The 88,807-nt window shown below is 38.5% G+C and carries 74 protein-coding genes, 2 rRNA genes, 1 other RNA gene, 2 pseudogenes and 1 riboswitch (1 of these 80 running past the window's edge); of the genes and pseudogenes, 13 read left to right on the plus strand and 66 right to left on the minus strand.

Annotated elements, in window-relative coordinates:
• From IQ10_RS14805 to IQ10_RS14845, 9 genes are all read right to left on the minus strand, one after another.
• On the minus strand, positions 1–624 hold the 5' end (the start) of the coding sequence (locus IQ10_RS14805; RefSeq protein ID WP_144451277.1) for an acetyl-CoA carboxylase biotin carboxylase subunit. It extends 729 nt beyond the left edge of the window; the window shows 624 of its 1,353 coding nt (coding positions 1–624); it begins with the start codon at positions 622–624; its stop codon lies beyond the left edge, outside the window.
• A 20-nt stretch (positions 625–644) separates the two neighbouring features.
• Entirely contained in the window at positions 645–1,079 is a 435-nt protein-coding gene (locus tag IQ10_RS14810) for a MaoC/PaaZ C-terminal domain-containing protein (protein WP_144451278.1), read from the minus strand.
• 268 nt (positions 1,080–1,347) lie between these two features.
• Complete coding sequence (locus IQ10_RS14815; RefSeq protein ID WP_242009852.1) at positions 1,348–3,123, minus strand: sigma-54 interaction domain-containing protein; 1,776 nt, start codon at positions 3,121–3,123, stop codon at positions 1,348–1,350.
• 210 nt (positions 3,124–3,333) lie between these two features.
• Positions 3,334–4,122, minus strand: a complete 789-nt coding sequence (locus IQ10_RS14820; protein WP_144451279.1) for a carbon-nitrogen family hydrolase — start codon at positions 4,120–4,122, stop codon at positions 3,334–3,336.
• Positions 4,123–4,134: 12 nt separating this feature from the next.
• On the minus strand, positions 4,135–4,884 hold the full coding sequence (locus IQ10_RS14825; protein WP_144451280.1) for a DUF3658 domain-containing protein: 750 nt from the start codon (positions 4,882–4,884) through the stop codon (positions 4,135–4,137).
• A gap of 168 nt (positions 4,885–5,052) precedes the next feature.
• The gene (locus tag IQ10_RS14830; protein WP_144451281.1) at positions 5,053–6,450 is read right to left on the minus strand and encodes a Glu/Leu/Phe/Val family dehydrogenase; all 1,398 of its coding nucleotides are present in this window, start codon (positions 6,448–6,450) and stop codon (positions 5,053–5,055) included.
• Positions 6,451–6,641: 191 nt separating this feature from the next.
• A complete protein-coding gene (gene thiT, locus IQ10_RS14835; protein WP_144451282.1) occupies positions 6,642–7,211 on the minus strand; it encodes an energy-coupled thiamine transporter ThiT in 570 nt (189 codons plus the stop codon).
• A 70-nt stretch (positions 7,212–7,281) separates the two neighbouring features.
• Positions 7,282–7,380: riboswitch (TPP riboswitch) on the minus strand.
• A 126-nt stretch (positions 7,381–7,506) separates the two neighbouring features.
• Positions 7,507–8,907 (minus strand): sensor histidine kinase, encoded by a 1,401-nt coding sequence (locus tag IQ10_RS14840; RefSeq protein WP_144451283.1) that lies wholly within the window; start codon positions 8,905–8,907, stop codon positions 7,507–7,509.
• On the minus strand, positions 8,904–9,599 hold the full coding sequence (locus IQ10_RS14845) for a response regulator transcription factor (RefSeq protein ID WP_144451284.1): 696 nt from the start codon (positions 9,597–9,599) through the stop codon (positions 8,904–8,906). The genes IQ10_RS14840 and IQ10_RS14845 overlap by 4 nt, the downstream gene beginning before the upstream one ends.
• A 183-nt stretch (positions 9,600–9,782) precedes the next feature.
• Between IQ10_RS14845 and IQ10_RS14850 the strand changes: the two genes are divergently transcribed.
• Entirely contained in the window at positions 9,783–10,664 is an 882-nt protein-coding gene (locus IQ10_RS14850) for a C39 family peptidase (RefSeq protein ID WP_144451285.1), read from the plus strand.
• On the opposite strand, the gene asnB is transcribed toward IQ10_RS14850, so the two are convergent.
• The 12 genes from asnB to treP all read right to left on the minus strand — a co-directional run bounded on the left by asnB (position 10,657) and on the right by treP (position 27,671).
• A complete protein-coding gene (asnB, locus tag IQ10_RS14855) occupies positions 10,657–12,558 on the minus strand; it encodes an asparagine synthase (glutamine-hydrolyzing) (protein WP_144451286.1) in 1,902 nt (633 codons plus the stop codon). The genes IQ10_RS14850 and asnB overlap by 8 nt on opposite strands.
• A 304-nt stretch (positions 12,559–12,862) precedes the next feature.
• The gene (locus IQ10_RS14860; protein WP_144451287.1) at positions 12,863–14,707 is read right to left on the minus strand and encodes a PTS fructose transporter subunit IIABC; all 1,845 of its coding nucleotides are present in this window, start codon (positions 14,705–14,707) and stop codon (positions 12,863–12,865) included.
• A 21-nt stretch (positions 14,708–14,728) separates the two neighbouring features.
• Positions 14,729–15,640, minus strand: a complete 912-nt coding sequence (pfkB, locus tag IQ10_RS14865; protein WP_144451288.1) for a 1-phosphofructokinase — start codon at positions 15,638–15,640, stop codon at positions 14,729–14,731.
• Positions 15,637–16,389: a DeoR/GlpR family DNA-binding transcription regulator gene (locus tag IQ10_RS14870; protein ID WP_144451347.1), complete on the minus strand. Its 753-nt coding sequence runs from the start codon at positions 16,387–16,389 to the stop codon at positions 15,637–15,639. The genes pfkB and IQ10_RS14870 overlap by 4 nt, the downstream gene beginning before the upstream one ends.
• Positions 16,390–16,637: 248 nt before the next feature.
• The gene (locus IQ10_RS14875) at positions 16,638–18,683 is read right to left on the minus strand and encodes a catalase (RefSeq protein WP_144451289.1); all 2,046 of its coding nucleotides are present in this window, start codon (positions 18,681–18,683) and stop codon (positions 16,638–16,640) included.
• 429 nt (positions 18,684–19,112) lie between these two features.
• Entirely contained in the window at positions 19,113–20,441 is a 1,329-nt protein-coding gene (locus IQ10_RS14880; RefSeq protein WP_144451290.1) for a sensor domain-containing diguanylate cyclase, read from the minus strand.
• A gap of 191 nt (positions 20,442–20,632) precedes the next feature.
• The gene (locus tag IQ10_RS14885; protein ID WP_144451291.1) at positions 20,633–20,818 is read right to left on the minus strand and encodes a CsbD family protein; all 186 of its coding nucleotides are present in this window, start codon (positions 20,816–20,818) and stop codon (positions 20,633–20,635) included.
• Between the two features lie 158 nt (positions 20,819–20,976).
• Positions 20,977–22,866, minus strand: coding sequence for an ABC-F family ATP-binding cassette domain-containing protein (locus IQ10_RS14890; RefSeq protein ID WP_144451292.1), 1,890 nt, complete (start codon positions 22,864–22,866; stop codon positions 20,977–20,979).
• Between the two features lie 264 nt (positions 22,867–23,130).
• Positions 23,131–23,610 (minus strand): glutathione peroxidase, encoded by a 480-nt coding sequence (locus IQ10_RS14895; RefSeq protein WP_144451293.1) that lies wholly within the window; start codon positions 23,608–23,610, stop codon positions 23,131–23,133.
• A 68-nt stretch (positions 23,611–23,678) separates the two neighbouring features.
• On the minus strand, positions 23,679–24,395 hold the full coding sequence (treR, locus tag IQ10_RS14900) for a trehalose operon repressor (RefSeq protein ID WP_144451294.1): 717 nt from the start codon (positions 24,393–24,395) through the stop codon (positions 23,679–23,681).
• A gap of 29 nt (positions 24,396–24,424) precedes the next feature.
• Positions 24,425–26,098: an alpha,alpha-phosphotrehalase gene (treC, locus tag IQ10_RS14905; RefSeq protein WP_144451295.1), complete on the minus strand. Its 1,674-nt coding sequence runs from the start codon at positions 26,096–26,098 to the stop codon at positions 24,425–24,427.
• Positions 26,099–26,255: 157 nt separating this feature from the next.
• On the minus strand, positions 26,256–27,671 hold the full coding sequence (gene treP, locus IQ10_RS14910; RefSeq protein ID WP_144451296.1) for a PTS system trehalose-specific EIIBC component: 1,416 nt from the start codon (positions 27,669–27,671) through the stop codon (positions 26,256–26,258).
• Between the two features lie 706 nt (positions 27,672–28,377).
• Between treP and IQ10_RS14915 the strand changes: the two genes are divergently transcribed.
• Positions 28,378–29,220, plus strand: a complete 843-nt coding sequence (locus IQ10_RS14915; RefSeq protein ID WP_144451297.1) for a phosphatase PAP2 family protein — start codon at positions 28,378–28,380, stop codon at positions 29,218–29,220.
• Between the two features lie 365 nt (positions 29,221–29,585).
• Here IQ10_RS14915 and IQ10_RS14920 read toward each other — a convergent pair whose 3' ends face one another.
• The 6 genes from IQ10_RS14920 to ggt all read right to left on the minus strand — a co-directional run bounded on the left by IQ10_RS14920 (position 29,586) and on the right by ggt (position 36,245).
• Positions 29,586–30,896, minus strand: coding sequence for a polysaccharide biosynthesis protein (locus IQ10_RS14920; protein WP_144451298.1), 1,311 nt, complete (start codon positions 30,894–30,896; stop codon positions 29,586–29,588).
• 154 nt (positions 30,897–31,050) lie between these two features.
• Positions 31,051–31,752 (minus strand): pseudouridine synthase, encoded by a 702-nt coding sequence (locus IQ10_RS14925; protein ID WP_144451348.1) that lies wholly within the window; start codon positions 31,750–31,752, stop codon positions 31,051–31,053.
• A 46-nt stretch (positions 31,753–31,798) separates the two neighbouring features.
• Complete coding sequence (locus IQ10_RS14930; protein ID WP_158640056.1) at positions 31,799–33,070, minus strand: ATP-binding protein; 1,272 nt, start codon at positions 33,068–33,070, stop codon at positions 31,799–31,801.
• Positions 33,071–33,449: 379 nt separating this feature from the next.
• The gene (locus tag IQ10_RS14935; protein ID WP_144451300.1) at positions 33,450–33,983 is read right to left on the minus strand and encodes a chromate transporter; all 534 of its coding nucleotides are present in this window, start codon (positions 33,981–33,983) and stop codon (positions 33,450–33,452) included.
• The gene (locus IQ10_RS14940; protein ID WP_144451301.1) at positions 33,980–34,558 is read right to left on the minus strand and encodes a chromate transporter; all 579 of its coding nucleotides are present in this window, start codon (positions 34,556–34,558) and stop codon (positions 33,980–33,982) included. Before IQ10_RS14940 ends, IQ10_RS14935 begins: the two co-directional genes overlap by 4 nt.
• A 31-nt stretch (positions 34,559–34,589) precedes the next feature.
• A complete protein-coding gene (gene ggt, locus IQ10_RS14945) occupies positions 34,590–36,245 on the minus strand; it encodes a gamma-glutamyltransferase (protein WP_144451302.1) in 1,656 nt (551 codons plus the stop codon).
• A gap of 430 nt (positions 36,246–36,675) precedes the next feature.
• On the opposite strand from ggt, the pseudogene IQ10_RS14950 reads away from it, so the two are divergent.
• A pseudogene (locus IQ10_RS14950) lies at positions 36,676–36,849 on the plus strand (acetamidase/formamidase family protein); the annotation flags it as partial.
• Between the two features lie 92 nt (positions 36,850–36,941).
• Here the strand turns inward: IQ10_RS14950 and IQ10_RS14955 are convergent.
• The 3 genes and pseudogenes from IQ10_RS14955 to IQ10_RS14965 form a co-directional block, all read right to left on the minus strand.
• Positions 36,942–37,136 (minus strand): hypothetical protein, encoded by a 195-nt coding sequence (locus IQ10_RS14955; RefSeq protein ID WP_144451303.1) that lies wholly within the window; start codon positions 37,134–37,136, stop codon positions 36,942–36,944.
• Positions 37,137–37,291: 155 nt separating this feature from the next.
• Positions 37,292–37,402: pseudogene (locus tag IQ10_RS14960) on the minus strand (KGG domain-containing protein); the annotation flags it as partial.
• 241 nt (positions 37,403–37,643) lie between these two features.
• Entirely contained in the window at positions 37,644–38,858 is a 1,215-nt protein-coding gene (locus tag IQ10_RS14965; protein ID WP_144451305.1) for an MFS transporter, read from the minus strand.
• Positions 38,859–39,015: 157 nt separating this feature from the next.
• On the opposite strand from IQ10_RS14965, the gene adh reads away from it, so the two are divergent.
• Together adh and IQ10_RS14975 are read left to right on the plus strand one after the other, a co-directional pair.
• Complete coding sequence (adh, locus tag IQ10_RS14970) at positions 39,016–40,536, plus strand: aldehyde dehydrogenase (protein ID WP_144451306.1); 1,521 nt, start codon at positions 39,016–39,018, stop codon at positions 40,534–40,536.
• A 19-nt stretch (positions 40,537–40,555) separates the two neighbouring features.
• Positions 40,556–40,912, plus strand: coding sequence for a DUF779 domain-containing protein (locus IQ10_RS14975; RefSeq protein ID WP_144451307.1), 357 nt, complete (start codon positions 40,556–40,558; stop codon positions 40,910–40,912).
• Between the two features lie 43 nt (positions 40,913–40,955).
• On the opposite strand, the gene IQ10_RS14980 is transcribed toward IQ10_RS14975, so the two are convergent.
• Positions 40,956–41,519, minus strand: coding sequence for a C40 family peptidase (locus IQ10_RS14980; RefSeq protein ID WP_144451308.1), 564 nt, complete (start codon positions 41,517–41,519; stop codon positions 40,956–40,958).
• Positions 41,520–41,684: 165 nt separating this feature from the next.
• Between IQ10_RS14980 and IQ10_RS14985 the strand changes: the two genes are divergently transcribed.
• Entirely contained in the window at positions 41,685–42,539 is an 855-nt protein-coding gene (locus tag IQ10_RS14985) for a phosphatidate cytidylyltransferase (RefSeq protein WP_437177695.1), read from the plus strand.
• A gap of 38 nt (positions 42,540–42,577) precedes the next feature.
• Here the strand turns inward: IQ10_RS14985 and IQ10_RS14990 are convergent, their stop codons facing one another.
• Together IQ10_RS14990 and IQ10_RS14995 are read right to left on the minus strand one after the other, a co-directional pair.
• On the minus strand, positions 42,578–44,395 hold the full coding sequence (locus tag IQ10_RS14990) for an ABC transporter ATP-binding protein (protein ID WP_144451310.1): 1,818 nt from the start codon (positions 44,393–44,395) through the stop codon (positions 42,578–42,580).
• A complete protein-coding gene (locus IQ10_RS14995; protein WP_144451311.1) occupies positions 44,361–46,118 on the minus strand; it encodes an ABC transporter ATP-binding protein in 1,758 nt (585 codons plus the stop codon). Before IQ10_RS14995 ends, IQ10_RS14990 begins: the two co-directional genes overlap by 35 nt.
• A gap of 316 nt (positions 46,119–46,434) precedes the next feature.
• Here IQ10_RS14995 and IQ10_RS15000 point away from each other — a divergent pair, with 316 nt between their 5' ends.
• Positions 46,435–47,649 carry an MFS transporter gene (locus tag IQ10_RS15000; RefSeq protein ID WP_144451312.1) on the plus strand — a complete coding sequence of 405 codons (1,215 nt, stop codon included), beginning with the start codon at positions 46,435–46,437 and terminating at the stop codon, positions 47,647–47,649.
• A 124-nt stretch (positions 47,650–47,773) separates the two neighbouring features.
• On the opposite strand, the gene IQ10_RS15005 is transcribed toward IQ10_RS15000, so the two are convergent.
• From IQ10_RS15005 to allB, 16 genes are all read right to left on the minus strand, one after another.
• Positions 47,774–48,946, minus strand: a complete 1,173-nt coding sequence (locus IQ10_RS15005; protein WP_144451313.1) for an amidase — start codon at positions 48,944–48,946, stop codon at positions 47,774–47,776.
• A gap of 30 nt (positions 48,947–48,976) precedes the next feature.
• Positions 48,977–50,236: a pyridoxal-phosphate-dependent aminotransferase family protein gene (locus IQ10_RS15010; RefSeq protein ID WP_144451314.1), complete on the minus strand. Its 1,260-nt coding sequence runs from the start codon at positions 50,234–50,236 to the stop codon at positions 48,977–48,979.
• A 26-nt stretch (positions 50,237–50,262) separates the two neighbouring features.
• A complete protein-coding gene (locus IQ10_RS15015; protein ID WP_144451315.1) occupies positions 50,263–51,498 on the minus strand; it encodes a Zn-dependent hydrolase in 1,236 nt (411 codons plus the stop codon).
• 94 nt (positions 51,499–51,592) lie between these two features.
• On the minus strand, positions 51,593–52,663 hold the full coding sequence (locus tag IQ10_RS15020) for an ABC transporter substrate-binding protein (RefSeq protein ID WP_144451316.1): 1,071 nt from the start codon (positions 52,661–52,663) through the stop codon (positions 51,593–51,595).
• 28 nt (positions 52,664–52,691) lie between these two features.
• The gene (locus IQ10_RS15025; RefSeq protein ID WP_144451349.1) at positions 52,692–53,549 is read right to left on the minus strand and encodes an ABC transporter permease; all 858 of its coding nucleotides are present in this window, start codon (positions 53,547–53,549) and stop codon (positions 52,692–52,694) included.
• Between the two features lie 6 nt (positions 53,550–53,555).
• Positions 53,556–54,347: an ABC transporter ATP-binding protein gene (locus IQ10_RS15030; protein ID WP_144451317.1), complete on the minus strand. Its 792-nt coding sequence runs from the start codon at positions 54,345–54,347 to the stop codon at positions 53,556–53,558.
• Positions 54,348–54,372: 25 nt separating this feature from the next.
• Positions 54,373–54,735 (minus strand): hydroxyisourate hydrolase, encoded by a 363-nt coding sequence (uraH, locus tag IQ10_RS15035; RefSeq protein ID WP_144451318.1) that lies wholly within the window; start codon positions 54,733–54,735, stop codon positions 54,373–54,375.
• Complete coding sequence (pucL, locus tag IQ10_RS15040) at positions 54,732–55,721, minus strand: factor-independent urate hydroxylase (protein ID WP_242009853.1); 990 nt, start codon at positions 55,719–55,721, stop codon at positions 54,732–54,734. Before pucL ends, uraH begins: the two co-directional genes overlap by 4 nt.
• Positions 55,722–55,742: 21 nt before the next feature.
• The gene (gene uraD, locus IQ10_RS18460; protein WP_242009854.1) at positions 55,743–56,237 is read right to left on the minus strand and encodes a 2-oxo-4-hydroxy-4-carboxy-5-ureidoimidazoline decarboxylase; all 495 of its coding nucleotides are present in this window, start codon (positions 56,235–56,237) and stop codon (positions 55,743–55,745) included.
• Positions 56,238–56,739: 502 nt separating this feature from the next.
• Positions 56,740–58,164, minus strand: coding sequence for an 8-oxoguanine deaminase (locus IQ10_RS15045; RefSeq protein ID WP_144451319.1), 1,425 nt, complete (start codon positions 58,162–58,164; stop codon positions 56,740–56,742).
• Positions 58,165–58,191: 27 nt separating this feature from the next.
• Positions 58,192–58,803 carry a nucleotidyltransferase family protein gene (locus IQ10_RS15050; protein WP_144451320.1) on the minus strand — a complete coding sequence of 204 codons (612 nt, stop codon included), beginning with the start codon at positions 58,801–58,803 and terminating at the stop codon, positions 58,192–58,194.
• Positions 58,804–58,816: 13 nt separating this feature from the next.
• Positions 58,817–59,890, minus strand: coding sequence for an XdhC family protein (locus IQ10_RS15055; RefSeq protein WP_144451321.1), 1,074 nt, complete (start codon positions 59,888–59,890; stop codon positions 58,817–58,819).
• 19 nt (positions 59,891–59,909) lie between these two features.
• Positions 59,910–60,404, minus strand: a complete 495-nt coding sequence (locus IQ10_RS15060; RefSeq protein ID WP_144451322.1) for a 2Fe-2S iron-sulfur cluster-binding protein — start codon at positions 60,402–60,404, stop codon at positions 59,910–59,912.
• Positions 60,373–62,679, minus strand: a complete 2,307-nt coding sequence (gene pucD, locus IQ10_RS15065) for a xanthine dehydrogenase subunit D (protein ID WP_144451323.1) — start codon at positions 62,677–62,679, stop codon at positions 60,373–60,375. Before pucD ends, IQ10_RS15060 begins: the two co-directional genes overlap by 32 nt.
• The gene (locus IQ10_RS15070; RefSeq protein WP_144451324.1) at positions 62,663–63,571 is read right to left on the minus strand and encodes an FAD binding domain-containing protein; all 909 of its coding nucleotides are present in this window, start codon (positions 63,569–63,571) and stop codon (positions 62,663–62,665) included. Before IQ10_RS15070 ends, pucD begins: the two co-directional genes overlap by 17 nt.
• Positions 63,572–63,673: 102 nt before the next feature.
• Positions 63,674–65,059 (minus strand): allantoinase AllB, encoded by a 1,386-nt coding sequence (gene allB, locus IQ10_RS15075; protein WP_158640057.1) that lies wholly within the window; start codon positions 65,057–65,059, stop codon positions 63,674–63,676.
• Between the two features lie 184 nt (positions 65,060–65,243).
• On the opposite strand from allB, the gene IQ10_RS15080 reads away from it, so the two are divergent.
• Positions 65,244–66,899: a PucR family transcriptional regulator gene (locus tag IQ10_RS15080; RefSeq protein ID WP_144451326.1), complete on the plus strand. Its 1,656-nt coding sequence runs from the start codon at positions 65,244–65,246 to the stop codon at positions 66,897–66,899.
• Between the two features lie 61 nt (positions 66,900–66,960).
• Here IQ10_RS15080 and glsA read toward each other — a convergent pair whose 3' ends face one another.
• From glsA to IQ10_RS15100, 4 genes are all read right to left on the minus strand, one after another.
• The gene (gene glsA / locus IQ10_RS15085; RefSeq protein WP_158640058.1) at positions 66,961–67,899 is read right to left on the minus strand and encodes a glutaminase A; all 939 of its coding nucleotides are present in this window, start codon (positions 67,897–67,899) and stop codon (positions 66,961–66,963) included.
• Positions 67,900–68,545: 646 nt separating this feature from the next.
• Positions 68,546–70,654 (minus strand): methyl-accepting chemotaxis protein, encoded by a 2,109-nt coding sequence (locus IQ10_RS15090; RefSeq protein WP_158640059.1) that lies wholly within the window; start codon positions 70,652–70,654, stop codon positions 68,546–68,548.
• Between the two features lie 244 nt (positions 70,655–70,898).
• Entirely contained in the window at positions 70,899–72,347 is a 1,449-nt protein-coding gene (gene cls / locus IQ10_RS15095; RefSeq protein ID WP_144451329.1) for a cardiolipin synthase, read from the minus strand.
• A 253-nt stretch (positions 72,348–72,600) separates the two neighbouring features.
• Positions 72,601–73,539, minus strand: coding sequence for an acetamidase/formamidase family protein (locus IQ10_RS15100; RefSeq protein WP_144451330.1), 939 nt, complete (start codon positions 73,537–73,539; stop codon positions 72,601–72,603).
• Positions 73,540–73,707: 168 nt separating this feature from the next.
• On the opposite strand from IQ10_RS15100, the gene IQ10_RS18075 reads away from it, so the two are divergent.
• Together IQ10_RS18075 and ssrS are read left to right on the plus strand one after the other, a co-directional pair.
• Positions 73,708–73,848 carry a hypothetical protein gene (locus IQ10_RS18075; RefSeq protein WP_158640060.1) on the plus strand — a complete coding sequence of 47 codons (141 nt, stop codon included), beginning with the start codon at positions 73,708–73,710 and terminating at the stop codon, positions 73,846–73,848.
• A gap of 55 nt (positions 73,849–73,903) precedes the next feature.
• Positions 73,904–74,102, plus strand: a non-coding RNA gene (ssrS, locus tag IQ10_RS15105) — 6S RNA.
• 181 nt (positions 74,103–74,283) lie between these two features.
• Here ssrS and bglH read toward each other — a convergent pair.
• From bglH to IQ10_RS15125, 4 genes are all read right to left on the minus strand, one after another.
• The gene (gene bglH, locus IQ10_RS15110; RefSeq protein ID WP_144451331.1) at positions 74,284–75,699 is read right to left on the minus strand and encodes an aryl-phospho-beta-d-glucosidase; all 1,416 of its coding nucleotides are present in this window, start codon (positions 75,697–75,699) and stop codon (positions 74,284–74,286) included.
• A 27-nt stretch (positions 75,700–75,726) separates the two neighbouring features.
• The gene (locus tag IQ10_RS15115) at positions 75,727–77,595 is read right to left on the minus strand and encodes a beta-glucoside-specific PTS transporter subunit IIABC (RefSeq protein WP_144451332.1); all 1,869 of its coding nucleotides are present in this window, start codon (positions 77,593–77,595) and stop codon (positions 75,727–75,729) included.
• Between the two features lie 122 nt (positions 77,596–77,717).
• Positions 77,718–78,548: a BglG family transcription antiterminator LicT gene (gene licT, locus IQ10_RS15120; RefSeq protein ID WP_144451333.1), complete on the minus strand. Its 831-nt coding sequence runs from the start codon at positions 78,546–78,548 to the stop codon at positions 77,718–77,720.
• A gap of 262 nt (positions 78,549–78,810) precedes the next feature.
• On the minus strand, positions 78,811–79,881 hold the full coding sequence (locus IQ10_RS15125) for an NAD(P)H-dependent flavin oxidoreductase (RefSeq protein WP_144451334.1): 1,071 nt from the start codon (positions 79,879–79,881) through the stop codon (positions 78,811–78,813).
• 265 nt (positions 79,882–80,146) lie between these two features.
• Here IQ10_RS15125 and IQ10_RS15130 point away from each other — a divergent pair, with 265 nt between their 5' ends.
• A complete protein-coding gene (locus IQ10_RS15130) occupies positions 80,147–81,637 on the plus strand; it encodes a peptide MFS transporter (RefSeq protein WP_144451335.1) in 1,491 nt (496 codons plus the stop codon).
• Between the two features lie 78 nt (positions 81,638–81,715).
• On the opposite strand, the gene IQ10_RS15135 is transcribed toward IQ10_RS15130, so the two are convergent.
• From IQ10_RS15135 to pssA, 3 genes are all read right to left on the minus strand, one after another.
• Positions 81,716–82,231 (minus strand): hypothetical protein, encoded by a 516-nt coding sequence (locus IQ10_RS15135; RefSeq protein ID WP_144451336.1) that lies wholly within the window; start codon positions 82,229–82,231, stop codon positions 81,716–81,718.
• A 146-nt stretch (positions 82,232–82,377) separates the two neighbouring features.
• Entirely contained in the window at positions 82,378–82,536 is a 159-nt protein-coding gene (locus tag IQ10_RS15140; RefSeq protein ID WP_242009855.1) for a hypothetical protein, read from the minus strand.
• Positions 82,537–82,619: 83 nt separating this feature from the next.
• Positions 82,620–83,315, minus strand: coding sequence for a CDP-diacylglycerol--serine O-phosphatidyltransferase (gene pssA, locus IQ10_RS15145; protein WP_144451338.1), 696 nt, complete (start codon positions 83,313–83,315; stop codon positions 82,620–82,622).
• A gap of 234 nt (positions 83,316–83,549) precedes the next feature.
• On the opposite strand from pssA, the gene IQ10_RS15150 reads away from it, so the two are divergent.
• Both IQ10_RS15150 and IQ10_RS15155 read left to right on the plus strand, forming a co-directional pair.
• Positions 83,550–83,900 carry an ASCH domain-containing protein gene (locus tag IQ10_RS15150; RefSeq protein ID WP_144451339.1) on the plus strand — a complete coding sequence of 117 codons (351 nt, stop codon included), beginning with the start codon at positions 83,550–83,552 and terminating at the stop codon, positions 83,898–83,900.
• Positions 83,901–83,908: 8 nt separating this feature from the next.
• On the plus strand, positions 83,909–84,349 hold the full coding sequence (locus IQ10_RS15155; RefSeq protein WP_144451340.1) for a hypothetical protein: 441 nt from the start codon (positions 83,909–83,911) through the stop codon (positions 84,347–84,349).
• 74 nt (positions 84,350–84,423) lie between these two features.
• Here IQ10_RS15155 and IQ10_RS15160 read toward each other — a convergent pair whose 3' ends face one another.
• From IQ10_RS15160 to IQ10_RS15185, 6 genes are all read right to left on the minus strand, one after another.
• The gene (locus tag IQ10_RS15160; protein WP_242009856.1) at positions 84,424–84,789 is read right to left on the minus strand and encodes a YbaN family protein; all 366 of its coding nucleotides are present in this window, start codon (positions 84,787–84,789) and stop codon (positions 84,424–84,426) included.
• A gap of 81 nt (positions 84,790–84,870) precedes the next feature.
• Positions 84,871–85,470 carry a response regulator transcription factor gene (locus IQ10_RS15165; RefSeq protein ID WP_144451341.1) on the minus strand — a complete coding sequence of 200 codons (600 nt, stop codon included), beginning with the start codon at positions 85,468–85,470 and terminating at the stop codon, positions 84,871–84,873.
• Entirely contained in the window at positions 85,467–86,603 is a 1,137-nt protein-coding gene (locus IQ10_RS15170; RefSeq protein ID WP_144451342.1) for a sensor histidine kinase, read from the minus strand. The genes IQ10_RS15165 and IQ10_RS15170 overlap by 4 nt, the downstream gene beginning before the upstream one ends.
• A gap of 100 nt (positions 86,604–86,703) precedes the next feature.
• Complete coding sequence (gene desA / locus IQ10_RS15175; protein ID WP_144451343.1) at positions 86,704–87,756, minus strand: Delta(5) desaturase DesA; 1,053 nt, start codon at positions 87,754–87,756, stop codon at positions 86,704–86,706.
• Between the two features lie 644 nt (positions 87,757–88,400).
• Positions 88,401–88,516, minus strand: a 5S ribosomal RNA gene (gene rrf / locus IQ10_RS15180).
• 199 nt (positions 88,517–88,715) lie between these two features.
• Positions 88,716–88,807: ribosomal RNA gene (locus IQ10_RS15185) — 23S ribosomal RNA — on the minus strand; the annotation flags it as partial.

An 88,807-nucleotide genomic window follows, 5' to 3' on the forward strand; every position in this document is an offset into this window, starting at 1 on the left:
ATGACGAGGATTCACCACGAATTTCTCAATAAACATCGCTCCGTCACCAAAAAAGTCCTGCGCACGCTTCTGATTACCAGCAAATGCTTTTTGTAATTCTTCATCATTATGAACGACTTGCATCCCGATGCCTCCGCCTCCAGCTGAAGCCTTCAGCATCACAGGATAGCCAATCTCATTTGCTACCAAGACTGCTTCACCCTCGTCAGCTAAAGGTCGTGTGACACCTGGAACAACAGGAACTCCAGCCTCCTCCATAGCATGACGCGCCGCTATCTTGCTTCCCATTTTGCCAATCACTTCAGGCTTTGGTCCAATAAAAGTGATCCCTACTTCTTCACAACTCCTTGCAAATGGTTCATTTTCAGAAAGCAGACCATAGCCAGGATGAATCGCATCTACACCTGAAGAAATAGCTACTTCTAAAATTTTCTCTACATTTAAATAGCTTTCATTCACACGAGGCTTCCCGATTACATAAGCTTGATCTGCCATCCGTACATGTGGTGCCTCAGCATCAGCCTCTGAATAAACGGCAACCGTTTTTATACCAAGACGCTGACACGTTCGTATAATTCGAAGAGCAATTTCACCACGGTTAGCAATTAATACTTTTTTAAACATTTCATCACCTCATTTAAGTTTTACCCTCTTCTATTCACCAGCATCTTCATTTCAAATATAACGACCGTTTCATTTGTTTGTTTTTTTACCTCTGTTAAGACCGTCACGATACCTTGAGAAGAGCCTTTTTCCTGAAGGTCAATCACTTTTCCATGTACATGAATGGTATCTCCTATGAAGGTGGGCTTCGTAAACCTTACACGCTCCATCCCATAAAAGGCTGCGACAATATTAGGTTCTAACTTTAATAATCCTGTTGTAATAGATAAGACTAGCATGCCATGAGCGATTCGTTGTTTAAACTGTGTTTCCTTTGCATACTCTTTATCACTATGAAGTGGAAACCAATCTCCACTAAGACCAGAAAACATGACTAAATCAGCTTCTGTTATCGTTCTTCCTTTTGATTCCCAAGTATCATCCGTCTGATAATTCTCAAAATACTTATCAAACATGTTATCCCTCTCCTTTTAGTAGATTGTTCAAAATAGAAAACGCTTACAAAATTTTAAAAGCCCTTCTTAATTAAGTTATATGCAAGACTTATGCCATACAGTAAAAATAAGTAAAATATTAAGCTAGCTCAGTTTTTATTGCTAGAGCTTTTAAGAGATGATTGATTTACAACTTCTAATTTCGCATATTTGAAACACTTTTTTGTAGCACTTATGCGACATGCTTCATCTGTGCAACAACCTAGTAATGGGATCATGATGATGGTTTTTAATCTGGGATGATATCGATATCTTCTATTTGATATTTTTCTATTTTTCGATAGAGACTTGCTCGATGGATTTCTAAGAGGTCAGCTGCTTTTACCTTATTTCCGTTCGTTCTTTTCAAAGCTTTAATAATGATTTGTCTTTCTGCTTGTTCAATGTTTTGTTGGAGGCAATAATGTAATTCTTCTTCATCTGTCGCATAAGCATAATCATGACTCGTTTGAGGATTTATTTCTACATTATTTAATTTTCTTAAATAGAGAGGAAGATGTTCCATTTTTATCGTGTTACTTTCACTCACTGTGTTCATAGCGCGTTCCAGAACATTTTCTAATTCTCTAATATTTCCTGGCCAGCTATGTCTTTTAAAAATGTTAATGACTTGATCATCTAAAATGCTTACGGACGCTCTTAATTCTTTATTAAACTTATCAATGAAAAAATAGGCTAACTGAAGACTATCAGCTTCCCTTTCTCGTAAAGGAGGAATTTCCATTGTGACAACATTTAAGCGGTAAAACAAATCTTCTCTAAACTCGCCCTTTTTCACCATTTTCCATAAATTTTGATTGGTTGCTGCAATAAAGCGAACGTCAATTTCATTTACTTTTGCTCCACCGACTCTTTGTATCTCTCTTTCTTGAATAACGCGAAGAATCTTAGCCTGCATTTCTAGCGGCATATCCCCTATTTCATCAAGAAACAGTGTGCCTTTATTCGCCATTTCAACCTTTCCAAGCTTTCCTCCTTTTTTTGCACCAGTGAAAGCACCACTTTCGTATCCAAAGAGCTCTGCTTCTAATATGTCTTTAGGAATGGCGGCACAATTTAAACGAATGAACGGTCCCGATGAACGGGTGCTTGAATCATGGATGGCATGGGCAAACAGTTCTTTTCCTGTTCCACTTTCTCCTGTAATCAATACCGTCGAACGACTTTTAGCAATTTGCATAGCAAAGCCTTTTAATTCTTTAATGGTTTGACTATTACCAATAATATTTTCAAAACCATATTTAGCTCCTTGAATACGTTTCAATTCATTCTGATAGTATTCAACTCGACTTTCCATGAGATTTAATTGCTTGGCGATCTCCTTTAACTCTTGGACATCATGGAATAAAATTTTGCCAATAACCCCTTTAACCTTTCCATCTTGAAAAATCGGCATTCGCGTCACAACAGCATCTTGTCCCTTAACACGGAAGGTATAACCAACTTCAAGCTTACCTGATTGTAATACATCAGGGATTCTTGTATTTTTTATGACTTCTGTACAATGTTTGCCAATTGCTTCAATTGGATTATCAATTTCCATGAAATCTGCATAAGAATCACTCATCATTGTAATAAATCCTTTTTCATTCACGGCAACAATACAATCAAATAACAAATTATGAGCATTATCATATTCATCGAATAATTTTTGGGAGATATCTTCTTTTGCAAAAATCTGATCCCCATATCCTAACTCCATACATTCAGCAACTGCGCCAACAATCTTCTTATTTTGATAAATCGGTGACTGATTCATCATGATAATAGAGTTACCGACTTTAATCTGCTTTTTCAGTCTGGTATGGCCATCTTCAATGACAAGATGAAGTTCAGCTTTAGGTAAAGTGGTATCTATCTTTTTTCCTTTTACAGTATTCTCTTTTAATTGAAATAGCCGATAAGCCGCCTCGTTAATAAAAACAACATCACTATTACAATTGATAATAACAATGCCGTTATACATGGAGTTAATTGAATCTAAAACAAAGTCACATTTTTCCATTAGGAGCCCCTTTCTTTATCTTTTCAAGGAGGTGTGTTATTTGATGAAAAAACAAAATTGTATTTTAAAATGAATGTCAATCCAGCTAATTCATGTGGATAATGTTCATACTTACTCTATTCGACACACTGGTTAGCACTCCTTTTTCCAATCATTTAAACTATCTTACATAACTAAAGACATTAGCCAAATCAGCCAATGTCTTTTCGTTTATTTATAAAGGTTTGGGCGTCTGCTCGAAAAGACAGGCACCTCTTTGCGAATTCGCTCTACCTCACTTAAGTTAAGCGTTGTAACAAGTGTTTCTTCTTGTTCAACCGACCCTTTTTCTAACACTTCACCCCATGGATCAATCACCATGGAGCTTCCTGCAAACTCAACTCCATCATGTGTGCCAACTCGATTACAGCTGACGATAAACACTTGATTTTCAATTGCGCGAGCTTGCTGTAAGACTTCCCAATGACCTTTTCTTGAAAGTGGCCACTCTGCGACAACAAAGACTACCTCTGCACCTTGTAAGGCTAGTGAACGGATTAATTCTGGAAACCTTAGATCGTAGCAAATAATCACGCCCATCTTTCGTCCATCTAGTTCAAAAACTTGCGCTGAATTTTTTCCACCTGTTAAATAAAGCGGCTCATCTAGCATCGGTACGAGGTGAACTTTGTCGTAAGTATATTCGGTCTGACCATTTTTATTCATGACAAAGGCACGGTTGTAAATCTCGTCTCCTTCTTTTACGGCCATCGAACCAGCAACGATATGAATGTGATGTTCCTTAGCTAGCTGCTGCAAAAATTGCTCCGTATTCTCTTGATCTGCTTCTAAAATTGTCGGTAAATCCTCCAACGTATAGGCTGTTGTCCACATTTCAGGTAACACGAGCAAATCTAATTGTTCTTGCTTTGTCACTTGTTCGACCCAATTCTTCACTCTCTTTCTATTTTCATTTGGCTGACCTGCCACTAAATCCATTTGGTAGACTGCTATTTTCATATATGTAGCACCTCATTTTATTTGTTGTACGTAAGTTTGCCTAATCCCTTTTTCTTCGCCTACGATCTCGATCATTCCTTTTTTCGCTAATTGATAAATTCTCCACACGAAAAAAAAGTAAGGTAAATGAGGCTCAGCTCCGTACATTTCCCCAATAACGACAGCCATCTTTACTGGCTCCGTTTCAGGAATATGTAGCATCATTTGCACGTCATAATGAGAATAATCGACAAATTGATAAACAAAGTCATCTTCTCTAATTCTAAGCTTATCACCTTGCTTTGATACCTCTTTCCACTTTTCACAATATTGATCATAGCTATCTTTTGAAAGAGGGACAGGTAAAAAAGATTGATCGACATTTTCAGGGATAAGCTCTCCAACAAGCAACGGTCCCCTAATTCGATTAAGCATCAATGCTTGTGACCACTGACCCAATGAATCAAGCAAACGTAAAAACGCCAGCTCATCAGCTGCTGTTTCACCAATCCAAAAGACAATTCTGTCATGGCCTTGGATCGCTTGATGTAATGTTGCTTCTGTTTGTTTAAAAGAGCTTCCCACACTTTTGATTTCAGTATCATTTGTTCTAATTTGATAGACTTCAGCCCATTTTCTTAAACGTTCCTCATCATTGATGAGATCACCTAACTGTAATTGTGGCTCGTACGTTACAATCTCTCCAACGAATGGCGTAAGCTTTTCCTTAAATGCTTGCTTCAACATTTGTTCTGCTGTATGTGAAAATACAATATGTAGCATAATCACTCATCTCCTTTAGCAAGAAAATCCTTGGTTATGCATAGAACATCTCAGTCACGCCTTACCTTCTTTCTATTGTTCATACTATTCAAATTATATCATTTTAGAAGACGTTATTCGTTTTCAAAAGAAAGAGGAAGGCTATTTTATCACACCCTCCTCTCCTCCTTAATACAATTTTCCGTGACGATATAGCAAGCTTGTTAATCGTTCAAGTGACAGAGTAAAGCATGTGAACCTCATCGTCTTTTCCACCGATGAAAAATAGACATCATAAACATGCTTTAATGTTTCAATCATTTGTGCAGACATATCCGCAAAAATATCATCTTCTGAATATAGCTCTGTCACACGGCTTTGCTTCCACTCTAGATAAGAAACAATAACCCCACCCGCATTAGCAAGAATATCTGGGATGACAATTGCTCCTTGCTCTTCAAAATACGTATCTGCCTCTTGTGAAATTGGGGCATTGGCTCCTTCTACTAAAATACGAGCTTGAATTTCTTTCATATTGTCACGGTGAATGACATCTTCAATCGCAGCAAGAATTAAGACATCGGTCTTTACAGTTAAGACATCTGTAGCTGGCATCACTTCTGCCTGAACCCCTGCTGCTTCAAGCTCATCATGATTTGCAGGCAAATCACGACCATTCGCTGTATACTTCACAAGCTTTTCAACATCAAGCCCCTTCTCATTGTAGAGAGTCGTAAATCGGTCAGAAACAGCAACAACCTTATGTTTAATGTTTTTATAACGATTTGCTTCAAGGGCTGCTATCGCCCCAACATTTCCGAACCCTTGAACCGCTACTGAAATATCTTTTCCTTGCTTGATTCTTTTCTTAAATGTATTTAATGTTTCCCACTGTTTTTTGCGACTAATTTTCTTTTCACCTGTCTGCTGATTCAACCACTCGTTTAAGAGCCAAGAATAACTTAAAAAGGTCCCTTTTCCCGTTGCTTCCCGACGCCCTCTCGCACCACCATTTTCCACACTTTTACCTGTAAACGAGTCGAGATACGCTTCTCCTGGATGAATCGTCTTATACTCGCCTACCATCCAATCAATCACCTTTTCGTTCGTTCCTAGATCAGGTGCTGGAATATCATGATTCGGTCCAATATCACGAGCAAAACGCTGCACATATTTTTTACTAATCAAATTAAGCTCACGATCTGAAAACTTACGCGGATCAACATGGACACCGCCTTTTGCTCCACCAAAAGGTAAACGGTGCAAGGCATTTTTCAAGGTCATTAAAATCGCTAAATTTTCAACTTCTTCTTCACTCACAAATTCACTAAAGCGAATACCACCTTTATAAAATCCACTAATATTATTATGCTGAACTCGGTAAGCTGGAATTCTCGCAATCCCGTTTTTCTCAGTCGATACGCGTATGTAGCTTTTAATAATTTTATCGGTCGTCTTTAAAATCTCCTTAGCTGACAAGCAAACTCTTCTTCTTTTCTCTTTATCTTCAATTCCAAGAAAGTCCGTCTTCTCCGCCAATTGCTCCATTACATTTTCAATCAACGCTCTCGTTTCTTTCTTTTCCATATTTGCGACCTCCTCTACCTTTTCTACTTACCCTCTAACCCGTTTACCCCTAAACAAAACATGAATAACACAAGCTAATAGAAAACCTAATAAAAGGGCTCTCGACAAAGAAAAAGGTGACTAAATCAAATTCCTCACTCAAATGATCTCCATCATCACGAGTTTTCAGAATCGATTAGTCACCTACATATTTATGACGCCTTTCCTCCAACATGACGATTAGCAAGGAAAAACTGAGGATAGGACTTCGCTAATAACACCAGAATCACAAGCGTCAATAGCATTTCTGGCAATAAGTAAGAAATATTATAGAAGAACGAATATAAATGTGGACTCATTCCATCTGGAGCAAATTCACCAAACCAAATAACACCAGAAAAATAATGACTGAAAAAACGCAATGTCGTCGCAAATAAAAGTCCAAACACAATAGCCGACACTTTCGGAGCATGAGATACGCTTCTCGCCACAAAAATACTAGCAAAACCGAGCACCAAATACGGCAATGGATAATCAAAAATAAGCTGGATAGGATGAACAACATAACCACCTGTGATCAACGTTAACACTCCAACAAGGAATCCCGTTAGCACTCCGACCTTCCATCCTCGTCTAAAAGCAATAACAAAGATCGGCACCATGATTAATGAAATCGAGCCGCCCATTGCCCAAAACGCTCCAAATTTTACATAGCTTAAAATAAGCGATAATCCTGCCATCACAGCAATTTCAATCATTGTCTGCAATCGATCGCGATTCATAAGAAAAAGACCCCCTTATTATCCACAAAAGGAGGTCGTGTCATCAAAGAGTCACTCACGGAAAAATAGTACTCGTCTAACACCACTTCCCTACGCTAGCATAAACTAGATCAGGTTATAAGAGTTGAGGCTTTCCTCTCTCAGTCACAAGACACCCCTAGTGGATAGTATTGAATTATGTTGCAAGTATAGCATAGCTTGCATTTTATTTGGAAAAAATAATCTACAATCAACTATATCATTGTTTCAAAAAACTAAATGAGGATATTTGACAGAAGGAACGCGTTTTAGTTCGTCAACTACCCCAAACAGGAAGCCTCACCTGAAAAGTCGTCCCCACTCCTTCTTCACTCGCAACTGTAATCTCACCAGTGTGGAGAGCCACAATCTTTTGACAAATTGTAAGGCCAAGCCCAGAGCCACCAGTGTCTCGTGACCGTGATTTTTCAACACGATAGAGACGCTCCCATATATGAGGGAGGTCCTTTTTAGGGATGCCTGGTCCTGTATCAGCTACCTCGATCACACATTGATCTTTATCCTGATAGGTTGAAACTTTAATCGTTCCACTTGCTGGCGTATATTTTTTAGCATTTTCAAGTAAGTTGATGATGACTTGTTGGAGTCGTTGCTCATCCCCAGATACATATAACGGTGTAGGCGAAAGTTCGTATGTTAGCTCAATTCCTTTTTCTTCAATAGAAGGACCCATAAATTCTAATGAATTGACCATCACTGTTTCTATTGACGTACGAGTTCGCTGAAGAGTAAATTCTTCATTTTCTAACTGTGATAAGTCCGATAAATCTTGAACTAATCGCTGGAGTTGTCCACTTTGATTGTACAACAAATGAAGATATTTCTTTTTATCCTCCTCTGTTGTTACCATTCCATTTAGCACTGCTTCCACATAGCCTTTGAAATAGGTTAATGGCGTTCGTAGTTCATGTGAAATATCCATAAAAAATTTAGTGCGTTGCTGCTGGTAGTTCTGAATGTCTTTTGACATCTGATTCACAGCATAAGATAGTTCTGCAATCTCATCTGAACCTTTAGCTCTTAACCTCCAGTCATATTTCCCTTCCGAAATAAGTTTAGTTACACGGATGATTTTTAACAAAGGCTGTACTACTTTGTTTGAAGCGATAAAAATGAGGAGCGCGCTAATAATGAAAGTGATCACCCCAACTACAGCAAACGTACGATTTAGAAATGTCACAGCCTCCCGAACAGGATGTGTCGAACTAAACATGATCACTTTACCACCAGCTTGATGATCATGTTGAATAAATGATTGAGCGACAAAGTAATCTTCATTTTTCCAATCAGAAGCAATAATTGGTCCATGATCTTCATCTCCATGATGAATGACTTCCTCAAGATAATCTTGTGAAAGGCTTGTAATTCCTTCTGATGAAGCGATTATGTTATCACTGTGATCGACAACCATAATCATTTTTGATGATGTACTCTCGATCAATCCAGCATAATTCAAAATAGCTTCATCAAAATCCTCACTAAGCACCTCAGCATAAGCGTCACTACGTTGCGTCAACTCACGTACAACATCTTGAGTATAAAAGTTAACGAAAAACAAATATAAGATGCTCTCAATGCTAATAACAAGAAGAAAAAAGATCACAAACAAAAGCGTTCCTAGTTTAACAGAAATGCTATTAAAAATAGATATTCTCATCCTAATTTATACCCAACGCCCCATACTGTTTTGATCACACTTTGACCAGCAATTCCTGCGTCAGTCAGCTTATCTCGTAAATGCTTCACATGCGTGTCAACACTACGATAATCGCCAATATAGTCATATCCCCATACTAATTCTAGGATGTCGTCTCGGCTAAAAACACGATTTCGATTCAATAAAAACAATTCAAGAATCGCATATTCTTTTGGCGTAAGAGATAACTCATTTTCTATATGAAATACTTGATGCGCCGCTCTGTTCATCACAAGATCGTGATAGTGTAACATGTCTTTTACTTCCGTTAATTCTTGATTACTCAACCCATTTCTTCGTAAAATCGCTTCAATACGAGCAAGCAATTCTTCTTGATCGAATGGTTTTGTTATATAATCATCAGCCCCTATTTTCAGCCCAGCTACTTTATCAATCACTTGATTACGAGCTGTTAGCATAATCACAGGCACCTGAGAGATTTTGCGAATCTCAGCACATACTTCAAAACCATCCATCACAGGCATCATAATATCTAGTAAAACAATCGAATATGATGCTTCTTTTATTTTCTTCATCGCTTCTAATCCGTTCTTTGCTTGTTCAACACGATAACCTGCTGATGTTAAATACATATGTAATAGTTCCCTCATCGGCGCTTCATCATCAACGATTAGAATTCTTATGTCTCCCATTTTCACATCACATTCCTTTTATGATTTAGGGTTATTATAACTTTTGAATACCCTATATAGTTACATATTTCGTTATAAAACCTTATCCCTAAAAATAATACAGCAAATCATTTCATCTTCATATTTTCTTAAAAAAATTCCTGTATGCTGTAACAAAACGATTCGAAGGAAGTAGAAGTCTCGATGGATTATATTCTTGTCTATATCAGCGCTTTTTTTATTATCTTGCTTAGCACGCTATTGCTTTTTAAAAAGGTTCATTCTCGTTTCAGAAAATCTGTGATGGTTTATACGCTTCTTTTCTTTATTGTCTTTTGTATGAGCTTATTTCTATCGCCAGAAATTCGACATTCTTTCCAAGGCCTCGTGGCAAGAGCAGAAGCTAGTTTACCACGACAACCATTATTAGCAGACGACCATATGAGTAAAAGCACTCAGCTCGTAAACAAGAATGGTTTCAAAAAAGAAGAAGTTATGCTAGATGCTCTGCTCATCTCACAGCTACCAGAGCTGCCAAGAGGATGTGAGGTGACAAGCCTAGCCATGCTCTTACAATATGCAGATGTGAATGTCGGCAAAGTGGAGTTAGCTGAGCGAATTAAACGAGATCCGACTCCGTATAAGGTCAAAAACGGTCAAGTCTTTTTTGGTCATCCCAATACTGGCTTCGTAGGAGATATGTACAATATTGATCACCCTGGATACGGGGTCTATTACAAACCTATTATGGAGCTAGCTGAAGAGTATTTACCTAACAGAATTGTTAACCTAACTGGGAAAGAATTTAGTGAATTAGAAACCTCTGTATCTAACGGCAACCCTATTTGGATCATTACCAATACATGGTATAGCCATTTACCTCCAGAGCAGTTTCAGACATGGAATACACCAGTCGGAGAAATCGAAATTACGTACCGTGAACATTCCGTCCTCATTACTGGCTACGACAGGCACTATGTGTACTTCAACGATCCTTTAACAGGTGAAAAAGATAAAAGAGCACCCAAACAAAATTTTATCGATGCTTGGGTGCAGATGGGGAGTCAAGCAATTACTTTTAAATAGTAAGTAATTGCTTGTCTTTATTTTGTACACTTGGACGATGAAACTGATAAATATGCTCGACATAGATTTGATGCCAAAGCATGAAGATCAGAATTGTCCAGAGCTTTCGGCTATTATCCTTTTTGTTTGTTACATGCTCCTCTAGTAAATTCAACACGACCTGTTTATCAAACAGATCATCAACCTGACTGCCATTAATCAATTCTACTGCCCATTCATAGAGCTCGTCTTTCAACCAATGACGAATCGGGACAGGAAATCCTAATTTTTTTCGATTCAATACATGCTCAGGGACAATCCCTTCAGCTGCTTTTCTGAGAATATATTTTGTTGTGTTATTAGCGATTTTTTGACTTGAGTCGATCTTCGCTGCCACTTTGAACACTTCCTTGTCCAAAAATGGGACTCGTAATTCAAGCGAATGAGCCATCGTCATTTTATCTGCCTTTAATAAAATATCTCCTCTTAACCATGTGTGGATATCGAGATGCTGCATTTTCGTAACGGCATCATAGTTTCTAGATTGGTGATAAATAGGAGCCGTTATAGTCGTATAATCAACATTAGGCTGATACTTGTGTAGCAACCCTCTCTTTTCGTTTTCTTCAAACATTTTCGCATTGCCAATATATCTTGCTTCTAAAGAGGTCACCCCACGTTCGATAAAGCTTTTCCCTTTCATGCCATCTGGAAGCATACCACTAACAACTTTTAATACCTGTTTCATAGGATTTGGTATAGCATTAAATATTTGTAGTGAATGTGGTTCACGGTAAATATTATAGCCACCAAATAACTCGTCTGCTCCCTCACCAGATAAAACAACCTTTACATGCTTTCTCGCTTCACGCGCCACAAAGTAGAGAGCGACAGCAGCTGGGTCTGCAAGGGGATCATCCATATGCCAAATAATCTTAGGCAGTTCCGCCACGAATTCTTCTGGAGATATGATGTGACTAATGTTTTCTAACTGAAGAGCATGAGCTGTTTCCTCGGCCACATTAATTTCACTAAACCCATCTCTTTCAAAGCCGACAGAGAATGTTTTTAACTTAGGATTAATCTCCTTTGCTAACGAAACGATGATAGAAGAATCAATTCCTCCTGATAAAAACGATCCTACAGGGACATCACTGCGCATATGCACATTGACTGAATCGATTAATACATCACGTATATCTTTGACTATTTCAGATTCTAAGGTTTTGATCGGCTGGAAATTTGCTTCAAAGTAACGCTTAATTGTTAAACTTCCTCCTGGTTTTTGCGTAAAATAATGACCTGGTGGTAGTTTTTTTATATGCTTTGTCATCGTTTCAGGTTCAGGTACATATTGAAAGCTAAGGTAATGCTGTAATGATTCCATATTAAGAACATAGTCCTCAGCAAGTAGAATGCTCTTTTTCTCAGAAGCAAAATACGTTACATCCTCTTTTTCATAGTAGAAAAATGGCTTAATCCCGAAATGATCTCTCGCCCCAAATAATTTTTGCTCAAGTTTGTCCCAAATGACAAAAGCAAACATCCCTCTTAACTTTTGCACTGCTTTTTCTTTGTAGTGACTATAAAGGGCAATAATCACTTCTGTATCAGAATGAGTTGAGAAGCTATATCCTTTTTCTATTAACTCTCTGCGAAGCTCAATATGATTATAGATTTCGCCATTAAAAATAATCCAATAACGTTTATTTTCATAGGATAGCGGCTGATGTCCACTTTCAAGATCGAGAATACTTAATCTTCTAAATCCAAACTGAATATATTCATCGTAATAAAAACCTTCATCATCAGGTCCTCTATGGGTAATGATATCGTTCATTTCTTTAAATTGATGTTCCCTGTCTGCATCCAACTGATGCGGCTTAGCGTGAATACAACCAATAAATCCACACATTTATGTGCCACCTACCTAGTAATAATTAATTTTAACTTAAGATTTCTTGGTACTTGTTCGACTATTGTTAAAATGACTTACTTTAACAACGAGATAATCAAACAATAGCAATTAAATTTGTAGATTTTATTAAGGTTACAAAAATTTTAAAAGAACATAGAGATGAGATTAACAGAAAATACTTGTTATTTATAGGACGCTAGTTATCATAGCGAGGTTTCCTTAAACACAAAAAAGACCAACTCATCAGCCTCCTCCCCTACATTAGGTTCAGAGACCTTGAGTCAGTCTCTATGAAAATACTTTATACGACTTTCTTTTTCCAAAAACCAAGCATCAGAGCGGTGACAGCAGAACCTGCTAGAATAGCAAGCGCATATAAGTACCAGCCTCCAGATACAAGTCCGATTACAAAGGCTCCTCCGTGTGGTGCCGGTAGACCAATTCCAAAGAATGCTGTTAATCCACCTGCAACGGCAGCACCTGCGACGGCTGAAGGAATCACGCGACCTGGATCAGCTGCAGCAAATGGAATTGCTCCTTCTGTAATAAAAGATGCTCCGAGAAGATAGTTTGTTTTTCCTGCTTCACGTTCTTGATTATTAAATTTACTCTTAAAGAATGTAGTCGCTAATGCAATACCTAGTGGCGGAACCATTCCTCCTGCCATAACAGCAGCGTGCGGACCAAAGTTCCCTGCATCAATCATCGCAATCCCGAATGTGAAAGCGGCTTTGTTGATTGGACCACCCATATCAATCGCCATCATTCCACCAAGGATAAGTCCAAGTAAGATCATATTGGTTGTACCCATTCCGCCAAGCCAACCTTCTAACGCACTGTTAAATGCACTTAATGGCGTAACGAGCAGGAGCATGATCATACCAGTTAAGAAAATATTTAATACCGGATAAAAGAGAATCGTTCGAATTCCACTTAATGATTCTGGTAAACCTGCTAATAAATTTTTAACAAGAAGCGCGATATAGCCACCTAGGAAACCTGCAATCAAACCACCTAAGAATCCCGCATCACCGTTAACAGCAATCAAACCACCAACCATACCTGCAGCAAAACCTGGACGGTCAGCAATACTCATTGCAATGAAGGCAGCAAGAACTGGAATCATTAACGCAAAGGCAGTGCCTCCACCAATTGTTGCTAGCATTTGCGCAAATTCGTTGTCTGTTTCGATACCGAATATAAACGAGATGGCAATCAGGATCCCTCCACCAACAACAAACGGTAGCATGTTTGAAACACCATTCATCAAGTGCTTATAAAATCCTGAACGTTTTTCCTTTTCTTGATTACTGCTATTTCCACCTGTCGCTTGATAGATCGAAACATCTCCAGACAATGCTTTTTCAATTAGCTCTTTCGGTTTTTTAATTCCATCAGCAACCGGAACTTCAATCACCTTTTTACCAGCAAATCGGTCCATTTCAATCTTTGTATCAGCTGCCACGATAATCGCTTGTGCATTGTTAATTTCATCTGCTGTTAAACGATTTTTCACTCCACCTGAGCCATTTGTTTCAACTTTTATCGAGATTCCTTGATTTTTCGCTTCTGCTTTAAGTGCATCAGCTGCCATATACGTATGGGCAATACCCGTTGGACAACCAGTTACTGCTAAAATCGAATAGCCATCTTGGGCTGGTTGTTGTTCTTTTGCCTCTTCTACCGCTTGCTCTTGTTCCTTTTGATCAATGGCTTGAATGACATCGTCTTCTGTACGTGCTTCAAGTAATGCTTTACGGAATGCTTCATCCATAAGAAATGTAGACAATCTTGAAAGTGTGGCTAAATGCTCTTGATTAGCACCTTCTGATGCGGCAATCATGAAGAACAAATGAGTAGGTTGACCATCAAGCGCCTCGTAATCTAACCCTTTAGTTGATTTTCCAAAAGCAATTGCTGGTGTTTTAACAGCCGCCGTTTTTGCATGAGGAATCGCAATCCCGTCTCCAAGTCCTGTCGTACTTTGCTCTTCCCTTGCCCAGATTGCTTTCTTGTATCCTTCTGCATCATTTAATCGACCTGCCAAATCTAGCTTGTTAACTAACTCACTAATCGCAGACTCTTTATCAGTAGCACCCATGTCAATAACGATTGTATCTCTTTTTAATAAATCTGAAATTTTCATCCTATTCACCCTTCCCCCAGTTTAGAATATTGATATAGTGATTTCCTGTGACAGCTTCTCAACATCTGAACGATGACAAAATTCTTTAGAGAATGCAGTTGCACTCCCTGTTGCAACTGCAAATTTGAAGGCATCTTCTAGCGACATGTTTTCTGATGTTGCCGCTAAGAAGCCAGCTACAACAGAGTCCCCTGCACCAACGGAATTTTGAACCACCCCTTTAGGCGTATTTGCAAAAAGAATCTGATCATCAGTTGCTAAAATCGCTCCATCTCCAGCGAAAGATACGATTACATACTTAATTCCGCCTTTGACAAGCTCCTTCGCATAAGGAACGGCTTTTTTTGGTGAAGATATTTGAACGGAGAATAACTCCCCAAGTTCATGATGATTAGGCTTAATAAATGTTGGCTTTGCCTCTAACACCTTACGCATTGGCTCACCACTTGAATCAATGAAAACCATTGCGTTTTTGTTACGCGCTTCCTCACATAACGTGGCATAAATATCAGCTGGCATTGATGCTGGTACACTCCCAGCAAGGACGAGAACATCACCCTCTTTCAGGACAGATAATATTGCGCGCAATTCATCAAGATGTTTCTCAGTAATGTCTGGTGATACTCCGTTGATTTCAGACTCTTCTTCACTCTTGATTTTGACGTTAATTCTTGTATCGCCATCTACTTGTACGAAATTGGTGCGAATGTCTTCATGCTCAACAACGCTTTTTACATATTCACCTGTAAAACCGCCAATAAAGCCAAGTGCTTCACTTTGGTGACCAAGTCGCTTCAACACTCTTGAAACATTAATCCCCTTACCACCTGGAGCTTTATAATCATAATTGGAGCGGCTAATAGCACCAAGGTTCACTTGGTCGAGCTGTACAAAATAATCGAGTGCAGGATTTAATGTAACTGTATAAATCATAAGGTAACCACCTCTAAGTTCGGTATTTTTCTAAAATGAATATCATCAGCATTCAATTCACTACTTGTAATAATGATCACGTCATCTACATCAGCAAATTTCGAAAACGAAACTTCTCCAAATTTGGAATGATCCGTAAGAATATAACTTTGACGTGCTCGCGCAATCGCATATTCCTTAATGAAAGCCTCTTGTGGATCTGGAGTTGTACAACCATCTAACTTTGTCACACCATTTACACCAAGAAACGCTTTATCAAATCTGAATGTCTCTAGTGTCTGAATCGCACTTCGACCAACAAAAGCTCTTGTCCCTGATTTCACCTGACCCCCAATAACATGAGTTTCAATGTTTAAATCAACGAGCAAAGAAATATTGTTTAGTCCATTCGTGACTACTACGACTTCCTTTCCTTCAAGAAAAGGAATCATCTCAACCGTTGTCGTTCCAGCATCTAAGAAAATACAATCACCATCTTCAACAAACAAAGCAGCATGCTCTGCAATTCGTTTTTTCTCATGACTGTTTTTGATTGTTTTTTCAGCAATTGTAGGCTCCTCTAATTTTTTTTGAAGAAGAGTTGCCCCGCCATGAATGCGCTTTAATTTTTTCGATTGCTCAAGTTCCGTTAAATCTCTTCGAATCGTGGACTCCGATGCATACGTTTCATCAACTAATTCTTGTATTTTCACAATTGTTTTTTCTTTTAATAACGCGAGTATCTTTTCTTGACGTTCGACTGTGAGCAATTTCATCACCTCTTACTCATCCTATAATGCTAGTATACAATCATTTTTGATCAAAAACAATCATAACCAATCATTAATTAAATTATTTTCACTTATTTGCTCCTCCATAAAGGTCAGATAAACCTAGTCTTTTCACCTTATTGGCATAACAGACAAAAAATAGCTGGCGGGAATTATCCCACCAGCTATTTATGCCTCGCACAGAAAATACACTCATATCAATTATATTAGAGAAATATTTTAAAGCATTAAATGACTTTACGATCCCAGTGACGATGAGCGGAAATCGCTTCAATGAATTTTTTTGTAAATGAGTCGGTATGATCTTCTACAACCACACCTGGGCTGTTCTTCATATCTTCTTCTACCAACTTCTTTCCTTCATGGGTAGCACCAATCGGCTTAAAGTGGGAAAAGGCTTCGTTCATAAAGTACTTTGCATCTTTTTCAAATTTCTTATCGACATCACTTCCACCGACCGCATAGATTGCATCGAATAAGACAGATTCACCTGTTAAGAAAGTATGATCAATTTCAAGCTCTATATGATCAGATCCTTTAACCTTCCCTAGCTTATTACTAATTAATTCAGGCTGAATACCTTCCGCTTTTAAAGAATCTAAAACAGATTTCACATCAGGTCCATTAAAATTATGACCAATAATGACACCGACTTTACGTGTATCTGGCTTTTTCGTCGTATTTTCCTGGCTAAGGGCCGGAGAGGATTTCGTTACCTCCGATCCGCCCTTTTGTGGCGGTGTTGCCCCGATTGCATCTGCAAATGCTTTTGCTAAGTCGAGGTTAACGTTAGCAAACATATCAACCACTTGCTGCTGAACTGATTTGCTTTCTACTTTTCCAAGCTCAAAGCTAAACGCTTCAATTATATGGTTTTTCTCGGGCTCACTCATACTGTTCCAAAACATTGTCGCTTGAGAGAAATGGTCCTTAAAGCTCTCACTTCGACTGCGTACTTTTCTTCCTTCGACCTTTTCTTGATAATGAACAAACCCTCCTTCTTCCTCGCTAACTGGGGCAGGGGTATTAGCTGCGAGTGAATTTTTGTGATAGCTCACTTGCCCTCTATTAATTGTTTGACGCCCGTATCCATCACGTTGATTGTTATGAAACGGACAAACGGGTCTATTGATTGGCAGCTCATGAAAATTTGGCCCTCCGAGACGTATGAGCTGTGTATCTGTGTATGAAAACAGACGCCCTTGAAGTAATGGATCATTTGTAAAATCAATGCCTGGTACGACATGACCAGGATGGAAGGCAACTTGCTCCGTTTCAGCAAAGACATTATCAACGTTACGATTCAATGTCATCTTGCCTATGATTTTTACTGGTACATCTTCTTCTGGCCATAATTTTGTCGGGTCTAACACATCAAAATCGAAGTTGAATTCATCTGCTTCTTTAATAAGCTGTACGCCTAATTCGTATTCTGGGAAGTCACCATTCTCAATTGAATCCCAAAGATCCCCGCGATGAAAATCTGGGTCTTTACCAGAGATTTTTTGTGCTTCATCCCATACAAGAGAGTGAATTCCAAGTACAGGCTTCCAATGAAACTTTACAAAATGTGCTTGACCTTCCTCATTAACGAAGCGGAAAGTATGGACACCAAACCCTTCCATCATTCGGAAGCTTCGAGGAATTGAACGGTCTGACATCGCCCACATCACCATATGAGCTGATTCCTGATTGTTTGCGATAAAATCCCAAAACGTATCATGTGCAGATGCGGCTTGAGGCATCTCGTTATGAGGTTCTGGTTTGAGAGCATGTACGAGATCAGGGAATTTAATGGCATCTTGAATGAAAAATACAGGAATGTTGTTTCCAACTAAATCGTAGTTTCCTTCCTCTGTATAAAACTTCGTCGCAAAACCACGTGCATCACGTACAGTTTCAGCTGAGCCTCGTGAGCCAGCGACAGTTGAAAAACGGACAAATACAGGTGTTTTCACAGAAGGATCCTGCAAAAAGCCCGCCTTCGTATATTCTTTCATAGACTCATATAATTCAAACTCACCATGGGCAGCAAAACCGCGTGCATGGACAATTCGCTCTGGAATTCGCTCATGATCAAAGTGTGTCATTTTTTCACGGAAATGAAAATCTTCCATTAAGGTCGGACCTCGTTCACCAGCTTTTAAAGAGAATTCATCTTCCGCCACTTTGAGTCCTTGATTTGTTGTCATTGGTTTGCCTTGATCATCTACGCGGAATTGTTCCAGCTGCTCATTTTTACTGTTTGCATCCACCTTACGCTTTTCACTCATTTTGCGATTCCTCCTCAAAAAATTTAGCTTATTGCCAATTTCTGATTAAATAAAATAAAAGCTACTTCTTATATAAAATAAAAGGTACTTCGCTCAAATACCCCAGTTAGAGTTTGAATAAACTGAAATTTTCTATGTTTTATTTTTTTACCATACTCTCACTCATTGTTACATAAAAAAGAATGTTTTAATTGCGTGGAGCAAGGTATAGCATGACTAATCTGATCTAAGAAGGTTTTTCAAATGGCACAAAACAAAAATCCACATGAAAAAATGGGTTATGAAGAAGCGGGGAGAAAAGGTCAAGCAAGAATATGGTAAAGAACAATTCGGAAAGATTGAAAAAAAGGCGGACAACAATCAAATAGATTTTTTCACTATTAAAAGCGCCCGTTTTTGTTTAGAGGGCGCTTTTAATTGATTCATTGTTCATTCTTCTATAAATAATTGTACAACATTACGCCCCTTACTCTTCGCTTGGTATAATGCTTGATCTGCTTTGCAAATGAGCGAATCAATACTTTGCTCTGCATGAGGACTGACTGTGGCAACACCAACGCTAATGGTAACAAATTGACACATTTCAGATGCAGCATGCTCGATTTGCAGCTCTTCAACCGTTTTTTTTATATCGTTAGCCATTTGTTGCGCTTGTTGACTATGAGTATTAGATAAAATAATAGCAAATTCCTCTCCACCATAACGAGCGAGTAAATGCCCCTCTTTCTTCACTATCTTATCAACTGCTACTGTTACCTCACGCAAGCAGTCATCACCACTTTGATGACCGTATGTGTCGTTAAAAAGCTTAAAATGATCTAAATCAAATAGAATGAGTGAAATTGGTGTTTGGTCGACTGTCCCTTGATCCCAAGTATCTTCAAAATAGTCATTAAAATATCTTCTATTCGCTACCCCTGTTAAACCATCAATTTGAGATTGCTTTCTAAATAACAAATTTGCTTCGAGCAACTGTTGTTCCGCCATTTTCTGTGAAGTAATATCACTAATTGAGTAAAGAACACTGTTCAACTCACCATGTTCATCCGAAATAGGTGTCGCATTCACTGAAATGATAACATGTGTTCCATTTTGACCTTTCATCGTATGAACAACATTATTGACAGGTTTCTTTGTCTTTACCACAATTGAAAATGGCAGCTCCTCATCTGGAAAAGACGAGCCGTCGATTCTTTTATTCTTCCATTGGGGAGAATTATATTCCTTCATGAGAATATCTTCTTTATTAAACCTAAGGATGCGTTCTGCTCTTTCATTAGCAAAAATAATCTTCCCCATCAAATCAAGCATCACAATTCCATTGGGAACGGTTTCAAGGATTTTTTTCCAACGTTCTTTATTTAATGTCAACTGCCTTTCCGTTTCTTTCCGAAGGGTAATATCCTGCACTTGAAAAATAAAAGAGACTGGATTATTCATCTCATCACGAACAAGAGAAAGGCTAACAAGTCCCCATATAATGGCTCCGTCGTTTTTCACATATCGTTTTTCTAATTGATAAAATGTTCCTTCCTCAAGCACTAACTCCCTAGCTTTTTGAACCAAAGCTAAATCTGCTGGGTGGGTGACATCACTATATGTTTTGCCAACAAGCTCATGTTGGTTATACCCTAGCATTTCACAAAAAGCTTCATTGATAACTAGGCACTTGTTATCTAAATCGACTAATGCTATACCAATTGCTGAATAATGAAATGCCCGTTCAAACAATTGTTCACTTTTAAAATACGAGATCATGACCTGTCACCTCTTTAATAAAAAACTGCCTAATTATACGAACATTCTTCATTTATTGTATCGCATTTCGAGGAAAATGCATAATAATTGTATAATATTTGTATAACAAAATTACACAAATAAAAAGAAAGCAACCTGCCATGCAGAACGCTTTCTTTTTCCATCAGAACATTTGATAGAAAATTATTTTTTTACCAATTATCGACTTCTCGTTCTGCTTCTTCTTTCGTTTTGCCATGCTTTTCTTGGATCTTACCAATTAACTTATCACGGCTACCTTCTACTTCTGTTAAATCATCATCCGTTAACTTTCCCCATTTTTGTTTTGCGTCTCCTTTAAATTGATTCCATTTGCCTTTTAATTCGTCATTGTTCATACATATCCCTCATTTCTAGTGATTATTGTTTGCTTAGTTATGTACATTCCACCTATCTTCTTTTTTAAAACACTTTTCTAAACAAAAATCTAGTATTTTTTCTAACAAAAAGACGAGCATTCATTATATTATTGCCCGTCTTTTTGTTATGTTCCTATTTATTTTTGCTCGATTTCTTCGATTAACAAAGAAAGCTCTGTCCAACGTTCAATTGTTTGCTCTAACGCTTGCTCGATTTTTTCTTTTTCTGTCATTCTTTCTTGAATGAACCCGTAATCACTGCCTGCTTCAGCAATTTCTTTTTCTAAAGCATCCTTTTTCGCTTCAAGTGTTTCAATCTTTTCTTCAATTTGATTCCACTCTAGCTGATCCTTATAGGAGAGCTTTTTGCGCGGTTCCTTGCGTTCAACAACAGGTGTTTCCTTTGCTAGTTCTGTAGCTTTTTCTCGTTCTAGTTGATTTTGCTTATGCACAAGATAGTCAGAATAATGGCCTTGGAACCTTGTAATCAAGCCGTCTCCTTCAAACACAAGCAAATGATCAACGACACGATCCAAGAAGTAACGATCATGGGATACCGTAATTACGACTCCTGGAAATTGCTCAAGGTAGTCCTCAAGTACTGATAATGTTTGAGTATCTAAATCATTTGTCGGCTCATCAAGGAAAAGAACATTTGGTTCAGACATTAGGACACGGAGTAAGTACAATCTTCTACGCTCTCCTCCTGATAATCTGCGAATATACGTCCATTGCATCGAACGTGGAAACAGAAAACGCTCAAGCATTTGTTCAGCTGTTATCGTTTTTCCATCACTCGTATACACGACCTCAGCAATTTCTTTAATGTACTCAATGACACGTAATTCACCATTAATTTCTGCATCTTCCTGTGTATAATAACCAATATGAACGGTTTCACCTGTTAAGATTTCACCTGAATCTGCCTCAATTCGGCTTGCAAGCATGTTCAATAATGTTGTTTTCCCACTTCCATTCGGTCCAACAATTCCGAGACGTTCACCAGGAACGATTAAATAATTCAAATGGTTAATGAGTGTTTTATTTCCGTAGCTTTTGCTCACATTCGTGAGCTCAATCACTTGTTTTCCGAGACGTCTTGAGCCAATTGCAAAATCAAACTCTCCTCGCCCTGTAACGCCTTCTTCCTCTTGAAGAGCTTCTACACGTTGAATACGCGCTTTTTGTTTTGTCGTACGCGCTTTTGCCCCTCGTCTTAGCCAAGCTAGTTCTCGTCTTAATAAGTTTTGACGCTTCTGATCTTGTTGTGCTTCATTTAACTCTCTTTCTGCCTTTTTCTCAAGAAAGACTTCATAATTGCCCTCGTATTTAAATAAACGCCCTTGATCTAGCTCATACATTTGATTTGTGACACGATTTAAGAAATATCGATCATGGGTGATGAGGACAATGGCCCCTTTATACCCTGCTAAAAAACCTTCCAGCCACTCAATTGTTGCATGATCAAGATGGTTTGTCGGTTCATCTAATAGCAATAAATCAGCAGGCTGAATAAGCGCTTTTGCTATTGCGACTCGCTTTTTTTGTCCACCAGAAAGTTGCTTTACAGGAGCTGAAAAATCCGTCACACCAAGCTTCATAAGAATCGTCTTAGCCACAGTATTGGCTTCCCACGCATTCATCTCATCCATTTTTTGTTGCCATTTCATAAATTGCTTCTGGTCCTGGTCACTCTCAGGGTTTTGTTCAAAAAGGAGCAGACTTTGTTCATAAGCGCGCATCGTGACCATCATGTCAGAATCACCGTAGTAAATTTGCTCAAGCACCGTTAGTTCTGCGTCTAAGTCAGGCTGTTGAGGAAGATATTCAATGTGATAATCATTCGGATGAAGCAGTTCTCCTTTATCTGCTGATTCGATGCCTGCAAGTATTTTTAAAAGCGTCGATTTACCCGTTCCGTTTATTCCAATTAAACCAATCCGTTGTTTTTCACTAATGGTAAACGTGAGGTCGTCAAACAACGTTTTATCACCATATGTTTTTGTTAATCCTTCGACTTGTAGCATCCTTCATTCACGTCCGTTCTGTATCTCTTGATCTTTCTATTTTAGCGCAACTTCAATTAAGTTGCACCATTATAAAAAAAGCGAAAGCGCTTTGGTCAGCCACGACAAGTGCTGGAAGCCAGTTAATGTGTTGCCAGGGTTTGGGCAACCATTTGCAGGCTGAAGCAACCTCGAGTGGCTAGGCTGCCTGCGCTAGACATCAGCGAATTTCTTTTACCTTTTTAAAAAGACATGCCGCTAATCTCCACGACATGTCTTCATTCCTTATTTTATCAATAGCTTCTTAATATCGTCTTCTATCTTAGCTGGCTCTACATTCGGCCCAAAACGATCTACGACTTTCCCATTTTGATCGACAAGGAATTTCGTGAAATTCCATTTGATTTCTTTGCTAAGTATACCTTTTTGTTCTTCTTTCAAATACTTGTACAGAGGATGAGCATCCGATCCATTGACTTTGATTTTTGCAAACAACGGAAACGTAACACCAAAGTTGCGCTCGCATGTTGCAGCCATTTCGTCATTGTTAACTGGTTCTTGATTCATAAATTGATTGCATGGAAACCCAACAACAGCAAGACCTTGGTCTTTGTATTCCTGATGCAATTTTTCTAAACCTTTAAACTGAGGAGCGAGACCGCATTTCGTCGCTGTATTAACAATTAGCATAACCTGCCCTTGATACGTTGCAAGTGAAACGTCTTCTCCATTTGTTGTCTGAACGGAAAAATCATGAACACTCATTTTTACACCCTCCTAGACCTTTTACCATTAGTATACAGACTAGCGAGAGATTGTACGAGCTTGACGCTCTAACGATTACGTCTGGCAAAATCAACAAAACGAAACTTATCTGGACGATGTCGTGATTCGGTGTACTGAAATAACGTCGTATCCTCTAGGTAGACATGACTTCTTACAACGACAATCGTATCATATGTCTCTAAATGAAGAAGCTCGCGATCTTCCGCTGTTGGTGCTTCAACTGTAATTTCTTTTTTGGCAAAGCTAATTGAAAGCCCAAGATCGTTTTCAATGTATTCATATAAGGAACGTTCACAAATTTCCTTCGTAAGGTTTGGTACATGAGAAACGAGTAAATAATCTTTATCTAGGATAATTCGCTCTTGATCAATTTCACGAACACGAACCACGTTCCAAATCTGTTCGGGTTGCGCCACTTGAAAGTGCTCCTGAATCTTTTCAGACATGAGTTCTCCTTTTAATAAAACAACATCCGTTTTCGCTCTAGTCCCCATTTTATCAGCTAGTTCACGAAAGCTAACAAGTCCTGAAATAGGAAAATTGATCTTCGTAATATCAAGGACCATCGAGCCTTTCCCCTGCATTTTTTGAATATAACCGTGTTCAGAAAGAAGCTTCAATGCTTTTCGAATGGTCTCACGGGATGCTTGAAACTCTTCTGTAAGTTCATTTTCAGATGGGAGCAGTTCATTTGCTTTCAGCTCTCCACTTTGGATCTGCTTCGCCAGTTGATCATAAATCAGTTGAAATTTATTTCTAGTCATTGTATATCACCCAAATTACTGTACCACGATTAACGAACGTAATAAACAAGTGATTCATACGGGCGAAGTGTCATCTCTGGAGCTAATTTTCCTTCATCTTTATAATTCGATAAGATCAACTCACTTTGATCACAACGATTCTTCCACTCTTCAGGAAGTGTTAAGACTCCTTCTTTTCCATAGAAATTATTAATGACAAGAAGCTTTTCATCACCATGATTACGCTCATATACAAAGAACTGTTGATCGTCTTCAAGTAATAGACGGTAATCACCGACAGTTAAAAGATCTAAATCCTTACGCAGTTGGATGAGCTTTTGGTAGTGATAGAAAATCGAATCTGAGTTATTTACTGCAGCTTCAGCATTAATTTTTTTGTAATTATCTGCAACTCCGATCCATGGTGTTCCTGATGTAAAACCAGCATTTTCACTATCAGTCCACTGTACTGGTGTACGAGAGTTATCACGAGATTTCCGCTTAATAATCGACATGATTTCCTCTTCTTCTAAGCCTTTTTCCTTCATAATTTTATAATAGTTCAATGTCTCAACATCACGGTACTCAGAAATCGACTCAAAACCTGGATCTGTCATCCCAAATTCTTCACCTTGATAAATATAAGGAGTCCCTTGCATCATATGAATTATTGTCGCAAGCATTTTTGCTGATTGCTCATGATAAACAGCGTCATTTCCGTATCTCGTAACGACACGAGGCTGATCATGATTACACCAGAAAAGTGCATTCCAGCCACCACCACGGTTCATTTCCACTTGCCATGTTGTGAGGATTTTTTTCAAGGACAGAAAATCAAAATCCGCGAGCGCCCACTTTTCACCATTTGGATAATCGACTTTTAAATGATGAAAATTAAAGGTCATGCTTAACTCCTTACGCTCTGGATTTGAATACTTAATACAGTGATCAAGAGAAGTTGATGACATTTCTCCTACTGTCATACTGTCATACTTAGATAACACTTCACGGTTCATCTCTTGCAAAAATTCATGGACGCGAGGACCATCCGTGTAGAATTTACGGCCATCTCCTGGTGCGACACTTCCATCATCATTAGGGAAGCTTTGATCTTTTGAAATCAGGTTAATGACGTCAAGGCGGAAGCCATCAATCCCTTTATCAAACCAAAAATGCATCATGTCATACACATGCTTACGTAAATTCTCATTTTCCCAGTTCAAATCAGCTTGAGTCACATCAAACAAATGCAAATAATATTGACCTGTTTCTTCATCAAGCTTCCAAGCATTCCCACCAAATTTCGACTCCCAATTGGATGGCTCTTTCCCGTTCACTGGGTCCTTCCAAATATAAAAATCACGATATGGATTCTCTTTAGATTTCTTTGATTCTTTAAACCATTTGTGCTCCGTTGATGTATGGTTTACCACTAAATCCATAATTAACTTCATCCCACGGTTGTGCGTTTCAGCAAGTAAGCGCTCAAAATCCTCCATTGTGCCATACTCTTCGTGAATGCTATAGTAATCGGAAATATCATAGCCGTTATCCTTTTGCGGTGATGCATAAACAGGCGTTAACCAAAGGACATCAACACCTAGCTTTTTTAAGTAATCTAGCTTTTCAATAATCCCTTGAAGATCTCCTACTCCATTTCCTGTCGTATCATTAAAACTTTTTGGGTAAATTTGATAAACGACTGACTTTCTCCACCATTCCATCTTCCAATCACACCTTTAATTGTTTAATTTACTTGTATATACAAGTTTAGTTTACTTGTTCAGTTATAAAAAAACAAGGGTGCCATTAGCCTTGCAGTTCCCATATCAACTTGGTCACTGTGATCGCCAATAAGCACCCCTTTTAATTAAAAGCTTTTTATGCTAAATCTTTTTTACGTGTTTTTGCAAATAAATATGTTAAGACAAATGGAACAACAATCGCAATGACCATACCGACTGCAAAGACTAACCATTTTCCAGGTTCAATAGAGAAGATCCCAGGAATTCCTCCAACTCCAATTGAAAGAGCCATAACAGAGTTGACCGTAATCCAGACAGCTGCGATAGCTGAACCAATAATGGCACAAATAAATGGGAAGCGATAGCGCAAGTTAACCCCAAACATCGCTGGCTCTGTAATACCTAGATAAGCTGAGATCGATGATGTTAATGAAAGACCTTTTACTTTTTCATCTTTTAAGATAAAGTACATCGCAAGAGCGGCTGAACCTTGGGCAATGTTTGATAAAGCAAGAATCGGCCATAAGAATGTACCACCGATGCTACCAATTAACTGAAGATCAACTGCTAGGAAAGTGTGATGCATTCCTGTAATAACGAGTGGAGCATAAATTGCACCGTATAGAAGTCCACCTAGAGCTGCAAAGTTACTAAAGATAGCAACAAAAATATCGGTAATGCCGCTTCCGATTGCAAACGTGATCGGACCAATGGCGATAAAAGCAATGAAACCAGTTACGAGTAAGGCAACAGGAGCAACGATTAATAGTTGGAATGAATCTGGAATGCGCTTTTTCAAGGCAATCTCAATTTTTGCTAAAACAAATGAAGCAAATAAAATCGGAAGAACTTGACCTTGGTAACCAACCTTTGCTACATCCATACCAAATAAGTTCCAGTAAGGAATTTCGCCAGCTTCTTGAGCAGCGCCGTATCCCCATGCATTTAGTAAATCTGGGTGTACAAGCATTAAACCAAGAACGATACCGAGCAGTTCATTACCACCGAACCGTTTCACTGCTGACCAACCGATCAAACCAGGTAAGAAGACAAACGCAGTATTCGCAATTAAGTTAATAATATTCGCAAAGTCAGCCCATTGTGGATACATTTCAACAATTGATTGCTCTCCGAAAATTCCTCCAGCTGTCAAAATGTTATTAATACCCATTAATAAACCAGCTGTAACGATTGCTGGAAGAATCGGAATGAAAATATCAGCAAGCGTTTTAACTGCACGTTGCAGTGGATTTAGATTTTTTTCAGCTGCCGTTTTTACTTCCTCTTTTGAAGCCTGCGTGATCCCAGCTTGAGCAGCAAGCTCTTTATATACCTTATCAACTGTCCCTTGTCCAATAACAACTTGGAATTGACCGTTTGTTGAGAAAGAGCCTTTTACGACATCGACTTTTTCAAGCGCTTCCTTATTAACCTTATTTTCATCGTGTAAAGCAAAACGAAGTCGTGTTACACAGTGTGTTGCAGAGGAGATATTTTCTTCTCCACCTATCGCAGCAAGTATCTCTTTTGCCGCTTCTTTATTTGTATTCATATTCCCTTCCCCTCTCTGTGAGCGTTTTCATTCAGACTGTAATAAAGAAGAAAAGACTATAACACTATTTATATAGAAGTGTTACGCTTTCATTATCTTGTATATACATGTTTGATTACGGTTTCATTTTAACTTGTATATACAAATTAGTCAAGCGACTATTTCGACATCTTTCGATGTTTTTCATAAAACTTCTGTTTAAAGTAAAAAAGAAAACACGCTACGATTAGCATGCCTTCTTTTAACAATCTCAATTCCTTTCATTACCTTATTTATCTTTTTAATAAGGTTTGATAATTTTTAATAAAGTCTGATCGTTTATAAAACAGTTTGATAATTTGTAATTTGATCAAAATCTTATAGTGAGAATACAGGATTTTTCTTTGTCTTTTGAGCTAATGGGGTTTGTTCAATAAATAGAGACGCCTAAAAAATTGGGTTTAAATTTCAAATTCACTATTGATATGATTCGGTATCCAGCAGGGATAAGAAAATCAATTTATTTGTATTCACTTTCTTTAACAATAATACACTCTTAGTGCAATTAGCAGAATTCCCTGGACACTAGTTCTAGTGCTGATTTAGCAAATGTTTTAAATCCTGACAGTGTAGTTCAATAAATGTTCACAAAAAACTTCATCCATATTTCACATCTTCAAAATAAAATGATTTGTGTGAACATTTTAAATGAGCTAGGAGGACTACCATGAGGAATAAACCCATTATCTCAACTTTTTTAGCAGTTTTATTCTTATTCATCTTATCTGGATGTAACTTGGAACAAGTAAATAGCGAGGAACAACCTGAAAATAAGGAACAGGGAAACGAGCAAACAAGTCACCAAGGAATGAGATGGACACATGAAAATCCTGTTACACCAACAGCAGGTAGTTGGAGAGCCCTTGAATTTAAGGATGGAAGTTCGTACAAAGTAGAAGCACCTCCTGCAAATGATTCTGCTGAGACAAAAAAAGAATTGGAAGATTTAAAAAAACTAATTGAGAGTCGCACAGAGGAAGATGTAGAATTCATTATGCATTGGCAAAACACTACCAGTCCTAACACACTTTGGCTTGCTACCACAGAAGAATTAATTCATAAATATGGATTAATGGGTCCCGAATCAGCGCGCGTTCATGCTGTCGTTTCAGGAGCAACTTATACATCCCTAACAGCGACATTCCAAGCAAAGTATGAGTATTTACGCCCGAGACCAACAGATTTAGACCCATCTATTAAATTGCCGGAGGGAATGATGGTGCCTCCGCACCCTGCTTATCCTTCAGGACATACAGCTACTGCTTGGACGGCTGCTTATATCCTGTCTTATTTCTTCCCAAATGAAAAAGCTCAATTGGAGAAAACAGCTGAAAAAGTAGCACTTTCCAGAGAACAAATGGGCATTCATTTTAAAAGTGATAATGATGCTGCTAAAACGATAGCACAAGCAGTTACAAAAGATATAATTGGAAGCTTAAAAGATGACAACGCTCCAACGCAATACACAGAAGTAAAAAACACAGGATCGAGTCACGGAGCCGGACATTAAATTAGATTAAATTACGAGTAATTGAAAACACCCCAGATTTTTAAAGTCTGGGGTGTTTTCAGCTCAACAAAATTCTATTTATGTTGCATTTGCTCTCTTAAGTTATGACACCGATACAAAATAGAAAAAACGGCATGTCTTTTTTAAACTTTAACAAGTCTTCTTCTTTAACGATTTGCAAAAAAAGATTTGTGTTCGTTAGAAAAGGAACGCATAAATGATCGATTTTTTTTATAAAAGCATTATCCGAAAATATTGCAATAGCATGTTTTGATTAATCTTTATTCAAAATGCTTTCTTAGCGTTTGTTGCCAAATTAGAGACTTCTACACCTTGTTAATCAAATATTTTTAAACAACTATACCTTATTTCAAAAGAAATAAACCGATCTTAATTTTTCGACAAATCGTTACATAATGCAGTAGTGTTAGTAAAACTGCCCCCATATTCATCCCAAGAATAATCCCGTCCATCTGCATGCTCGGTAATGCCCCTAAGAAAAACATCATCCCAAAAGAAAAAAATGTTGAGTAGAGTGCATGCACAAAGGCATCCTTCACTAAGCCAAGACCAATAAGAAACGCCTGCATCGGGATCACGAAGAAATGAAACAAAAAATATGGGACTAATAACTGTAAATATCGTACGGCAGGTGAGTTTTCAAAAAACAGACTCGTCAAAGGTTCTGCAAAAAAATAAAACACACAAACTGCTGGGAAGCCGTATGCTGCGGTAATCGCCATTACTTTACGAAGAAGAGAACGTAGCCTGGCAAGCTCCCCTTTTGAATAGGCTTCAGACACGGTTGGGATTAACACAATGAGTAAAGAGTGCGCAATGAATGCAGGAAAAAAACCGATTGCAAAAGCAACTCCTGCCAATTTCCCATATTGTGTCATTGCGAGTGACTCAATCATCCCCGCTCGTACTAAAGCTTCTTTTATTAAAAAAGGTTTAACGGCAAAGGCCGCTGCATGAAAGATACGAAGCCCTGTCGTTGGAATCGACACCTCAAGGAGGGTCTTTCGCACTTTCTTTCCTGTAAGAGCAGCCCGCGGCTTCCTCTTTAACACATTCATCTGTAAGAGAAATGAAAAAAACAAATATCCAAATACAAGTAGCTCACTCGCAACCAATGTACAAAGAGCAATAAAGATCGCAACCTCATCATCAAATGAAGCAGCTTTAAAAACAAAGAATAACAACGCTAACTGAGCAGCTCGCCGTAAAAAGTTCGCAAAGGCAATCCGTCCCATTTTTTGCGCACCCATAAAGTAGCCGCGCGCAACAGATGAAAAAGCAATGATTGGGATTAATAAAATAAATAACCAAGGAACAAGCGGATGATATCGATCAAAAACAGGTATCATCGGTAAAATCCATAGTGAGATCCCGACAAAGACAATCGTACAAATCGAAGCGAACCGCAACGCATGCATGAGCATACTACGATGAAAGATCTCTTCCTTCTCAGCTACAAATTTTGAAATCGAAATCGGTAATTCAATACTGGCAATGACTACAATAAAGACAATGGTTGGCAAGATCGACATGTATAGGCCAAGACCCTCTTCCCCAAGCTCTCTTGCCAAGACAATATTCACCAGAAACTCAATGCACTCACCAATGAAGGCGGCAATAATTAAGAGCAATGCACCTTTTAAAAATGTGTTCACGCCTTCTCACCCTCCCAGACCTGTCCATTAACTATATGAGACAAGTAGCAAGATTATGGTGAAAAAGAGGAAAGAATTCTATAGCGATGCACCGATCATTTAACAGAATAACAATTGCGAAGGCTTTAAGGTTGACTATACTTTCACCAAATGGCTAGGACGAAGTAGAGCCTAATCGTGCTTTCAATTGATTGACCTCTTCCTCTGTCAACTCCCTCCACTCTCCAGGTGCTAATCCGTCTAAACTAAAATCAAGGATTCGTATGCGTATAAGTCTTTCTACTCGGTAATCAAAAACTTTCGTCATTCTGCGTATTTGACGATTCAACCCTTGTGTGAGAACAATTGTGAATGTATCATCTGACACTCGTTCAACCTGACAAGGCAATGTCTTTTGTCCTAAAATATCCACACCTTCTGCCATCTTTTCTAAAAACCAATCAGAGAAAGGTCGATTCACGGTTACCATGTACTCCTTTTCATGCTGAAACTCTGACTTCATCAGCTTATTGACAATGTCACCGTCATTGGTCATCAATATCAGACCTTCTGATTGCTTATCAAGCCTCCCAACTGGGAAAATTCGTTCAGGAAAATCGAGAAAATCAATAATATTTCCTTCTACCTTCTTTTGAGCTGTACTAGTGATTCCAACAGGCTTATGTAGCAATAAATAAATATCACATTTCTTTCGTTTAAGAGGTTGGCCATCTAATAAGACAACACTATCTTGGTCGACCGTACTAGTATGAGTAGCATGAACACCATTTATGGTGATTCGTCCTTCTTTAATCAAGCGAACGCCTTCACGTCTTGAAATTGTACCCGTAAGGCTTAAGTGTTTTTGAATTCGTATCATAGTTGTTTCCTTTCGGGCGTTTTCTTCATTATACTCGTTAAAATTAGATATGTTGTTGTTCTTTTTGCATACTTGGTAGAATAACTACCGATACTGTTCCAACCCCAATTTCACTAGTTAGCGTAAGGCTCCCCCCTATCTCTTCGATAATACGTAAAGAAACCATCATTCCTAAACCTGTACCTTTTTCTTTTGTCGAATAAAAAAGCTTGCCGATACGATTTAATTGTTCGGTCGTCATCCCTTTTCCTGTATCACGAATCGTCACTTGGATCTTCTCATTATTTTTTTGAATCGATACGGTTACCTTTCCTTTAGGCGGTGTTGCTTCAATCGCATTTTTTATTAAGTTAATAAGAGCTTGCTTTAATTGGTTTCGATCCGTACGCACGAAAGCTTCAACAGATCGATCTAATGAAAGGTCTACATTCCCCTTAATAGCATAGGGAGTTAAAAAATGAATCATTTCTCTTGTCAGCTGACTAATTTCTACTTTTTCAATATGTTTGAATTGTGGTTTTGCAAAGTTAAGATAATCACTTATAATCTCTTCTGCTCTATGTAACTCACCGAGTGAAATCGTGTAGTAGTCTTTTTTCTTCCCTGTCTCTTCTTTTTCCATAAGTTGAAAGAAGCCTTTTACAACCGTTAGAGGATTTCGAACTTCATGGGCAATCGAGGCTGCTAATTCTCCAATTGTATTCAGCTTTTCTGAATGGTACATTTCCTCTTTCATTTTCTTTTTTTCATTCATTTCCTCAAGCAATAAAGCTCCAAAAACCATAGCAATGGCTAAAGTGATCGCATATATCCCTACATAGTAAATCGTTTCAAAATAATGACTGTACAAGTCCTTATTGTCTACTAATAGTAAAAAGGTTAATCCTAATTTAATAATGGTTGGAAAAAAAGCTACGAATATAACAAATCGTACACGCTTCCACTTAGAATTGATTTGTTTGTTATAGCGAGCAAAAAGATATGAGATGATGGCGGATACAGTAATACTTGCATAGGCAATGAATAAATGCTCCCCACCAATAAATGTGCGCATTATAAAAATAGCAATACAAACTGCCCATCCCGCTTTTGGCCCCCCATATAAAAAGGCGAGAACCATAGGCACGTAGCGCAAGTCCCAATGCAATCCAAATTCTTGATAGGAAAAACCCATACAGAGCATAGCAGCCATTATGTGCAATGCAGCTAAAACGACTGGTGAGCTTTTGCTTTTCGTTTCATCAAAAAAGAAATGAACGATTAAAATTGGAGTAAGAACAATAAGTACATGTAAGAGCAGCTTCTCAACAATCATCTGAACAAATCCCACCTCAGCAGTACGTATCCAAGAAAATACCGCCATTTAGATTAAATAACATTAAAGAAATAGTTATTCGACAATTCCCAAAAAATATCCTGCAAGATTCCAAGAAAACAAGACTTTTGATATAAACCGTTTCTTACAATTATTAAAAACCAGAAAACCTTTGTTACCATTTGACTTAAAATGAGATATTTTGTTAAGAAGGGTATGATGAAAATGAGTACCTTTATGATGAATAGGGAGAACCTCTTTTTGAAGAAAAGCTTTACGAAGAACCGATTCATGATGAATATAATTTAGATGGAGAAGAACTGACATCTAGTGAAACTGAATAAATACCAAAGGAAGCTCATCACAGCCTCCTTTGGTACTATCCCCCTAAAAAAATTGCTCCATAGCATAACCCACCGAAAATCACAAAAGCGGGATGTACCTTCAACTTTTCAAGCAAAAGATAACTAACTACTAAAAGAAAAAGAGTTTGCCAAATACCAGATCCAGCGTAAGAACTTTCAACAAATCTGAATGTTAAAACCCCTAGCAAAATTGCAATCGTTGGACGTACGAGAGCTGTCATACGTTTAACTTTGGGAGATTCTTTAAATTTATAAAGAAGTCCTAACAAGGCAATCATGAGAATCAATGAAGGTGCAACAGTCGCAAAAACGCCAATAAAAGCCCCCAAAACTCCTCCAACTTCATATCCAATATACCCAGCCATTTTTGTCGCAATTGGTCCAGGCAACGCATTCCCGAGTGCTAGTACCTCACTAAATTCTTCAACAGTCATCCACTCATAACGATCTATTACCTCATATTGGACAAGAGGAATCGAAGCAGGACCGCCACCATAGCCAACAATACCAGGGATAAAAAAGGCAAGGAAAATTTGAATATAAATCATCCGACTTCACCCCGCTTTTTCGGTGAATGATCTTCATTTTTAGAATCGGGCTTAAATAAAGCAAAAGCTAATAAGGCAGCGATCACAATGCCTGGGTGAATACCTAGCAGTTCTATAAGTAAAAAGCTAGAGGTAAGAATAAGGACGCTTCCTTTCCAACCCAGACCTTGCTTTGATTTTTTAAAAAAGTCCCACGTAAGAACTGCTAGCATCACAGCTACAACAGGGATAACCCCTTGAGTCATACCTGCTACCCACGGTTGATCTTTAAACGAGGTGAGCGTTGTTAACAACACAATCATTAACAAAATAGATGGGACAATCGAAGCTGATACGGCATTCACCATACCGAACACTCCACCAACTCGGTAGCCAATATACCCTGCCATCTTTGTGTTAATTGGTCCAGGTAACGTATTTCCTAATGCGAGTACATCACTAAATTCTTCATCACTCATCCACTTAAACGTGGATACAACTTCCTTATGAACAAGAGGAATAGCAGAAGGTCCACCTCCAAAACCTAATATCCCAGACCGGAAAAACGCGATAAAAAGATCAATTTGTGTTTTCAATCAAAATCCCCCATTTTCATTATTCAAGCATTTAATACCCCATAGCCGCCCCGTCTCCGCGCGGATCGGCCCCTCCATATTTCATCTTCGTTTCAGGATGAATCGCGATTGCACCAGCATGACCCATCACATCGGTAAACTCATCAACAACTTCAATATCATGTCCAGCATCTTTAAGCAATTGAATCGTTTTTTCTGGAACACGCGATTCGATTTTCAAGTTATTTGAACTAGCTCCCCATGTCCGGCCATACAACCATCTTGGTGCTTCAATCGCCGCTTGAATATCAAACTGGTAATCAACAATTCTAGTCACTAAAGCAGCCTGAGTTTGTGGTTGACCTTCTCCGCCCATTGTCCCGTATACAAGATATGGATTATTTTCATTAAAAAGCATGGCAGGATTTAATGTATGGAACGTTCGTTTATTTGGCTTGAGGCAATTAATATGATCACGATCTAACGAGAAGAAGCTTCCTCTATTTTGCAGTAACACTCCCGTATCTTTTGGAATAATCCCTGAACCGAAGTCGTGATAGATACTTTGAATAAAGGACACGGCATTCCCTTCTTTGTCGACAACTCCAAACCAGACTGTATCACCTTTTGGATCGAGCTGCTTTTTCATTACTTGTGATTGCTGCTGGTGAATTCGATTGGCAAGCTCCATTCCGTGTGATTTTGATAAGAGCTGATCTAGCGGAATATCGACAAAATCAGGATCCGTTAACCATTTGTCTCGATCCGCGAAAGCTTGTTTCGTTACCTCTACTAATAAATGATAATACTCAGCAGACCCTTCCTCAATTGACTGCACATCAAAGTTATTTAAAATATTTAAAATCGAAAGCGAAGCCATTCCTTGCGTATTTGGCGGCAAATTATATGCTGTGTACCCTCTATAATCGACACTGATTGGATCGACCCAATCAGAATGATGATTTTTAAAATCATTTAGGGTCAACATTCCGCCATTCACTTGAAGATCAGCTACGATTTTTTTCGCTAGCTCTCCTTCATAAAAGACCTGACTACCTTCTTCTGCTATCGCTTCTAATGTCGTTGCTAAATATGGTTGCTTCATTAACTCTCCTGCTTTATAGAGACTGTCACCTGACTTTAAAAAGGTACGCTTAAATCCATCATATCGTTGTAAATACCTAAATTGATTATCTTCCATATTTACATTTACATTGGTCCAGTATTCTTGACTTGGGGTGACTGGAAAACCATCCTTTGCATAGCTAATCGCTGATTGAAGCAGATCTTTCCAAGAGAATGTAGAGCCTACATGCTCCTTTGCATACTCATAAGCCTTATCCCAACCTGCAACCGCACCAGGGACCGTATTGGCTGATAAATAGCCTCTTACAGGAATGCTTGTGTATCCTTGTTCCTGATAAAAAGGAATTGTCGCTTCTTCCCCAGAACGTCCGCTGCTGTTAAGAGCTTTCACTTCCTTCGTCTTAGCGTTGTAAATTAGCCAAAAATTATCTCCGCCAATGCTATTCATATGAGGATACACAACAGCAATCGTCGAAGCTGCCGCAATCGCTGCTTCAACCGCATTACCACCATTCTGTAAGACATTTATTCCAGCTTGTGATGCTAAATAATGAGGCGTTGTAATCATTCCACTTGGAGCCATTGTCGTTGCTCGGTATGCATGTTTCTTTTTATCAACCATTATGTATCATCCTCTCATATTCAAAATAAACATAGTATTCAATATTCTTTTGTAAGTTATTTTAAACCATTTGGTTAACAAATGTAATGAAAATATAAAATAATATGACAAAAAGATTTTTATACTTTGAACGAGGAACGATAAAACGTGAGCCTATTCATAAAATAGATGCAAATAGCGGAAAGGATTAACTCTCTTCTATTATCAATTACTTTTTTACGTAGTTATTAAGAAAACGAATAACTGGTACTTAAACCATTATTTCATAATAACGAAAGCGATTACTCAACTATAAAACGTGGAGGTTTTCACAATGAAGGCAAAACAAACGGTATATGTAAATGAATTTACCAATGGAATCCATGATCCAAACAAAGAGATGTTAGGCCCTGTTCAAGACGGCGTTCATATTATTTTATTGCAAACACCACTTGGTATTACCGTTCCCGAAGTGATGAACCGAGCAACAATAACAGGATCTATTGAAATTGGTCGTCACCCAGGTGTTGTCACTATTACCTTCTTAGCACCTACTCATTATTTAGATAAAGTAGGATTAACTGAACTAATTAAAGAACAATATCAGCGTTCGCTTGATTCATAATCTCTAAAAATAAGAAGGGTAAGGAAGACCTATCGCAAATCTTCCTTACCCTTCTTATTATTATTTCTTTCATTTATTTCTCTTTTTAAAAACTATGAAATCACTATTGAACGATTTTTACTTTCCTTTTTTGGTGCCTTTAAAGACCTGTAATAATCTAACTCTTCATCTGTTAACGTATAGCTTTTTACTTCTCCATACGTGTAACTAGTTGAGGTAACTGTTTTTGAGACAGCTTTTCCACGTACACCAATTTTATTTGAAGCACCATAATATGTTTTAAACATTCCATTCACATCCTTGATGAATTTATTTGAATGTCTTTTTCCCATATTAATCAATCTTTAAACCGTGTTCTATATTTAAATCAAACCTCGTTATTCAGATTTAAGGTTCATAAAATAAAAAAGCGTCTGAGAGTAGACGCTTTTTTATTTCGTTAATTCGATTGAGATTGTTCTCCACCTTTTTGACCAATCTCTTGGTAAAACTCTTTATCATGATTTTTACTTGTTTGTTCTCCGCCTCTTCTACCTGCTTCTTCACGACTCATTCTCTGATTATTAGTTTCCTGTGTCGTTTCCGTTATTGTTGTTGTTTTGTGCCATTTTAAAAAACCTCCTTTGTTAAGTTATTTATGTTATACCTTATACTCTCAACCAAACTCTTTTAAGATGTAATAGTTTATAGAAAAACCGATTATATTCATTATTCAAAAAACATACTACTATTTCCTGAAAAATCTTAAAGAGAAATCTCTTTACGAATTTTGATTTCACTTATGCAGTGAGCTGCTAACCAATGTTCCCTTGATGCAAGCCTGTTTGATCCTGTATTCTCGAGAGAACGAACATACTGATTGGCGCAATGAGTGTCACGAGACCTATCACAGTAAATCCTGCCCCCCAGTTAAAATGGTCAAGTACAATCCCAAAGACCATAGGAGACACAATCGTAAAGCTAAAACCAATGACAGATTGAACACCGAGAGCAATTCCTAACACTTGCGGGTCTGCGACTTCTGTAATGGAGACATTGTAGACAGGAGAATCAGCCACAATCGCAAAGCCATAAATAGTACAAATGAACACCATCAACCAAATCGGGATTACAGTAAGCCAGCCAATTGTTAATGAACAAATGATACTAATCATTAAAAAGAGATTGATGGCCTTAATGCGACCAATTCTATCTGACAAGCGCCCTCCACTAAACGTCGCAATCCCCCCGACCATTATGACTAGCGCCCCCAAAATATTGCCATAGCGAATCGCATCTATATGAGAAAATCCTTGAACGAGAAAATAATAAACGAGAAATGGTCCAATCCAAGCCCACATCGCGTACAGTTCCCAGCAATGACCCCCGTACCCTGCATTGATAAGCAGATTTGGCTTTCGAAATACTTTTTTTAATATACGCCACTGTAATGGATTCCCTTGAAGTTTGATATTATTCGGAATAGCTGAAAATTGCACAATAACAGCAGCCACAATTGCTAAACAGGATGTAACCAAGACAACACCTGACCAACCTAATTGCACGATCAAAAGCCCAGATAATAACAAAGAACTTCCTGATCCAACAACAAGTGATCCTACATAAATCCCAATGGCTTGCCCCCTTTTCTGTGGAGGGTATAATTCAGCAAGCATCCGCATGCCTGGAACATAAATGCCAGCAATCCCAATTCCAGAAATTGCTCGCAACAGCACTGCCGACCAAAAACCATCAGCCAAAAAACTAAACAAAATTCCTGCGATACCAGCAAGAAAAGCACCAAATACAAAAGAATATTTTGGATTGTATTTATCACTTAAAAAACTATAGAAAATTACAGCGCCAACATAACCAATATGAAAAAAAGCGATAATCATCCCTGACTCCGTTGCCGTCAAGCGCCATTCTTGTTCTAAAACAGGCAGAACTGCTGAAAAATTAAACCACACTTGCATCGCTAAAAACTGAGCTATTGATAGCGTCCAAAGGATCCGAACTGGGTTTGTCATCCTATCAATTCCTTTCGTTTACATAACAGTATAAAATAAAAAATAAAAAAATGTCGAAATATTTTAATAATAAGAAGGAGAACGCTTACATAATGAAGAATAGGTAATGTAAGCTTTCTTACTAAAAGAAAGTAAAGATATCTTGGGAGGGGTTCAAATGGTATACAGTCGTCCAAATTCCGAAGGTTCTCTCGTCAATTTCAAAAAGCGTTATGACAACTACATTAATGGAGAATGGGTTGCACCAGTCAAAGGACAATACTTTGACAACATTACACCTGTAACTGGTGAAGTTTTTTGTGAAGTTGCTCGTTCAACTGCTGAGGATATTGAGCTTGCTCTTGATGCTGCTCATGCAGCAAAAGATGCTTGGGGACGTACATCTCCTACTGAAAGAGCAAACATTCTAAATAAAATTGCTGATCGTCTAGAAGAAAATTTAGAAATGCTTGCTGTTGCTGAGACATGGGAAAACGGGAAAGCTGTCAGAGAAACGTTAAATGCTGATATTCCACTTGCTGTTGATCACTTCCGTTATTTCGCTGGTGCGATTCGCAGTGAAGAAGGATCTCTCAGTCAAATTGATGAAAACACTGTTGCCTATCATTTCAATGAGCCACTTGGAGTCGTCGGACAAATCATCCCTTGGAATTTCCCTATTTTAATGGGTGTATGGAAATTAGCTCCTGCACTTGCTGCTGGTAACTGCGTTGTGTTAAAACCAGCTGAACAAACACCTGTCTCGATCTTTGTTTTATTAGAATTAATTGAAGACCTTCTGCCAAAAGGAGTCGTAAACATTGTAAATGGATTCGGTCTTGAAGCTGGTAAACCACTTGCTTCTAGTAGCCGTATTAATAAAGTAGCCTTTACTGGTGAAACTACAACAGGTCGTTTGATTATGCAATATGCATCTGAAAACATCATTCCTGTTACACTTGAACTTGGTGGAAAATCACCAAATATCTTCTTTGCCGATGTTATGGACAAAGATGATGCATTCTTTAATAAAGCTGTAGAAGGCTTTGTCATGTTTGCCCTCAATCAAGGAGAAGTGTGTACATGCCCATCGCGTGCTCTGATCCAAGAATCGATTTACGATAAATTTATGGAGCGTGCACTTGAGCGTGTTAAAGCCATTAAAACAGGAAACCCATTAGATCCAAACTCGATGATGGGTGCTCAAGCATCTCAAGAGCAAATGGAAAAAATCCTTTCATACTTAGATATCGGTAAGCAGGAAGGCGCTGAGTGCTTAACAGGTGGAGAACGTAACAACTTAGGTGGCGACCTTGATAATGGTTATTACATTCAACCAACTGTCTTTAAAGGAACAAATGACATGCGTATTTTCCAAGAAGAAATTTTTGGTCCAGTCGTATCTGTCACAACGTTTAAAGATGCAGAGGAAGCTCTTTCCATTGCCAATGATACGCTATACGGACTAGGTGCAGGTGTTTGGACACGTGATACCAATACTGCATATCGGTTCGGTCGCAGCATTCAAGCTGGTCGTGTATGGACAAATTGCTACCACGCTTATCCTGCACATGCTGCATTTGGCGGCTACAAGAAGTCTGGTATCGGTCGTGAAAACCATAAGATGATGCTAAGCCACTATCAACAAACAAAGAACCTTCTTGTCAGCTATAGTGAAGATGCCCTAGGTTTCTTTTAGAAATCAGGAGGTGTAAAAAATGGTCGAACGCGTCACCGTAACGGAAGCAGCTCTTCAATTAATTGAAAAGCTCAAAACAATTCACGGTCCGCTTATGTTCCATCAATCAGGGGGATGCTGCGATGGCAGCTCCCCGATGTGTTATCCAGAAGGGGAATTACGAATTGGGAATAGTGACGTTCTTCTGGGCGAAATTGGTGATACTCCTTTCTACATGTCAGCTGATCAATATAATTACTGGAAACACACGCAATTGATCATCGATGTTGTAGAGGGGCGAGGGGGAATGTTCTCCTTAGAAGGACCTGAAGGGAAACGTTTCTTAACACGCTCTAGAGTTTTCACACCAGAAGAACGGCAAGAATTAGGTATTTAATAAAAAAAGGATCTTTCTCTTTTCTGGAGACAGATCCTTTTTCTTATATCTCTTGCTCTAGCTTTTGTTTCACTGGTTCATAATCAAATAGTTTACCTTCATACACAATCGTAAGTTTATCATTTTTCCTGAAATCATCTGGCGTTACTAACGCCGGCAGCTTATCCCATAGACGAATTCCAGCACGATGCACGACTTCTGATACAAATTGCGAGCAAAAATAAGAAGAAGTAAGTTCAACGGGTTCATTGAGTGATACCCCAACTAATCCTATTAAATTGTACATGAACCTTCGCTGATTTTTCTTAAATACCTCGATCACACGCTCTAACTTTTGTCGTTCACGATTGCTGATTTCGAGGGCATATATCGCACATGTCGTTTCAGGGTAGCGACGGTACGTTCCATGTAAAATATCTTCTTTCACAAAGCCCCCATTGAGCGGATTTCGCGGATTTTTTCTTCCAAAACTATATAATTCGTTTAATTCTTTATCAAATGCAAGAGAAACATGATTATACGGAGCTCTCGTATATGTTTTAATTGATTTTGTAAAAAGTGTTCCTGTGTCTGTCAGCAAAATATACACATAATCTTTTGATTCCATCGTAATCCTCTTTATTAATCTGACATCATTCTATATGATTATATCATCTTACTCATTTTTCTATCATATTTTTTCATATTATTCGATTAGCATTGGAGGAGTTCCATGGAAGCAACCTTTATCACTCAGCTTATCATCGCCATTGGTTTATCGATTTTCAGTCTCATGTTCTTCTTAATGAAAAGACTGTATCCACAAAAGCAGTTCCCAGAATTAGTTCCTCGATTAAAAACATGGTGGGGAATGTTTATTATTTTTAGTATCGCTGTATTTTTCGATCCGATTGTTTCATTAATTTCGCTTGCTGTTCTTTGTTTCTTTTCGTTAAAAGAATTTTTCTCCATGATGAAAACGCGAAAAATCGATCGCCAGCTTTTCTTATGGGTCTATCTCTCCATCCCTATTCAATTTTATTGGATTTACACGGATTGGTATGGGATGTTTATTATTTTTATTCCAATCTATGTGTTTTTGTTTATGCCTTTACCAAGAATTTTCTCAAAAAGTACAATCGGTTTCTTACGCTCGCTTGGTTCGATCCAATGGGGTCTCATGCTCATGGTATTTGGCTTGAGTCATTTAGCCTACTATCAAGTAGCTAGTCCTGAATACGGAGCCAATCTTGTGCTTTTTCTTGTCTTGCTTACACAAGTGAGTGATCTTATTCAATATCTAGTATCAAAGACATTTGGAAAAAGAAAAGTCATTCCGACATCTAATCCTTTAATTACGTGGGAAGGGCTATTTTTATCTGTTATCGCAACAACGACAATTGCCTACTTTCTCTATCCTTACTTAACACCTTTAACGTTAACATTCGGACTGATCTCAGGTGTCTTAATAAGCGTAACAGGATTCTTTGGTAGTTTAACGGTGTCTGTTTTGAAGCGAGATTTGCTTATCGGTGAAAGACCTGCAGCAGAAATAAAAAGCGAAAGCTATTTAAGCAGAATTGACAGCTTAACGTACACAGCCCCAATTTTCTTCCATACGATTCGGTACTTTTTTGATTTTATGTAGAACAAAGCCCCTTTTTAATAGAAGAAAGGGGCTTTGTGTTATTCTCCATAATGCATGCCATAGTAAAATCCTTTTTTCGTTAATAACTCCTCATGTGAGCCTTTCTCAATCACTTTCCCATCCTGCAACACTAAGATTTGATCGGCCTGCTGAATCGTGTTCAATCGGTGAGCAATCACAAAGCTCGTTCTCCCCTTCATTAGCGTATGAAGGGCCTCTTGAATCTTCATTTCTGTCATTGTATCAATACTACTTGTCGCCTCATCTAAAATCAGAATAGATGGATTGGCTAAAATCACTCTAGCGATTGAGACAAGCTGCTTTTGACCTTGGCTGATCCCACTCCCATCTTGATCAAGAACAGTATCGAACCCGTTAGGTAACTTTTGAATAAACGAATATGCATTAGCTTGTTTAGCTGCTTCTTCAACCTCATCATCTGTGGCATCAAGTTTTCCGTAGCGGATATTTTCACGAATCGTCATTTGAAAAAGAACCGTGTCTTGCAGAACAAATCCCATATGCTGACGCAGGCTTTCACGTTTTATTTGTGTCATATCTTGCCCATCTACTAAAATCTGACCTGACTTTGGATCATAAAACCTAGAAAGCAAATTGATAATCGTCGTCTTCCCTGCACCCGTAGGACCGACAAGAGCGACTATCTCTCCAGCAGATACATCAAAACTTACATTACGGATCGTGTTCGCATTCTTTTCGTACGAAAAAGAAACTTGTTTAAAAACAACATTTCCTTTCATTGTTTGAAGAGCTTGTGCGCCTTCCTTATCCTGCTCTACTGGTTCATCAATCACAGCAAACACTCGCTCTGCCCCTGCCACAGCTGACAAAAGCGTGTTAAATTGATTGGCTAAATCATTTAATGGCCGTGTAAACTGGCGTGCGTATTCCGCAAAGATCACAATCACTCCAATCGTTATCGCATCCTGTAATACGAGCACTCCACCGATTAAAGCAATGATCGCAAAACTAAGATTGTTCAACATGTTCATCAGTTTAGGAATAAAGCCCGAGTATGTTTGGGCCCAAAAGCTAGCCCCTTTTAGCTGCTCATTTTTCTCCATGAACGCTGAAATGACACGTTCCTCTTGAGAAAAGGTTTTAACGATCTTTTGCCCCGAAATCGTTTCCTCAATAAATCCGTTAATATCTCCTAAGTGCTGTTGCTGATTTTTAAAAAAGACACTCGTTCGCCTTGTTATCCACTTCATCCCAAAAACCATCAACGGCACAATCGTCAGTGTAATCACAGTTAAAAGTGGACTCAACCATATCATCACTGAAATAATCCCGACAAATGTCAGAATGCTAGATAAGATTTGAATGACGGAACTATTTAACGTTGAGCTGACATTTTCAATATCACTCGTTACCCTACTCATTAACTCACCGTGCTGACGTTTGTCAAAATAAGAGATCGGCAGCTTTTGTAAGTGTAAAAACAATTGACTACGCATTGTAAAGACTGTTTGTTGTGCGATCCCAACCATCCAAAAATTTTGTAGCCAGCTTGCTCCTGATTGAAACAGATAGACAAAGGCTAAAGCAATCAATAAAAAGAGCAAATTGTTACGATTACTTGTCACAAGAAAGTCATCAATCGTTATTCCAATTAAAAATGGGCCTACTAAGCTTAATCCTGAGCTTAAGACAATCATTAAGATAACAAATGTTAGCTGCTTTTTATACACACCCAAATAGGACCAAATTCGTTTTAGCGTCCCTACCCAATTCTTTACACGTTGCTTCTTCTTTACCAGCCCGTTATTCCCTTCAAGTGGCTGATCAAAAGCAATACGCTTATAGCGAAAAGGTTCCATTAATAACTTTAGCATGTTGAATGTCCCCCTTCGCAAATTGAGATTGATAGAGCTGCTGATAAAGTGGCGATTCACTTAGTAATTGACCATGAGAGCCTTGTGCAACAACTTTTCCTTCTTCTAATAAAAGGATCGAATCTGCCTTCATTGCCGTACTTAGCTTCTGTGTAATCAAAAGTGTCGTGCACAAATATGTACCGAGTGCCTTTAACAATCTCGCCTCCGTTTGCACATCAAGCGCACTTGTACTATCATCTAACATTAATATTTTCGGTTTACGAATAAGAGCGCGTGCAATAGATAGACGCTGCTTTTGACCACCAGATAAATTAACACCCTTTTGTCCAATTTTCGTATCATATTGGTGTGGCAGTTTCATGATCGCATCATGAATTTGAGCATCCTTTGCGGCTTCCATAATGTCAGTAAGTGTCGCATCTGTTTTTCCCCATGCAATATTCTCTTTTACTGTGCCAGAAAAAAGCATAATCTCCTGAGGTACATAACCAATTTGCTGACGTAAATACTCTATCTTCATCTCTTTGCTATCTACATTATCTATAAAAATCGTACCCTCGCTAACATCATAAAGACGAGGAATTAAATGAAATAAAGACGACTTACCAGACCCAGTTGAACCAAGAATAGCCAATGTTTGACCTGGCTTTACTGTAAAAGAACACCTATCTAAAACTTTTTCGTCAGATTTGGGATAATAAAATGATACCTCTTCAAATTCGATTTTGCCTTCCTTTATTGGTCTACCTTGATTTGATTTTTTTAGATTGGTACGGTCCACTTCCGTATTTAATACATCCGTAATGCGCTCTGCAGAAGCTCGTGCCCGTGAAAAAATGATAATGATCATCGTAAAGATCGTTAATGCAGAAGTAATTCTCATTCCATAGTTCACAATCGCTACAACCTCACCAATTTGTGCATTGCCCGTATTCACATTCATGCTACCGAACCAAAGAACACCAATAATGGCTACATTCATAAGCAACAATAAAGCAGGCATTGTGATTTCCATTACCCGTAACGCTTTAACGGTGCTATCCATTAATGCCTCATTTCGTTTTAAGAAGCGCTTACCTTCATGCTTTCTTCTCACAAAAACTTTGATTAGTCTCATTGCCCCTAAGTTTTCTCGAATTGCATGATTAACTTCATCAAGTCTAGCTTGTACTTGCCGAAAAAGAGTCGATCCTTTTCGCATCATCCATACTAAAAAAATGATAATAATCGGAATCGTAACAACAAGAACCATCGCAAGCTGAATATTAACAACAAAAGCCATCACCACTCCACCAATGACAAGCAACGGAGCTCTCAGCATGATGCGTAAACTCATAAAGATCGTCGTTTGAATTTGATTCACATCATTGGTCATTCTTGTGATCAATGAAGAAGTTTGAAATCGTTGTAAATGACGAAACGAAAAGGATTGTACTTTCTGATATAAACTGCTCCGAATATCAAAGCCAGTACTTTGGCTGACATGAGCTGCATAAAAGGAATTAACAACCCCAGATACAAAGGCAAGAAACGACATCCCAAGCATAATACCGCCCCATCTCAACACAACAGATAGATCCTCTTGCATAATGCCATCATCAATCATTTTTGCCAGCATTAACGGATGAAATAATTCCACCATCAATTCAACAAGCATTAGCAACAACGCAATCACCATCGGGAAGCGATATGGTTTTAAAAATGAAAAAATGTTTGACATACTTTATCCTCCAAAAGTTGTTTCATCATCCTTTATTTAAATAAGTTGTGATTATTTCTTCGATCAACGAAAGAAGTTGGCTTTTTTTATATATTAGCTTATTATTGCGCTTTCTACTATTACAAATTGTCAGAAATAAATCTAATATTCCAATAGATGGTTTGAACGTAATGATCTTTAAAACAATTAAAAATGTCTTTTTATTGACTTTTCCTTTATAATGATGAAATGATTCTAAAAATTGTCATAATTAAACACGAATGACATTCCAAGTTCGACATCGATAGCAATCTAACTAGATAAAGGAATGGTTACTATGATTGAGCTACGAACAAAAGAGTTTTGGAAAACAACCATTGCCCTTAGCATTGGTTCGCTGTTAATCTTTGCTAATGTCTATTTCACGCAACCTATTCTGCCTGTCTTATCTCAAGAATTTAATGTGTCATCCTTAGCTGCTAACATGACTGTTTCTTTTGTTATTTTAGCGCTTGGCTTATCTTTATTTTTCTATGGTCCATTCTCTGATAGTGTTGGTCGGCGCGGAATTATGATTATCACGATGGCACTAGCCACTGTGACGACTTTTTTAGCAGCCTTTGCTCCAACCTTTGAATCTTTAATTGTGATTCGAGTATTACAGGGGGTTTTTCTAGCAGGACTTCCTTCTCTTGCAGTAGCCTATATTGGCGAAGAGTACTCCGCGAAAGCTCTCTCTCTTGCGATCGGGATTTATATTAGTGGGAACACGATTGGTGGTATGTTTGGGAGAGCCTTTAGCGGAATCTTGACGGATCTCGTGAGCTGGCGCTTTGCTTTTATCGCCATGGGATGTGTGAGTCTTATATGCTTATTTATTTTTATCTGGCTGCTTCAACCTTCAAAAAATTTTGTTCAAAAGAAATTTAATTGGCGAGGGACACTAACGGATTATCGCGCACATCTTTCAAACAAAGAATTAAGATTAGCCTATCTGGTTGGCGGTTTACATTTTATGATTTTTGTCGGTCATTTTAGTTACATAACCTTCCTTCTTAGCAGTCCACCTTATTTGCTACCGCCTAGTATCATCGGACTGTTGTTTCTAACGTATATTGCAGGAACCATTAGCTCTCCTTTATCAGGTAAGTTAGCAGCTAGATGGCCAAAAGCGGTTTGTATTGAGGTTGGTATTGCCATTATGGTTGTCGGCTTTCTCCTCACGTTGCAGGGCAGTGTGATCGCCATTATAACTGGATTATTACTTAATTGTTTTGGATTCTTTTTTGCCCACTCAACAGCTAGTTCTTGGGTAAGCAGTCGAGCAAAATCTGCTAAAGCAAGTGCTGCAGGCTTGTACTTAATTTTCTATTATATTGGAGGCAGCCTTGGACCTTTATATTTAGAACCATTTTGGAACCTTCTAAATTGGCAAGGAATTGTGTTAGGTAGTATGTTCATCCTCATCTTAACAACCTTCCTTGGTTTGAAAATGAAAAAAATTGAAACACAGCACCTATCAGAACCATTAAAGCAAGCGAAGAATTTTTAACATTAAAAAAGCAGGCCATCTCATGTGCCTGCTTTATATCATTTAACAATCCTTCTTAATCACCGTCATTGAGTTAGCGTTTTTCTGAAACTCATATGTAACGTGAACCTCTTCTAATAACTCCTTATTTCTCCCACAAATCACAATGCTGATCCATCCACCTTAGTAACCGAAGATCCTGCTTTGGTCCTGCAATCACAGATAGTCCAATTGGGACACCTTCTACATCAGCTACTGGTATCGTGACTTGCGGGAGCCCTGCCAACCCTGCAATAGAAGAGAGCTGGATCGTTTCGGATCTTCGTTTCTCAATCTCTTCGCCACTCATATTAACAAGAGGGGCTTTCCCAGGTACAGTGGGAATAATCAGTAACCCATCATCACCGAGCAGCTTTTCTAAGCGGTTTTGGATACGTTCTTTTAGCTGTTGTTCTGTTGCACTCTCATCTTCTTTTAAGGTGCTTGCCCATTCGAATCGTGCTGCAATGTCTGGGCCAAAATGGGGCTTAACCGTTTCAATCCATTCACCATGAGATTTCCATACTTCAATTCCCTGTAACGTTCTAAATGCATTCATCCATGTGACTAGCCCTTCGTCTGCAATCTCGATCGATTCCCTTTGAGTAAAACAATTTTCAATCGTTGTAAGAACAGGAGAGAGCGCCTGTTTGCTCTCTTCATCCGCTAATGCCCACGCATCCTTATCAACCATCACTCGTGTAAATGCTTGAGCCGATGATTCTTCTTGAAGTAAAACCTCACCAACCTTAAGCAATGTCTTCGTATCACAAGTCATCCAACCAACCGTATCAAAGCTAGGTGCTAACGGAATGACCCCTTCAATCGAAAGAAAATTATGTGTCGGTCGAAAGCCGTACAGCCCGCAATAAGCTGCTGGGATTCGCACGGAGCCTGCTGTATCTGTTCCGAGGGCAAAATCAACTAGTTTAGCTGCAACAGCGACAGCCGAACCACTTGAAGAACCGCCAGGAATACGCTGATGATCCTTTGGATTAACAGGTGTACCGTAATGAATATTTTCTCCATTTAAACTATACATGAGCTCATCGGTAATTGTTGTGCCTACTAATGTTGCACCATTTTCTAATAAACGCTGCACAACAGGCGCATGACTTTTTGCAGGTGAATGCGTACGCAACCAATCTGGATTTCCAGCACTAGCCGTTATTCCTTTTACATCCAACACATCCTTAACCGCAAACCTAAGTCCTGACAGGCTTTCTTTTGCAAATGGTTCCACATTCAGCTCTTCAACAAAGGCATTATAATCCTTCATATCATCCCTCCATAACCATTCATACATTAATTAGCCATCATTTGCTTTTGATATTCTTTCTTTTTGTTGATATACATCTAACGCCGCTTGAACGCCTTCACCGACATTTACTTTCACATCATGTCTTGTTAATACTGCTTCTAATGCCCCAAGAGTTAATAGGATATTTCTTTGTTGGCAGCTATAGCCCATCGTCCCAATTCTCCAAATCTTGCCGTGGAGCGGACCAAATGAGCTAGCGATCTCAATACCGAAATCATCTAGTAACATTTTCCGAACAGAATCACCGTTCACTCCATCTGGTATCGTCACACAAGTAACGGTAGGAAGTTTATTTTCTGAATGACCAAATAATTCAAGGCCCATCGCTTCAATTCCTGCAACTAATGCTCGTTCATTTACACGATGACGTTTAAACCTCGCTTCCAATCCTTCTTCTAATATGAGGCGCAACCCCTCATACAGTCCATAAAGCATAGATGTCGCTTCTGTATGATGATTGAGACGTGCTGGACTCCAGTAATCTTGTAATTGACTTAAATCAAAGTAATTACTACGAATACGTCTTTCAAAATTGCTTGATAACAGCTGCTCTTTCGTTGCCAGACCTTTCTCAATTGACTTTCGTTGCAAAAGAATATCTTCTATTCTTTCATTATAAGTAAGAGGAGCCATTCCCGCAGGCACAGATAGGCATTTTTGCGTTCCCGTTATTAAACCGTCAATCATCCATTCATCTGTGTTCACTTCAGTCCCACCGACCGTTGCGACTGCATCAACAAGCAATAAAACGTCCATTTCTCGGCAAGCATAGCCAATTTCCTTTAATGGCTGTATTCGGCCCGTCGATGTATCACCATGAACTATCGCCACCACTTTTGGTTTTACTCTTTTCATTTCATTGATCACATCATCAGGGTCAAATACATCTCCCCATTCACAGGTCATCACTTGAACATCGGCCCCACAACGCTCAGCAATTTCTGTTAGCAAGCCCCCGAATCGACCAAAGGAGGGAACAAGTACGATATCTCCTTCTTCAATTACACTACAAAGCATCGCCTCAATTCCTGCTCGTGATGTGCCGTCGATCGGAAAAGTCCAATGATTAGTTGTTTGCAGCACCAGTCTAAGCAGCTTCATTGTTTCATTCATTAAAGAAGTAAAGCTTGGATCAAATTGACCTAGAATTGAATTTGACATCGCCTGTCGTACACGAGGATCGACCTCAACTGGTCCAGGTGTCATAATCGTACGGACTGGAACATGGAATGGTGTTGAATGATGCATCTTGCAATCCCCCAATCTTGCTTGAATTATTCTGCTAACCTCATTAATGTATTTAATAAAACTTGCGTGCCAATCATACAATCTTCATAATCTGACCATTCCTTTGGATTATGGCTAATTCCCTCTTTAGAGCGAACAAAGATCATGCCCATTTTCGTCAGCTTCGCCATGATCAAGGAATCATGTCCAGCTCCGCACTGTAATCTCATCGTTGGCACATCAAGCTCTTTACACGATTCCTCAATTACCTCAATTACCTCTACTTGGCAAGAAGTCGGATCGACAGCTTTTTTCATATCCATCTCAGCATGGACGTCCCTTTTCTGGCAAATTCGATTGATAGCTTCATAGACTTCATTCATCATTTTTGTTCGACTTTCTTTATTAATATGTCTAAGATCAACGGAAAAAGCAGCAAGACCTGGGATAATATTGACTCCACCTGGCTCTATGTTTACTTTCCCTACTGTTCCGACGCCATCATACATCTTGGCAATCTTCTCAATGTCTAGCATGAGCTCCGCCATCGCAAGGGCAGCATCCTTTCTCATATACATAGGAGTGGCACCAGCATGATCGGCATGTCCTTTTACAACCACATCTAACCATATCGGCCCCTGAATATCAGTCACAATTCCAACAGGCAGCTGATGTTCTTCAAGAACCTTCCCTTGCTCAATATGCAGCTCAACATAGGCTTTTAATTCTTCTCGTTCTCTCTTTGCTTGTTTGTATAAGCGAGGATCTAATTGTGCTTGAAGAAAAGCTTCTGCGTAAGTCATCCCATTTGCATCCGTTAATAAAAATGTCGCTTCATCTAGCTCTCCTGCCATTGCTTTACTGCCGATATAACCTGTGCCAAAACGAGTTCCTTCTTCATCTGTAAAGGAGACAACCTCGATGGAATGCTTCAGCTGAAAACCCGACTCTTTAATCGAACGCACGGCTTCAATTGCCCCAAGAACACCCAGAGCCCCGTCAAAAATCCCTCCTTGAAAAACCGTATCAATATGTGAACCCGTTAAGACAATTGGAGCTTGTTTTACTGTTCCCTCTAGCTTTCCGATAATATTACCAACTGCATCAATACGAACCTTAAGCCCTGCCTCTTTCATTAAATTGATTACATATTGTCTCGCTTTCAAATCCTCTACACTAAGCGAAAGTCTTGTCGTCCCTTCTTCTAGCAAAGCCCCAATCTCACCTAATTCCAAAAGAGTATTCCATAATCGTTGTTGGTTGATTTGACATGTAATAACCAAAAATCCAACTCCCCTCCACCAAACGTATTTTAGTAAATAAGGTCAACCAAGAGCTTGGCTGACCCCCATTCATTTCATGTAAACGTCCATTTCTCTAATGAGAAGGCAAAAATTCGGTTGTGAATATCTCATTGGCATCAAACGTTTCTTCTAGCAACCCTAATTCATGTAATTGATCGATCAGTGTTGTCCAACGTTCTTCTGACATATAACCAAAACCGTGCTCCTCTGCATCACCACCATAAACAAATTCCATTTGTGCCTCCGTTTCAAAGGCAAGACTCTCTAAAGCGAGATTTGGGTTCGTCTCATGAATCACTTCATTTATTTCATCAGGCGCATCTTTATAATAGTTCCACCCTTCAACAAATGAAGTCACAAACTTTCTCACTGTCTCCGCGTTTTCTTCCACGTAATCTTTAGTCGCAAATAAAACAACATTGTAAGGATCAAATCCTGATTCTGATACTAAAAACGTTTCCGTCTTCACTCCTTCTTTTTCCAAGAAAAAAGGCTCTGACGTTACAAAAGCTTGACTGACAGATTCTGGATCATCAATGAAATTAACGTGCTGCCCTGTATAACCTTGAACACTCACATCACTTAAATCATACTTACTACTTAAGTAATCCCAATATGGAATACCTGGCTGAATAAAGGCTGTTCTTCCGTTCATATCTTCAAACTCATTAATGACAACACCCTCATGCGTCATCAATGCGGCTGGACTATTTTGCATAGCAGCGGCTAATGTAACTAGCTCAATCCCTTGATTTCTAGCAATGACGATTTGATCTGCATGAGCCAAACCAAATTGCGCATTACCTGAAGCTATAATTTGAATTGCTGATACTTGAGGTCCTCCTGGCTCTATTTCTACTTCCAAGCCATTTTCAGCAAAAATTTCTTGTTCATCTGCGGCATAAACACCACCATGCTGACTTTTTGGAAACCAATTAAGTACAAGTTTTACAGCTTCCAACGAATCCGTTGTTACATCCTCTTCAACCTCCGTTTCATCAGCCGACTCAGCATTACCTTCTTCTGTTCCATCAACGGGTTCTTGTCCACCGCATGCCGCAAGTACTAGAAGCATGATGAGAGCAAAAAATAAAGCAATTAACTTGGTTACTTTAAGAGACTGAACATTAAGACTTTTAATCATTGATAGACCCCTCTCTTTTTCAACCTGGTTATTTATCTACTTTCATTGCCGACTCATGCCACGATCCGAGTAAATACTTGGAAAGTAAGCTAACTAGCAAATAAAATCCGATTCCTAAAATTGCTGCTGCAATCCCGCATGCAAATAAAAAGGATGTGTTTACTTGAATCGCCGCTACTGTAATCGCATAACCAAGTCCACCTTTTCCTCCACCAACACCAGCGACATATTCTCCGACAATCGCACCAACAATTGATAATGTACAAGACACTTTTAATCCCGCCATCATATAAGGCAATGCCGCTGGAATACGTAACTTCCACATTTTTTGCCATTTTGATGCATTGTATAAGGTGAACAATTCGTCCATGTTTTTATCGACAGAATTAAGACCCATTAACGTATTTGAAATCACAGGGAAGAATCCAATTAAAAAGGAAATCACAATAATCGAATTAAAACCTGACCCAAACCAAATCACAACAATTGGCGCAATCGCGACAACAGGTATCGTTTGTAAAATGATTGCATATGGATAAATACTCCGCTCCAATATTTTAGAACTAGCTAGAAGAACTGAGACAGAGATACCAATGATCGCACTTAAAAAGAATCCGATCACTGACTCTAGCACTGTGATTCTTACTGCTTCCCAAAGAATATTCCAACTGTTTATGGTCGCATTCCACACATCAGTCGGTTTCGGAAAAATGTAATGAGGCATTCCAAGTAACAAAGGAAGTAGTTGCCATACTGAAAGAAAGAGGATGAATGCAATCAACGGACCTAAGTATACATGTTGAAAGTGACTCCATCTCGTTTGACGTGATTTCGAACGAGCAATCGCTTTTATAGCTACTTTTTTTGATACATCAGCGGAAGGCATCGCCACCTATACCAACTCCTTTCGCTCGGAACTTTTTTCAAGTTCTTCAGAGGTAAACTCGACCATACTACCAAACTCTCTACTCGTAAGACTACTCGTCTCTCTTGGATAAGGGAGATTCACATCAATAACAGACGATAGTCTTCCTGGTCTAGCTGACATAACCGCTATTTTGGAAGATAAAAAGACGGCTTCAAACACATTATGTGTGACAAACAAAATCGTCGTTTTCTCTTTTTTCCAAATGTCTAATAGCTCTAATTGCAAGCCTTGCCTTGTCATTTCGTCAAGTGCTGCAAAAGGTTCATCCATTAATAATAGTTTCGGTTTTGCCGCTAATGCACGTGCAATTGAGACACGCATTTTCATCCCGCCTGATAACTCACGAGGATACGCTTTTAAATAGTCTTTCAACCCCACCATTTCTAAAACTCGCATGGCTTCTTCTTTCCGTTTGCGTTTACTAATTCCTCGTAATTCCAGCGGGAGCATGACATTATCTAAAACCGAACGCCAAGGAAGAAGATTTGAATCTTGAAAAACAAATGCAATATCATTTGTTTCACTTATCATCTCTTTTGGCGATTTCTGATAGACCTTTAATTCTCCTTTTGTCGGTTCCCCAAGCCCTGCGATCATCCTTAATGCTGTCGACTTCCCACAGCCTGAAGGCCCTAGAAAGCTGATAAACTCTCCTTCTTTTATCGTTAAATTAAAGTTACTCAAGGCAACGGTTCCGTTGTTATAAATTTTATGAACCTGTCGAAATGTAACAATCTCTTGCTCTGACCTGACCAAGTGAATCTCCTCCTTTTAAAGTCTATTAGCTCCCTCGATAGGTACTATAACCACCAGGAGCTATGAGTAGCGGAACATGATAGTGATCATATTCACTCGCGATCCGAAAACGAATAGGAACAATATCTAAAAAAGAAGGAGGTTCTTGTTTACTACCATCCTGGTTAAAATACTCTTCAACATGAAACATTAATTGAAAAATACCTTTTTTCATGCTTTCTCCTTCAAGCAACGGTTCATCTAGTCTGCCATCTTCATTCGTTGTAGTTTGAGTGAGCTTTTCATATTCTCTAGTAAGCTTGTTGTATTCGAATAGTTCAATGATCACACCACTTGCAGGCTTACCAGTGCTTATATCTAGTACATGTGTCGTCAAACGCCCACTCATTTTTCCTCTTCCGCTTCTGCCAAAGCTAAGTCTTCTTTTGTCACAGAGAACCCCTGAAATCCGTACGGGGGACGTGGATCTGTGAACACTTTTCCATCAGCAGAATACGAGACTTCTTCAACAATCGTTTCCCACGTACGATTATTTGATACAAATGAAATTTCGGCTAATTGAGGGAACCTTTTTAACACTCGCAATCCGATTTTATAAATTAAGTTTTGGATCGACGGAGAATCTTCTTGATGAAACAACGTCTGAGCAATATGTGCAACTTGCTCTGCACATACATATTGATCAGGCTGATCACCTTTTGCATCATCTGTATCTTCATAGTGCCAATTAATGTCTAAATAAATAAACAACGGACGATCAAATGATTCAGGTAATGTTGTATACTCATCCTTGATGTAGCCGTAAAAAGAGCTTCCTTTCACCTTAATTAAGCGCAGCCCTTTGACACCACTCGTTTGCTCAATTACCTCGTATTGGTCATCTGCCGTTCTCTCTACCTGCACCGAAGCAGATGGCTGTTCCACTAATCCTTGACGAAAAACCAATTCACTTGGAGCAAATCCACTCTCTGTTGGGATCTCTACTTCATTAAAAGGAAACTGTTGTCCTGACATCGTCACTGCTTCAATATGCGGATACTTTTGCAAAAACTCCTTACTAACAAATTCTAAAAATCCTTCCATCGTCGCCCCTGTATAATCTCCTGCATGTCGGAGTATGAAGTTTTTCATCGAGTCTGTTGCGACAACTTGAGTGTTATCCCCTTCTGTAAAGGAAGATAAAAACGCATTCCCCTTGATTGCAACTTGAATATCCATTCCGAAAATAATATTGCTTCGTCCTCTAAAACTCGATTCAGGAATTTCCCGAATTCCTTTAAGAGGCTTGGCATATGTTCGGTAAACAAATACATCTGCTTTGCCGTAATACATTGTTCGTTTAGTCGCTACCTTTTGAACTGACTTTGTTTTCATAAAAAGCCCACCTTTACTTTTTTAATATTCAGATATTATAGTTTCTTCATCACGCACCGTATCCAAAAGCCTGAACTTAGCAATCTTACTTACCTCATTTAAAGCCGTTTGTAATTCAGCTTCATAGCTGTTTGCAATTCTTTTTTTCATACTTTGTTTAATCGAATGCTTATCTTGACCTCGGACAGCCATAATAAATGGGAAACTGAATGCCTGAACATACTCTTTATTCAAACGCGAAAATTCATTGAATTCTTCTTCAGATAATTGACTTAGCCCAGCTTGTAACTGTTCATTTGTAGATGTTTCTGATATTTCCATTCTCGTTCCTAAGTCAGGATGCGATCTCAGTAGCGCTAACTGTAGTGACGGATCTGCCGCATACATTTCCTCAATCATTTTCTGATACATTTGTTCCAAACTTGAAAAAGGATGATGCATCCATGCTTTTTTTGCAACCCATGGTGAATGCTCAAATACAGACCCAATTGAATCCACAAAATCTGTTTTACTCATTTTGTTGACTTCTTTCATCGAATACTCGATAGCCTCCACCTTCTTTCTAGAATTCTGGTACTCTACTTGCGTTCAGTTAGTATTGGTTATAGTCAAATCATACTCATTAACAGCTTTACGGTCATTGTGTAGCGTGACTAAAAATCATGAACGAAATTAGCTCATCTGACCAATACTAGAGGATTTCATCATGCTTTTTATGGTCTGATCTGACGTAGTCTAACTGAATGTATTGCAAGATCTAAGATTTTTAGAGAAATGAAGGAAAGAAAGATTGTGTTAGATTTATTCACTTTGTGTTTTCAACCAACTGATTTATGTTGCTCATATATCTTGACTCCTCTTTTTCATGACATCTTCAAGTTTTTCATTTCTTTATCTATTCTTATTTTGTAGCAAATAACCAAATAAAGGATACTATTCGTTATGAAAGCTAACAAAGAAAATCAACTTATACTTCTTAAATAAGAAAAAACACCGTTTAGTCGGTGTTTCTGTTCATTTATCTGCCAATCCACACAGCAGTTGCACGCATTTTTCTATAATCAATTTTCGTGTGCTTTGCTGCGATTTCGACCATTCGAAAAGCTGCCTCATTCGCTCGTCTAGCCAGTTGCTCTTCATTTGTATGAACTAAACGGCCATCTTGCACAACGACCTTCCCACCTACGATTGTCATATCCACTTGAGCTGTACCTGTCACGATTGGAAGTGTGGCATCATCGAAAAGGGCTCCAGCAAATTCTAAACGACTTGCATCAACCATAAACATGTCCGCTGCTTTACCCACTTCTAACGATCCAATTCCATCCTCCCAACCGAGAACCTTAGACGATCCCCTCGTTGCAATGTGCAAACAATCTTCTGCTCGTAACGCAGTAGGACCATGCTGAAGCTTATGTAATAAATTCATTATTTTTAACTCGAGCAGCATACTCGAAGCGTCATTTGAAGCAGAGCCATCCACCCCTAAGCCAACTTTCACTCCTGCTTTTAGCATCTCGATAATCGGAAATGTGCCAGAAGAGAGCTTCATATTGCTACTTGGACAATGTGCAACTCCACATCCACATGAACCCATTTTACTGATTTCATCTTTGTTAAACCAAATACCATGTGCATACCAAACATCATTGCCGATCCAACCCGTTTCTTCCATAAAGTCTAATGGACGAAGACCGAGCTTTTCCAGACAATAATCTTCTTCGTTTTTTGTTTCAGCCAAATGAGTATGCATGCGAACACGATAACTTCTAGCTAAGTGAGCAGATTCCCTTAATAAGTCCCTGCTAACTGAAAAGGGAGAACACGGAGCAACACCCACTTTTACCATCGCAAATTTACTTGGATCATGATAGGTTTCAATGAGTCTCCTTGTGTCACGAAGGATAGAGTCTTCCGTTTGGACAACTTCATCTGGCGGTAAGCCACCCTTTGATCTTCCTAAACTCATTGAACCACGTGTCGGAAAAAATCGTATACCTAACTCACTAGCAGCACGTATTTCTTCGTCTATTAATTGATCACTAACCCCATCTGGAAAAACATAAAAGTGATCTGAAGTCGTGGTACAACCACTCTTTAACAATTCTCCTATTCCGACCATTGCACTTAAGTAAACATCCTCTGGTCTTAAATGCCTCCAAATATCATAAAGCGTTAGCAACCAATCAAATAGCTCGACGTCTTGTGCAAATGGGATGTTTCTGGTAAAGGTTTGATACAAATGATGATGGGTATTAATGAGACCTGGATAGATGATTTTATTTCTCGCATCAATCACTCTTTCTGCCGTCTCATAAGGTAGGTCGACCCCCATCGCTTTTATTTCTTGCCCCTCAATATAAATGCTTCCGCTAGGTATCCGACTTCTTTTGTTATCCATTGTGATAATGTTTCTCGCATTTTTGATTAGTAGACTTTGCATTTTCTAAACAGTCCTCCTGCACCTAGCTCAGCTTAATCGTTTCGCTTCCTCAAAATCATCAGGGGTATCAATATCAAACACTACATAAGGATCGTCAACTGAAAACTTTCCCATCTCAAAACTGTCCATTAACCTCCGTCCCCCTTTATCACCTGAAAGTGTTTCGAAATCTACTAATCGAACATTCCCCCAAAACACTGGATGACCTGGTTTCCCTTCAAAAAAAGGTCGGATTACAAAAGGGCCAGAATCACTCGTTGCCCGTTCTCGCCCTTTTTCAAAAATAGATTCTATTGTTTCATTTGTTATAAACGGCTGATCTCCTAAGAAAAACATCGCCGACTGAATGTTTTTCTGTAAGTGGCGTATAGCTGTCAAAAAGGACGTACTCTGTCCTTTTTCATAATCAGCATTCATCACCCACTGAATATAAGAGGAATCAAGTTGAATAAGTTGTTGAATACGGTTTGCTTCAAAACCAATAACGACAATCACTTGATCAAATGAATGTGCCAACACTTTTTTTATGACTCTCTCAAGTAAATACATGCCGTTTAGCTTTAATAATTGCTTGTTTACTCCCATTCGCCTCGACTTTCCTGCTGCTAAAATAACTGCACAAACTGGCTCGCCCTTCATTCCACACCTTCCTTTACACAACCGTTTCTCGCTTCTTCTTTTTTCTCATCAACATTCTCTTTTCATTTCTGACTTGAATCAATTCTCCTAAAATGCTGATGCTGATTTCTTCTGCTCCTTCAGCATGAATCGAAATACCAACTGGTGAGTGGATCCATTCTGGTAATGGGAGAGACGCTACAAGTTTTTCTGTTCTTTTTTTCGGACCAAGTATACCAACGTATTTAGGTCGGTTCTCTTGCTCTAAGAAATACGTTAATATTTGTTGGTCTTGTTGGAATTGATGAGTCATAATTAACACGTAACTATTCTTTTTAAGACAGTTTTTTGCGAGGAAATTTTCAGGATGTTCAATGATGAACGAGCTAGCATTTGGAAAACATGCTCTCTTACAGCGGCTTTCCCTTGGATCAATGACAACTGGCAAAAAATCAAATTCAGCCGCTCGCTTTACAAGTGGTTCGGCATCAGTACCCGCACCGAAGATATAGAGAGTATCTTGTGGTTCATGTAATTCAAACATGAAAGTCGTATTCAATTCGATAAAATGCTGATATTCGAAAGTCCTCTCTGTTTTAAACATTTGGTTTACTGTAGGCATGACAACCTTTTTTAAATGAGGAAGCCGTGTCCCTATCACTTCTCCATCTTCTGCCACAAATAAACGCACACCATCTTTCTGTCTACTCAAATCACTAATGGAAACAAGGCGTTCTCCTCTCTCTAATCTTTCTAAAACTCGAGACAGAAAATGCTTTGTATCATTCCATTTAATAGGCTCAAGCAAAATAGTGATTTCCCCATTACAGCCCGCACCTTTTCCCCAGCCTAAGTCATCTTCTATTCGTAAATTATACGTAACCGTTTGGTGCTTCTGTAACGTCATCGCTTCCTGGGCATAACTAGACAAATCTTCCTCAAGACATCCTCCACTGATCATTCCGTATTGCTCACCATTTTCAGAAAAGAGCATTTTGGCGCCTTCATGACGGTAAGCAGATCCCTTCACTTGAATAACCGTCGCTAAAGCAAATGATTGATCTGGTTTCGATTTCATAATGTTCAGATATTTATAAAGCTCTTTCATTGTTCTCCCCCCACTCCATTTAAACGGGTTCTATTCTACTTAATCGCTCTAATACTCTGTAGATTCCACCATAACCAGTACAACGGCATAAATTCCCTGCTAATCCTTCTTTTAATTGCTCAACCGTAGGGTGCGGATGTTCTTTTAATAAAGCCTTTAATGAGATAACCATGCCTGGTGTGCAATATCCGCATTGAAATCCACCTTCTTCTAAAAAGGCTTGCAAAATAGGATCCACCTCCCCTGCACTTATTCCCTCAATCGTCACCACTTTTTTTCCTTCACATTGATAAGCCATTGTTAAGCATGAATTGTATGTTTTGCCATCAATTAAAACCATACACGCCCCGCACCGGCCAATCTCACATGACACCTTCGTTCCTGTTAGATCTAAATCATATCGGAGAATATCAATTAGACGTCTTGCAGGATCCACTGAAAGATTCATTGTCTTTCCGTTCATTTCAAACGTTAACATCTTTTCACTTACTGACGGATTGACTTTTTGACTCATACGTCTTCTCCCCCTCTATCTCTTCAAGAAAAAGTGAGTCCTGAAGTAATTCTTCTGGCTTGATTGGTAATGACTTCACCCATTTGCCTGTTGCCTGTCTAACAGCTGAGACAATAGCTGGGGCGAGCGCAACTGAACCTACTTCACCCACTCCACGCGGACCGAATGAATCACCGTCGGGCAGCTCCTCAATTGCTTCAACATGTTGCACTGGCACATCCAAAATGGTGGGAATCATATACGTATCCAAATTTTTTGTGACATATCGTCCCCCATCCATAACGGCATCTTCAGTCAACGTAAAACCTAAAGCCATCACACTCCCGCCTTCGATTTGACCAACATACCCCATCGGGTTGATGACTGGACCAGCTGCAACAACGTGATCAATGCCAATAATAGTAACCATCCCTGTTAGCAAATTCACTTCAACCTCTACAATAACCGCCGTACTTGTATAAAGATAATGCGCACCGATAATTGGATCAGGTGTAATGGGATAATGAAACGCAGTTGTAAACTCCAGATCTTCAACACCACTATCAGCTATCTGTTTATACGTAAGTACTTGCTGTCTATAGCCTTTTTTATCCATCCAAATCCCACTTCGTCCTGTTTGTAATTGCTCTTTTGGTATCCCAGTAAGGAACGATGCTCTTTCAAATAGAGCTTCTAAAAATGGGGCTTTCAAACGATTAAGAGATTGCCAAACCATATTGGTCGTCCGTGATGCAGTAGATGACCCACTTGATGGCACAAGCTCGGTATCGCCAATAATGATATTTAAGTCGTCTCTTTCACATTGAAAATGATCTTGCATTAATATTTCTAAGGTTGAAAGTAAACCTTGGCCAAACTCCTCATGACCGAATGCAACTTCAATTTTCCCTTCCTTACTAAGTCGTATTGTTCCGCCTGCATGATCAGGAATTCCATATCCCAAGCCAGAACCATGCATTGCCATCGCCAAACCGATACCGCGTCTCAGCCACAGACTACTATTTTTTGTTGATTCTATTCTTTTTTGCCAAATAGGTGATCGCTGCAAGGCCTCCCACACTTGCTTTGGACCATCTGTTGGAACGATACGCTGTCCCATCGGCCCAAGATCGTTAAGTTGACGTAGATTTCTTCTTCGTAGCTCCCATGGTTCAATCTGTAATTGTTCAGCTAAGCGATCCATCTGACCCTCTAAGGCAAAAATAACTTGATTCCCTCCAAAGCCGCGAAACTCACCTGACACTCCGTTATTTGTATAGACGGCTTTCCCCTTCACATCAACATGCGGAATCAGATACGGCCCCATCGCATGCTCAGTTGCAAAATTTAAAACGGGTCCCCCAAGTGTCGAATAGGCACCTGTATCAGAAAGAATACGAGCTTGATGAGCAAGTAACTTACCGTCAGAATCAATCCCTGTCTTCATTGTCACTTTCATTGGGTGACGCTTTAATCCCGCTTTCACAGATTCCCATCTTGAAAAATGCATCTTGACTGGCCTTTGGCAATGTAGAGCGAGCAATGCCCCGTAAGGCTGTACATTTAATTCATCCTTTCCTCCAAACGATCCACCGATTGGGCTAGAGATCACTCGAATAGTCTCTTCAGGTATGGCAAGGATTCGCGCTAATTGCATCCGATCCTTATAACCATGCTGTGTCGGAGCATAGACAATTAGCTTTCCATCTGCTTCAGGAACAAAAAGTCCACCCTCGGTTTCCAAATACGTATGCATTTGCCTGGGTGTCTCATACGTTTCTTCCACAATGTAAGTACAATTTTGAAAAGCCCCTTCTACATCTCCCCGTGAATAATCGGTCTCATGGAGAATGTTCCCTGCTGGATGAATGAGAGGTGCCCCTTCATCCAAGGCAGCTTCAGGAGAGCTCAGTACGTCTAATTCCTCATATTCCACTTGAATTAGCTGCAATGCTTCTTCTGCAGCCTCCTTTGTCTCTGCAGCTACAGCAGCAACTGCATCACCTTCAAAGCGGACTAGCTCATCACAAAAGACTGGCTGATCTGGCTGACTAATTCCAAATCCGTTCAAACCAGGGATATCACGATGAGTAAGGACAGCTTTTACACCTGGATGCCTCAATGCCACTGAAATATCAATAGAATGAATGCGTGCGTGAGGGTACGAACTTCGAAGTACTCTGCCGTAAAGCATATTTGCACCTTTCATATCCGTTAAATAGCGGAGCCTACCCGTTACCTTCTCCTTGCCATCTGGCCTCACCTTCCATTTACTAGACTCACGACTTAAAAGCATCATCATCACCACCTTTGCTAAGACGATATAATTCACTCGTTATGAGATTGGCAACAACTGATTTTTTATAATGAGCAGTAGCAAACGCATCTGTTTGTGCCGCATGCTCCTCTACTATCAGCTTATGAACCTTTTTAAGTCGATCAATTGAAAATGGCTGATGTTCTAGCTCCCATTCTGCTTTCGATAGTCTCTTTGCAGAAATGGCACCACCCCCAGCCGCTATCGCAACGTTACGAACGACACCCGTTTGATCAATAAATCCTTTACTCGCCACATTCACAACAGATGGTGTAAATGCTTCCCTTCTTCCTACTTTCATATAAAAGGAGAAACCTTCATGTAGCAGTTGTTCATCGATTTCGATTTTTAATCCAACTAATATACGTTTATCCCTTTTGAACTCATTTGCTTGAAGCTTAAATAGCCAGCCTTCCAACGATTCCACCTCTATTTCCGTACCGTTATACCATTGCAACTGTGTATCAAAAATCAGGAAAGCTGGAATCGAGTCGCCAATAGCCGTATAAATATTGCCACCTATTGTAGCTTGATTACGGATTGACGTGGCAGCAATATGACGACAGGCCTTCACAATGGTTGCTAGATATTTGTTTAAAAGTGGATTCTTTATACAATCTGCGAGCGTTGTCGCTGCGCCAATTGTAATGACTCTCTTTCCAGAGATAATTTGTTCTTCAATTTGACTCATCGCTAAAATCTGTTCAAGACTAATCAGATGAGGAGACATCTTACGAAGATTTGCCTCCCACTGCGTCCTGAGCCAAGTCCCACCTGAAACGTAACAATAACTGTTCGGTTCAAGATGATCATGAATATTCCACGCTTCTTCTAGAGTTTTCGGTTTCCAAACGATTTGCTTCGTTAGCACTCTTCAGCACTCCTTTCCTCTAAAATCCTCTCCTATGGTTTGATCATAAAGAATGAGAATGCCAGAAACACTGTTTATAATAAACAAAGTTAGATTGCAACATTAGCTAAATCCACTAAAAGCCGAAACGTCCATTGGCTCTTTGGTTCTCTCGATAAATTGATCATTTTCATAAATCACATCACCACTTACAACCGTAGCCATGATCTTACTTGTTGCTTCCAGCTTTTCATAAGGGGAATAAGGATGACGCGTATACGTGTTAGATTTATTCACTGACCATTGCCTATTCATCTTTACAATCGTCAAATCCGCATCATATCCAGCTTGTATGTCTCCCTTTTTTTCAGAAAGACCAAAGCGTTTTGCTACATTTGAAGTTAAAAGCGGAACCAACTTTTCTATGGAAAAACCACGCTTCATTGCTTCTTGCAGAAAGAATTGAAAGCCGAATTGGATCCCTTGAATCCCTCCCCAAGCCTTCCAAATATTTTGGTCACCTTCTGATTTCATTTGAATCGGACATGGAGAATGATCAGTACCAATGATATCAACCCATCCTCGTTCCACGCACTTCCACAATTCTTCAACCATGTCACGACTTCGGAGAGGCGGGGCGCATTTTAACAGTGGACCAACGTTCAAGAAATCTTGTTCATCAAAAAGTAAATAATGAGGGCAAACCTCAACTGAAACATCGAACCCGTTTTCTTTGTATTGATTGATTAATTCAATGGAGTGCGGTGAACTAACATGAACAAAATGAACTGACACCTTCGTTTGTTCGACTTTCTTCAATGCATCTGTAATCGCAGCAAGCTCGGCACTTGGTGGGCGACTATTTAAGAACGCTTGACGATCCGTTCGCTTATCCATTAGTAATTGGGAGGTGTAGTGTTCAATAAGATCCTGGTCCTCTGCATGCAAAGCCAAAATAGCATGTAATTTTTTCGCCTTGATCATCGCTTCTTTTAACTGATCCTTTGAAATCTTCTCGAAATCTCCTATTCCACTATCAGATAAAAAGGCTTTGAAACCAACGATGCCTGCTTCTTTCATGCCTTTGAGTTCTTCTTCATCTCCAACGTTTGCAGCTGTTATTCCACCCCATAACCCGTAGTGAATCCACGAACGCGAGCTGACATGCTTCTTTTTCATTTCTAAAATATGAGTATTTGTAACAGATGGACTGCTATTTAGCGGCATATCAAAAACCGTTGTTGTACCTCCAGCTGCCGCAGCTCGACTGCCAGAATAAAACCCTTCCCATTCTTCTCTCCCTGGATCATTAAAATGAACATGAGAATCGATAAAACCAGGAAGAACATAGCTGTCAGATGCATCAACCACTTTTAAAAAGTTGCTCTCATCTACCTCTGTTTTTGGAAGAATGATTTGCTCAACCAAGCCTTTGTGGACAATAACGCGCGCCCGCTTAAAAGTACCGTCTGTATAAACTGTTCCATTTTTTATCATTAATTGTTTCACAGACATCCCCACCCACATGATCCATTTTTATCTATTTTGGCTGATTCAACTAAATAATTGATAAATTTTGTAAGAGAATATCCCATAGAAGTTTTCGCGCCGCCATTTTTTTTGTACATTATTAACAACAAAGAGAAAGATCCTACTTAACATGTATTTTTCTACATAAAGGAGTGAATCAAAAATGAAACTGATAGATGTATTGAACCTTTCCACATTCAAGGACGCGACAGTCGTGGCTGGACAACTCGGTTTAACGAACCCAGTCCAATCCGTTAATTTGATGGATGCTCCTGATATTATTCATTATTTAAATGCCGAACAATTGCTTTTGACAACAGCCTACTCTCTTCATCATGACCGACAAGCATTGATCGAATTAGTGCAGCAAATGGCTAAACAAGGCTGCGCTGGGTTAGGATTAAAAACAAAGAGATATATTGAGGAAATTCCAGAAGAAATTATTACCGAAGCGAACAAATTAAACTTTCCCATTATTGAGTTGCCTCTTCACTATTCGTTAGGAGAAATGCTTAATGAATCATTAGGCTGTATTCTTAAGGAGCGGACAGAGGAATTGAATTATGCCTTAAACACTCATAAAGAATTTTCAAATATTGTCATGTCTGGCGGAGGATTTTCCAGTGTCATCGCCAGTCTTTCATCGCTATTAGATGCACCAGTCGTTTTATTAAACTACCGTCTTGATATTTTGAGCTCTTCTCATAGAATTGATCAGGATTCATTTTTTGAAGTGTATTGGCACATTCATGACTTGATTCATCGCCAAGAAATTGATCAATATTTAGCATTAACGCTACCTAATGAAGAGACCTCTTCCCCTTATAAAGAGTTTTCCCTTTATCCAATTAACACAGTCAATCAACAAAAAGGATATGTTGTCATACTAGGGAAAGCCAAATCACATAATAACTCTTTCTTACTTGCAATCGAGCAAGCCTCTAATGTGATTTCATTTGAATTTATGAAGCTACATGCTCTAGAGCAGCATTCAAGACGTTTGAAAAATGAATTTTTCACTGATTTAATCGATGGTACAATTGCTACAGAAGAAGAAATTCAAAGTCGAGGAAAAACATACGCATTAGACAAGTCACTTCAATACGTTTGCATTACGTTTAAAATCGATGGTGGTTCTGACTACTCTTTAGAAAATTATCCATTGCAAGCTGAAAAAGAAATGAATAACAAAAGAGACGTGATCTATGAATTAGTTGAAGTGTTAATTGGGAAGCAGTTCAACAGTAGTATTGTATTTTCAAAAGGCGATCTTTTTGGCATTTTAATCGGGTTTGATTTCTACAATGAATCCGTAGAGAAGAACCTGCTGGATGTGATTCGCCAAACACAAGATGAAGTGTATCATACGTTAGATACCGGCTTATCATTTGGGATAAGCAATATAGCTGAAAAATTAAACGACATAGGGATAGCTTTTCAAGAAGCCGTGGATTCTCTCAGAATGGGCTATCGAGAGAATAAAAATAAATTCATTAAAACATATCGCACAAAAGAGCTGACCGAACTGTTGAAAACGATTCCTTCTCAAAAGTTAAAAGAATTCTATCAAACCTCTCTGAAAGAATTGGCCTATCCGAAAGACAAAGAAAAGAAGGATTTGGTTCAGACGCTCTCCTATTTTTTAAACAATAATTGTCAAATTGCCGAAACAGCAAAAAGTATGTTTGTTCACCGTAATACAGTCATTTATCGAATCAAAAAATGCGAGGAACTACTCGGAAGAGATATTAAGAGCTCTGATGAAACGATGCGATTAAGAATGGCTTTTTTTATTCAATCGTTTCTTTTGCAGAAGTAAGCTCATTTACTAAAAATATTAGCCGTTTCTTAGTGGTGATCGAAACGGCTAATTTGAATATTTATTGATTAAATAGGCTTAAATTCCACCTCTCAGACATCTTTCGCAATAAACGAACACCTGCAATACTATTGTTGTGTTTATTTAAGTCTGGTCCAAGAACAGCAATGCCCATTCGTCCTGGTACTGCCGCGACAATCCCGCCAGAGATGCCGCTTTTTGCTGGTATTCCAACATCAATTGCAAACGCACCCGACTGATCGTACATACCGCAAGTGACCATAAACGTCTTCAATACCGTTACAACATCTGAAGGGATAATTTGTTCATCACTGTCGATATCTTTTCCATTATTTGCAATGACCGCCCCTATACGAGCTAACTCCTTAATCGTTACTTCAATCGACGTCATCTTCCAATAGATGGGCAAAACATCTAATAAATCACCCTCGACATAACCACCCGAACGATTATAATAAAACAATGCCCGATTTAAATCTTGATCCTCATACTGATAAACTTCACGGTTATAATCAATCTCTGGATTTCCTGCTAATTTCCTTGTTAAAGCTAGCACTTTTTGAAAACGCTCATCAACGGTTTCCCCTTTAATCTGCCCAACGACTGCAATTGCACCTGCATTAACCATTGGATTAAGCGGTCCACCATCTTTTTTTACTTCCATTCCCATTAACGAATGATAAGGATCTCCCGTCGGCTCTTTTCCAACGTGTTGAAAGACTTTTTCCTTCCCTTGATCCATTAAGGCAACAGCCAAGGAAATGACCTTTGAAATACTTTGAAGTGAAAATCTTCCTTCATCATCGCCCGCTTGAATCGTTTTGCCATTCAAACCAGTTATCGCGATTGAGATCGCCCCGTGATCCTCATTATCTACTTTTTCGATATAGTCAGGAATTCTCCCGTTCCGCGCTACATCTCTTTCTTCATTTATAATATCCTCTAGGTATGCTTGAATATCTTCATTGATTTTATCCACGATTTCATTCCTCCCTACCTAGATGAACTTCCCTCTTTTCTACTAATTAATCATGAAAGTAAGAATGAACACATAAATATTAACTTATTATGACAGCAAATCTTTTAAGAAAATCACAGAAAAGCAGGTCAAGAGACTCTCACTTTCTTTATGCGAGCAAGACTATCGGCTCATTTATTTTCAAGCAGGTTTATTCCCCTTATAAATGGGCAATAATTTTACTACGAGGCAATCATACTAACGAATCGTTAGGCATAATAGTAAGACCTAAAAGAATAATGCCTCTTACATAATCAAACAAGCAATCAAAAATAATAACATCATTTCATAGAAAAGGAGGAATACTTCATGAGCTTGCAAGAATACATCGAAAAGATTAATAACATGCTAGAAGAAGCCAAGCAACAAGTAGTCTCTGTAAAGAAATAATCAAAAAAAGACACGATAGCCTCAGCAATATGAGTGTGATCGTGTCTTTTCTTTCTTCATGGGGTTCTAGACTTAAAATTTAAAGCTTTTAATAAGCGACTGTAGTTCTTCTGCCATTTTTAATAGAGATGTAGCTGAAGCTAACACTTCCTCAAATGTAGCCAGTTATAAAAAATGTTCACTTAATAATTTACAAATTATTCATTACGTCGCATTATTAAACTTTAAAACGGTTAATCTGTTCCATCAGCTCTATCGTTTGCTGATTTAAGCTCGTTATCGAATCCGTTAATTCTTCCATTTTCTTTAATTGATCTTGTGATGTAGCTGCTACATCTTTTGTACTGTTTGACGTATGACTTGAAATAGTAGCCATCTCTTCAACTGTCGCTGCCACTTCTTCAGAGCCTGCTGACATTTCCTCTGATACAGCTGACAGCTCTTGAATTTGTTCTGATATAAATTGAACAGATAGAAAAATGTTCTTGAATGTCTCTCCAGCCATGTTTACATCATTTAATCCTACTTGCACTTCTGATTTCACTTCGTCCATTGAAAAGACAGATCGTTCTGTTTCTTCTCTTAACTGACTTATGATCCGTTCAATTTGTTGTGCTGCTCTTTTTGACTCCTCAGATAGCTTTCTCACTTCTTGTGCAACAACTGCAAAGCCCCGTCCATGTTCTCCTGCTCTTGAAGCTTCAATCGCGGCATTTAAAGCGAGTAAATTTGTCTGAGAGGAAATCGAGGATATCGTTGCATTAATTTGTCCAATTTCCTTTGATTTTTCACCTAATGAGTTGATTACTTCAGAAAACTCTTGAACGACTGAGTTAATTAAATCCATCTGTTTTACTGCTTTTTCAATCGATTGATTTCCTCTTTCCGAGTCCTTTGCCGTTTCAAGCGAACGTTCAGCTACCGTTGAAGATGTTTCGGCAACCTTTTGAATTCCAAGTGACATTTCTTCCATAACATTTGCCGTTTCTCTAGCACTGATTAGCTGCGTTTCAGAACCAGATGCGACTTCCTTAATCGCCTGTGCCATTTGCTCATTTGCAGCTGCCATTTCATCTGATTGTTCATTTAAAAAATGTGTCGATTGCGTCACACTATCTGTTACATCCTTACTTTTCATAATCATCGTTTGAAATGATTGACGCATCTCATTTAATGACTGTTCAATTGATTTGGTTTCATCTTTAGCATCAATTGTAATCACCTGCGTTAAATCACCATTTGCCATAATATTCGTTGCCTCATTTAACTCTTTAATCGTATGATGAATGGCTTTCGAAAAACCGATAAACAAATACAATAGCAATAATACGACCAACAAGAGGATGGCAATGACGACATACTGTGTGAACGTATAGTCCTCTATTCGCTCTTCAATTGTATTTTCAAGCAATAAAATATTTCTATCTAACAACTCATATACTTGATCAATCGTTGTGGTCGCAAGCTCATAATAAGCTTCACCTTCTAATTGAAACTCACTAGCAGTAATCATTTCTTCATGAATAGTAGTAGCTAATATATCAATCGATCCAAAGGCTTGGTTATTTAAAGCTTCCAATTCACTTCTTATCTCTTCATTATTAGCAAAAACCATCGCCATTGCTCGCTGAGAGTTTTGTAACGAGGATTCAATCCCTTCTGTCAGAAAGATTAATTGCCGCCTCTCTTCTTCAGTCATATTGCCTCTTGCTAAAATTCCAGAACCAATTCCTCTTGTCTGTCCCATATATTCTAAAACAATTGGTAGCTCATTAATCGTAATGTCAACTAAATGAAAAACGTGTAATTCCGGATCTAAAACGAGCTCTGCATTCTCACTAATATGAGCATTCAACTGTAACAACCCACTCACAAATTCCGTATGTAGCTCAAAAGATTCAGCCAATTCAAGATTCTCAATATTATCTCTGATAAAATACCAATTGTTTTTTTGCAATTGCCACTCTTCACCAAGACTTAAAGGATTACCATAGCTTGCATTTTGCTGATCAATCCGATCTATAAAACCATCAATATCTTCTTGCAGTTCTACCAAGTTCCCTAAAGCAGTCGTTTCACCTCCCAAATATAAAGCTGCTGTTCCTCGATGTCTTTGTGCATTTTGAATAATATGTCGAACCTCTTGATAATACTCTAGACCTACTTTTTCTTGAGCAGAAAGCTGCGTCCGTTCATGTAATTGATTAATAAATACTAAAGTAAAAACACTAAGCGGAAGAAAAAATAGTAGGAAAATAAGGGCAAATTTCCAAGTAAACGTTAAGCGATTCATCAATGATACAACTGGTTTAAATAATTGGTTCATGATAAGTTCCTCCATTATCTACGTATAAGTGGCTACTTCATTCCCTCCTTCAAAAGAACCGTCTTTGTTCATTTATTCTAAACAGTATTAGTCATTTTGTGCGATGGTTTGGAAGGTTAACTTACAATAGAAATGTCGAATTACTAGAACCCTTTAATCACTATGTTGAGAGGGTAGCTCGTATATCCCCCATAAATCAAAAAACCCTCGACTTAGCAATTCTATCTAAGTCAAGGGTTTGTAATTATAAAATCGGTGATAAAAGGGTTGAAAAGGCTTCTTTACATTTCACCCAATTCGATCGTTTTTGATAGAGCTCATACGTTATTTCTTTTGAAACCTCCATATCTACTTCAAATGCTTTTGCCAGCTTATCGGATGTCTCATCGTGATAGATAAATGAATTAATTTCGAAATTTAATTGAAAGCTTCGCATATCAAAATTTGCCGTCCCCACTGAACTAATTTTCCGATCCACTACTATCGTTTTCGAGTGAATAAATCCTCGTTCGTATTGATATACCTTCGCTCCCGTCTTTAACATTTCACCTATATGAGCATACGTTGCCCAGTAAACAAATGGACCATCAGGCTTATTTGGAATCATAATTCGGACATCAATACCTGAAAGGACTGCTACTCGCAAAGCATCAAGAATCGCAATATCAGGAATAAAGTACGGCGTTTGAATATAAATCGACTCCTTAGCAGCCATGATCATTTTTAAATAGCCATACTTAATTTCTTCTCCTTCCGAATCAGGACCACTTGAGACAATTTGCATCGGTATCACATTCTGTCCTTTCACCTCAGGAAAATACTCCTTGTGAAAGGTCATCCTTTTTTCTTTTGAAGCTTGATTCCAATCTTGAATAAATTTCGTTTGTAAAGGTTTAACGGCATCTCCTTCAATTCGAAGATGAGTATCGCGCCAATAACCAAACTTTTTATCTTTACCAAGATATTCAACTCCCACATTAAATCCACCAACATAACCAATTCGCCCGTCAATATTAACAAGTTTTCGATGGTTACGATAGTTCAAACGAAAATTAATAAAAGGAATTTTAGAGGGAAAGAAAATAACGACTTCGCCTCCAGCCGCTTTTAATTCAGATAAGTGGCTTTTTTTAAGCTTAGCAGATCCTAAGTCATCATAGAGAAAGCGCACACTCACCCCCTCGTTTGCTTTTTCGGTTAAGAGGCGAATCAATTGTGCACCAATCTCATCATTGCTAAACAAATAATATTGAATATGAATAAACTGCTTGGCTTCTTGAATGTCTTTCAGTAGCCGATCAAATTTATCTTGACCATCAATGATAAGCTCTACGTCATTTTCGATAGCTAGTAAAGCGTCGTGATGAATAAGGTGCATATCCACAAGCTCACGATACTGTTCAACAGTTGGAATATCAAACGAAAAATTAGGTTCTTCTACTTGTTTTTTCTGAGAAGAAATAGCCTCCCCTATCCCAATTTTTTTTGCCGCTTCTTTTTTAAATTGATTCCGTCGTGTAACATCTTGGCCGAATAAGAGATAGAGAATCGATCCGACAAAAGGGAGAAAATACAGAACAAACAACCAAGCCCAAGTGGTTGTCGCATCTTTTCTTTCAATAAAAATTAAGATAATAATAAAAAGTAGATTAAGGAGAAGACCTACTATTAGTATAAGAGAAAACATGTCCATATTTCACCAATCCACCTGTTCAGATTTCGTGATTGCAATCATTTTTTAAAATTCTTGTATAAAGTTCATTCCCATTATCTGAAAGCTTGAAACAAGATTAGCGAGATGCACTAAGTATTCTTTCACTTTCATGAACCTATACTCTCATACGAATAGAAAAGCCTCATTCTTTCTCTTTTAACTAGGAACTAACCTACACAAAAAGGGCCAGCCAGTAAAAACTAGCTAACCTAATTGCGTATATGCTATTTCTCTATTTTTCTTCAAAAATCGCAAGCGGCAATAAAGCACTAACAACATAATGACCTGCATCAACGATTTCAGATATTTTCAAGTCAACACATTGACTTGAAAGCAGATATGCATCGATCTTTGGCATATCGTACGTTGTCGCAATATGGTCTACCATCGCACGAAGAGCATCTTGTGAAGCCGTCATTAAATCTGTTCCAACACCCGTTGTACCATAAAATCCTGCATGATTTACTTTAGGTGTTAATGCCCCCTTTGTCTGAAATTGTGGTGCTGGAATCGACTTTCCTTTGATTAATGTAAACTTCAGACGTGATTCCATCGGGCACTCCAAAGCTGATACACATACTTCGCCATCACCTTGTGCCGCATGACCGTCACCGCAACTAAACAAAGCCCCCACTTCTTGTACAGGAAGATATAGCGTCGTTCCTACCGTCAATTGACGAGTATCCATGTTTCCACCAAACGTCCCAGGTGGCATAATCGGAGTACCATCTGCATCCTGTGGACAAACACCCATCGTACCTAAAAAGGCTTCAATTGGCACTTTAATATCTTCTCTAAAGTGAATATATTCTCCGTCTGATAAATCGAACGTACGAAGATATGCATCAGGAAAATCCTCTGCTAAAAGACCAAGCCCAGGTAGAACAGCCGTCCATCCCCAGTCTTTTACTTTCAGATCTAAAATTTCAACAGCTAGTGTATCACCTGGCTCTGCCCCTTCTATATAAACTGGACCTGCTAGAGGATACACACGAGTCCAGTCAAGGTTAGCAATCGCTTCGGTTGTCGAATTGAGGTTGAATTGTCCATCTGTTACTTCCCTCGTATCAAAAATGACTGAATCTCCACTTTGAATCTTAATAACGGGCTCACGTTTAGCGTCCCAAGAATAATGCACTACATCACTCGGAAAATAATGAGTTTTTGACATAGATGATAACACTCCTTTTCATTAGCTACTAACACTATTCTATTATATGAAATTTTCATAACTTTTGAAATAAATAAGTCCTGATAAACCTATTATTGTTGAGTGGAGGTTTCATTTTCTTGACGACAAGGAATAGATAAAGAAAACGAAATAAGAAAGGTGATTTCAATGAAGAAATTATTATTAGCTGTATCGGCTTTAAGTCTATCTTTTATCTTAGCTGCTTGTGGGGATGGGAGTGAACCAGTAGTAGAAAATGAACGTATAGAAGCAGATATAGAAGCAGTTGAGGGAGAAGAAACTGAATAAGTCGTTTCACAAAGAATACCATTGCGTATTCCGAGAAAATATTATATTATAATAACACAAGCTGCATTGTACGTAAGATTGATTAAGTTTTAACCTTTAAGCTGTAATTAGGGAGTTTTACATTGAAGCTAAAATGACAAGCCTCTGTCTATAAGACATGGAGGACATGCAGGAGAGCTTCTGCGAACACCCACTTTGAGGAGTGGTGGTTTAAAACTTTCTTATATTTTTGATACGGCAAAGGCGGCTTCCTAATTTGTGAAATCAAACCAGTTTCTTTTTAGAAGCTGGTTTTTTTGTTTGTTTAAAAGAGGCAGACACCCTTCATGATCTGCCTCTCTCCTCATCCATTATGAATTTATCATTCTCTTTACTACAGGAAAGCTAATTGTGATTGTTGTGCCTTTACTGTTTGATTCTTTTCTTCACCGTACTTTAATCTAAATTTTCTCCGTTTGTTGCAATAACGTCCTTGTACCAATGAAAACTTTTCTTTTTAATTCTTCTAAGTGTACCATTTCCTTCATTATCTTTATCGACATAAATGAAGCCATACCGTTTTTTCATTTCAGCTGTAGAAGCACTTACTAGATCGATTGGTCCCCAAGATGTATATCCGATTAAGTCCACACCGTCGGCAATCGCTTCTTTCATTTCTTTCATATGATCTCTTAAATAATCAATGCGATAGTCATCATTTACAATGTCACCTTCTTCTAGCACATCAATAGCTCCAAAGCCATTTTCCACGATAAATAAAGGCACTTGATAACGATCATACAGCGTGTTAAGCGCAAATCTCAGACCCTTTGGATCGATTTCCCATCCCCATTCTGAAGCTTTCAGATGCGGATTCTTGACTCCTCCCATGATCATATTGGCATTCGTTGTACCTGCTTCTTCAGGGGTTGCCGTAGCCGTTCTACTCATATAATAGCTAAATCCTAGATAATCTACTTTATAGTTATGTAGAATATCCGCATCACTATCTTCCATTTCAATGTGAATATCATTTTCTGCAAAATAGCGTTTTGTATAGGATGGATAGTATCCCCTAACTTGAATATCTGTAAAGAATACAGCTTCTCGGTCTAATTCAAGCGCCTCCCATACGTCTTCAGGCTTACTCGTCAATGCATACGTCGGAAGATAAGAAAGCATACAACCAATTTTCGCATCAGGAATAATTTCATGGCAGGCTTTGACTGCTAAAGCACTTGCGACAAACTGATGGTGCGCTGCTTGATACATCGTATTTTTCTTATTCTCACCTTCTGCAAAGACAAGTCCGCCACCAGTGAATGGTGCGTGTAAGACAACATTGATCTCATTAAATGTCATCCAATATTTCACTTTATCTTTGTAGCGTTCAAATAACACCTTTGCATAGCGTTCGTAAAATTCGATCAGCTTGCGGTTTTTCCATCCTCCATAATTCTTCACAAGTCCTAGTGGCATTTCATAATGAGAGATTGTGACCACTGGTTGGATATTACGCTTTAATAATTCATCAAATAAATCATCGTAGTATTGCAAGCCCTCTTCATTCGGCTCTAGTTCATCCCCATTAGGGAAAATTCGTGTCCAAGCGACTGATGTCCGGAAGCAGTTAAAGCCCATTTCTGCAAATAAAGCTACATCCTCTTTATAACGATGATAAAAATCAATTCCTGTATGATAGGGATAATAGTTTTCCATCGAATCATCAAAAGGGCTCATAATGCCATGTGGTAACACATCAGCTGTTGAAAGACCTTTCCCCCCTTCAAGATATGCACCTTCTACTTGGTTAGCGGCTACTGCCCCGCCCCACAAAAAACCTTCAGGAAACTTCTTCTCTACTTTACTCATCATCAAACTCCTCCTTATTAATAGCTATTAAACACGTAAAGTGAGCAATAGATCGTTTTCATTTATTTCTTTTTGTTGATTTGACTCAATCGTCGTATACTGCTTCGTGTTTGTAATAATAATAGGCGTGATCGTGTTATACCCTGCTTTTTGGATCTCCTTGATGTTAAACTCGAGCAACAAATCTCCCACCTTTACCTCGTCATCAGCATTTACATAAGTAGTGAAAAATTCTCCATCTAATTTCACCGTATCAATGCCAACATGAATCAACACTTCTGCCCCGTCATCACTCTTTAATCCAATTGCATGCTTTGTTTTAAAAACAGAAACCACTTTTCCATTAATCGGTGAGACGACCTTTCCTTCACTAGGTTCAATCGCAACACCTTTCCCCATGATTTCTCCAGCAAACGTTGGGTCATTCACTTCACTAAGTGCTTTTACTTCTCCTTTTATTGGGCTATAAATGTTTTGTTGATTTACAGTTCTCGGCGAATCCTCTTTTTTCGGTGTTGTCTTTTTTTCTACCGTATTATCTTCAGCTGAAACCACATCTTCAAATCCTAAGAAATACGTAATAACGGCCGCTACAATAAATGAAATTAAAATACCTAGAATGGCATTTGTCAGTGAACCTCCAAAGAACATTGGGAAGCCTGGTAACCCTGCATTACCTGGGAATACGAATGCTCTAATATGAAATAGCGTCATAAACGCCCCACCGACACCACCACCAATTAAGGCAGCAATAAACGGCTTTTTCAATCTGACATTGACCCCGTACATAGCTGGTTCTGTAATCCCCATTGCAGCTGTAAAGCTTGTTGATAATGAGAGTGATTTAAATTGTTTGTTTTTTGATTTTAAAAATACACCAAATGCTGCGCCTGCTTGAGCTAAGTTGGCAGCTACAATAACAGGAAGAATATAGTCAAAATTATTTCTTGCTAATGAGTCCAAAATGATCGGTAGTAACGCATGGTGCATACCCGTAATAACAAGAAGTGACATCGTTCCACCTAATAGTAAACCTGCAAACAATCCAGTGTTATCAAATAAATAAGAAATGACAGAGGATAATGAATCCCCGATTACCGTTCCTACTGGTCCAATCGCAATTAACATTAAAGGTACAACAATAAGTAACGTAACCATCGGAACGACAATTAAATTGACCGATTTCGGTGTAATTCGATCAAGTACTTTTTCAACATACGAAGCTAGCCATATTGTAATCACAATCGGAATAACCGAATAAGCGTATGATACCCCTACTACCGGCAAACCTAAGAAGGATATGCTTTCCCCTGCCCCTAGTAATTCGGTCATTTGAGGATGAACAACAACTGACCCGATCGCGACAGCTATAAATGGGTTATTTCCGAATGTTCTTGCTGCACTATATGCTAAAATGATTGGAAGAAAGAAGAATACCCCATCACCAATAACAGAAAGAATAATATACGTTTGATTGTCTGTTGTGAGCCAACCTAGTGATACAAGGATCGATAACAATCCTTTAATCATCCCTGCACCAGCAATCGCTGGTAATACTGGCGTGAATACGCTTCCAAGGACATCAAAAAGCTTACTAATAATATTTTGTTTCTTTTTTGGACCTTTGGTTTGACTTTTATGTTCAGAAGAAAGGTTTGTCACTTTCATTAATTCTTTATACACATCAGCTACGTCGTTTCCAATGATGACTTGATATTGACCACCACTTTGCATCACACCGACAACGCCTTTTGTTTGTTCCAATTTTTCTTTGCTTGCGAGATCGTCATCATGTAAGTAAAAGCGTAATCTCGTCATACAATGGGTGACTTGTCTAACGTTTTCTTCACCCCCAACAAGCTCTAATACCTCTTTTGCTAATTTTTGTTTATCCATTGTAGTTCCTCCTCTAATGCTTAGAAATGAAAAAAACCTAAACATCGACTAAGCGTTCTTAAAAAGAACACCCTAGTCGATGTTTAGGTTTTGCCTGTTAACAGTAACAATCCTAAACGGACTTATTTAGTTATCACTCTTTCAATATGAATCGTTAAATACAGCATATCTTCATTTGATAATGTACGATCATAAGTTTTTTTCACATATGCCTTCACCTTCTCCGCACATTCAAATGACTCCTTGTATCTTTCTTTCACCATCTCATATAACGTATCATCATTACTTTCAATATTCGCCCCACTTAAAAGCCGTTGAGCAAAATATTTCAAATGGGTCACAAAACGATAGTAATGTAATGATTCTTCATCATAATCAATATTGAAATGATATTTTACGATATTTAAAATTTCCTGCATGATTTTTGTGATATTAACGATGTTCGGCATTTCTTCATTTAACTCAGCATTGACAATGTGCAATGCAATAAATCCAGCTTCATCCTCTGGCAAGCGAACACCTAGCTTTTTCTCAATTATATCAAGTGCTTCTTTGCCAATCATAAATTCCTCTTTGTAAAATTTCTTCGTTTCCCATAACAAAGCATTTTTAATTTCTAAGCCTTGTTGAAAACGTTCCATCGCAAAGTGGATATGATCCGTCAAAGACACATAAATATTATCATGCAGCATTTTCCCTAATTTTATTTTCGCCAATTTAATAATCTCTTCAGAGGTTTCAACAGACTCAATTGGAATTTTCGAAAAGAGCTCCTTCAGCCTTGTTGATATTTCTTTATCCTCTAACGTAAAGATTTTCTCTATTTTATTCTGATCTAGCTCATCACCAGATTTCTTTTGAAATGCAATGCCCCTTCCCATGATCACTAATTCATTTTTTTGCTCATCGAAAACGGTTACGACATTGTTATTTAAGACTTTGTGTATGACCATCTGTATCACCCTTTTAAACATTCGAGTACAAAAAAAGGCAAAACCATAAACTAACACTGTAGTAGTAGTTTACGGTTTTGCCTGCTTAACCAGTAACAATCCATAATGTAAATCTTCGTATTCATTTAATTAGTCATATAATATCATCCCTAAAATAGATGTGCAACACTTTTTTGTAAGCCTTTACAGCATATTTTTTAGAATGGCTGATGATTGTACATGCCCACATAGGGTCTACAGACTTTTTTTGTATTTATGTTCATCATGTCATAATAGCTTTTGCTTCTGACATTGTCTTGGAGATTAATTCCTCAACTGTTTGATGTTCAGCTAACGTCGGACTTTGACCAGACCAAAGGGACATAAACTCTTGATTATTTTGCGAAGAAGCTGCCCCTCTTATTTGCTGGGTAAGGGTATTTTGCACAGGGAAATTTGGTAGGCCGTCTTCATGTTCCTTCATCTCTGTTATAAATCGATTTTTAATTCCTCTTGCCCATTTACCTGAAAATGCGCGCGTTAAAACGATTTCGTCTTCTGTCGTATGTAAGATTGCTTCTTTATGGACATGATGAGCCCCACTCTCCTGACAGGTTAAGAAGGCCGTTCCCATCTGTACCGCCTTTGCACCTAAACACATAGAAGCGCTTAATCCTCTTCCATCCATGATGCCGCCTGCTGCAATCACAGGGATATTAATTTGATCTGCGACTTGCGGAATCAATGACATTAAGCCAATTAAGCTCTCTTCAAATCCACCAATAAATGTGCCTCGATGTCCGCCAGCTTCACAACCCTGGACACAAACCAAATCCATGCCAAGATTCTCATTTTCGATCGCTTCCTTCACATTAGTAGCTGTTCCGATTAATAGAATATTGTTTTCCTTAAGTTCTACAACTACTTTTTTAGAAGGGATTCCGAAAGTAAAGGAACAAATAGGAACGTTTTCTTCTATGACTACTTTCACCTGTTCATGAAAATTAACTAAAGCTGCTTCCGTACTTGAAACCTTAGCCTGCTTTTCTTCAATTTGAAGCTCCTCGTAAAAAGGCTTCATTAGATCCATAGCCGTATTTATTTCACTCTCTGTAGCGTGAATCTCGTTTGGGACAAATAAATTAATTCCAAAATTGTTCGGTGTCAGCTGCTTGATCTCTCTTATCTGCTCCCGAATTTGAGCTGGTGTCATATAACCAGCACCAATCATCCCCAGTCCCCCTGAATTCGATACGGAAGCTACTAGTTTAGAGGTCGTTACTCCTCCTGCCATTGGTGCTTGTAAAATTGGATAGTTAATATTTAATAGCTTTGTCACTTCATTTTTCCACATACCATCCACCCCTATTAAATTTTTCTATTGTACATTTCTTCTATCTTGCATTCCTTAATCCCTCCTTTATAAAGGAAGACCCAAATGCTTCTTTATCATGTTAAGCCTTTCTAGTTAGCATGTCGTATCAGAAGAATATGTTATTCCAATAAAATACTATTAAAACCCAATTACGTTCCAATGCTTTCATATAAATCCATCATTACTATTTTGACAATATGAAAGCGATAAATTATTATATTTATATAATAAGGAGGTTTATCTAATGTCAGATTTAAATAAACAGAAAATTGTGGCAAGCGTCCCTCAGAAAGGATTTTTTGGTCATCCTAAGGGATTGTTTACCCTGTTTTTCACAGAGTTTTGGGAACGTTTTTCTTATTATGGAATGAGAGCCATTCTCGTATTCTATATGTACTATGAAGTTTCAAAAGGTGGATTAGGGCTTAATGAAAGTACGGCTCTTGCCATCATGTCCATCTACGGATCATTAGTATATATGTCTGGAGTCATTGGTGGCTGGTTAGCTGACCGCATTTTCGGAACGTCAAAAGCAGTCTTATATGGCGGTATTTTAATCATGTTTGGTCATATTGTATTAGCACTGCCTGGAAGCTTAACGATGTTCTTTATTTCGATGGTCTTAATTGTCCTAGGTACAGGATTACTTAAGCCAAACGTTTCAAGTGTTGTTGGTGATATTTACAGTGAGCAAGACAATCGTCGTGATGCTGGTTTCAGTATTTTTTATATGGGGATTAACTTAGGGGCATTCCTTTCACCATTAATTGTTGGTGAAGCGATGAAATACAATTTCCACTTAGGATTTGGTATTGCTGCTATTGGTATGTTCTTTGGATTACTTGTGTTTATTTACACAAAGAAAAAGAACCTTGGTCTTGCTGGGACATATGTTGCAAATCCACTAACACCCGCTGAAAAGAAAAAAGTTTTCACCATAATTGGTTTAAGTGTTGTCCTACTAGCTGGAATGATTGCTGTTACCATTCCAATGGGTCTTCTTACATTTGATAGTTTCATTGTGATGATTGGGATTCTGGGAATTTTACTTCCTACTATGTATTTCATTGTGATGTATCGAAGTCCAAAAACAACAGAAGTAGAGCGTTCACGCATTATTGCTTATATTCCATTATTCATTGCTTCTGTGATGTTTTGGGCGATTCAAGAGCAAGGGTCTACAATTCTAGCCGTTTATGCGGATAAACGTACTCAATTAGAGTTTTTAGGTATTCATATTTCACCTGCATGGTTCCAGTCGTTAAATCCGTTATTTATTATTCTTTTAGCACCAGCCTTTGCATGGTTTTGGGTGAAGCTTGGAGATCGGCAGCCATCAGTCCCTACAAAGTTCTCTTTAGCTTTATTATTTGCTGGCTTATCGTTCCTTGTCATTCTTTTACCAGCTTACTTTGGTGGAGCAAATTCATTAGTTAGTCCATTGTGGCTTGTTCTGAGCTATTTCATTGTCGTACTTGGTGAATTATGCTTATCACCTGTTGGACTCTCAGCTACGACAAAATTAGCACCTGCAGCCTTCTCAGCTCAAACAATGAGCTTATGGTTCTTATCAAGTGCAGCTGCCCAAGCCATCAATGCGCAAATTGTTAAATTCTATACTCCTGAAACCGAAATGACCTATTTCGGTGTGATTGGAGGAGCAGCAATTGTCCTCAGTATTCTCCTCTTCTTACTTGTGCCTAAAATTCAAGGCTATATGAAGGGTGTACGTTAATCTTTTAAAATCATCGATAATCCTTCGACGTAATGTGTTTCTAATTTAACCCATTATGACGGAGGATTTTTTACATACTTACACTCTATTTAACTCCCTAAGTGTCATCAGCACATGATCAAGAAAATCAGGGATATCCCCCATATGATCCTCATTAATTTTATGCTTAAACTTGATCTCGACCGTATCTAAGTAAACAACCTGCTCTTGATTGTATTCAAAGCTTAATGTTTGAACAGGTGGAAAATCAGGCTTCCAAATTTTTTGTACCACGTCTTTAATTTGTTTACATTGAGTAGCTACATCTTCTACTTTCATGAGAAAACGCAACAATAGAGTACATCCTGGATTCTCATCAGATGTCTCTAGTATCTCTGCCGCCAAATCTTTAATGGATGCCCCTAACACAATTTCCGCTAAAACATCCTGTTGGTCAGCTAACGTAAATTGAAGAGTAAATTCTCTCGACATGACGGCTAATTCCATACGATCTATTCGATTAGTAATATTGATTTCACCACTCAAGTTATCTAAATCATAAACATGGTTTTCAAAAGCAACTTTTAAATTTTCAAAAATGGTCGGATCAAACATGATTCATAACCTCGCTATCTCTACAAACTTTACATCAATCGTTTCAAATCACCTACCATTTTGATTCTAGCACAATATGTATTCTAAAAAAAAAGCCTTTGCAATCACTGCAAGGCCTTGTTTTTAACTTATTACGCTTATATTCATTATGTTGGATTATGTCCACTCTCTTCGTAAGCGATCAGGATGACATCTCTATCAGCGGCACTTCGTAAACTTGCCTCTAGCTCCATGACTTTTTCAACTAACTCTGGAGTGAGGTTTGCTGTTGTATAGCGATCATACTCTGTGGGATTTTTCTCCAATCCATCCACTCTCCTTTGCATTTTTATCTATTTCGCTCATTTTAATGTGTCTCAATCTGATGGTTTTATTCAATGCTGAAAAATCAATCGATATCCTTCATGTTTTTACCTTTTATAAAACGATATGCTACGTAAATAATATATAACGGTGTAGCAAAATAGATAAGATAAGGAAATGATCCATAGGTTCCTTTGTAGATGACATATAACAAGCATCCCAAAAATATCGTAACAATCGTACCGTATTTTGGCAGAGGTATTTCTTTGAGACTTGGTATTCTAATTGTACTCACCATTAAAAAACACATAGCCGTGAACACAACTGTTGTAATAAAATGAGGTAATCCACCTCCAAATAATGTCAACAAAGCCAATATGCCACCTGCCGCTGTAATCGGCACCCCAACAAAATAATGGAGAGATGATTTACTAGAGCTAATGTTAAACCGAGCTAATCGGTATGCTCCAAAGAGGGGAAATAATCCTGCAATCATTATGCCCATTAAACCAAATTGATAAAAATATGTATAGTACACTAAAAAGGAAGGAGCGACTCCGAATGTGACGATATCCGCTAATGAATCTAACTCTTTCCCTAACTCAGTGTTGGCTTTTAACATTCTAGCCAACCTTCCATCCATACTATCAAGCATCATTCCAATTAAAATCAAAATTGCGGCATTATTATAATGCCCACCAGCAGCATAGCCGATTGAAAGAAAACCACAATATAAATTCCCTAATGTAAACATATTCGGGATACTTTTTGTAAATCGCATACGCTTCCATCACTCCAACATTCAACTCTTTTAAAGTCTTTTCCTTTCATTATAAACCAAATGTCATCTAAAATATCAGTAATTGAATCACTTTTATCCTATTACTAGCTATCTTTCCCCATTCGTTTATAAATAAGTTAATAGAGCATGACATCTTCGTCTCCGATGGGTACTCGTCTTGTTCGAAATATGATACATTATAAAAGGATTGAATAGACGAAGGAGGTTTTTAACATGACTAACCACGAAGAAAATAATGCACTACCACCAAAAACATGTACAATTGATTTACTCGTAACAAAAGAAGATGATGTAAACAAAGTAATTGAGGGCAAGAAAACAGCAACACGCCGTAATGGACGTTATGCTGATATCGGTGAAATGATGGTATTAAAAGATAAACAATTCGTCGTTGAACGCGTGTACTCTCAATCACTAGGTGAATTAACAGATGAGCATGCTCGCCAAGAAGGCTATAATACAGTCGAAGAATATAAAGAATCCATTTTATCCTACCACCCAGGAATGCCATGGCTCCCGCAAATGCGCGTATGGGTTCATGAATTTAGTGCTGTTAACGGATAATAGTTGAAATGGATTTATGGTACCGTATTTTCATTTATCTCCATGTTTCAAGCGCAATCGCTTCAATTGGCCCTTTCTTTATTTTACTACCAATTGTTAAAAAGCTGCGCACCGCAAAGGAAATGGAGATAAATGCTTACCTGAACACCTTCCGATTTGTCGTCAGGCTCGCAAAGCATGCAGGTCACGTTTTAGTTGGAACAGGGATCCTGCTCGTTATTTTTGGTCCATGGACGTGGAGTACTCCGTGGATTGTTATGACGCTGATTATTTTATTTTGTTCATTGTTCTTTCTTGCTCGTGCCTTTTCGCCAACACTTAGGCAGTTTCAAGAAGAATCGCAGAATAGAGATACACTTGTAGCTAAGCTAAAGCGTTCGATTTGGATTTATATCATTTTATTAATGGCTATGCTTTGGTTTATGGTTGGTAAACCTGCATTGTGGTAAAATGAACAACTCCAACAAAAAAAGACCCAATATGGTCTTTTTTTGTTTGCTGCAAAGTAAAGAAAATCTACAAGCTATTCACTACTCAGCTTAGCGCCTTTTACCGTTTTGATACGATAAATGAAATAATAATACTTATATATCACAATCAAAAGTAATACAATCCTTACAATCGTGCTATCGGATAGTATGAAGGGAATCGCAATCATACTATCAGCAAATAGATTAATGATGATTTTCTGTCTTAACGTCATCGCTCTGTTTCTAACAAATTCCTCTAAATGATCTTTATAGATTTTCGTTCCTTTAAACCAAGCTTCAAATTTTTCCGATCCTCTTACAAAGCATCCAGATGCCAGTAATAAAAATGGCGTTGTCGGTAAAAGTGGTAGAATAATACCAAGAATCCCTAATCCCAAAAATACAAAGCCAAAGATCACATATAATACTTTTTTTATCTTTTTGATGAATCTCACTCCTTGCAAAACAGTAACCTAAAACGAAGGAGACTTTCCCTTCTGCTATTTAAACCAGCCTTTTTCCTTAAACCGTGAGATCGCTTCAATGCGGTTACTCACATCTAACTTATCGAGAATGACTGAAATATAATTGCGTACTGTACCAGTGGTCAAAAAAAGCTCGCTTGCAATTTCTTTTGTGTTTTTTCCGTCGGCAATGAGAGCAATTACCTGCTTTTCACGCTCAGTAAGTGGATTTTCATTCTCAAATGCCATATCAATTAATTCTGGGGCATAAATGCGTCGACCGTCCATAATAGTCCGTATTGAATTGGCTAAATCCTCACTTGGACTATCCTTTAACAAATAACCACTTACTTCAGCTTTTCTCGCCCGTTCAAAATAACCAGGTCTAGCAAAAGTGGTTAAAATAATAACTTTGCAAGAGTGATCGATTAATTCCTCTGCTGCATCAAGACCACTTTTCACAGGCATTTCAATATCCATAATGCAAATATCTGGATCATACTGTCTTACTAGAGCAAGGGCCTCTTCACCATTTCTTGCTTTTCCGACCACTTCCATATCTTCTTCCAAATCAAGTAGGGACCCTAGAGCACCAAGTAACATTCTTTGATCTTCCGCAATGACAATCTGGATCATGCCAACCCCTCCTGTTTCGTCTGCAAAATAATATTCGGCACTCGAATATCAAGAATCGTTCCATCTGATCGTAAAATGTCCAAACTTCCATTCACAAATTCAAGTCGCTCTCTCATCCCCTGTAGTCCGTGCCCTTCAGAAAAAGCGATTCTATCTGAGATACCGATTCCATTATCTTCAACTTTTATTTGTAATTCATCCAGCTCCTCATTTATAAAGATTTTACAAGAGGTAGCCTGACTATGCTTCACGACATTGGTCACTGCCTCTTTTAAACACATACTTACGACATTTTCAACGAGTAACGGTGTGTTTGTCAGTTTCGTATCACCCTCGACCGTGAATTCGATTTGCGCAGCCTTCAAAATTTGCTGAATATGAATGACTTCCTCTTCTAATTTTGCTCCGCGCATATTTGACACCATCTCACGCACTTCCTTTAGGGCTGTTCTAGCCGTTTGTTGAATGTCAAGGATTTCTATTTTTGCTGAATCAGGATTAACGCTCATTAATTTTCCAGCCAAATCACTCTTTAAGCCTATCAATGATAATTTTTGTCCAAGCGTGTCATGCAAATCACGCGCAATCCGCTGGCGTTCTTCCATAACCATCAATTGAGAAATTTTTAAATTTGCATCTTCTAGTTGGCCTTCAAGCTTCTCACGTTTGTTACGATTGTACGTGTTAAACGGCAACAAAATAACACCAATCACAGAAATAACGATAAACGGAAACTGAGAGAAAAATAATTCTGTTTGTGTAAAAAAGCTTAAGTTAACGGCCACAATAGTTGTAATAAGATGAACCCCATATAACGTAAAAAAACCAACTCTATTTTGAATATTTCCGATAAAAAAGGCTAAAAACAAAGCAAAATAAACGTAACCAAAAAATAAGGTCATGACTATACTAATCGCTATTTCTATACCCACCCAAAAATAGATAAGCCAACCTTTAGAAGTAAAAGATAATCGATATGCGAGAAAAAATAAGAGAATCATCAAAATCCCAAATATAATCTCAATAATGGATGATGATCGAAAAATAAAATAAAAGGGCAGTATACAAAAAATAATCCATACATAAATGCTCAGCCCTGTATTTTTCGGGAAAATATTATACCAACTTTGCATAACTACCTCCACTTTCTTATCCATTGCTTTTATTATAACAATATCTGTAACACGAAAAACCCTTCAATGCTAAGTTGAATGGGTTTTTTCGCATAATTATTTATTTCCCTTGAAGACTTGGTCCTCTATTATCCATTTGTACGCCAGACTTTGCTTGCTTCAATAAGTGCTTAATCTCTTTAAAGCTTACAAATGCTTTATTTTTTTCATCATACAGACGGAAACGAATTGACTTCAAACTAGAACCCATCGTAATCGTTGTGGCATGTTGTAATGGTGGTGTAGATTCATGTGCTTTTTCGAGATGATAGTTCGGTACTCTTGGACTTAAGTGGTGCACATGATGATAACCAATATTACCCGTTACCCATTGCAAAACTTTTGGCAGCTTGTAATATGAGCTGCCATCTACAGCAGCTTTGACATAATCCCACTCTGATTCATCTTCAAAATAAGAGTCCTCAAACGTATGCTGTACATAAAACAACCAAATTCCAAGTGAACCTGATACAAATAAGATCGGTGCTTGAACAAGCAAAAATGCCTGCCAGCCAATTGTCCAAATCAATAGGGCATAAACAACAACAATTGATACATTAATAAGATATAAATTCATTCGCTCTTTTCGTCTAGCCCCTTTACGGTTTAAACGATTCGTCATGAAGAAAAGGTAAAGCGGGCCTAATCCGAACATAACGAGAGGATTACGATAAAGACGGTATGCAAGCCTTTCCTTGAATGATGCTGCTACATATTCATCTACAGTCATTACCCATACATCACCTGTACCACGCTTATCTAAATTACTGCTTGTTGCATGATGAATAGAGTGATCACGTTTCCATTTTTCATATGGAAACATCGTAATGATACCCGTAATTGTTCCAAGAATATCATTCGCTTTTTTATTTTTAAAGAACGATCCATGACAACAATCATGAAAAATGATAAAGATCCGCACGACAAACCCCGCTGCTACAACAGCTAATGCAAGAGTTAACCAATATGAGACTGACAAGCTTTGATAAGCCAAGTACCACAGCAAGAAAAACGGTGGAATCGTGTTTATGATTTGTTTTACACTTGATTTAGCATCTGATTTTTCGAAAGGTGCCATATTTTTTTTGAGCTGCGCTAGTTTCTGATTACTCATTTCTTCCTCCTAAAATGAACTCATTTATCTCTGACTTTGAAGAAACCATTATTCTACCTCTAGTATAGAAATAATCGATGAGTAATGTAAGTCATGAACGTCAAGTTACCTATATGACATTTGTCATATAGGCTTTATGAAGGAAAAATCAATGAGCTCTCACGAGGGTAAAGATTAGACCGAATTTCCTTAGTTCTTTTAGATGATTTGACCACAGTTTATATTCCGCTTTGACTCCTGATTTTTCGCACTTAAAACTTTCATGAGACTCTGCTCTCAACCTAGAATGAAAAAAGCATTATTTTTTTCTTCCCAACTAGAAACTAACCAACTTTTATACATAAGAAAAGTACAACCCTATCTGATTATACTTTATCGCCTGGCAAGGTCCTAGCTCACATTTCTTTTCTACTTGAATGGTATCCATGTCGCTATTTTAAGAAGCTCCTCATGTTGTTTGACGAAGAGAAACGAGTCCGTCTCACAAGGGACAACATGATGTACTTTCAATGAAGCTTATTCACGATGCTTCCATCGTCTTATTCAATAAAGATGCTGTCCCTTCGAATCAAAGCTCTTCAGCCCCTTGAACATATTCTTTATGTACATAAAAAAGCACAACCCTATTGGATTGTGCTTTAACCGCCCGGCAACGTCCTACTCTCACAGGGGGAAGCCCCCAACTACCATCGGCGCTGAAGAGCTTAACGACCGTGTTCGGCATGGGAACGGGTGTGGCCTCTTCGCTATCGCCACCAGACTATTTGTTTGAACGTCAGATAACCTACGATCTTCTTCGTCAGCTTCCCTTCTCATGTCCTCACGTATCATAACATACGCTCCGGGCATTCGTACGGTTGCTTCCTCGAATCTCTTGGTTCTCTTTGTTCAACTATGTTGAAAGAAATGATTCTCTCAAAACTAGATAATGTGTAAGAAACAACGTATCAAGAATATGTTTGGATAAGTCCTCGACCGATTAGTATCTGTCAGCTCCACGTGTCGCCACGCTTCCACACCAGACCTATCAACCTCATCATCTCTAAGGGGT

This window comes from Halalkalibacter nanhaiisediminis (assembly GCF_007830185.1).
GTDB lineage: Bacteria > Bacillota > Bacilli > Bacillales > Bacillaceae_D > Halalkalibacter > Halalkalibacter nanhaiisediminis.

What these genes read in the sequence shown, in the direction of transcription:
- IQ10_RS15115 (WP_144451332.1), bottom strand. Translation starts at nt 77,595, where the DNA reads ATGGATAAACAAAAATTAGCAAAAGAGGTATTAGAGCTTGTTGGGGGT.
- IQ10_RS14875 (WP_144451289.1), bottom strand. Translation starts at nt 18,683, where the DNA reads ATGAGTGAAAAGCGTAAGGTGGATGCAAACAGTAAAAATGAGCAGCTG.
- IQ10_RS14930 (WP_158640056.1), bottom strand. Translation starts at nt 33,070, where the DNA reads ATGATTGTTGAGAAGCTGCTCTTACATGTACTTATTGTTCTTACTCCA.
- IQ10_RS15010 (WP_144451314.1), bottom strand. Translation starts at nt 50,236, where the DNA reads ATGCATCATTCAACACCATTCCATGTTCCAGTCCGTACGATTATGACA.
- IQ10_RS14995 (WP_144451311.1), bottom strand. Translation starts at nt 46,118, where the DNA reads ATGTCAAACATTTTTTCATTTTTAAAACCATATCGCTTCCCGATGGTG.
- pfkB (WP_144451288.1), bottom strand. Translation starts at nt 15,640, where the DNA reads ATGATTTATACAGTTACATTAAATCCTGCACTCGATTATTTTGTACAG.
- licT (WP_144451333.1), bottom strand. Translation starts at nt 78,548, where the DNA reads ATGGTCATACACAAAGTCTTAAATAACAATGTCGTAACCGTTTTCGAT.
- ggt (WP_144451302.1), bottom strand. Translation starts at nt 36,245, where the DNA reads ATGGTTGATAAAAAGAAACATGCATACCGAGCAACGACAATGGCTCCA.
- IQ10_RS14840 (WP_144451283.1), bottom strand. Translation starts at nt 8,907, where the DNA reads ATGAGAATATCTATTTTTAATAGCATTTCTGTTAAACTAGGAACGCTT.
- IQ10_RS15165 (WP_144451341.1), bottom strand. Translation starts at nt 85,470, where the DNA reads ATGATCCAGATTGTCATTGCGGAAGATCAAAGAATGTTACTTGGTGCT.
- IQ10_RS14895 (WP_144451293.1), bottom strand. Translation starts at nt 23,610, where the DNA reads ATGAGTGTTCATGATTTTTCCGTTCAGACAACAAATGGAGAAGACGTT.
- IQ10_RS14915 (WP_144451297.1), top strand. Translation starts at nt 28,378, where the DNA reads ATGAGGAATAAACCCATTATCTCAACTTTTTTAGCAGTTTTATTCTTA.
- asnB (WP_144451286.1), bottom strand. Translation starts at nt 12,558, where the DNA reads ATGTGTGGATTTATTGGTTGTATTCACGCTAAGCCGCATCAGTTGGAT.
- IQ10_RS14965 (WP_144451305.1), bottom strand. Translation starts at nt 38,858, where the DNA reads ATGACAAACCCAGTTCGGATCCTTTGGACGCTATCAATAGCTCAGTTT.
- IQ10_RS15005 (WP_144451313.1), bottom strand. Translation starts at nt 48,946, where the DNA reads ATGAAGGATTATAATGCCTTTGTTGAAGAGCTGAATGTGGAACCATTT.
- IQ10_RS14980 (WP_144451308.1), bottom strand. Translation starts at nt 41,519, where the DNA reads ATGGAATCAAAAGATTATGTGTATATTTTGCTGACAGACACAGGAACA.
- pucD (WP_144451323.1), bottom strand. Translation starts at nt 62,679, where the DNA reads ATGCTTTTAAGTCGTGAGTCTAGTAAATGGAAGGTGAGGCCAGATGGC.
- IQ10_RS14830 (WP_144451281.1), bottom strand. Translation starts at nt 6,450, where the DNA reads ATGGAAAAGAAAGAAACGAGAGCGTTGATTGAAAATGTAATGGAGCAA.
- IQ10_RS15130 (WP_144451335.1), top strand. Translation starts at nt 80,147, where the DNA reads ATGTCAGATTTAAATAAACAGAAAATTGTGGCAAGCGTCCCTCAGAAA.
- bglH (WP_144451331.1), bottom strand. Translation starts at nt 75,699, where the DNA reads ATGAGTAAAGTAGAGAAGAAGTTTCCTGAAGGTTTTTTGTGGGGCGGG.
- IQ10_RS14880 (WP_144451290.1), bottom strand. Translation starts at nt 20,441, where the DNA reads ATGATCTCGTATTTTAAAAGTGAACAATTGTTTGAACGGGCATTTCAT.
- IQ10_RS15055 (WP_144451321.1), bottom strand. Translation starts at nt 59,890, where the DNA reads ATGAAAGAGCTTTATAAATATCTGAACATTATGAAATCGAAACCAGAT.
- treP (WP_144451296.1), bottom strand. Translation starts at nt 27,671, where the DNA reads ATGAATACAAATAAAGAAGCGGCAAAAGAGATACTTGCTGCGATAGGT.
- pucL (WP_242009853.1), bottom strand. Translation starts at nt 55,721, where the DNA reads ATGAAAACAAAGTCAGTTCAAAAGGTAGCGACTAAACGAACAATGTAT.
- pssA (WP_144451338.1), bottom strand. Translation starts at nt 83,315, where the DNA reads ATGCGATTTACAAAAAGTATCCCGAATATGTTTACATTAGGGAATTTA.
- IQ10_RS14935 (WP_144451300.1), bottom strand. Translation starts at nt 33,983, where the DNA reads ATGATTTATATTCAAATTTTCCTTGCCTTTTTTATCCCTGGTATTGTT.
- IQ10_RS14990 (WP_144451310.1), bottom strand. Translation starts at nt 44,395, where the DNA reads ATGCTAAAGTTATTAATGGAACCTTTTCGCTATAAGCGTATTGCTTTT.
- IQ10_RS14820 (WP_144451279.1), bottom strand. Translation starts at nt 4,122, where the DNA reads ATGAAAATAGCAGTCTACCAAATGGATTTAGTGGCAGGTCAGCCAAAT.
- IQ10_RS15045 (WP_144451319.1), bottom strand. Translation starts at nt 58,164, where the DNA reads ATGCAAAGTCTACTAATCAAAAATGCGAGAAACATTATCACAATGGAT.
- IQ10_RS14825 (WP_144451280.1), bottom strand. Translation starts at nt 4,884, where the DNA reads ATGCTACATATTGTATTTTCACATACAGCAGAACAAATGTTGAAGCAA.
- uraD (WP_242009854.1), bottom strand. Translation starts at nt 56,237, where the DNA reads ATGAGTAAAACAGATTTTGTGGATTCAATTGGGTCTGTATTTGAGCAT.
- IQ10_RS15020 (WP_144451316.1), bottom strand. Translation starts at nt 52,663, where the DNA reads ATGATTAAAAGTCTTAATGTTCAGTCTCTTAAAGTAACCAAGTTAATT.
- IQ10_RS15080 (WP_144451326.1), top strand. Translation starts at nt 65,244, where the DNA reads ATGAAACTGATAGATGTATTGAACCTTTCCACATTCAAGGACGCGACA.
- IQ10_RS15025 (WP_144451349.1), bottom strand. Translation starts at nt 53,549, where the DNA reads ATGCCTTCCGCTGATGTATCAAAAAAAGTAGCTATAAAAGCGATTGCT.
- IQ10_RS15050 (WP_144451320.1), bottom strand. Translation starts at nt 58,803, where the DNA reads ATGAAGGGCGAGCCAGTTTGTGCAGTTATTTTAGCAGCAGGAAAGTCG.
- IQ10_RS14955 (WP_144451303.1), bottom strand. Translation starts at nt 37,136, where the DNA reads ATGTTTAAAACATATTATGGTGCTTCAAATAAAATTGGTGTACGTGGA.
- IQ10_RS14845 (WP_144451284.1), bottom strand. Translation starts at nt 9,599, where the DNA reads ATGGGAGACATAAGAATTCTAATCGTTGATGATGAAGCGCCGATGAGG.
- IQ10_RS15090 (WP_158640059.1), bottom strand. Translation starts at nt 70,654, where the DNA reads ATGAACCAATTATTTAAACCAGTTGTATCATTGATGAATCGCTTAACG.
- uraH (WP_144451318.1), bottom strand. Translation starts at nt 54,735, where the DNA reads ATGAGTGGGCGTTTGACGACACATGTACTAGATATAAGCACTGGTAAG.
- IQ10_RS14810 (WP_144451278.1), bottom strand. Translation starts at nt 1,079, where the DNA reads ATGTTTGATAAGTATTTTGAGAATTATCAGACGGATGATACTTGGGAA.
- IQ10_RS15100 (WP_144451330.1), bottom strand. Translation starts at nt 73,539, where the DNA reads ATGTCAAAAACTCATTATTTTCCGAGTGATGTAGTGCATTATTCTTGG.
- IQ10_RS14985 (WP_437177695.1), top strand. Translation starts at nt 41,685, where the DNA reads ATGTTCTTCTTAATGAAAAGACTGTATCCACAAAAGCAGTTCCCAGAA.
- IQ10_RS15155 (WP_144451340.1), top strand. Translation starts at nt 83,909, where the DNA reads ATGGATTTATGGTACCGTATTTTCATTTATCTCCATGTTTCAAGCGCA.
- treC (WP_144451295.1), bottom strand. Translation starts at nt 26,098, where the DNA reads ATGGAATGGTGGAGAAAGTCAGTCGTTTATCAAATTTACCCAAAAAGT.
- IQ10_RS14885 (WP_144451291.1), bottom strand. Translation starts at nt 20,818, where the DNA reads ATGAACAATGACGAATTAAAAGGCAAATGGAATCAATTTAAAGGAGAC.
- desA (WP_144451343.1), bottom strand. Translation starts at nt 87,756, where the DNA reads ATGAGTAATCAGAAACTAGCGCAGCTCAAAAAAAATATGGCACCTTTC.
- IQ10_RS15000 (WP_144451312.1), top strand. Translation starts at nt 46,435, where the DNA reads ATGATTGAGCTACGAACAAAAGAGTTTTGGAAAACAACCATTGCCCTT.
- IQ10_RS15170 (WP_144451342.1), bottom strand. Translation starts at nt 86,603, where the DNA reads ATGCAAAGTTGGTATAATATTTTCCCGAAAAATACAGGGCTGAGCATT.
- IQ10_RS15150 (WP_144451339.1), top strand. Translation starts at nt 83,550, where the DNA reads ATGACTAACCACGAAGAAAATAATGCACTACCACCAAAAACATGTACA.
- IQ10_RS15125 (WP_144451334.1), bottom strand. Translation starts at nt 79,881, where the DNA reads ATGTGGAAAAATGAAGTGACAAAGCTATTAAATATTAACTATCCAATT.
- IQ10_RS14850 (WP_144451285.1), top strand. Translation starts at nt 9,783, where the DNA reads ATGGATTATATTCTTGTCTATATCAGCGCTTTTTTTATTATCTTGCTT.
- thiT (WP_144451282.1), bottom strand. Translation starts at nt 7,211, where the DNA reads ATGAATCGCGATCGATTGCAGACAATGATTGAAATTGCTGTGATGGCA.
- IQ10_RS14860 (WP_144451287.1), bottom strand. Translation starts at nt 14,707, where the DNA reads ATGAAAATTTCAGATTTATTAAAAAGAGATACAATCGTTATTGACATG.
- treR (WP_144451294.1), bottom strand. Translation starts at nt 24,395, where the DNA reads ATGACTAGAAATAAATTTCAACTGATTTATGATCAACTGGCGAAGCAG.
- adh (WP_144451306.1), top strand. Translation starts at nt 39,016, where the DNA reads ATGGTATACAGTCGTCCAAATTCCGAAGGTTCTCTCGTCAATTTCAAA.
- IQ10_RS18075 (WP_158640060.1), top strand. Translation starts at nt 73,708, where the DNA reads ATGAAGAAATTATTATTAGCTGTATCGGCTTTAAGTCTATCTTTTATC.
- IQ10_RS15135 (WP_144451336.1), bottom strand. Translation starts at nt 82,231, where the DNA reads ATGTTTGATCCGACCATTTTTGAAAATTTAAAAGTTGCTTTTGAAAAC.
- IQ10_RS14890 (WP_144451292.1), bottom strand. Translation starts at nt 22,866, where the DNA reads ATGCTACAAGTCGAAGGATTAACAAAAACATATGGTGATAAAACGTTG.
- IQ10_RS14975 (WP_144451307.1), top strand. Translation starts at nt 40,556, where the DNA reads ATGGTCGAACGCGTCACCGTAACGGAAGCAGCTCTTCAATTAATTGAA.
- cls (WP_144451329.1), bottom strand. Translation starts at nt 72,347, where the DNA reads ATGGACATGTTTTCTCTTATACTAATAGTAGGTCTTCTCCTTAATCTA.
- IQ10_RS14815 (WP_242009852.1), bottom strand. Translation starts at nt 3,123, where the DNA reads ATGGAAAAATGTGACTTTGTTTTAGATTCAATTAACTCCATGTATAAC.
- IQ10_RS15060 (WP_144451322.1), bottom strand. Translation starts at nt 60,404, where the DNA reads ATGAGTCAAAAAGTCAATCCGTCAGTAAGTGAAAAGATGTTAACGTTT.